We start from the raw sequence: 115,343 nt of genomic DNA, 5'->3' as shown, positions 1-115,343 counted from the left end.
TGTCGCTGGCTTAATGTCATTAGGATTAATGTCTTTTTTATCAACAGCACAAAATCTTGAGCAACAATTTAGCTTATGGGTGGCGAATGAAAAAGATAAAATCGAGTGTTTTGAACCGCAATCATCATTCAAGTATTGCTTAGATGAACGACCAAATAGTGGCTTGGCTGTTTTTGACCAAAAAGGGCAAGAAGTTTACCGGCTTTATTATTTTGACAATTGGCCAGATGAAGCACAGGACGGGGTATATCGAATTCGTAAAGAAAATAAAATTGGTTTTGCAGATGCGATATCAGGGGAAATCGTGATTGATGCAATTTATGACTGTGCATATCCCTTTGAAGCAGGGAAAGCGAAAGTCGGTATCGGATGTGAAACACAAACTGATGGTGAGCACAGTTGGTGGGTTGGTGGTGAATGGACAACGATTACACGCTAATAGTATATAGATATCATAAAGCTTCTGATAAATCAGTTTTAGGTGTTTACGTTACCAGTGAGATTTATTCACAATAAACTTCATTTTAACCATATGTATTTCATTTTTTAACTTATTGAAAACAAATTAAAATTGCTATATAGATCACATTTTTAAGCTCATTTGACCTCCCTAAAAACCATTCAAAGTAAAAAACAAACCGCTTAATTCCATATGGCACCACTTAGCATAACTTTAGTCATTTGCTGAGTGTAATTTCATACCATATACACCATGGCAGAGCTCAATTTTTTGATTCAATACAGTTCAACCACTGCCAATTAAAAACCCATCAACGATAAATGATAAGCAACGAAAACACAGCGATATCGTTTTTTATGATGGCTAATACAAAATCAATGGCATGTTCGTTTTACCTCAGAAGGGTGTTCTATGAACAAAAATGGTATTTTAAAGCACATTCCGTGGATGATCCTTGGGATAATCGGTGCGGTCTGCCTGGGGGTAGTTGCACTCAGGCGTGGTGAGCACATCAGTGCTCTTTGGATTGTCGTCGCTTCTGTGGCGGTGTATCTCATAGCATATCGTTATTACAGCTTATATATCGCTAAAAAAGTGATGAAGCTGGACGAAACACGTGCGACTCCAGCCGTCATCAATAATGACGGGTTAAACTATGTTCCGACAAATAAAAACGTTCTATTTGGTCACCACTTTGCAGCGATTGCAGGGGCGGGGCCATTAGTCGGACCCGTTCTTGCTGCTCAAGTCGGCTATTTACCCGGCACCTTATGGTTGCTTGCAGGGGTTGTGTTAGCCGGTGCAGTGCAAGATTTCATGGTGTTATTTATTTCATCACGTCGTAATGGTGCATCATTAGGGGAAATCGTTAAAGAAGAGCTAGGCCCAATTCCGGGAACGCTGGCGCTCTTTGGGTGCTTCCTAATCATGATCATTATCCTTGCTGTATTAGCATTGATTGTGGTGAAAGCCTTGGCAGAAAGCCCATGGGGTGTCTTTACTGTTGTGTCAACGGTACCAATCGCCTTATTTATGGGGATATATATGCGATATATCCGACCAGGGCGTGTTGGTGAGGTTTCAGTCATTGGTATCGTCTTGTTAGTTGCCTCTATCTGGTTTGGTGGCGTGATTGCTCACGACCCATACTGGGGCCCAGCATTGACATTCAAAGACACGACGATTACTTACGCGTTAGTGGGTTATGCGTTTGTCTCTGCATTATTACCTGTATGGCTAATTTTAGCGCCTCGTGACTATTTAGCGACATTCTTGAAAATTGGGGTTATCGTTGGTTTAGCGATTGGTATCGTTATTCTAAACCCTGAATTAAAAATGCCAGCAGTGACGCAATTTGTTGATGGATCAGGTCCTGTTTGGAAAGGTACTCTATTCCCATTCTTATTTATTACCATCGCTTGTGGTGCGGTATCCGGTTTCCATGCGCTCATTTCTTCAGGGACAACTCCGAAGTTATTAGCAAATGAAAAAGATGCGCGTTACATCGGTTATGGTGCGATGCTAATGGAGTCATTTGTTGCGATTATGGCTTTGGTCGCGGCTTCTATTATCGAACCCGGCCTGTATTTTGCAATGAATACGCCGCCAGCCGCATTAGGTATTACCATGCCTAACCTGCATGAGCTAGGTGGTCCAGATGGTGCGGCTATCATGGCTCAGCTGAAAGATGTGTCTGTTCATGCAGCTGCTACAGTGAGTTCATGGGGTTTTGTGATTTCACCTGAACAAATCATGCAAACAGCGAAAGATATTGGTGAGCCGTCGGTATTAAACCGTGCAGGTGGTGCGCCAACATTAGCGGTGGGTATTGCGTTTGTTTTCCACGAAATCATGCCTGCGGCAAATATGGGCTTCTGGTATCACTTTGGTATTCTGTTTGAGGCTCTGTTTATCTTAACCGCATTGGATGCAGGGACTCGTTCAGGCCGCTTTATGTTGCAAGATTTATTGGGTAACTTTGTTCCATTCTTGAAGAAAACAGATTCACTGGTTGCTGGTATTATAGGTACAGCAGGTTGTGTTGGGCTGTGGGGTTACTTATTGTATCAAGGCGTTGTTGACCCACTGGGCGGTGTTAAGAGCCTATGGCCTCTGTTCGGTATCTCGAACCAAATGTTAGCAGCAGTTGCTTTAGTCTTAAGTACAGTAGTGCTGATTAAGATGAAACGCAGTAAATACATTATGGTGACTGTATTACCTGCAGTATGGCTATTAATCTGTACAACTTGGGCATTGGGACTGAAATTATTCAGTGATAACCCACAACTGGAAGGATTCCTATACTTAGCGAAATCTTATAAAGATAAGATTGCGGCAGGTGGTGCAGAGTTAACTGCACAAGAAATTACTAATATGAATCACATTATTATTAATAACTACACCAACGCTGGGCTGAGTATTCTATTCTTAGTAGTTGTCTACGGTATCATTTTCTATGGTATTCGTGTTGGGATGAAAGCGCACAAAAACCCAGAGCGTACAGACAAAGAAACACCTTATGTTCCTGTACCTAAAGAGGGCGTGAAAGTTTCATCTTCACATTAAGTCACCCTTCAGCGGAATTGAACATCGGAAGGTGTTCGGTAAATGAAAGGTCGCCCTACATTGTGAGTTCATGATGTAGGGCATTTGTATTGGAGAGGCTGATGTTTGGAAATCTCGGCAAAACAGGAAAATACCTCGGGCAAGCAGCACGAATGTTAATTGGTATTCCTGATTATGATACCTATGTGCAGCATATGAGTGATAATCATCCAGATAAACCTGTGATGACATATAAAGAGTTTTTTCGCGAAAGACAAGATGCACGGTATGGTGGTAGCGGTAAAGGCGGATTTCGCTGCTGTTAATCAATGAAGTGTGAGGGCAATAATGAAACCTATTAGCGTAACAATTTTAACCGGTTTTCTCGGGGCTGGTAAGACGACTCTCCTTAGCCATATTCTTCATGCTGAGCACGGTCATAAAATTGCAGTGATTGAAAATGAGTTTGGTGAAGTCCCCATTGATAACGCAATAATTGGTGATCGTGCGACACAAATTACCACATTAAGTAATGGCTGTATTTGTTGTAGTCGTTCGAATGAATTAGAAAATGCCTTATTAGACCTATTAGATGGCCTTGATAATGGAAAATTAGACTTTGAGCGTCTCGTCATTGAATGCACTGGAATGGCAGACCCAGGCCCGATCACTCAAACTTTTTTTTCCCATGAAGTCCTATGCGAACGTTATGTGTTAGATGGCATTATTACATTAGTGGATGCTGTTCACGCTGATAAACAATTGAATGATTTTGCCATTGCTCAAGCGCAAATTGGCTATGCAGACCGTATTTTATTGACCAAAACAGATATTGAGCCGAATAACGAAGCTTTAATTGAACGTTTACAACGTATTAATGCGAGAGCACCGATTTACCCCGTTATTCACGGTGATATCGACCTGAGTTTATTATTGGATATCGAAGGGTTTTTATTGGATTCACAGTTGAATGTCAAACAACCGACATTCCGTTTCGTGCCTAAACAACAAAATGAAGTCGGCTCAATTGTCCTTGAATTTAATTACCCTGTTGAGCTGATGGCAGTTTCTCAAGTAATGGAAGACCTATTACTTGGTTTTGCAGATAACTTACTGCGCTATAAAGGAATTCTTTCCATTATGGATGAACCAAAACGCTTATTATTCCAAGGTGTCCAACGCCTCTATAGTGCGGATTGGGATAGAGACTGGGAAGTTGATGAACAACGCCGCAGTGTATTAGTGTTTATTGGTATTGACCTACCAGAAGATATAATTCGTGAAAAATTCGCAGCCCTAGAAGTTAATTCAAAATAGAACAATTCAAAAAAAGAATTTCAAAAAAAGAAATTCAAAGTCATTAGCGGCGTAGCAAGGCGATAAAATAGCCAATCCCTAGGAGCATACACAAGTATGTGACTAGGGTTGGCGAATGTAGCCAACAACGCTACGGTGTTAAGGGCGTGCTTTAGCGGCCATAATTTCAATAATCTGCACGTCAGTATGCTTCATTGAACCTGCAGCTAAAGAACATAAATTGGCAATAGACTGGTCGACATCATCAGACACAATACCATCCGACCCTCTAACACAGCTATTATCTAATGCCATTAGCACGGCTTTATAAGCGGCACTCGCACTGGTTGACACTTTCATTGCACAACTGTTTGATGCACCATCACAAATCATACCGCTAACATCACCAATCATACTGGAAATTGCCATAGCAACGACTTCATAGCGGGATTCTAATAACCAAGCAATGCCTGCGGCAGCTCCCATCGCCGCTGTTGTCGCAGCGCACAATGCCGATAATGCAGGAAGCTGGTTATGAATATAAATCGCCATTAGGTGCGACAACATTAAGGCACGAGCCAATTGCTCTTCAGACGATTGCAAATAATCAGCTGTGACAACTACTGGCATGGTTGCCGCGATACCTTGGTTACCCGACCCTGAATTACTCATGGCTGGTAATACGGCACCACCCATGCGCGCATCTGAGGCGGCGGAAGTGCGGATCATAATTTCTGACATTAAGTCTTTTGAAAGCAAGCCACGGTCTCGCTGGGTTTGCAATGTTTTACCGATATGTAAGCCATAAACGTTGCGTAAACCTTCTTGAGATAAAGCTTCGTTTAAGTGCGCGGCTTCAAGAATAAAACGAATATCTTCTAAAGGTGCTTCGGTAGCAAATTGATAAACAGACTTCGCGGTGATAGGTGGCAGAGGGACGTCAGCAGCACAGTCAACTGGTGATTCATGGTGAGGTTGAGCTGTTGTGGCATCAAATACGGTATGATTGTTATGAACAATTTTAACAATATTGGTATGCGACCCTGCAATGATGACGGTTGCGGATTCAGTTTGTGTGTATACCGTGGCTTCAGAGTAGATAACATCATCACAAGGGTGCTTGATATCTACAGTAATAGCTCCTTGCGCTAACATGGTTTTACTCAAAGCAATGGCATCCGCAGATGCTGATTTTAAAACTTCTAAACCGGCATCGGCATCGCCACCAATCGCGCCAAGTGCAGCTGCGATGGGTAGACCAACCATACCTGTTCCGGGGACGGTTACGCCCATGCCATTTTTCATGAGGTTAGGGGAGACAAAAGCACAGACGCGGATCACTTTCCCATCAAGAAATGAAGCGGCTTTAGCGGCAGCATATGCCAATGAAATTGGCTCAGTACAACCTAAAGCAGGTTTTACTTCTTGTTTTACTGCTTTGATAAAATATTGCCAAAGTAGTGGTTGTGATTGAGCATGCATAGCAAGTCCCCTTAATAAAATCTTTTTCGATTTTATTATTTTAAACAACAGTCTGGAGAAAAACTTCACTAAGTTAGGGGATTTAAAGAGAGTGAAGAGAAATATTATCTCTAATTTGAATTATAAAAATGAAAAATTTCTAATTTTGAGGCTGGTCACAAAAGTCCTGCCTATAAAATTCGGCAGGACTGAGTGATAACGGAACCGGTTAGCTTTCTACATCAAGACGTTTACTTTGCCATTTACGTGAACGCCAGCGCCATGCATTCGTTAAGCCGCGTAACCATTCATCAGCAAAGAAACCTAGCCAAATACCTAAGAGGCCCATCTCCATTTTTATACCTAAGAAGTAGCCTAATGGGATAGCGACGCCCCACATAAAAATAATGGCGGTACATAGAGGAAAGCGTGCGTCACCAGAGGCACGCAAGGCATTCACCATCACGATATTAATTGTTCTGCCGGGCTCTAAGAATACCGAAAGTAAGAACAATGGTAGCAATAATTCAACAATACCGTGGTCATCCGTAATATTATTTAGGATAGGATCACGGAATAACCAAAAGGCAATAACGACACCAATTGTTACGTAAAAACCCATTTTGAGGCTTTTTACTCCGCGCCTAAAGGCATCTTCAAAGCGTTTTGCTCCAACAAGATGGCCAACCATAATTTCATTACCAATACTGATAGAGATACCGAACAGCATGATAAACAATGACAATTGGAAATAGAGTGTTTGTGCCGCAAGAGATGTTTCTCCCATGAGACCGATAAACGCAGATGCGGTCATAAAATGGAGGATCCAAACGAGGTTTTCCCCAGCGGAGGGTAAGCCAATATGTAAAATTTTACCCAACATTTTTCGCGACCAGTGTATTAGCATCATTGGGACAAATTTAATCCTCAACCCATAAAACAGTAGGCAGAAGAGTAAAATAACGGCAACAATACGCCCAACGACAGTTGACCAAGCAACGCCCTCAAGGCCATATTGTGGTAACCCAAAGAAACCATAGAGAACAATGATGTTACCAAACACTGTAATCACATTAGCGATTAATGTGACCCACATTGCAGGCTGTGCTTTACCATAAACTCGCAAGCATGCGGCTAAAATAATTGAAATCGCTTCAGGAATTAAACAAATCCCTAAAATACGTAAATAAGTATAACCATCAGCCATTAAATGTGATGGCATATTCATGATAGTTAGAATGCTATAGCCAAAAAATAATGCGACTAGCGCGCTAGAAAAACCAAGAATAAAGTTAAACGCAATTGAAATATGAATCGCTTGGCTGGCTTTTTCTCTGCGGCCTGCTCCTAAGTATTGGGCAATAACAACGCTACATCCCACACTTATAAAGTTAAAAATAGTAATAAACAGGTCAAACACCTGGTTTCCCACCCCCATAGCAGCAAGGTAGGCAGTAGAAACGTGGCTAACCATATAGGTATTAATTAATAATGTGGCCAAATGAAGAAAAATATCGATAAAAATTGGCCAGCTGAGCGAAAAGAGTGACCGCTCAGTCACATCAGATTGATGCATTGAGAACCTTTATATATTCATGAATGTTAGGGAAAGCTTGTTGAGTGGCTAATTCTACATGGATTTCAACAATGAAAATAGGGTTAAAATGCGTCTGATTTAATCAGGCTAATGTTTTGTTTACTTTTAATTATTCTGTTAGATTTAATTTCGCTATATCCCCTAAATAATTCGAGTTGCAGGTAGGAGACAAGGGAAGATAGACGGGGAACATAGATAAACTATGTAACTCGGCTAGTGGAGCGTAGTCACTTATACCTCAACGAAAAGCGCTGCAACTTGAAGGATTACAGGTATAAATAATTTAATAAGCAACATCAGAACTGTATAGGAGTAAAAATGACAAAAATTAAAGCAGCAATAGTGGGCTACGGCAATATTGGTCGCTATGCACTAGAAGCTGTTCAGGCCGCTGATGATTTTGAGCTTGTTGGAATAGTTCGTCGCAATACACAAGATATTCCCGCTGAGCTTTCTGGATGTAAAGTGGTTGATGATATTGAAAAACTTGGGGAAGTTGATGTTGCACTCTTGTGTTCACCAACCCGTGCAATTGGCCCATTGGCCGCTAAGATTTTAAGTCTTGGTATTAATACGGTTGATAGTTTTGACGTCCACTCAGATATTGTGGCGCTAAAACACAGCTTAGATGACGTTGCGAAACAGCACAATAGCGTGGCGGTTGTGTCTGCGGGCTGGGATCCAGGTTCAGACTCCATTATGCGGACCTTAATGTTAGCCATGGCGCCTAAAGGTGTGACTTATACAAACTTTGGTCCAGGGATGAGCATGGGCCATAGTGTGGCTGCTAAAGCAATTGATGGCGTAAAAGATGCACTTTCTGTCACAATTCCATTAGGAACTGGGGTTCATCGTCGTATGGTTTATGTTGAATTAGACAGTGGCGCGAAGTTTGATGCGGTGACTCAAGCAATTAAAGCAGATAGCTACTTTTCTTCTGATGAAACACATATTCGTCAAGTTGATAGCATTGATGCATTAAAAGATGTTGGGCACGGCGTGCACATGACCCATAAAGGAGTTTCAGGGGCAACGCATAATCAATTATTTGAATACTCAATGCGTATTAATAACCCTGCACTCACTTCTCAATTTATGGTTTCTGCCGCACGTGCGACCATGAAACAAGCTGCAGGCGCATATACCGTGATTGAAATTCCACCCGTGAATTTCTTGCAAGGTGATTTAGATACGCTGATCGCCAAACTGGTTTAAGTTCAATTTAATCTATCTGTGGCATGGCATGTGTATGCTCATGCCATCTTGTCGATATTTTTTACACTTTATCTTATCCTGAATCCGTCATTCGGACTTTAGCCACTGTTTATTTTTTGTGTTATCAAGTAGCTTATTAGTAAAGTGATATTGATGACATGGAGTGAGGCAATGGTAAAGCCACCAAGGAATGGGAAAGATAAAAACCAAGGTTTTTTCCCAAAGCAATCTTCAGTAAAAAGCGTGAAGGAAAACCCGCATTCTTTCAGTATTATTCGTGCTTTTTCTAAAATAATAAATTACGGCTTCTCATTATTTTATGTCGGTTTCATTTTATCGGTATGGTTTTTCCCTGAATACTATACGGTAGAAATTATTTATAACCTGACACTGATCCTGATTTTTGAATTTATTTTAGTTCACTCTGGCGTTTTTATGGCAGTATTTCGTGATTGGCGCGTATTAACGTTATTTGCCGTTTTCTATGGTCTTTTTGCATTAGCCATTAATATGTCAGTCTTAGGTGATTCCCCATTAATTTTATATTTGTATAGTGCCACTGTTGCAAATCGAATGCTTTTTGGTTTAACCAGTCGAACAGAACAAGAACGAGCTGAAAATATGGGTTATTCAGCGTTAATGGCACTCAATTTTATGTTCTGTATTTTCTCGGTGTTAATTTTATCTTTCCTCGTACCTTATGGCGGATTAACGCCTGAATATTTAAGGTCAATTGATTATTATTCGAGTATTTCTAGTGGTGGCGAATTTCCGGATAAACCCCATGTGGCTTTTGCCTTTGGTGTACTCTACTTTGGTATGCCTGTATTTATGGCTTGCTTAACGCATTTTTTATGTAAAGGACATTCTATTTACCAGGAAAAAAGGAAATAATTTTCGTGGCTAGAAAAATAAAAAAAAGGAAAATATCTCGTAAAAATACCTCTGCTTTAGGGACGAATAGAAAACAATATTTTCTTGAATCAGAAGAACCACAAGGAATAATGGCGACGTTACCAACATTAGTTGAGCACGGGCTCACTGTTTTTTATATTGTGTTTTTATTGTCACTCTGGTTTGCACCTCAATGGTCTGGAGTGGCTGTTATTTACAACATGGTACTGATTTTATTATTTGAATTTATTTTGATTCATATGAGCACGATGATGGCCGTTTTGGCGAAAGGTTTTTTCTTTATTGTGATTGCTGCGATGTTAGGTGGTGTTGCGTATATTTTTCATACCACACAAATTAACTCTTCTGCGATCCTTTATATTTATGCCGCAACATTAATTAATCGAATTATTATTGGACGGAAGCAAGCTAATGACATGAATAGCCACTTTAGTGCATTTGATGAAGGTATTGCTAAATTACGTCATTATGTTGCGTGTTTTATTATTATCATGCTACTTGGCCATTATTTACCACAAGGTGGGTTAACGGAACCGTATTTGGTAGAAAATAACTATTATGTCATGCTCAAGATGACTGGGGCGACAGAAAACCCATTAATGGTTATCCAATTTGGGGTCTTATATTATTCTACATCATTACTTTGGGTGTTATGGCGCTATTTAAACCCCGCTAAAAAATAAAAAAACGCCTACCAAAGTAGGCGCCTGGCGTTGGCAAAATATAAAGTAAAAAACTAACGTGTAATTGATTTAAATTTTTGTGTGGTGGCGGTTAATGCCACTTCTGTTGGCAAACGTTCCATTGAGCTGGCACCGTAGAAACCATGACAGTCAGGGCAGTTGGCTAAAATGTATTCAGCATCTTCTGGAGTGGCTATTGGGCCACCGTGGCACAGAACAATCACATCTTCGCGTACTGCTTTTGCCGCTTTTGCCCATTCATTGATTAATGGCACACAATCTTTGAGCGTCAATGCCGTTTCTGCGCCAATATTCCCACCAGTCGTTAGCCCCATGTGCGGCACAATAATGTCAGCACCAGCTTGAGTCATCGCAATGGCATCTTCAGCACTAAAAACGTAAGGCGTTGTAAGTAAATCTTTTTCGTGGGCTAGGCGGATCATTTCAACTTCTAACCCATAGCCCATTCCGGTTTCTTCTAAGTTAGCGCGGAAATTGCCATCAATTAAGCCGACGGTAGGAAAATTTTGCACCCCTGCAAAACCTGTTGCTTTGATATCATCAAGGAACTTATCGAATTGGCAGAATGGGTCTGTTCCATTCACACCCGCAAGAACTGGCGTCTGTTTTACTACAGGTAAAACTTCTTTTGCCATATCCATAACGATTTCATTCGCATTACCATAAGCTAATAAACCAGCAAGGGAGCCTCTACCCGCCATGCGGTAACGGCCTGAGTTATAGATAACAATTAAATCAATACCGCCCGCTTCTTCGCATTTAGCCGATAGCCCTGTTCCTGCGCCACCACCGATGATTGGTTCTCCCCGAGCAATCATGTCTCTAAATTTTTTTAATAAATCTGTGCGGTTATGTTTCATAATTAACCTCTATTATTTGTTCAAAATTTCCTGGTGAAGCTGAATAACCTGATCACAAAACTCTGAGGAGTTAATATGATAAGGACTCAAAATAAGCTGTCTTTTCTCTGTTATGATTAAATTTGCGGTTAAAGCATCAATGAAGGCTTGGTCCGCGATAGGATCCCAAAATGGAGCACCTTCAACATCTAAAGCTGAGAAACCTGCTGTTGGAATGATAAAGCGCACTTCACCATCACAACGATTTAATTTTTTGGCAATCCAACGACCCATTTGCTGATTTTCTTCTTTGGTCGTTCTCATTAAAGTGACTTGAGCATTGTGATGATAAAATAAGCGATCTTGATAGTGTTCAGGTACAGTGGAAGGGCGACCAAAATTCACCATATCCAAGGCTCCACAAGACATCACGCAAGGGGTTTGAGTACGCTGAATGGCACCAAAGCGGTCTTCATCACACGCTAGTACGCCACCAAATAAGTGATCACACACTTCAGTGGTTGTAATGTCTAAAACAGAATGCAATAACTGGCTATCAATCAGTTTTTCCATGGCTTTACCGCCACTGCCTGTTGCATGGAAGACTAGACAGTCATATTGCGCCTCTAACTGTGTTGTAAGTTGTTGGACGCATGGGGTCGTTACCCCGAACATAGTTAGGGCAATTGCAGGCTTTAAGTCGTGCTGTTGTTCTTCGCTATCAAACCAAACCGCTCCCGCAATTTGGTTGGCTGCATTTTTTAATACTTTGCGGGAAATGATATTTAAGCCAGATACGTCTGTTACGGAGTACATCATCGAAATATCACTCGCACCGATATAACCGGAAATATCCCCTGATGCCATCGTGGAAACCATTAATTTTGGAATACCTACTGGCAACACTTGCATGGCGGGTGTAATGAGTGCGGTTCCGCCTGAACCCCCTAAACCAAGGATGGCGGCAACATCTGTTTGTGCGGCAAGGTAAAGGCTAAAAGCGTGTGCCATGGCTTCAATGGCTTTACCGCGGTCACCACAGAAAACGGCTTCAGCGCCAAGTGGATGAAAACTTGCAACGGCATGCGCGCTGATATCTGCGTTTTTATCTAATTGCGTTGGTTGTGTTGTCAGGTCAACGGTACGTACCGCCAATCCGGCGTTTTTGATTAATTCACTGACATAAAATAGTTCAGCACTTTTCGTGTCAAGCGTTGTTACAATATAAATAAAACCCGGATATTTTTTCATAGAAAAACCCTTTCAGAGTAAAACTAGTGTTGAATTTTTCATCACAATGAGACTATGGTATCATTTTGTTTGGTTGTAAAATGAGATTGCAGTCTCATTTTTTATTTTGTGGTGAAGGGAATTGATGACTAGGCGTTATATCCTATTGATAAAATGTAATAAATATTTGCTAAGAGTCTTGAATTATTTTGAATAGATGTGGAAACTTATAATATTTAAATGTGATTATTCTGTCTTTTGTTATTACTTTTAAAATCATCTTCATGGATAAATTTTTACAAATTATCAATCAAGTATGTTTACCTATTCGCACTTATATGTTTTCATGAGAGTTAACTCGATTTATAGTAAGTGACAGTATTTTAAGGATAAATTAATGTCTAAAACTAATTCATACTCAGAATACAAAGGGACACGAAAACGGACCTATGTATTATTGGTTACGACGGCTTTAGATTTATTTGAAAAAGGGGCAATGCCTTCTGTTTCTGAATTAGCGCTTGAAGCGGGAGTTTCTCGTGCGACAGCTTATCGTTATTTTCCGACGCAGGCTGATTTAATTACTGCAACGGTTAATGAGAGTTTAGGGCCAATTTTAACCTGGCGCCCGCAAAGTGAACAAACCGAAGATCGTATTGACGAGTTATTAACCTATGCCTTTCCGCGTATGTTTGAACATGAAGGTGTTTTACGAGCCGCACTGCAAGCATCATTACAGCAGTGGGCACAGGGTCGAGCTGATCCACAAAGTGTTAATGATAAGCGTCTAGAACGTGGCAATCGTAAAGAAATTCTTGCGATGGTGACATCGCCAATGAAATCAGAATATCCGCAAGAAATTATAGATAGAGTGATTCGAGCATTTTCTGTTATTTATGGCTCTGAAATATTTTTAGTACTAAAAGATATTTGGAAAATGGATGATGCTCAAGTCACTGCGTTAGCTCAATGGATGTCCAAAGCAATAATGAATCAAGCTCGTGCTGATAATATAAAGCGAAGAAAATAGTTGTATTACTACGCCATGTTAATTTTTGTTAAGAGAGATTTTTCTGACCAAGTTAAAATAATAAGATCAAAATCTAATAAATAGATAAATTCTGGTGGATACTACTAGGGTGATAAATAAATAAAAACTAAAGCCATATGACTTAAATAATGTGATATATATTAGGACTATAAAAAGACTTAATGGTTAATACCATATGATGAAATTATTAAAAATGTTAGGTGGGATTTCCATCTGTGCCTTAATTGGTGGCGGGCTGACTTACCTCGGAGTTCCCCTTGCATTGATGTTTGGCCCAATCATTGCCATTATCATTTTTCATCGTTTTGGTATTTCGTTTGCCATCCCTAAACATACTATTACCTTTGTTCAAGTCACGCTCGGGACCTCTGTGGGCTTGATGTTTAATCAAGTGTCTCTTAATGAAGCAGACAATTTATTTCTTTTACTATTGATGCTAGTTGTCTGTTTGGCTGTACAATTTTCATTTAGCTTTTTTTGGTTTTACCGCAAAGTTGGTTGGACAAAACAAGAAGCGATGCTTGGCTCTGTTCCCGGTGCTATGGCAGCTATTTTGGCATTAACTGACCATACTCATACACCACCTCAGAAAATTGTTATTTCCCATACAATTCGCTTAATTATTCTTATTTTATTAGCAGGAATTGTTGTGGGGAGCGACGGGGATCCTCAACCGATAATAGAATTTCCAGAATTGACATTAGTTGCAACGGGATGGCTAGTGCTCATTATTGCAGTTGGGGTAATTTCAGGGGCAATATTACAGCGTTTAAAAGTCCCCGCACCTTTTATGTTAACGTCATTAGCGGCGGCAACTCTTATTCAAGGTTGGGCGGATATCCCATTAAATTTCCCGTTGATGTTGACTGAACTCAGTATGGTATTGATTGGGATGAACATTGGTAACCATTTCATTGTGTTTCCACTTTCATCGTTGATTAAAAATATATACTCTTCGGCCCAAGTTGTGGTGGTTAATATCGTGCTGACTTTTCTTATCACGGTATTTGCCTCTTGGATTACAGGTTATGATATTTCGGTACTATTGTTAGCGTGGGCTCCAGGGAGTATGGAAGCGATGACATTCGCAGCAATCACCATGAATTTAGATGCGGGCTTTGTGATGTCAAACCATATTATCAGGATGGTAATTATTCAAAGTATTCCATCGATAGCGTTGTTTTGGCAAGAAAGAAGGCAAAAAAGAAATAGCCATTTAGAATAAAGAAAGAAAACATGCAGGCGATATTTGGCATGTTTTCTTGATAGGTTTTTTCATCAGCTTATTTGACGTAAGCAAAGAGGCCTAGCGAATCGCGAGCAAGAGACTGGCATTTAAACTCGGTGGTGAGTGGTATCCCTTTTAGGTCACTATAACTTTCTTTGTTAAGAGCGGTCATTTTTTCCGCATTATAGTTACTAAGATCCCATTTATTACTTTTCGCAAAGTAAACAATAGCACGTTCAATTTCTCTATCTGGGATTTGTGAATACCCGCAATCATATTTTAGATAAATAAAAACAGCCGTGAGATCAGCAAGATCTTCAGCTTCGTTGGTAGAAAGAGCTCTGGCAGAATTGGTTATCCCTAACAGAGTCATTAAGCATGACATCAATATAAATTTGCGCATTCGTTATTCTATCTGTTTTCTATGTCAAGTTACGTTAGCATAAGAATAGAATTGTTAGTCAACTATATTTTTCTTAAATCCATGTAATAAACCCACATTTACAGAGTGGTTTTATTGACCTTCCTGTAAGGGGAGGCTTTATCATACCTTCATTAAACCATGTTTTGCTTCGAAAGTGTAATTTGCCATAAATTACACCATTAATGATTATTGATTTGATAAATAAAAGGAAGGTTATCAATGCTACGTCGCGATTTTCTTAAATTAAGTGCTATCACGTATGCTGCAAGTGCGCTGCCTATTTGGAGCCGCATCGCGGTCGCAGCGGGAAATTACCCTACATTAGCGATCCCCCCCTTATTGGAGCCCGATGCACAAGGTAACATTCAGTTGGTTATCCAGCAGGGTGTTTCACAATTTGTTCCTGGAAAGCAAACGACGACATGGGGTTATAACGGCAATTTATTAGGCCCTGCAATTAGTTTGAAAAATGGACAGAATGTTAATATCAATATTGTTAACCAACTGGCAGAAGACACGACAGTTCATTGGCATGGTTTAGAAATTTCAGGTGAACAAGATGGCGGCCCCCAAGCAATAATCCAACCTAACGCAAGCCGAAAAGTGAATTTTACGGTAAACCAAAGTGAAGCGACATGTTGGTTCCATCCTCATACTCATGGAAAAACCGGCTATCAAGTGGCAATGGGATTAGCAGGCCTTGTATTAATTAAAGATGATGACAGCATAAAGCATGGCTTACCAAATGATTGGGGTGTTAATGATATTCCAGTCATTTTGCAAGATAAACGCCTAAAAGATGATGGGCAAATTGATTATCAACTTGATGTGATGAGTGCCGCAGTGGGTTGGTTTGGCAATATCATGCTAACGAATGGTGCTGTTTATCCTAAACATGTTGCCCCGAAAGGTTGGATACGATTAAGGTTATTAAATGGCTGTAATGCTAGAAGCTTAAATATTTCCACCAGTGATGGACGTAAAATGTATGTCGTTGCGAGTGATGGTGGTTTATTGGCTGAGCCGATTGCGCTAACCGAATTACCTATCTTGATGGGAGAGCGTTTTGAGGTATTAATTGACGCCTCCGATGGCCGCGCATTTGATTTGGTAACGCTACCTGTCGGGCAAATGGGAATGACGATTGCACCATTTGACCAGCCTTTGCCCGTACTGCGTATCGAAACAACGTTGACAAAAGGGGAAGGTGACTTACCATCAACACTTGCAGCCATACCCGCGATTCCTTCTCTTGCTGGCTTAAATCGCCGTCGTTTCCATTTAATGATGGATATGCGCTTAGATATGCAAGGCATGATGATGTTACGTGAAAAATATGGCGATCAGGCGATGGGGAATATGGGCGGTCATGGTGCAATGATGGGGAATATGAACCACGGCAACATGAATGCAGGTAATATGAATCATGGAAATATGAATGGCAAAATGGGAAGTGGCGGCCATTGTGGCACAGGTTCTGATGGCTTGGATATTCATAATGCGAATACTATAAATGGGCAAGTTTTCTCAATGACGCATCCTGCATTCAATGCTCCTATGAATCAACAAGAAATTTGGGTCGTTTCAGGGCGTGGCGATATGATGTTGCATCCATTCCACGTCCATGGCACACGTTTTCGTATCCTAAAAGAAAATGGCCAAGCCGTAGAGCCTCATCGTCAAGGTTGGAAAGATATTGTCAAAGTAGAAGGGCAGGTGAGTGAAATTTTAGTTGAATTTAAACACCCGGCAACACAACAGCACCCTTATATGGCTCATTGCCATCTCTTAGAGCATGAAGATACGGGGATGATGTTAGGCTTCACTGTGAGTTAACAGCCACATTTACTTTCAGAGAAAATGCAGTATGAAATTTTAGCACTGCATTTTCCTTTATTAGTATATGCGTGCTGCCTATGTTAAAATTACGCGCTTTCCATTCCCATAGATGCGTAATAGAAGATGAAACATACCCTTGAAGTGATGATCTCTGAAGAAGAGATTGCTCAACGAATCAGTGAATTAGCCGATAAGATTAGCGCTCATTATCAAAAGCTTGATGGTGAATTAGTCCTTGTTGGCTTACTAAAAGGTTCATTTATTTTTATGGCCGACTTATGCCGTAAGATTGATGTTCCCCATGAAGTCGATTTTATGACAGTTTCAAGTTACGGTAATGCGATGACATCAAGCCGTGATGTTAAAATTGTCAAAGACTTGGATGAAGATATTCGCGATAAACACGTCTTAATTGTTGAAGATATTATTGATTCAGGTAATACCTTAAATAAAGTACGTGAGATTTTCGAATTACGCGGCCCTAAATCTGTCGCTATTTGTACATTGCTGGATAAACCTTCACGCCGAGAAGTACAGGTTCCTGTTGAGTGGATTGGTTATTCTATCGAAGACAAATTTGTGGTGGGTTACGGTATTGACTATGCTCAACAATATCGCCATTTGCCTTATATTGGCCATGTAACGTTACTTGAAGATTAATATTTTCAGGTGAACTCGATGAAAAAGGACAGCAAAGCTGTCCTTTTTGTTTTATCACATTCCAACAATGTGTTAAAGGGTATTAATGATCACATTACTACCCGTGATTTTCCCGTAGCTGTTTGACAAGCTAGGCGTTGTCACTGTAGTTATGTTTCTTGAGTTAATTTTTCCATTATAGTTATTAATAGAACGTGCTGCTTTAGCTGTTAAATCAAGGTCTGCATTCATTAAACCACTATTGTTGGAAATTGTATCTGCGGTTGCTTTCAGATTTCCTGCACTTTTAATTTGAGCATAGTTATTAATGATTTCATTACCCATTGTAATATCAATATCAGCCTCCCCAGACGCAGGGAAAATAGCATTGGTTTGAATAATGCCAGAAGTATTATTCAATTGGGTACCTTTCATTTTGATACTACCATTTTCCGCAATAATTCCACCATTTTGCCTCACTAAGCCAAGATAAGGTGTGTTTTTGCTAAAGTTAGTTGCATTTATGTTGCTAATATAATTGGCATTCATGACAATGTTATTATCAGCTTTAATCAATCCATTAGCATTATTTAAATATTCAGAGATAAAGTTAAGGTTAAATCCTTTAATATAACCTGCATTATTAATTAAATTATCAACTCGGAATGTTGATTTGCCATTCCCAGAGGTAATAACCCCAGTATTGGTTAATTTAGGACTTGTGATATTTAATAGTTTTGCACTACTAATCGTTGACCTGTAATCATTCTGAATCTCTTTATTTGCAGTGATATCCATGCGACCAGTTTCAGTTTTAATGACAGAAGCATTATTAATAACTGAATCAGTATCAATATTGACTCGGCGGTTAGCACTGATCGTACTATAATCTCTGTTACTTAAAGAGCCTCCGGTAAAATTAAAATCTCGGCCAGCGGTGACTTTTGCACTTATAAAGGAAGCTAATGCGGCAGTTAAATTAATATCATTTGCAGCGATAAATCTATCATCTCCCCATTTACTATAGTAACCACTTTGGGTAATAAGATTTCGTTCAACATTGATATTAATATCTCCAGTTTCAGATTTTACTAAACCTCCACTAGCGTAGTAATCATTAAAGATATTCATGTTTACATTTTTATTAGCGCTGATAAGTGCCCCATGCTGGCTGACGAATTGACCATTAGATGTCAAATTAATATCACCGGCACTAGAAATAATAGAGGCATTAATACCATTAGAAAATTGATAACCGCCATTAGAAGCTATATAAATATCGCCAACAGATTGGATCACTGTGGCATTATTAACATTGTAGGCATTTATGTTTAAGCCAGAATTGCCTGCATTAATTAAGCCTTTATTGACTAGAGAACCACCAGAACCGACTAAGTTAATGTTTATTTTGTCAGCATTTAATTTACCAGTAGCAGCAATAGTTAGTCCATTGGTTGAACTGTTGGTCGGAGTTAATGCAGATAATTCATTACCGTTTGTATCAAATAGACTATTACCTGTAGCGACAGTTAACTCTTTTGCTTTAACATCACCATTAATGAGTACTGAACGAGCAATAAAATCAATTGCATCAGCCGATGTTATAGTTTTATTTATTGTCACCTGGCCTTTATTAACGTTATAACCAATTAAATTTCCGGCAACAACTAATGGTGTACCAGTAACAAATGCCCCACGTTCTGCATTAATAAAACCACAACTATTACAAATAATACCGGATGCATTAGCCACAATGACTTGAGCGCCACTACCTGCAACTTCCATCATTCCATTAATGGTACTGACGTTATTACCAACGACTTCATTTAGAATAACGCGAGCTTCACTTCCTGCGGTGATATTACTATTACCAGAAATATCGACACCTAACTGTGTTGAAGTCATTGTACTACTATTATTAAAGATGGTTCCTTTATCTCTTACATTGAAGCTTTGATAAGTATTATGGGAAATCCCTTTATCAGTCGGTTTTTTGATGTGAATAATATTTAGGCCATCTGGTCTATAGATAATTCCTGTCCCATCAAGGCTATAAGTATCGTTTATATCATTAGTTGAAATGGAAGGGGCATAAAGTTCAGTGACACCTATTGATGACAATTTACCATAAGTATTATTAATGTTATTTGTCGATTTAATGATTAATTTACTACCAGAGTTGATTTTTCCAGAGTAGTTATTGAGTGATTTAGTGTTGATAGCAATATTACTGTCGCTTGCTAGTTCACCATAAGTATTATTAAAATCACCCGTTAAATTAAACTCCATTCCACCAGGTGATGCAGCTCTTTCTTGAGCAGTACTTTTGAATAATCCATAATTATTAGATACGTTAGTACCAGTAACGGTAATTCCACCATCTAAAGCTTCAATACCACCAATTTTATTTGTTAACCCGAATTTACTCGCAACTCTGCTAAAGTTACTTGAATAATAGTTATTTAACTGAGCAATATTCAATATCATGTCATTATATGAACGGATATACCCTGCGTTATTGCTTAATGATTTAGCATCAATATTCAGTTTTTTAGCATCAATGAAACCTTGGTCATTATTAATCGTATTAGATGTAATGCTTAGGTGATCACCCGAAATAAATCCGCTTCTATTATCAAGGTCGTTAACTTTGATATTTGATTCGTAAGTAGGAACTGGAACGGTATTCGGTACATTAGTTGGGGAAATAATTTTTCCCGCGTTCACAAGTTTTGCCGAAGTAATGTTTAAACCACGACCACTACTGATAACGGAATACGCATCATTGGTTATATAGTTTTTGGCATTTAAATCTGATTTTGCATTAGTTGCAATTATGGATGATGATTTATTAACAATCGTATCAGCATCAACTTTTACTCTTCGCTTAGCCGTAATATTAGAGCTTGTATTTTGAAGAGATGCAGTTAATTCTAAATTAATGTCTCTACCAGCCTCAATATTCGAACTTTCATTTGTCATACTTTTGGCTATGACATTAATATCTTTACCTGCGAAAATTCCATTTCCAGAACTAGCAGTATTATACCGTTGGTAAATTGAGTTTCTTACATCAAGATTAACGTCTGCAGTATCAGATTTAATTAAACCGCTACTGTTTTGAATATCTGTAGACTTAACATTGACATTATTTTTAGCTTGAATAACCCCATTATTATTTGAAACAGTGTTATTGGTGCGTAAATTAATATCGCCAGCAGTTGAAACGAGTTTTCCTTTATCGTTATCGAAAATGACGTAACCTGAGCTAGTTTCATTTGTGACGATATTCAGATTATTTTTGGCACTGACCAATGCTTTGTTATGAAAAGTATTTACATTTAGGTCAATATCACCAGCTGATTCTATTTTATTACTGTCATTAGCAAGGTACCATGCAGACTTTATGGCTAATCCACTATTTCCTGCTGATATAACCCCTTTATTCCTAACACCGACGCCACTTTCAGTAGAAACTAAAGTAATCTTATCTGCATACATGCCACCTAATGCCGAAACATCAATACCGACAGAAGGACGGGTACCCACAGGTGCGACAGTAGAAACGACATTACCATTTGCGTCGACAAAGTTATTCCCAGTGACAACGTTGATTTCTTGTGCTTTTAATTGACCATTGATCATTGCTGAACGAGCAATAAGTTCTGTGGGGGAATCAGAGTTTAAATCTTTATTAATGATAATTTGTCCCTTAGCTACGTTATAACCAAGTAATTCCCCATTACCAACAATTGGTTTGCCCGTTGTGAGCGTTGTGCTTTCGGTATTAATAAAGCCACAGCTATTACAGGTAATCCCAGACGGGTTAGCAACAATCACTTGTGCTTTTTTACCCGCAACTTCGACCATACCATTTAAGGTTGTTGCGTTATTTGAGTTAACCTCATTAATAATAACGGAGGCTTCGCCACCTGATAAGTTAAGGTTTCCATTAATCATCCCACCTAATTGAGTGTTAATATTGTCTTTACTATTATTTAGGATAACGCCCTTATTATCGACATCAAATTTATTGTATATATTGTGAGAAACACCTTTATCACTGGGTTTATTAATATGGACGATAGTTGGACCATTACTGTTGGTCATAACTCCTGCACCATTAGTATTAATTATTTCGGCATGAGCAATAGAAGTGACACCTAAAATTGCAGAAACACATAAAACGATTGGCTTTAGTTTTAACGTAGAGGTATAGGACCCAATTTTGATAGGTTGACTCATAGAAATATCCCTAAATATGATTTGAGATTAATATTTATAAACTGATAATATTCCATTATAGCTAGTGAATTATGAGCCAAAATAAAAATAAGTATATTTAAAAATACTTATTTGAAAGTGATTTTTCTACCTTAATATTAAATATTATTAATGATGTTATTATAGATGAATATGTGACGGAGATGTATAATTCTTTTGCAATCAAAGGGTAATCTTTACTCCGTATTAGAATAATTATGTGATTATACCTAGTGTTATATATTTAATTGCTTACTCATGTTTGTTGTTAATGATAAATTTGCTTTAATTGAATTTTATTTTTATTTTCTTTTTTTTAGTCGATTGAAAGGGAAGTTTTTTATATTTTAATTACGCTGATTTAGGATTGAATAAGAAAGAAGCTCTTAGTTATAAGAGCTTCCAATTTATATTTTAAATTACTTTTTTTGAGTTAAAGTAGAAATGGCTTCACGGTAACACAATTCAAGTTTTTCTCGACTATCGGCAGTAATATGTAAGTCTTGTAACCGACCATTATTAATCCCATATACCCAACCGTGGATCATCACTTTTTGGCCACGTTTCCATGCAGATTGCATGATCGTTGAATGCCCTAAGTTATAAACTTGCTCAACGACATTTAATTCACATAAACGGTTCAGACGCTCACAAGGCTTTAATTCACCCAACATAGAGCTATGTCTGTACCAAATATCTCTTATGTGTAATAGCCAGTTATTAATTAAGCCAAGTTCGGTGTTATCAACCGCTGCTTCAATACCACCACAGCCATAGTGGCCACAAATAATGATGTGCTCAACTTGCAAGACATCAACGGCATATTGAATGACAGATAAACAGTTTAGGTCAGTATGAATAACTAAGTTGGCAACATTACGGTGCACAAAAAGGTCCCCAGGTGCCGCGTTAATGAGTTTTTCTGCAGGTACTCGGCTGTCAGAGCAGCCTATCCATAAGAATCTCGGCTTTTGCGCTTTTGATAATTCTTTGAAGAATTCGGGGTCTTGTTCATTGACTGATGCTGACCATGCTTCATTGTTAGCAAACAGCTCTTCGATTTTTCTCATCATGACTTATAGCCTAGTTGTGTTACTTTGCGATAAAATCTTATACAACATTTATTGATTAATTAATAATTAGTTATACTAATTTTAATGCCCTTATGATGAACCTGTCTTTTAGACAAGACAACCCTAAATTTATAACATATTGAATTATATTGTATAAACTAATTATCTCTTTTCTGCATAACATAGAGCAGAAAAAAGTGGCATCATGGTGATATATTGCCTACAAACTGTCCTAAGAATAAAGGTTTTTTTTACATATGACATATGCACTTGAGTTATCGCAGTTAACCAAAACCTATCCAGGTGGTGTGAAAGCCCTGAAAGGGATTGATCTGAGCGTTGAAGACGGTGACTTTTACGCATTGTTGGGACCAAATGGCGCGGGTAAATCAACCACAATAGGGATTATTAGCTCGCTGGTAAACAAAACGAGCGGGTCTGTAAAAGTATTTGGTTATGATTTAGAAAAGCAAGTTGTGCAAGCAAAGCAGCAACTTGGCCTAGTGCCTCAAGAATTCAATTTCAATCCATTTGAAACGGTATTGCAAATTGTCCTTAACCAAGCCGGTTATTATGGGGTTACGCGCTCTGTTGCGGTACAACGAGCGGAACAGTACCTTACCCAGCTTGATTTATGGGAAAAGCGTGATGAGCGAGCGCGTAATTTGTCCGGTGGTATGAAACGCCGTTTAATGATAGCCCGTGCGTTGATGCACCAACCAAAGCTATTAATTTTGGATGAACCCACAGCGGGTGTTGATATTGAGTTGCGTCGCTCAATGTGGACATTTTTAAAGAATCTTAACGCTCAGGGAACGACCATTATTTTAACAACTCACTATTTGGAAGAGGCTGAAATGTTGTGCCGTAATATTGGCATTATTCAACATGGTGAATTAGTTGAAAATACCAGTATGAAGCAATTACTGAGCCAATTAGAATCAGAAACCTTTATTTTTGATTTAATGCCAAAAAGCCCGATCCCTCAATTATTAGGGTATGAATCTCGTTTGATAGATACTTCAACACTTGAGGTGGATGTTAAAAGAGAGCAAGGTCTAAATAGTGTCTTTAGCCAATTTAGTGAGCAAGGTGTTCAGATTTTAAGTATGCGAAATAAAGCAAACCGATTAGAAGAGTTATTTGTTAACTTAGTTAAAAGAGAAAGTAATGCAACCGAGAAGGAGATTGCAAGATGATCTCATTATATTGGGTCGCATTGAAAACCATTTGGATAAAAGAAGTCACACGGTTTGGTCGTATTTGGATACAAACACTATTACCACCGGTGATCACAATGTCGCTGTATTTTGTGATTTTTGGTAATTTAATTGGTTCTAGAATTGGTGATATGGGTGGTGTGGATTATATGCAATTCATCGTTCCCGGGTTAATCATGATGGCGGTGATCACTAATTCATATTCAAATGTTTGTTCTTCTTTCTTTGGTTCTAAATTTCAGAAAAATATCGAAGAATTACTGGTTGCCCCCGTTCCGACACATATTATTATCGCTGGTTTTGTCGGCGGTGGTGTTGCTAGAGGGATTTTAGTGGGCTTTCTTGTTACATTGGTATCGTTATTCTTTATTCCATTGCAAGTACATTCATGGGCAATGGTAGTCATAACGTTATTGCTAACCGCAATTGTGTTTTCTCTTGCTGGCTTACTAAATGCTATTTTCGCTAAGACATTTGATGATATTAGTATTGTTCCAACCTTTGTCTTAACACCATTAACGTATTTAGGTGGTGTATTTTATTCACTATCGCTGTTACCACCGTTTTGGCAAGCCGTTTCTAAACTGAACCCAATTGTGTACATGATCAGCGGCTTTCGTTATGGTTTTCTGGGAATAGCCGATGTTTCTATCGCGATTACGTTAGGCGTCTTAATGATTTTCTTAGTCGTATTTTATGCATTAACATGGTTCTTGATTGAGCAAGGTAGAGGCTTAAGAAGTTAAATTTTGGGCTGAAATTGTGTAAAAAAAAGGGCTTTTGGTACTTAGCGTAATCAAAAGCCGTTTTTTATTGAGATGTATATAAATGGCAATACTAATCAAATTGTTGGATAAATAAAATCTAAAATTATGCCACTTGAACAGGAACTGCTTTTGCGATGCGACTCATTTTATTGTTTTCATCAAAATAAGCCACTTTTGGCTTATGTAAGCGCGCATCTTCATCTTCCATTTGTACATAAGAACAAATAATCAGTTTATCACCAACCGCAGCGCGGCGGGCAGCAGCGCCATTAACCGAGATGATTTTTGAGCCCCGTTCGCCTGAAATAGCGTAAGTCGAAAAACGTTCGCCATTATCAACGTTGTAAATATCAATGGCCTCGTATTCAAGGATCCCAGCGGCATCCATAAAGTCCTGATCAATCGCACATGAGCCTTCGTAGTGTAAGTCTGCTTGTGTGACTGTGACGCGATGGAGTTTGCCTTGCAACATTCTTCTTAACATTTCTTCTTCCTCATTTGGCTCACAGCGTTGTTGGTGGCGTTCTCTCGCCCTAGTCACATACTTATGTATGCTCCTAGGGTCTCGTTTACTTACCGCCTAGCTGTGAACCAAATGAGTTTGAAAAATCAAAGTCATTCTGAGCACAGCATCTTAATTAACGCTATAAACACAGTAATTGCAATGTGTTATTTTATTTTTATAAGTGGTTTATTTTTATGCAATATTACTTGGTAGGTCAACTTGTAAATTGTCAATAAGACGCGTTTGACCTAACCATGCCGCCATTAAAATAACCGCACGTTTACTGGACTCACAAAGTGGTAATAATGTATTTGCATCGCGAATAAATAGCTCATCAGGGGTAAAGCCGGCTTCCCGTAAGCAATTGTTCATCTCTTCAATAATAACTTCAGATGCATCAGGTTTAGCCACTAATTTTTCACCTGCTTGTTGCATAATTTGATACAGCTTAGGTGCTATTTTTAGCTCTTCTGCTGACAAATTGTTGTTGCGTGAGCTAAGTGCTAGACCATTCTTGGCTCTAACCGTTGGGACGCTAACAATTTGTGTATCAAATGATAAGTCAGTAACTAATTTGCGAATTAATTGTAATTGCTGGTAATCCTTCTCACCAAACAAGGCAATATCTGGCTGCACTAAGTTGAACAACTTAGTAATAACCGTTGCGACACCTTTAAAGTGCCCAGGGCGGCTAGCACCTTCTAACATAGTTGATAATTCAGGAACTTCGACAACAGTCTGTTTTTCCATACCTTCTGGATAGAATTCTTGAGGGGAAGGTGCAAAAACCAAATTGATGTCACGACGTTTTAGTTTTTCGCAATCTTCTTGCAACGTTCGTGTGTAATTGGCTAAATCAGATTGCCTATCAAATTGCATCGGGTTAACGAAGATACTGGCAATCACAACATCAGCTTGTTTTTTTGCTTGGTCAATGAGTGTTAAGTGACCGTCGTGTAAATTCCCCATTGTTGGGACAAGTGCAATACGTTTGCCTTCTTGTTTCCAGCGGCGGATTTCACGGCGTAAGATAAGCGCCGTTTCAACGATAAGCATACGTGTGTTCCTTATAATTTCTGGCATCAGTTAAGAAAAAGAATGGGCTTCACTTGGGTAAATACCATCTTCTACTTCTTGGATATACATACGAATAGCATCATGAAGGTTGCCAGCTTGAGCCAAAAAGTTTTTTGCGAATTTAGGGGCTCGTGCGGTAATACCCAACGCATCATGCATAACAAGAATTTGTCCATCAGTTCCATTTCCTGCACCAATACCAATCACAGGTAATAGTAACTCTTCGGAAACATGACTAGCTAAGGTGGTTGGAACACATTCGAGAACCAACAATTGGATACCTGCATTTTCTAGTGCAATCGCATCTTTGAGTAATTGATTGGCAGTGACTTCATCACGTCCTTGGACTTTATAACCACCAAGAACATTGACGGCTTGTGGCGTTAAACCTAGGTGGCCACACACAGGAACAGAGCGTTCTCCTAGCATTCTTACCGTATCACATAACCAACTGCCACCCTCAATTTTGACCATGTTTGCGCCTGCCTGCATTAAAATAGCCGCATTGGCGCAAGCTTGTTCTGGTGTGGCGTAACTCATAAATGGCATATCTGCAATAATGAAGGCATTTGGCGCGCCTTTGCGAACGCATCGGGTGTGGTAAGCAATTTGCTCGACAGTAACCGGTAAGGTGGAGGATTCACCTTGAATCGTCATTCCCAGTGAGTCTCCAACGAGCATCACTTGGATACCTTGCTCATAAAATAATTGAGCAAAGCTTGAGTCATAGGCCGTCATAGTTGCAAATTTGTGTTTGTCTTTTTTAAACTGACATAAATCAGCCAGAGAAATTGGTTTCATTATAATAACCTCCGGAAATGATCTCCCTGCGACCATACCTCATAAGAGGTTGAACATTTCAGGCTGGAATATCCCAAAACGTTAGGCCATTTCGAGGGACTTGTGTGAGTCTTTCTGAAAGCTTTTCGCCATCAGGAAAAACAAGGGAAGGGGCGATTTCACTAAGCGGATACAACATAAATTCACGCTCTTTTAGCCCATAATGTGGAACGATCAACCGTTCAGTATTGATGATACGGTTACCAAAAAGCATGATATCGAGGTCAAGCGTTCGTGGACCCCAACGTTCCTCTTTGCGTACACGGCCCAGCTCAAGTTCGATTTTTTGTGTATAGTTGAGAAGAACTTCGGGCTCAAGACTTGTTTCAAGTAGTACAGCCAGATTAAGAAAATCTGGCTGATTTTGCGGGCCTAGAGGCTTCGTTCGATAAACAGAAGAGGTCGAAACAACGCGGCTATTGGGAATCGCATCTAAAGCTGCAATAGCTTGCTGTGCCTGTAATAGTGGCTCACCAAGGTTACTTCCTACAGCAATATAGACTTGTTCCATTGTATTCTCTCTATCTATTATGACTTATTCGGCCGACGCGCCCCGGAACCACCTTGTGATGAACGTGGACGATGGCGACGGCGAGTGGGGGCATTGCCTAATTCCGAAATCATTTCACGCTGTTTGATATTATTTGCTTGCTGAAAATCAGTCCACCATAACGCTAGTTCTTGTAACTCGTTGCGGTGCTCGACATTAGCTCTTAATTCTAATAAATCAAACGCTGCACGGAATTTTGGGTGTTCCATTAATTTATTGGCACGACGACCTTGGCGGCGAGGTAAGCGTAACTGCAATAACCAAATATCACGCATTGTGGTTGTAATGCGTTTTGGGATCGCAATCGAACGGCACTGCTCGTCTAGAATGTCATTCATTGCCAGCGCAAAGGCGTCGTAATAGGCCAACCCGCCTTCTTGAGATAACTTCTCAGCATGCTCTGTAACTGGGTACCATAACATAACAGCAAATAAAAAAGCAGGGTTAACACGCTTATCATTTTTTAGTCTGAAGTCAGTATTTTTAAGAACTTGCTCAATGATTTTTTCCATTGGCGAATCACTGTTATCCGTAAAACGGCTTGCGACAACAGGGAAAAGTTGCTCAAACAAACCATACTTTTTGAGCATTTTGTAGGTAGCGTAACCTTGGCCTGCTTGGAGTAATTTGAGGGATTCTTCAAATAACCGAGCAGATGGAATTTCTCTCAATAAATGAGCAAGTTGGTAAATTGGCTCAGCGGTTTTTGGTTCGATGCTCATATTTAATTTGCAGGCAAAACGTACCGCTCTTAGCATTCTGACAGGGTCTTCACGATAGCGTGTTTCAGGGTCACCAATTAGACGTATAACGCCAGCTTTGAGGTCATTCAATCCATTAACGTAGTCACGTAATGTGAAGTCTTCAATATTGTAATATAGGCTATTAACGGTGAAGTCCCGACGAATCGCATCTTCTTCAATGGAGCCAAAGATGTTATCGCGTAATAACATGCCGTTTTGTGCTTGTGCAGATAAGTTTTTGTCATCTGATGCATTTTGGTCATGGTGGCCACGGAAAGTCGCAACTTCTATGATTTCGGGGCCAAACATAATATGTGCTAGACGAAAACGGCGACCCACTAAACGGCAATTACGGAATAATTTGCGGATCTGTTCAGGCGTTGCGTTCGTCGTAATATCGAAGTCTTTAGGTTTTTGACCTAAAAGCAAATCACGCACACCACCACCCACTAAGTAGGCTTCAAAGCCACTTTTGTTTAAGCGATACAGCACTTTTAATGCATTGTCACTAATATCACTGCGCGAAATAGGGTGTTCGGAACGCGGGATAACAGTAATGTTTTCGTCGTTTACGGTTGTCATTGTAGGGCGCTTCTCAGGTGTTGAATCGGCACGTTGAGATTGACGAACCGTTTTTTTAATAGGGGTTGTTTTATGGGGTTGAGCTGTGTTCTGCTCTTTAGATGCGGTTTGCGCATGAGCAGAATGAGTGACTGGCCTTTTACCGGCTGCCTGGCTATCTCGCGAAGGATCACGATGTTGTACTGCATCTTCAGGGGATGCGTCTGTATTGCGAGATAAAATATTACGGCAGAAATTTGCTACTCGGTTAAAAATAGTACACCTCGATGTCATTACCAATATTCATTAAACAAAATAAGCGGCTAATCATAGCTCACAGAAGTTTCTTTGAGAATGGTTAAACGAATAAAAGTCACCTCTAATTATAAACGTTACCTATAAAATTTACGTAAAATAATAGCCCAAAAAGCGTTCTCGCTATAGGCGGATACGATTAGAAGCCTTATTTTAAGCGATTTTTTGTTGTCAGTTAATTATTTAACCTCAAACTGTGGAGCAAAAAAATAACATAATCTATTTGCGTAAAAAATTATGTGAAAGTAAATATTTATCTTATTTAAAGGCGAGTGATAGGCGATTGTGGGCATCAACTGGCAGAAAATAGGGAGTAGGATGAGAGTTACTTGATGGTTAATGTAAATCAAGAGTCAGGAGTGGAACATAATAGCATGAAGCGTTTCCCTTGTAACGGCGCAGTAATATGCGCCGTTCAGGACTCCATATAGACACTAGCCAGCCATTTGCTTTTCGCGAATCTCTGCTAATGTTTTACAGTCGATACATAAATCAGCGGTAGGACGGGCTTCCAAACGACGGATACCAATTTCTACACCACATGATTCACAATAGCCAAAGTCGTCATCTTCAACTTTTTTCAGCGTTTTTTCGATTTTCTTAATCAGTTTACGTTCACGGTCCCGGTTACGTAATTCAAGGCTGAATTCTTCTTCCTGAGCGGCTCTATCAACGGGGTCTGGAAAGTTAGCTGCCTCATCTTGCATATGAGTAACAGTCCGGTCCACTTCATCTCTGAGTTGATTGCGCCATGCTTCGAGAATGAGCTTAAAATGCGCCAACTGGGCCTCGTTCATGTACTCTTCGCCAGCTTTTTCATGATAGGGTTCAACCCCAGCAATGGCGAGAATGCTTAAGGACGATGTCTTACGTTTTTGCCCTTCTTGCATAATGCTTCTCCTACACACGCAAATTTTACAAAAACCCCAAGGGGGAAAAATTAAGGTCGCTATAAATAGCAGAAGACTGCTCTCTTGGCAATCGTTCCTGCAATGAGTTTTGTAATGCTGTGAGGGCGAGCGTGTTTATTCCCTTTTTAGCGCCCAGAACTCAGCGGCCTCGTATAATAACCAATTAAAAATACATTATTTACTAGAGTTAAAGTTTATTCGCTTACTTAACACCATTTGTTGAACAGTAATATCGGCTTGATAACAAAGCACTTCAACACCATTTTGCACGGCTTCATCTAATAATTGCGCATATTGCTTATCAATATGAGCCGCTGCTGATGCTACGTGAATACCCGTGTGCAAAGCAACAAACAATAGTATGGCTCTTTTTCCTTCTTTCGCAATATGCATGAGCTCTCTTAAATGCTTTTGGCCTCTAAGTGTCACTGCATCAGGAAAGAACCCTTGATTATTTTCGAGTAAAGTTACTGATTTTACTTCGATAAAGCAATCTGGTGATCCATTTTGCGTTAAAAAGAAATCGATTCGACTATTTTCTGTGCCATATTTAACTTCAGGTTTTATTACACCGTATTCGGATAATTCTGGAATGTGTTTTTCGGTTAAGGCTTGTGCAACTAACTGGTTCGCACGAAGGGTATTAATGCAAATAAAATGGCCGTGTGCGGTTTGGGTTAATTCCCAACTGTACGGGTATTTACGTTTGGTATTATTGGAAGTTGAATACCAAATGGTATCACCAGGGGTAGCACAACCTGTCATAGCGCCTGTATTTGCACAGTGAATGGTAATTTCTTCACCGCTCGGCAAAGTGACGTCAGCTAAAAAGCGCTTGTAACGCTTAATTAATGTAGCTGGTTGTAAGGTGGGTTCAAATTCCATGGGGTCTCCGCTATCGTTGTCGGTAATATGCTTACTGGCAAAAGAGGCTAATGCTACAATGTCTAACAGTAAAAGTTAAATACATGGAGTGATAACCCCAGTGTTACCGATATTTGAAGTTTGTGAGGACATACTTACCGCGTTAGTAGCTTCACCTCAAGTTTTGCTTCATGCACCGACAGGTGCTGGTAAATCAACAGTTTTACCGTTAGAAATATTAAAGAGTGGGGTTATTACCGGGCGGGTTATCATGTTAGAGCCTCGTCGCTTGGCAGCGCGCTCAGTGGCTGCTCGCCTTGCACAGCAACTTGATGAAGAAGTTGGTCATACAATCGGTTTACGCATGCGCTCTGAAACTAAAGTTAGCCGCCACACTCGTCTTGAAGTGGTTACCGAAGGCGTACTCACTCGCTTACTGCAAAATGATCCCATGCTTGAAGGGGTTGGTTTAGTCATTTTAGATGAGTTCCATGAACGAAATTTACAGGCAGACCTTGGCCTCGCTTTGCTAATTGATTCACAGCAAGCCTTACGTGAAGATTTGCGTATTCTATTGATGTCTGCGACATTGGATAACCAAGGGCTGTCTCAGCTGTTTCCTGATGCTCCGGTTATCACTTCACAAGGGCGTACATACCCCGTAATGCGTGAATATCATCCGATTAACCCAAATAAACTCTTTCATAAAGAAGTCGCATTGGCGGCTTGGCAGTTATTGCAGCAAGAAGATGGGTCTTTATTATTATTTCTTCCAGGTATGGGGGAAATCGAGAAAGTAAGAGCAGAGCTCGCTTTGATGGTTAGTGAGGACATACTTTTATGTCCTTTATACGGTACATTATCCCTACAAGCCCAGCAACAGGCGATTCAACTAGCACCAGAAGGAGTGCGAAAGGTCGTATTAGCCACCAATATTGCAGAAACCAGCTTGACGATTGAAGGGATCCGCCTTGTGATAGACAGTGGTTTTGAGCGTGTGGGGCAATTCAATCCACGAACAGGACTAACAAAACTAGTTAAACAGCGAATTAGCCAAGCGTCGATGGCACAACGTGCAGGCCGCGCAGGCCGTTTGGAAGAAGGTGTTTGCTGGCATTTATTCAGTGAAGAGCAGGCTGAGCGTGCGGCACAATTTAGCGAGGCCGAAATTGCGCAAAGTGACTTGAGCAGCTTATGGTTATCTTTATTACAATGGGGTTGTCACGATGCCGCACAGCTGAACTGGCTGACTTTACCCCCTAAACCGGCAATATCAGCGGCAAAAAATTTACTTGGCAAATTAGGTGCTATTGATGCAGCAAACAAGTTAACGCCTTTTGGGCAGCAGATGGCGGAGTTAGGCAGTTCAGTACGAACAGCGGCAATGTTATGTAAAGCACAGCAAAGCCAAAATCAGTCTGTTATTCAATTAGCCGCACTGTTGGTGGCGATTATCGAGGAACCACCTCGTCAACAAGATGCGGATCTTCGCTATTGCATAGAAAGGCCAACAGAGGGGTGGTGTAAGAGAGCATCAGTGCTTTGTGAACAAAGAGTATCGAGTACCATTGGTAAGCAAGATGCATTCATTAGTGAGTGGTTACCAACGTTGCTGGCCACAGCGTTTCCTGACTACATAGCGAAATCTCGAGATAACCAACAACGCTATCAACTGGCGAATGGTTTAGGGGCGATATTGAATGAATCGGATAGATTATCCGGTTCTCCATGGTTAATCGTCGTGGCTTTATGGCAACCCGAAAATATGGCAGATGCCCGTATTTCCTTGGCTTACCCTGTAGATATTGACAGACTACAAGCAGATTGCCCATCACTGTTTAACAAACAAGAAACGGTCGAATGGGATGAACAAAAAGGGACATTATTAGCTTGGAAACGCTTGCAATGCGGTCAATTAGTGGTGAAATCAGAACGTTTAAGCAACCCTGATAACACTGAAATTCGTTATGCGTTAGTTTATTGGTTGAAGCAAAATGGCTTGCAGCAATTAAACTGGCAGGAAGATGCACTACAACTGTGTATCCGCTGTACGTTAGCTAAGCAGTATTTTCCTGATATTGATTTGCCTGATTTTGATGAAGCGGCACTATTGGATTCGCTGGGTGAATGGTTAGAGCCTTATCTTGATGGCATAACAAATAAGCAAAAATTACAGCGGATTGATTTAGCCTCTTTATTGATTAATCGATTAGATTGGCAGCAGCAACAGTGGTTAGAACGCATGTTTCCGGTAACCTATCGAGCGCCATCTTCACATGATGTAAGTATTCACTACGCATTAGATAAGCCACCAGTCATAGCGATTCGTATGCAAGAAATGTACGGGGAAAAAGCGAACCCGACTGTTGCACAAGGAAAAATAACCGTAACAGTTTCTCTGTTGTCTCCTGCCATGCGGCCGTTACAGATCACGCAAGACCTTGGTGCATTTTGGCAAGGCAGCTATAAAGAGATACAAAAAGAGATGAAAGGGCGCTATCCAAAACATTTATGGCCAGATGACCCTGTAAATACTGCGCCAACGAGACAAACAAAAAAAGCGATGATGGGTGCGAAATAATCTATTTTTATGCTCTAATAGCGGGTTTCCTCATTGGCTCTATCAATGAGCCGACTGAGTAAGGAAATGTAATTAAGAGCTTTCTTTGGTGAAATCTCTGGGGTTCTAGGCCAAAATTAACCACTAAACTGACATTACTAGTGCGTTATTAAGTTATTTTGTAATGTGATATGGAGTGACCATGTCAGGTAAAGATTTTGAACCAATCGGCAGACGTAACAAAAAAACTGCTGGGAAAAAACAGTCTTCATCCCGCCGCCGCCGTAGAGGCCGCGATGACTATGACGATGAAGATTTATTCGAAGATGATGATATTGACGAACAATATCTCGATGATGAAGATGAAGAAGAGCAAATGGCTAAAAAAGGCTCAAGAAATAACAAACCTCGGAAGGTAAAAAGTAAATGGCGTTGGTTTTGGCTGCTAGTCAAACTGATGATCGTGTTTGCTGTTTTACTTGCGGCATATGGTTTTTATTTAAATCAACAAATTAAAGAACGCCTCGATGGTAAGGTTTGGGATTTACCCGCTGCAGTATACGGCAGAATGGTTAACCTTGAACCGGGGATGGACTACAGCCAAGCTGAAATGGTTCGCCTACTTGAAGGTATGCAATACCGTAAGGTAAGTAAGATAACGACATCGGGCGAATTTGTGGTTCGTGGTAATAGCATCGAAATCTTACGTAGACCGTTTAATTTCCCCGACCAAAAAGAAGGGCAAATCCTTGCGCGTATGGTGTTTGAAAATAACGCGTTGAGCAAGATTGAAAACATGGAAAACGGTCGTTCATTTGGCTTTTTCCGTTTAGACCCGAAACTGATCACGATGATGCAGTCGGCGAACAATGAGCAACGGTTAGTTTTACCGATATCTGATTTTCCTGAGTCTCTGGTTAAAATCTTACTAGAAACCGAAGATCGCAACTTTTATGAGCACGATGGCGTCAGTTTATACTCTATTGGCCGTGCAGTTGTTGCTAACTTAAGTGCAGGGCGCTCCGTTCAAGGGGGAAGTACTTTAACCCAACAGTTAGTCAAAAATCTGTTTTTGACCAATGAACGCACATTAAAGCGTAAAGCCAATGAAGCCTATATGGCTGTTTTACTGGACTACAACTACAGCAAAGAGCGCATTTTAGAGCTGTATTTGAACGAAGTCTTTTTAGGCCAAAACGGTAATGACGAAATTCGTGGTTTCCCATTAGCGAGCCTGTATTATTTCGGTCGACCAATCAATGAGTTAAGCTTTGACCAACAGGCTTTATTAGTGGGAATGGTGCAAGGGGCATCAACGTATAACCCTTGGACTAAGCCACAAAATGCGATTAAACGCCGAAATATCGTGCTGAAAATCTTGGAAACGCGTGGCGTGATTGACCAAGAAATGTATCAAGTGCTAAGCGCAAGGCCTCTCGGTGTGAAAAACAAAGAAGGGCTGGTGGCTTCTCAACCTGCCTTTATGCAAATGGTTCGTTTAGAACTCAATGAAAAATTGGGCGATAAAGTCAAAGAACTCTCCGGCGCGAAAATTTTTACCACTTTAGACCCAGTGGCTCAAACTGCGGCTGAAAATGCAGTTGAGAACGGTGTCGCTGATTTACGTAAATCTCGTAAATTAGATGATATTGAAGGTGCAATGGTAGTTGTTGATCGCATTAATGGGGAAGTGCGCGCGATGGTTGGCGGCTCTCAACCACAGTTTTCAGGGTTTAACCGTGCGTTAAATGCACGGCGTAGTATTGGTTCCCTAGCAAAACCACCGGTATACCTCGCTGCACTCAGTGAACCAGACCGTTTTCGTTTAAATACGTGGTTAAAAGATGAGCCATTAACAGTAAAAGTCGGGAATCAAAACTGGAGCCCAAGAAACTACAGCCGTAATTTCAACGGTCGTATGATGTTAGTTGATGCATTGGCAAAATCACAAAATATTCCAACGGTAAACTTAGGGCTAGAGGTCGGTTTAGACCAAGTGTTTAACACTTTTGTACGCTTAGGAGCTCCCGCAGCGGCGATGGAAAAAGTGCCCGCTATGTTCTTAGGGGCAGTTAACCTAACACCGGCAGAAGTCGCACAAGTTTTTCAAACTATTGGTGGTAACGGTAATCGTGCGAAATTATCGGCATTGCGTTCTGTTATTGATGGAGATGGTAATGAAATATACCAAAGTTACCCGTCAGCGGAACGAGCAGTACCTTCCCAAGCAGCATACCTCACATTGTATGGTATGCAGCAAGTGGTTAAACAAGGTACGGGGCGAGTGTTGTTGACCAAATATGCCAAGTATAATTTAGCGGGTAAAACAGGGACAACGAATGACTTGCGTGATAGCTGGTATGCAGGGATTGATGGTAAAGAGGTCGCAATTGTGTGGGTTGGTCGTGACAATAATGGCCCAACACAGTTATCAGGGGCAACAGGGGCACTAAAAGTGTACCAACGTTACTTAGATAACCAAGCGCCATTGGCACTCATCAACCGCGCGCCAGAGGGTATTGTTGAGATGCAAGTCACAGCTGACGGCCAATTAAGTTGCTCAAACTTTGGTGGAGGCAGAATGTTACCGATTTGGACAGATAACCCAGAAGGGTTATGCCAAGCGTCTGAAAACGAAGCGCCAGTTTGGGATCTAAATGGTAATAATGGCGAGCAGCAAGATGATGCACCGGATTGGGTGAAGGATATGTTTGGCAATAATCCCTAAATTCTCGTCATACTTCAACCTGTAGCGTTGTTGGTTGCACTCACTAGACCTAGTCACATACTATTGTATGCTCCTAGGCTCTAGTTCGCTGACCGCCTAGCTACAGGCTGAATTATTTAGAGAATTAATGGGCTAGAGAATTAGAGAATTAATGAGTTAGAAAATTGTGGTGTAAGGCTGCAACTGGTGGCTATCCAATCTTTCGTTACCGATGTAAAAGAATAGAGGTGAAAGTAGGTAACATTTCACCTCCGTAATTTCAATGTGAATTAATTCTTTTTGATTTTCATCAGCGCTGTTTCTGCCGCTTTAACTGTTTTCTCAATATCTTCATCACTGTGGGCGATAGACATAAAACCCGCTTCAAATGCAGAAGGTGCGAGGTAAATGCCTTGCTCTAACATGTAGTGGAAAAATTTCTTAAAGCGCTCAACGTCGCATTTCATCACGTCTTGGTAGCAAGTCACTGTTGGTGCGTCGGTGAAGAAAATACCAAACATACCACCGACGTGATTGATAACCATCGGGATACCTTGTTCTTGGGAAACACGTTTTAAACCACGAGCTAACTTTTCTGTTAATTCATTTAAACGTGAGTGAACTCCCGGTTGAGAGACTTCTTTTAAACAAGCAAGACCCGCAGCCATCGCGACAGGATTACCAGATAAGGTTCCTGCTTGGTAAACAGGCCCAATTGGAGCTAGTTTTTCCATAATTTCAAGGCGGCCACCAAAGGCACCCACAGGCATACCACCACCGATGATTTTACCTAAACAGGTTAAATCAGGCTGAACATCATAGTAATCTTGTGCTCCACCTAGTGCGACGCGAAAGCCAGTCATGACTTCATCAATGATGAGTACGGTATTGAATTCATCACATAATGCACGTAAACCCGGTAAGAACTCAGCCGTTGGTGGTACGCAATTCATATTTCCAGCAACAGGTTCAACAATCACACAGGCAATGTCTTCTGGATAATTTTCAAATGCTTGGCGAACTGAAGCTAGGTCATTATAGGTACAAGTTAATGTGTGTTTTACGAAGTCTTCAGGAACACCCGGAGAATTCGGTTCACCCATGGTGAGGGCACCAGAGCCTGCTTTAACTAATAAACAATCCGCATGTCCATGATAGCAACCTTCAAATTTGATGATTTTATCGCGGCCAGTGTAACCTCGAGCCAGACGAATTGCACTCATGGTTGCCTCAGTACCTGAATTCACCATGCGTACCATATCCATAGATGGCACTAACTCACAAACTAATTCAGCCATTTCAACTTCGGCGGCAGTCGGTGCACCAAAACTTAACCCTTTATGGACCGCTTTAATCACGGCATCTCGGATCTCTGGATGGTTATGGCCTAATACCATCGGTCCCCATGAGCCAACGTAATCCACATAGGCTTTACCATCAACGTCATAAATATAAGCGCCATCCGCTTTTTCAATAAATAATGGGGTTCCACCAACACCATTAAAAGCACGAACAGGGGAGTTTACACCACCAGGGATTTGTTCTTTTGCTTGTGCGTAAAGTTTTTCAGATTGTGACATCGCAGGGCTCCAGAAAGAGGCTAAGAAAAAAATTGCTCTCATTCTAAAGCACCACACCAATTAAACCAAATATTGATACGAAGATATGCACAATGTGTCTAATTGCGTAACAACACTTGAACCATTTAGTCAAGTGGCGGATAATTAGGTTAATTGATCTGAGTAGGTTTTAGCCTACGCATGAATTTACCGGTCACCGGTTTGGAGTAAAAAAATGAGTGATGATGCAGCTCTGCCTTTGCAATTTACTGATGCGGCAGCAATTAAAGTTAAAGATCTAGTCTCTGATGAGGACAACCCAAATCTGCGTCTGCGTGTTTATATCACTGGTGGCGGATGCAGCGGTTTCCAATATGGTTTCACATTTGATGACCAAATCAACGAAGGCGATATGACAATAGAAAAACAAGGTGTTGCTCTTGTCGTAGACCCAATGAGTTTACAATATTTAGTCGGCGGAAGTGTTGATTATACCGAAGGTTTGGAAGGTTCGCGTTTTATTGTGACTAACCCGAATGCTAAGTCTACTTGTGGGTGTGGTTCGTCCTTCAGCGTCTAATTTTCGTCATATTTCGAGCTGTGGCGGTGTTGGCTTCATTCAGCTACTCGGGTCACATACTTATGTATGCTCCCCGAGATACCTTCATTTGCCGCCTTGCCACAACTCGAACTATTTAGAAAATTTCTGTAATTCTTAATTCTTAATTCTTAATTCTTAATTCTTAATTCTTAATTCTTAATTCTTAATTCTTAATTCTTAATTCTTAATTGGATAGTGAGTTTAACTGTTTGCACAGTTGTTCGGTCGCGTTCACAATCCTTGGGCCTGCTCGATGAAACCAATCTTCGTTTAACCGAATAACTGGGACGTTGAGCTGGGAGTGCCAAAATTCTTTCACTGCTTTTTCCTGTTCTGCTGAGCCTGTCATGATAATCACATCTGGTTTGCGAGTAAGTACCTGCTCACGACTGACTTGTGGCCATTGAACTGAGCTATTAGCAAAAATATTTTCACTGCCACAAAACGTGACGACATCATTTTGCAGCGTGTGGTTACCCGCGCTAAATAAAGGCTGAGTGCCGAGTTGGATAAACACTCTCTTTGGTTTGTTATTAGAAATTTTTTTATTTTGATAAGGAGCTAGCTTAGCGCGCATTCTTTCCACATTTTGTTGTGCAAGCTCTGGGTTTGGACTGTATTGTGCCAACTCAGTGACTGAATTGATGACATCATCAATGGTTTGAGGGTCAAAATAAATAATTGGAATGCCGAGATTCGCAAGCTGATCAAGAGGGCGTTGAGGGTTGCCTCCTTGCCATGCGAGGATTAAATCAGGCCTAAGTGCGATAATACGCTCTACATTTAAACCTTGCCAATCAGATACTTGCTCTAGGTTTTTTGCTTGTTCTGGGTAATCGGAGTAAGCACTGACCGCAATTAAGCTATCCCCAAGTCCTGCTGCATAAGCAAGCTCAGTATTGGCAGGTGATAAGCTGATAACGCGTTGCTTTGCCGCTCCTAGAGCAGAAAAAGCCACCAATAAAGCACATAATAGAGTAATAGTAAGGGAGAAATAATGTGTTATTTTTTTCATAACAAAATTCATCGTGGCATTAAAAAGTATAACTAACAATTAGTTATACTTTTTATGAGGATTATTAAGCGAGTTTGGATAAAATTGCAGTGATCATTAATGACGATTGACGGGCAGCAACGGGTAAGAATTCATCGAAGCTTGTGTGGGATTCCTTATCAGCCACATCGGAAATGGCTCGGACGACGACAAACGGGATACCAAATTGGTGACACACTTGTCCAATCGCAGTGGCTTCCATTTCTACTGCCGCAACTTGCGGGAACATAGCCTTGATGCGAGCCAGTGGTTCAGCACCATTAATAAAAGCATCACCGCTACAAACTAAACCACGAACAGCGTTCATGTCCAATAACTGAATGCACTGCTCAGCAACTTCAATCAGTTTAGTATCTGCGACGAAAGCGGGTGGACATTGTGCCATTTGGCCAGGTTCATAACCGAATGCTGTCACATCTGCATCATGGTAACGAACCTCAGTAGAAACGACGATATCGCCGACGTTTAAACGAGGGTCTAAACCACCAGCAGAGCCAGTATTAATCACCACATCTGGTTGGCAATGCTCCAGTAATAGCGTTGTACCGATTGCGGCTGCAACTTTACCAATACCTGATTTTAATAACGCAACGTCAACACCATTAATTTGACCTGTATAAATTTCACAACCTGCACGGTTAATAGTTTGGCAATTTTCTATTTGCGAGCGCAAAATTGCCACTTCCTGTTCCATGGCACCAATTATTCCAACTTTCATTTTGTCTCCTTTTCCCTGCTCAATTTGCACTATTAGTGTCAATATTTTGACTAGGGACGATAATGTTTTATTGTGTTATTGCTGTATTCTTCGAGTGGGTTCGCAATTTTAATTGCAACAACTCAGATTTAGACAACGAAATTACAAAGATGCACGAAGTGTAACATTGAAAGGTGAGTCGTGAAGTTTTTTTCCTGTATTTAGGCTATATAATGAAGCATCAATCGAGATAGGGAAGGTGGCAGAGTGGGTGAGATTAATTTTGTTAAGAAGTTAAACTTTCAGCGCAACTACATGAGCAGTGCGAAAAACCAAAAAATTTCACCTAAAGATGAAGATGCGGTGAATCGCTTATTTGAAAGTGACCGTGGGCGAATTATTAATTCAGCTGCCATCCGCCGCTTACAACAAAAAACACAAGTTTTTCCCTTAGAGCAAAATGCAGCAGTGCGCAGTCGCTTAACTCACTCATTAGAAGTACAGCAGGTTGGCCGTTACATCAGTAAAACGGTTTTAGGCGAACTAAAAAAGAAAAAATTACTTGAACCTTATGGGCTAGATGAGCGGTGTGATGCTTTTGAGAGCTTAGTCGAAATGGCGTGCTTAATGCATGATATCGGCAATCCACCATTTGGGCACTTTGGTGAGGCTGCAATTCAACGGTGGTTTACTAAATTACTATCGCCAAGTTACTTATATACCCCCAATTCCCCTGATCCATGCCAAATACCTGCATTACAGTTAACTGGAAATGAAAAGCAAGATTTATTCCGTCGTCAATTAAAGCAGGATTTATGCTCATTTGAAGGTAATGCCCAAGGGTTACGTATGGCGCATCGCTTACTCAAATTAAATTTAACCTATGCGCAAGTGGGTTCTATTTTAAAGTATACGCGTGGAGCTTATGATTTGGCGCCAATTCCACCTGAGTTTGATTATTTGATGAAAAAACCAGGCTATTATTGGTCAGAAGTGGACTTTGTTAGTGAGCTAACTAAAAAGCTCGATATGGAAAAATATTGCCGTTTCCCGTTGTCCTATATTATGGAAGCGGCTGATGATATTTCATATTGTATTGCTGATTTGGATGATGCTGCGGAAAAAGGAATTTTTACTGTTGAGCAGTTGATTGAGTATTTAAAAGTAGAATGGGGAAATATTGAACAAAATGATTTATTCGATCAAACCATTATGCGAGCTTTCAATAATATCAGTGACAACCACACAAGGCGCATTCAGCAAGATCAATTCTTTATGTATTTGCGCGTAAATATCACAGGAAAATTGTCTCATTACAGCGCACAACAATTCATTAAGAATCTACCTGAAATTTATAACGGCACTTTTAACAGTGCTTTGTTAGAAGATAAGAGCCCAGAGCATAGGCTATTAAAAGTACTGAAAACAGTGGCTTTTAAACATGTATTTAATCACCATGAAGTTGAAGAGTTAGAGTTACAAGGCTATCGAATTATCAGTGGGTTATTAGATTTTTATAGTCCGCTATTGATGATGGATAGAGGTGATTTTGCTGACCTTGTGGACAAAAATTACCACAAGCATTTTTTCATTGAAACGAGGTTATTCCATAAGTTATCTAATAAGCATCGCTTATCTTACACGGAAGCACTTGAGAAAATTTCTGCAACGAATGAAGCAGATAAATCTATCCTTGAGTTTTATTATCGAGCTCGTTTGATTCAAGACTATATTAGCGGTATGACAGACCACTATGCCTATGAAGAATATCGTAAATTTATGGTTAGCAATTGATGCAATAACTGAAGAGCGGAATAAAAATAGAAAAGTAGTCAATCAAATGATAGGAAAACAGGTATAATAGCCTAGCCATTTTCCTTGATTAATTAGCGAAAAAAACAACGCATTAAAATTGAAAACTCGGCAATCATGATTTTTATAACTTAATACTCTGTAGTGACTACTTTATGGCTCAATTTTACTCTCCTAATCGCCGTACCACCCCACGCCGTCAAATCACGGTTGTTGCTGATAGCCTTGATGCCGCAGGGCAAGGTGTTGCCCGTATCGAAGGAAAAACCATTTTTGTAACAGGCTTATTGCCTGGAGAAGAAGCCCAAATTGAATTGACGGAAGAGAAACGGCATTTTGCTAAAGGAAAGGTGATTAAACGCCTGAGTACAAGCCCCCAAAGAGTCAAGCCACGGTGTCGTTATTTTAACCAATGTGGAGGGTGCCAACAGCAACATGTTGACATTGCACTACAAAGAGAAAGCAAAGCTCATGCTTTAGCTTATCTGATGCGACGTGAAACATCGCAAGATATATCCTGTACCGAGGTGATTTATGGTGAGTCATATGGCTATCGTCGCAGAGCTCGGTTGGGGTTACAATATCAGCCTAAAAATAAAAATGTCGTTATGGGGTTTCGTCAATCTCAATCTAACACATTAGTTGATATAAAAAATTGCCCTATATTATCCCCTGATCTGGATATCTTATTAAAACCACTTTCTGAATGCATTAACCAGCTCAGTAATAAAGCAAAACTGGGCCACGTAGAACTTATTCATGCAGGCAATAGCAAAATTGTATTGATTCGTTATTTAACGCCTCTTTCGTTATCAGATACTCAAAAGTTAAGCGATTTTGAAAATCAGCACGGAGTGTCTATCTGGTTAGCAGGTAATGATGAAAACTTACAGGCTCTATCACCAAATTCGCCACAACCTGAATATCAAGTTGCAGGGGAGATACTAAAATTTAACCCATTAAATTTTATTCAAGTGAACGGGCAAGTTAACCAGTTGATGGTAGAACAAGCTTTAGCATGGTTAGATCTAAACAGTGAAGATAGGGTATTAGACCTTTTTTGTGGAATGGGTAACTTTACGTTGCCTATCGCACGGCTAGTGAAATCCGTTGTGGGTGTTGAAGGTGTGGAAAATTTAGTCAAACAGGCACGAAATAACGCACAGCTCAATACTATTTGTAATGCGACATTCTATAATGAAAACTTAGAAGCCCAGATACACACACAACCTTGGGCGGCTCATGGCTTTAATAAAGTATTATTAGACCCGGCTAGAGCCGGAGCCGCTGGTGTTATGGAACATTTAATTAAACTGATGCCAGAAAAAATTGTCTATGTTTCATGTAACCCCACAACATTGGCAAGAGATAGCAAAGTTTTACTTGATGGGGGCTATCAGTTATTACAGTTGCGGATGCTAGACATGTTTCCGCATACTAGCCATTTAGAATCAATGGCGTTATTTATCCGTCGCCCAGAGGTTTAATAGGTAGGGAGAATATATGGTTGCAGTAAGAAGTGCGCATCTTACCCCAGCAGGTGAGTTCGCCCCAGAAAAGTGGGTTAACGGTCTGGGATTGAGCAATAAACAATCAGAAGAAAAGCTCATCCATACCTGGCAATATTGTCACGATAAACTAGCCGGACAAGAAATCGCCCCTCTGTTGCTGTGGCGCGGTATTGAAATGACCGAAATCCTATCGACATTAAGTATGGATATCGGCAGCTTACAAGCAGCTTTACTTTTTCCCTTAGTGGAAGAGGGGAAGTTGGAAGAGCAAGAAGTTATTGATGAATTTGGTCAATCCATTCATGAGCTCGTTAAAGGCGTGCTGGAAATGGATGCGATTCGTCAACTCAAAGCCACGCAATCGAGTGAAACAAGTTCGACACAAGTCGATAATATTCGCCGTATGCTATTGTCGATGGTGGAAGATTTCCGCTGCGTTGTCATTAAATTAGCGGAACGAATTGCACATTTACGTGAAGTCAAAGATGCAACTGAAGATGAGCGCGTTTTAGCGGCTAAAGAGTGCTCAAATATTTATGCCCCCCTAGCAAATCGCTTAGGAATTGGGCAATTGAAATGGGAGTTAGAAGACTTCTGTTTCCGTTATTTGCATCCCGATGAATATAAGAAAATCGCAAAGCTTCTCCATGAACGTCGTATTGACCGTGAAGAGTATATAGATACTTTTGTTACAACCTTACGTAAATACATGTTAAAAGAGAGTATTCAAGCAGATATCTACGGCCGGCCTAAGCATATTTATAGTATTTGGCGTAAAATGCAGAAAAAATCATTGGCATTTGATGAACTGTTTGATGTGCGAGCAGTGCGTATTGTCGTTGAACGTTTGCAAGATTGTTATGCTGCGTTAGGGATTGTACATACCCATTTTCGCCATCTTCCTGATGAATTTGATGACTATGTGGCGAACCCGAAACCTAATGGTTATCAATCTATTCATACAGTAGTGTTAGGGCCAAACGGCAAAACGCTTGAAATTCAAATTCGCACCCGCCAAATGCATGAAGATGCAGAGCTGGGGGTCGCGGCCCATTGGAAATACAAAGAGGGCGCGACTGGCATTGGCAAAGGCAGTAGTTACGAAAACCGCATTGCATGGTTACGTAAGCTGATCGCATGGCAAGAAGAAATGGCAGATTCTGGCGAAATGCTAGATGAAGTTCGTAGCCAAGTGTTTGATGATAGAGTGTATGTCTTTACTCCAAAAGGGGATGTGGTGGATTTACCAGCAGGCTCGACACCACTTGATTTTGCTTATCATATTCACAGTGATGTCGGTCACCGTTGTATTGGTGCAAAAATAGGTGGGCGTATTGTCCCATTTAGCTATCAATTACAAATGGGCGATCAAATTGAAATTATTACTCAAAAGCATCCAAATCCAAGCCGCGACTGGTTAAACCCTAATTTAGGATATGTCACAACCAGCCGTGGGCGAGCTAAAATCCAAAATTGGTTCCGCAAACAAGATAGAGATAAAAACATCCTTGCAGGGCGTCAAATTTTAGATAGCGAACTATCACAGCTTGATATCAGCCTTCGTGAAGCAGAAAAACTACTAATCGCACGCTACAATGTTCATTCATTGGATGAGGTTTTGGCTGGAATTGGCGGCGGTGATATTCGTATCAACCAATTAGTGAATTTCCTGCAAAGCAAATTTAATAAAGCCACTGCCGAAGAAGAAGACCGTGCGGCAATGAAGACATTAGAAAGTAAGTCTTCACTCCCAAGAGCACCATCTCATGGTAGCGGTCGAGTGGTGGTTGAAGGGGTTGGTAACCTAATGCACCATATTGCACGCTGCTGCCAGCCAATTCCAGGGGATGAAATTGTCGGTTTTATCACGAAAGGACGAGGTATTTCCATTCACAGTGCAGACTGCGAACAATTAGCTGAGCTGCAAAGCCATGCACCAGAACGCGTAATAGATGCAGTCTGGGGAGAAAACTACTCGAGTGGTTATTCTCTCGTGGTTAGAGTTATAGCTAATGACCGTAGCGGCTTGCTGCGTGATATCACGACAATATTAGCAAATGAGAAAGTTAATGTGCTTGGTGTCAGTAGCCGTAGTGATGTAAAACAGCAATTGGCAACGATAGATATGACTATTGAGCTGTATAACATTGAGGTGCTGAGTCGGGTGTTAGCTAAGCTGAATCAGTTGCCGGATGTTATAGAAGCAAAACGTCATTCTCAGTGATTTTCTTCATATTTTGAGTTGTAGGGGTGTTGGCTGCGCTTAGCTACTCGGGTCACATACTTGTGTATGCTCCCCGAGATATCTTCGCTTGCCGCCTACCTACAATTCAAACTATTTTGAAAATCGGTATATTTATATTCTAAAAATCCCTCTCTTCATGTTTTTAATTATTCTTTTCTATACAACTTCTGTTTCTTCATGAGTTAGTTAGCAAAAATTTCTTTTTTGGGAAAAATTTGTCGATTGCTCATCAACTCTGATAAGTTTGGGATAAAGGACAACTAGAAACAAAAAAATCAAAGGTTAATACAATGAGTCAGGCAAATCTTCAAATCGAACGTTTATTATCAATTATGAAACAGCTTCGAGATCCGCAAACAGGCTGTCCATGGGACAAAGTGCAAACGTTTAAAACGATTGCGCCATATACATTGGAAGAGACTTATGAAGTGCTTGATGCGATAGATCGTGAAGATTTTGACGACTTAAAAGGTGAGTTGGGAGATCTATTATTCCAAGTGGTTTTCTATGCGCAAATGGCGAATGAAAATTCATTATTTGATTTCAATGATATTTGCCAAGCGGTGAGTGATAAACTTGAACATCGCCACCCTCATATTTTTGATGCCAATAATACATTGAGTAGTGCTGAAGTGATTGATGGTTGGGAAAAGCGCAAATCGAAGGAACGAGCTGAAAAATCGCAATTTTCTGTGCTGGATGATATTCCAAATTCATTACCTGCCTTGATGAAAGCCTATAAAATTCAAAAGCGCTGTGCTTCCGTGGGTTTTGATTGGGATACCCTTGGCCCAGTGGTTGGGAAAGTCCAGGAAGAACTTGAAGAAGTTATGGAAGAAGCCACTCAGGTGGTTATTGATGGTGCGCGTCTTGAAGAGGAAATTGGTGATTTACTGTTTGCGACGGTTAACTTATCTCGCCATTTAGGCCACAAGCCCGAAATTGCGCTGCAAAAAGCGTGCAGTAAATTTGAACGACGTTTTAGGCAAATAGAAAAAAGTTTATCTGAAAGTGGCAAGTCTACAGAAAGTGCTACACTTGAGGAGATGGAGGCGCTTTGGCAGCAAATTAAGAGCCAAGAGTGACTGTAGTTATATTTCCCTTTATGGCCTGTTGGTGACGTTAGCTTACTTATGTTTTAGTTAGTTACCAGGGTATAGCCATACTTGCCACCAAGCTGTAACTCGAATTAGTCAGGATATAGTTATAGTAATTCGAGTATCTCGTTTTTACTTAGGTTTGTGCTTTCTATAATTAGCTCAAGAGGAACACCTGCCTTTAATAATTTAGAGGCAATTGCTAGTTGAGTTGCTTCACGACCTTCTTCCCTACCTTCCTCTCGACCTTCTATACGTCCTTGGTCTTTCAAGCGTTCTGCTATGTTCATAACAACTCCTTGATGACTATGAATTTGATTCGTTAGCTCTTTTACAATGCTAACAAAATCATGTGAATCAATAGTATAAAACCAGTAATAGAATATTTTGTCTATGTCATCTTCATCATTATAGTCTTGATTTATTGCTTGGGCTAGATGGGCGATTATCTGGTTAACGTCATCCCGCAAATTTTTATGTTTCATGGCTAGTTCCATCACGGCAATTTTGCGGTGCTTTAGCAGTTCGTTATCATCAATTACGGTCACATCAATTAAGGGAAGGGAATTAAAATAAAAATTATTCGCAAGTTCTGGATATTGGAAACAGTCTGTCCATAACTGAGAGTAGGGGTAGGTGTGGTTTTTCCATTATAAAATAGCATTGGAATGACAAAAGGTAGTGTTTTGTGGCCTTGCTGTAAATGTTGGCTCATAGCCTGAAAGGCATAGTGCATAAGACGCCAAGGCATCAGTTTATCAGGCACTGATTGATGTTCGACGAGAACATAAATATAGCCATCTCCATGAGCAGTCTCGACAGAGTACAGGACGTCAGATAAGCGAGAGCGCAGTTTAAGGTCAATGAATGATGAGTTAGTTAATTCTAATGTATCAAAATTACACAGTTGTTTAATATTTACAGGCAAATGAACATCAAAAAAATCTCGTGCATTACTAATTTTTGACATGAAGCCTTTGAATACTGAATCATGTGGGGTGTTATGGTAATCATTCGTCATGTTGAAAGTTTTCCCTTTTGTCCAATGACCCAATATTAACTAAATATTAGTGTAAATATAAAAAAGTTAATCCTAAAAACACAAGTGGTATTTAATGTAACATGTTGTAGTAGATGATGTTTTTTCACTTAGGTATTAGTGCTTCAAGGCGATGTCTATGCTGATACGTTTTTAGAAACACTCAGATTAAAGCTTCAAAAACAGTGAGTGAACTAGCATTTTTGGATGTTAAATGCTAGGTTGAAGAGTAAATAGTTATTCAAAATCAAAGTTAGTGCAGAATCGCATTTTTTATACTATACAATGAGCTGAAAGGATTTAGCTTTTGCATTTGAACTGTGTTAATCTATGAAAATAGACAAAGATGACTAATTTTGAAGCGATAAATAATTTTCGCTTTTAACTTGCTGATAATATTAGAGTATTGATGAAATTTAGCCTTATTATGCTTAGAACATTTGTAGCGAAATTAAGGTTCGGGTATACTGTTTTCCCGTCCTGTTATATCCATCATCTTTTAAACCTAAACTTTCAGGTTCAGCATGAAAACTAATTATATTTTTGTGACCGGCGGGGTCGTATCCTCTCTGGGTAAAGGCATTGCCGCAGCCTCTTTGGCGGCTATACTCGAAGCCCGTGGACTCAACGTGACTATTATGAAACTGGATCCCTACATCAACGTAGATCCAGGCACAATGAGCCCAACCCAACACGGGGAAGTTTTCGTTACAGAAGACGGCGCTGAAACTGACTTAGATTTGGGTCATTATGAGCGCTTCATCCGTACTAAAATGACTCGTCGTAATAACTTTACGACTGGGCGTGTTTACTCTGAAGTTCTGCGTAAAGAGCGCCGTGGCGACTACTTAGGCGCTACAATTCAAGTTATCCCTCATATCACTAATGAAATTAAAGACCGTATCATCCGTGGTGGCGAAGGCCATGACGTTGTTTTGGTTGAAGTTGGTGGTACAGTGGGTGATATTGAATCATTGCCATTCCTTGAAGCGATTCGTCAAATGGCTGCAGAAGTCGGCCGTGAGCGCACTTTATATTTGCACTTAACATTAGTGCCTTACCTTGCAGCTGCTGGTGAAGTGAAAACTAAGCCAACTCAACATTCTGTGAAAGAATTGCTGTCAATTGGTATCCAGCCAGACGTGTTAATCTGTCGCTCAGACAGAGTGATCCCTGCAAATGAACGTGCAAAAATCGCATTGTTCTGTAATGTGCCAGAGAAAGCGGTTATTTCTCTCAAAGACGTTGATTCAATTTATAAAATTCCAGCCTTGTTAAAATCACAAGGTTTGGATGAATACATCTGTAACCGCTTCCGCATTGATGCGCCAGAAGCTAATTTATCTGAGTGGGAACAAGTTATTTACGAAGAAGCTAATCCTGCAGGTGAAGTCACCATCGGAATGGTTGGTAAATATGTTGAGTTACCAGATGCGTATAAATCTGTAATTGAAGCATTAAAACACGGTGGCTTGAAAAACCGTTTAACTGTGAACATCAAATTGATTGATTCACAAGATATCGAAACGCGTGGTGTTGAGTTACTTAAAGATTTAGATGCTATTTTAGTACCAGGCGGTTTTGGTGAGCGTGGTGTTGAAGGTAAAATTCTGACTGCTCAATATGCACGTGAAAACAAGATTCCTTACTTAGGGATTTGTTTGGGTATGCAAGTTGCCTTGATTGAATTTGCACGTAATGTGGCCAATATGGCAGATGCAAATTCAACAGAATTTAAAGCGGATTGTAAATTCCCTGTTGTTGCGTTAATTACAGAATGGCGTGACGAAGAAGGAAACCTTGAAGTGCGTTCAGAAGAGAGCGACCTTGGTGGAACAATGCGTGTTGGTAGTCAACCATGCCACCTAGTGAATGGTAGTCTTGTACGTGAGATGTATGGTTCAGAAACCATTATTGAACGTCACCGTCACCGTTATGAAGTGAACAACTTACTGCTTAAACGCATTGAAGATGCGGGCCTGAAAATTGCAGGCCGTTCAGTAGATAACAAGCTGGTGGAAATTATTGAAAACCCAAATCATCCATGGTTTGTGGCTTGTCAGTTCCACCCAGAGTTCACCTCTACACCAAGAGATGGTCATCCGTTGTTTGCAGGTTTTGTTAAAGCCGCTGGTAAGTACCAGAAAGGTGAGTTGAAATAAGATATGGGGAAGTCGGCGCAGGCGCACCAACTTCCCAAAATTTAACTTGTACTGAGGAAAACCTAATGTCCAAAATTGTTAAAGTGATCGGTCGTGAAATCATTGACTCTCGTGGTAACCCAACTGTAGAAGCTGAAGTTCATTTAGAAGGTGGCTTTGTTGGTTTAGCTGCAGCACCATCAGGTGCGTCAACAGGTTCTCGTGAAGCTCTGGAACTGCGTGACGGTGATAAAGCACGTTTCCTGGGTAAAGGTGTTCTGAAAGCAGTTGCTGCTGTTAATGGTCCAATTGCAGAAGCGCTGATCGGTAAAGATGCTAAAGACCAAGCTAATATCGATAAAATCATGATTGATCTCGATGGCACTGAGAACAAATCTAAATTTGGTGCAAACGCAATTCTGGCTGTATCTTTAGCAAATGCTAAAGCAGCTGCGGCAGCGAAAGGTATGCCTCTGTATGAGCACATTTCTGACCTGAATGGTACTCACGGCCAATACTCTATGCCTCTGCCTATGATGAACATCATCAATGGTGGTGAGCACGCAGATAACAACGTTGATATTCAAGAATTCATGATCCAGCCTGTTGGCGCACCAACGCTGAAAGAAGCTGTTCGTATGGGCTCTGAAATTTTCCATCACTTAGCAAAAGTACTGAAATCTAAAGGTATGAATACAGCTGTAGGCGATGAAGGTGGTTATGCACCTAACTTAGAGTCAAACGCAGCGGCATTAGCAGCAATTAAAGAAGCGGTTGAGCAAGCAGGTTATGTGTTAGGTAAAGACGTAACGCTGGCAATGGACTGTGCAGCATCTGAGTTCTATAACGCAGAAACAGGCAATTATGAGCTGAAAGGCGAAGGCAAAACCTTCACTTCACAAGAGTTCACCCACTATTTAGAAGAACTGACTAAACAGTACCCAATCGTGTCTATCGAAGATGGTCTGAATGAGTCTGACTGGGATGGTTTCGCATACCAAACTAAAGTTCTTGGTGACAAAATCCAACTGGTTGGTGACGACCTGTTTGTAACGAACACTAAGATCTTGAAAGAAGGTATCGATAAAGGCATTGCTAACTCTATTCTGATCAAATTCAACCAAATTGGTTCTTTAACTGAAACTTTGGCTGCAATTAAAATGGCGAAAGATGCAGGCTATACTGCTGTTATCTCTCACCGTTCAGGCGAAACTGAAGATGCAACTATCGCAGATTTAGCAGTCGGTACAGCTGCAGGCCAAATCAAAACGGGTTCAATGAGCCGTTCTGACCGTGTTGCTAAATATAACCAACTGATTCGTATTGAAGAAGCATTAGGTAAAAATGCACCATTCAATGGCTTAAAAGAAGTTAAAGGCCAAGCGTAATTTTAGTTCGTTAACAAATTTATACTAAAGGAAGCCGATGGCTTCCTTTTTTTCGACTGAAATCTTTGCTGAGGACGCTATTTTTACTATATATTCCCAGTAATTTATGATTACCTCTAATGTATCGCAATAAATTTGGTTGGATTTTTAGTAAGCTTAATGATTGATTAGCCTTTTATTGCCCCACCTTATATTTAATAATTAATTTAAAATCAATCTATTAGATAGATGATTGATATGCGTATTTTTAGGAATAATATGCTAATTTATAGTGACTATTTTAGTATTTAATTCTTCGTTTTTTACGAATGGATAGGTAGGTTTTTCGGAGTTTATATGGAAAACGATTAAATTATACGGTGTAGATCGCACTTTTACTTCCTCCACATTTTAATTTCATACAATTAACTTTATATTCCAGCTCTTGCAAAAAAACATTAACAATAATACTCGAAAATAATTTGCTTCCGAGCTAATGGAGTTTACATGGACGCTTCCGAATCCCTACAACCAGCGGTCAGCCCGACCCCATCCAATAAACGGGGTTGGATCATTTTAGCGGTTGATATTGTTCTTCTGATCTTACTTTTAAAATATTTACCTTTTGATGACAAGGCAAATGCAGGCCTTGCAATGATGGTTTTTATCGGTGTGCTTTGGCTAACTGAAGCTATCCATGTCACTATTACTGCACTTTGTATCCCTATCCTAGCGGTTGGGCTTGGATTAATGAATACTGGGGAAGCGCTTAAATCATTCGCAAACCCAATTATTTTCCTATTCTTCGGTGGTTTTGCTTTAGCGACGGCTTTGCATATTCAGGGCTTAGACCGTCTAATTGCTAACCGCTTATTAATGGCTGCACGTGGTCGTTTATCAGTCGCAGTATTACTGTTGTTTGGTGTTACCGCGCTGCTATCAATGTGGATTAGTAACACAGCAACTGCTGCAATGATGTTACCCCTTGTATTAGGTATTTTATCTAACCTCGATGTTCGTCATGAACGTAATACGTTTGTGTTTGTTTTATTAGGTGTTGCTTATAGTGCCAGTATTGGTGGTCTAGGAACTATTGTGGGTAGCCCACCAAACGCGATTGCCGCTGCTGCGTTAGGTTTAGATTTCTTATCGTGGATGAAATACGGTATTCCTATCATGGTCGTGTTACTGCCTATGATGTTTGTGTTGATGTACATGATGTTACGTCCGAATTTGAAGCACCGTTTTGAAATTGAATTAGAGCACGTTAAATGGAATGGCAAACGTATTACAGCAATGGGGATTTTCCTGTTTGCGGTAGTTTGCTGGATCACCAGTACGTTTATTAGTGAAGCACTTGGTGGTGTGAAGGATCTCGACACCATTATTGCTATGATTGCTGCAATTTTGATTGGTATAACAGGGGTTGCTAGTTGGTCACAAATCCAAAAAAATACCGAGTGGGGTGTATTGATGCTGTTCGGTGGGGGGTTGACTCTCAGTGCAATTTTAAGTTCTTCAGGCGCAAGTAAAATTATGGCTGACTGGATGCAGATGACATTTGGGACAAGTCATTGGTTTGTGATTATCTTAGCGGTAACAACCTTTATTATTATCCTGACTGAATTCACTAGTAACACGGCAAGTGCTGCCCTGTTAGTGCCTATTTTTGCTACTGTAGCAGAAGCATTAGGTATGCCAGTTATTGTGTTAACGATGATTATTGGTATTGGTGCCTCTTGTGCGTTTATGTTACCTGTTGCGACTCCGCCAAATGCGATTGTATTCGGTTCTGGTTATATCAGGCAAATTGAAATGGTACGAGTTGGTGCAGTTCTGAACGTAGCGTGTATTATTGTTATCTCTCTATTTGCTTGGTTCTTTTGGCTATAAAGCAAACAAGAAAAATCACTAAATTGATTTTAGCTAAAAGTATAAAGTGAGAGAAACGCATTTTTACCTCACTTTCCCAACGACCTTACGGGCTCATTTTTAATGAGCCCGTTTTTCATTACTGTGCGACAAGCACTTGCTGGTTTTTCCCTATCTGTATTTTACCTGTGCCGTGCATTACAAAATCACTGTCGCCACGTAATGAAAAATTCATTGTTTGTATCAAACCTTTGACATCAATTGTATTTTGAGGGCAAAGAAAACTGTCTTTACATTGATATTGATGACTCTCAAATGAGATGATTCGGCCTAATAGCTTGGTATTTTCTCCCAGTTCTAATTGGCTGCCTTGGCTATAAGGGGTGTCTGTTTTAAATTTAGTACCTGAGTGAAGCACAGCTTCTCGTGGGGAAATTGAAGCACTTCCGGATGTACTCAGATAATTTTGAACTGCAGCTGTAATATTTAGTGCATTTTGTAGTTTTATACGATCGGCGAACACATTCAGTTTAGAAAGCTGTAACGGGCTGGCATGCTGTTGGCTGATGTTGATTTGGCTTGCGGGGCTAACTGAGAATTTTAATTGACTGTATTCATCTAGTGCTTTTGCTTCAAGCTGCTTCGTTTCTTTATTTTTAACATATTGTTTTTCTAACTTACCTGCAATTAAAGATAAGCTATTAATATTACTTATGGAGCCATCAGCCCAAGAGATCCCATTGGGATTAGCGATAATAAGATTCGCAGCTTGTCCTTTAATACCGAGGACACCTTTAATTTTACTTTCTTCTATTCCTGTTACTTCAGCCAATATCAGTTTTGCAGCTTTGTTTGCAAGCTGATCATTATCACTAATATCATTGTTAAAAATAAGACCATACTCATTAGAAGATAAACTTTCAAAAGTATTAAATGAAATATTGTTTTTTAGAGGGGCTTCTATATTAATAACTTTTGCTTTAGATACATCAGCTTGAGAAAGAGAGGAGATAGTGAAAATAGATAAAAAAGAACTTGTTAGAATGATAAATTGCATTTTTTTATTCATTACATTTCCTTGTAATAACAACCCTATAGATATGACATAATATAATCTATTTTATTTTTAATTAGCATATTAAAAAATATTATAGGAGTTATAAAAAATAATTATTTTAAATTTTAAGGGTTCATGATTTATTGCTAAATTGTATTTTACGAGGATTTAACTATTTTTATTTGTAATTAAAAGGAATTTATATGCTGAAATTAAAAGATATGGATAAAAGTCAATTTATTGAACAAGCAATTAATGATGCAAAATTAAAATTAGGAACGGTTAGTGGGGTAAGAGTAAAAAACAGAGTAGCAAGTGCAGATATTAAATCATTTAAGTCACACCCTTCAATATTTATGATGGAAAATGCAATTAGTGTTGATAGTTTTATTAGAACTGATGTTCAGACATCTAAAGGTGATGTTCAATTCGTTAAAGTTGGTAGTTATTCCTATGAACTAGAGATTGTGATTAATACGGCGGAAAAAGAGCCATCAATGATGATTGAGTCATATTTATTAGGATATAACGGCAATGATCAGAAAAATAAATCGCCCGCCTTTATTGATATACCCAAGCACCCATCTAAGGCAAAATTTTTATTTACACATACACTTTCAGGCAGTTCTGTGATCGTTACTGAACTAAATGAAACAACCTACCGAGTCTATCATGATGGTAGAATCAATAGTTCGATTCTTTATGATAATGTAGTGATGGCTGTAGATTACAAAGATTACAGTATAAAAAATACTGATGAGACGCTTGGAATGGTCTATATGCAATATGAAAATGGCGCCTGGAAATTAATATTACAGAAACAGGAATATAAAATAATTGGAGGAGTACCAATAATTAGCTTGCGAGAAGATAAAATACCATTATTAGTACAAAATCCATTAATTAAAAACCAGAAAGAAAATATTAGGAAATTTAAACTAGAAAGAGATATAAAACATCAAAAATTAATTGAAGCAGCAGAGTTTCTTGGTATTAATACCGATGCAATGTCTAAAATTAAAGAACAAAGTGGTGATTTATCATCAGATGCTGCTGTGATAAAGTCTTGGATTAAATTTATTAGAAATATAAGGAAGGTGGTTGATGTTAAACTACGTGAAAAACGTATAAAGATTGATAATTTTAAAGAACAATTGAGTGGAATGAAGCCTAATTTACCTAGAAGAAGAGACGAGTATGATAAAATAAAGAAAAGTATAGCTGATATTGAAAAGGGAAGTGACTATTTAAAATTAAAATTTAATAAACTATTGTCTGATTCACTAATCATTGAAAGTAATGACCTCTGGTTGAAAATAAAAAATAGTGAAGGCATAAATTCAATTATAGAAAATAGATATGATAAGTCTATTGGAGCAGGTAAAGATGTGGACAAAATAACTACAATAGAACAGCGTTTTAGAAATTTACTTATGGAGGATTCTAACTGTAACAATAGCTTTTTTTTTCAGGGTTATAACAATTATAATAAAGTAATCATCCCTTATTCTCTAGAAGGATTATCATCATTAGAACTAAAAAGAATATATATAAATAATAATTTGTTAATGGAGCAAAAAGGTGCATTAAGCCATTATATAGAAATTGAATTTGAAAAAGAGATTATTGCAATTATTTTGAAAAAAAGTGATGATATTAAGGATTTTTTTTATCATTCAGGTAGCGAAAATATACGTTTAATTCCTCAAGATTTTTATTTATTATCTGTAAAAGATAATAGTGGTGGTCGTTGTTATCCATTGGTTAGAGCGATGGCTGTCGCATTGGCTAAAAAAGGAAGAATTAACTCAGATCATCTAATAGATAAGTTATTTTATGCGATGTCATCACCTAACGATGCCAGTTCTAAACAATTAAAATTGGGGCTAATTGCTTTACATTCCAATATATTTGCTAGCCAAGCATCTTCTTCAAATGGTGTGTTAAATTTAATAGAAATTCAACAAATATTTTCTGAGTCTGGTGAAACTTTAATGTGTTCGCTGAATACAATAAACCATGCAATGTTACTAGGTAAAACGATAAGTGAAGAAAGAACAGTATATTATTTTTATGATCCTAATTTTGGTATTTTTGAATTTAGTGATGAGGTAAAGCTATTTCATGCACTTAAAGAATATATGTTAAAAAATAAGCTGGATAATATCTATAATGCGATGGGAAATGAAAAAGAACCTAAATTTGAATTAATTACTATAGATATAGAAAAAATGGCTAATGTTCCTATTGGTGCAGGTTTAATTGTTGATGATTTACATAATCCAGAACAATTAAGTACTATCAGTGAGCGACGAGAAAAAGTAAGTTTATTCGCGGAGCATGAAAATAGAGTTACTGGTGATTTACAGCTACAAGCCTCATTGCAACTTATTGATGCTAAGCAGTGGGGAGAAAGAATTGACAAGGCTATAAAGCTGATTGGTGCTAAATATCAGCTTGATAATAAATGGTTAATAAATTTTTCTAACATTAGAAATACCTCGAAAGATAATTATCTAATACAATTTATTCACCAAGAAAAAGAAGTTGAATCTCGCTGGATAGAGACCTCAGATAATACATTTTTAGAATTCTCTAACTATTTTAATCAACAAATAGATGAACTGAAAAACTACCATAGTCTGCCAAAGTATGGGAAAGAGAGGATCGATGAGGAGTACTCCATAGAAGGCTTAAATATGGGAATTGCAGTTCAAGTATTAATTCAATGGGCGGATAATAAAAAAAGAAATACCGTGCTAGGTGTTGAAGATAATTTAGGGGTTGCATTAAAAATACACTGTTATGTCAATTACGCGATGATAGTAGATGGCAATGCAAATGATATGTTTAAAATAGCCAATATTGTTAAGTCATTATGGCGAAATGAGGAAATTGCATATAAGAATAGTATGGATACTTTCACATCGAGTATTGCCCGTAGTGAAAATAACGGGATAGGAATTATGTTTAATGGTGTATTAGTTGGGCTGGATATTTATGAACTAACGCAGTCAGATACAGAAATGCAACAAGCGATTTTTGGAACACAATTGGCGTTTGATTCTGCATCAATGACACTTGGCCTTACATCAATATCGGCAGGAGCAGTTGGTGCAACCGGTATTGCTGCCTTTTGTAGTGCTGGTGGCGTGATAGTAGGGGGCTTAGCGATAGGTTTTAATGCACTTGCTGCCAATTTTGCGGTGATTGCAGAAGATGCTCAAGAGGTGGGGAGATATTTTTATCTGTTAGATAAAGCTTATCAAGGAAATGGGTTTGATTATATCACTGAAAGTAAGCTTTTAGTCGCTAGGCAAGGAGGAGTAGTAGAGCAGGTTGATTTTAAAAATAGTCAAGTGGTCTTTGGTAGTCAGTATATATACCGTTCAGGTGAGCATGAAGCAGGTGGGGGCTATAGAAATTATTTTTTTTGGCCATCATATGCAAATGTGATAAACCATGAACGTGAAAAATCCTTGAATATTCGTGAAGAAATGGGGTACACAGAAAAAAAACATGAGATAGACTTCAATAAGGCAAAAGTTATTATTTTACCTAGTACACCGAAATCTTATATTAATTATGAGCATAATATGTTACCCGGTGCGACTAGCCGGAATGATCGTGGGTTTGATATTTTGAGACGATTAGAAAAAAGTCAGAAATTTGATTTTGATTATTACACCTTTCCATCTGAATATATTATATCGAAAATACAGCAAGAGTATGTTAAAACCAATATAGATATTATATTAGATAAAGCTGAAAGATATGTTGCTATACCAGGATTACCGAAGGAATGGTATGGATTATTGAATTATGAGATGCAAGGAGGTGGGGGGATATATAATATCATACTCAATGATGGTGCGGAAATTACGCTATCGAATCAGGATGGTAATGATAATAACTCGAATTGGATTATTAACTCTAGTTTATTATCCAATGATTCAATTAGTTTCTATTCAGGTAAGATAAAAATTGGTGATGCAGTTGTTAATTTTTCGCCCAGTTACCCTATTAATTCGCTAGTTATCATTAGGAAAAATAATGAAATTTGTTCTTTGGATTTGAAGAACCGGAGGCTTGATATCATTTCAGAAGATGCAAGCCAGTGGATAAAAAATCAAGGCTCAGTTAAGGCTCATCTAAGCCAACTCGCGAGGGAAAATAAATTATATGAAAAATATATTACGATAGAAAATTATCAACATAATGGAGTTGATATCGGACGTGCATTTTATGATGTTGAAAAGGATAATATTTTTTATATCGAATCAGGTTATGCATCAGGAAAAACAGCTGTATTATCGGTAGTCGAAGATGGTCTGGCATATATAATCATACCTAATGAGTCGGTTGTTTTTATTATTGATGTTAATTTAAATAAAACATTGATTATGTACTGTTTTGATGATGGATTAAAGGAGGTTAAAAAAGATGTTAAGGTATGGAAAGTAAATAACGGTATTTATATGAGCTGTACCTCAAAAGAGAACGGTAATGAAACTAAGAGTGTATATCAATATATTAACAATACACTCTATCTAATAAGTTACTCAACAGATGACTTTATCCCGGATTTTTTTTATTTCAATGGAAGTAATAGAGAAAAAGATAAGTATGTAGAGAGTGGGATAATACAAGTTTCTCCCAAAAAAATGATGCTTAATTATGAGTCCTATGGCGGTAAGTTGGAAAGTAATAATGTAAAGTTAGCCGATACTATTATGATTTATGGGAAGATGAAAAATGGAAAGAAAATACGGTTTTGGTTGAGAGAAAAAGATTGTAAATTAATTAGAGCAAATATAAAAGAAAGCATTATATATGAAATGGTTAATGCCGAAAGCCCAGAAATGAATAAGAATAATAGTGGTCATAGAGGTGTATATGAAGATTTAATTTATGTTGGTAGCCAATACAATAATGAAGGTGAGGAGGTGTTTTATTTTTATAATTCGAATAGCCATTTGATATATTGGCAAAAAGGACTACTATCTAACATAATGGATGAAAATGGTCCGATAGCAGAACGAGTCGAGATCGAAGATGTTATTAATATGATTAACTGGGAAGGGCGTTGCATTGCAATAACTGATGAGGGGGGCGTTTATCGTATATCATCTAATGGGAACCCAACGATTATTGCTGTTAATGAACAGTGGTTAAAAAAATACAATAACTGGTTTAATAAATTAACTTCTCGTTTTGGTAATAATTCAATAATTTCAATTTTAGGCTTAACTGATAAGAAAAATGGTCACAGTCTTTATGCTTGGTACGCAGATGAAGGTCTTTTTATTTCCACAGAATTTTATTCGACTAAAGAAATTGTTTTTTTAGGTTATGACAAATCAACTGAATCAATATTTATTTTTGATAAGGGTAATGGGAAGCTATATCTACACAAAAAAATAGATGCTTCAATTGTTAATCAAGCATTTTCACATGATGGTGTTTTAAATTCCCCTGAGTTAATTAATAAACCTAATGATTTATATCCTGATTTTAAAATTAAAAATGCTGAAATAAGCGGGAGAAATTTAATTTTAAAAACAGAAGGCGATAATGTGATTGTTCATGCTATTAATGATTCTGCGATAGGTAACTGCATAGATAAAAAAAGTGCTGTGTTGATTAAATCGGGAAGTAACAATGATGACTTTTTGACGGTAGATGACAATAATAAAGTAAAAAAAATTATTTTTAATGGTAAAGATGGTCATGATACCTATATTGTTAGTGAGTCGATGTGGAAAGAAAATGAAGTAATAATAATTGACAATAATGCTACTGACCTTAAGGTCGATAACCTTATATGGTTACTCACTGATTTTGATGAAGTGGTTATTAATCGAAATAGAGATGATCTTGTTTTTACTGATATGAAATACCAGACCAAATTAATTTTGCGAGAAGTGTTTGGTTCCCGTGCAAAACAATATCAACACCTAAGTATAGCCTTACCAAGTAAAGTGGAAAATATTGAAATTGAAAAACTCATCATGCGGTATCAAGATTATGGGCCTTTTATGCCCTTATCTGCTTATTATGATGATGAGAATGTGACAGCATCTACTTTAGTTGGTTCTATGTCGCTAATTGGGGCTGATAAAGATACCATGCTAGCTAGTGGATTTAAAAAAACGGAATTGTTAAGTAATATAAAAAATATGTTTAGTTCTGAAATGACTATATATTAGCGAGAAAAAAATGCCAGTCGAATGACTGGCAACATTTTAATTAGTTATAGAAAATAAAACAACTGGTTGTTTTATTTTCTATCGGTATTTTTCCTGTTTAGCCTATTATAAAATGGCTATCGCCACCTAATGATAAATTAATTGTTATATTTTGAGAGTAAATAAAATTGTTTTACATTGAAATTGATGACTCTCAAATGAGATGATTCGGCTTAATAGCTTGCTATTTTCTCCTATTTCTAATTGGCTACCTTGGCTATAAGGAGGATCTATTTTAAATTTAGTAACGGCATGAAGCACCGCTTCTCAAGGGGAAATAAAAGTACTTCTGGATGTACTCAGATAATTTTGAACTGCAGTCGAAATATTTATCACATTTTGCACTTTTCTATTCATTACCTTTCCTTGTAATAATAGTTTTAATCTAAGGTTTAAATAATAGTGTATTTTTTGGTTTTAATACAACAAAAAATATTATAAGTATAGTAAATATTGTTTTTTATTTAATGGATCCAACATATTTAAATTTTTATATTGGTTTCGTTTAGGTTCTAAATAATATAATGCATATTTTTATTTGTATTTAAAGGAGTTTATATGCATAATGTAATAGATAATGTCCTATCAATAGAAATTCAATATAATTACTTCTTAAAAGAAAAAATAAATAAATGGTATTCAATAAATAATACTTTTATACAACAAGCAATTTTAGATAAGAATCTAAAATCTGGAGTTATCAGTGGAGTAAGAATCAGAAATAGAGAAGCAGATTCAAAAATTAAATTATTCAAGTCAAATCCCACTGAATTTTTAGTTAATAATTCAATTAGTACTGATAGCATTACTAAATCAGGGAGGCTGTCGCCCAAAATAGATATTCAATTTGTGAAAGTTGATCATAATTCCTATGAGGTAGAACCTGTACTGAATAGTTCAGTGAAAGCCCCTTCCATGCAAATTGAATCTTATTTATTAGGATATAATGGTGCTAACCAATCCAATATATCTCCAGCTTATATTGATATACCAAAACACCCATCAAAGGCGAAATTTTTATTTACAGGAACTCTCTCAGGTTGTTCCATTATTGTAACTGAGCTAGATGAAAAAACATATCGAGTTTATCATGATGGTCGAGTTAATAGCTCTATTCTTTATGACAACGTTGTGATGGCAGTAAATTATAAAGATTATCAGTGCCAATATTCTGATGAAGGGCTTGGAATGGCATATATGCAATATGAAAATGGCTCTTGGCAATTAGTATTACAAAAACAGGAATATAAAATTATTGATGGCGTTCCAATCATCACACGAAGAGATGATAAAGCTTCACTTATGGTTCAGTTTCCTTTAGCTCAAGATTCACAAGATAATATTCAACAATTTATGTTGCTACGTGATGAAAAACACTATGAATTAATGAGGATAGCAAAGGAATGTGGAGTTAGTACCAATATTTTAAATGAAATTAAATATCAAAATAATGATTTTTCATCATATGCTGAAATAGCAAGGCCATGGAATGAATTAATTAAAAAAATAAGAGAGTCAATTCAATCTGAGCTTGATGAACAATTAATTAAACTAGATAAATTAAGGGGTGAAATTGTTGAGTTAAATAGTGAAAATGAAAAATATTCATTGGAATATAACACATTAAAAAATGAATTATCTAACATTGAATTTAGCCATGATTATTTAAAGATGAAATATAATAAATCATTATCTGAAATTCTTAATGTTGAGAGAAATTGGATTTGGCTAAAAATAAAAGAAAAGAAAGGTATAGATTCAGTTGTAGATCATGAATACGATAATTCAGTCAAACTCGGAGGGAAAAATAAATTAGACATATCTATAGAAAAAAGATTTAAATTGGTTGTTAGAAATGACAGTACATTAAATAATAGCTTATTTTTTAGTGGCTATAATAACTATGAGAGTATCAATTTTAATTTTTCTACGGAAAAATTATCGTCATTAGAGTTAAAAAAAATATATTTAAATGGAGAGTTAACAATTGAGCAAAAAGGGGCTTTAAGTCATTATATTGAGATTAAATTTGAAAGCGAATACAGTGCTTATGTTCTTAATAAAAGTAAGGAAATAAAAGATTTTTTCATTAAATTTGGTAGTATAAATGCACGTCTTATTCCTCAGGATTTTTATTTATTATCTGTAAAGGATAATAATGGAGGTCGATGTTATCCATTAGTTAGAGCTATGGCAGTCGCCTTAGCAAGAGAAGATAAAAAAGGGGCAGATAATCTGATTGATAAGCTATTTTATGCAACATCTTCTCCCAAAGAACTCGATTCAGTATTGTTAAAGAAAAGCTTAATTGCATTACATTCAAATGTACCCGCAAACCAAGCATCTTCATCAAATGGAGTATTAAATTTAAAAGAAATTCAATATATGTTCTCTAAATATAACTCAACAGTAATGTATTCCCTCAATACAATGAGTCATGCCATGCTACTAGGTAAGATTGTGAAGAAAGAGGAGGTTAAATATTATTTTTATGATCCAAACTTTGGAATATTTGAATTTAATAACGAAGCCAAGTTATTTTCAAGTTTGAAAAAATATTTGTTAATAAAAAAAATGGCTGAATTTTATAATGCAATGGGAAGTGAAACAGAACCTAAATTTGAATTAGTGACTATTGATATCAAAAGAATGGCAGATGTTCCTATTGGTTATGGTTTAGTGGTTGGTGACTTACATAATAAAAATGAGTTAAGTGTAGTAAGTGAGCAACGAGTAAAGGTAGACTTATTTATTGAAAATGAAAATATTATTAATCATGATTTACAATTAAAAGTATCATTACAAATACTTGATGCAAAGCAGTGGGGAGAAAGAATTGATGCTGCAATCAGAAAAATTACTCAAGAATATCGATTGGATAATAAATGGTTAATTAATTTTTTTAATATTGTAAGGCTAGATGATAACAATTATCGCATACAATTTATTCACCAAGATCAAACTATAGAGCCTCGTTGGGTTGAGACATCAGATCATACATTTATGGAGTTCTCTCATTATTTTAACCAACAACTCGCTGAAGTGAAAAATAACGATATATTTTTTAAGCGGAATTCGTCAGCAGAGAAATATCCCGTAGATGTTGAATCTGCTGATGGCTTAAATTCGGGAATTGCTATCCAAACATTAATTCAATGGGCTAGTAATAAAAATCGTGCCTCTTTGCAAGGAGCTGAGTCTAATTTAAGCATTGCTTTAAAAATTCATAGCTACACTAATTATACGATGATGGCACATGGTATTGCGAATGATATGGCCAAAGTGACCAATGTGGTTAAATCATTATGGCAAGACGGTGCTGATATATTTAAAAATAATACGCATAGTTTTGCTAATACAGTTGCTCATACAGCAAATGAAGGCGTTGGGCTTGTTTTTAATGGGGCCTTAGTTGGGTTAGATATTTATGAACTAACACAATCTGAGACGGCATCGCAAAAGGCGATTTTTGGAACTCAGCTGGGATTCGACTCCACGGCATTAGCTCTGGGTATTACGTCTATATATACTGGTGCTATTGGGGCTACAGGTATAGCGGCGTTTTGTAGCAGTGGAGCTGTTATACTTGGGGGCTTGACTATAGGTTTTACTGCGCTAGCTAAAAATTTTGGGATTATTGCTGAAGATGCTCAAGAAGTTGGTCACTATTTTTATCTTTTGGATAAAGCTTATCAAGGGAATGGATTTGATTTTATCGAAAATGGCTCTCTTTTAGTTGCAAAGCAAGGCGCGGTAATAGAAAAAATTGATTTTCAAAATAACCAAATGGTTTTTGGGAGCCAGTATATATATCGTTCTGGAAAACATGAGGCAGGTGGTGGTTATCGGAATTACTTTTTCTGGGCATCATATGCAAATGTAATAAACCATGATCGCAAAGATGCACTAAATGTTCGTGAAATAATGGAATACACGGAAAGTATTCACAGTGTCGACTATGATAAAGCTGAAATTATTATTTTACCTGGGACACCTAAGTCTTATATTAACTATAATCATAGTATGTTACCAGGAGCAACGACTCGGGGAGATTCTGGTTTTAATGTACTTAGGCGTATGGAAAAAAGCAAAAAATTTGATTTTGATTATTATGTTTTTCCATCTGAATATATTATATCAAAATTAAAACAAGAGTATATCAAAACAAATATTGATGTTTTATTAGATGCTCATAAAAGAAAGATAGCCATTCCTAGAATTCCTAAAGAATGGTATGGGTTATTAAATTATACTATTGAAAGTGTTGGTGAGGATTATGAGATAATCCTCAATGAAGGAGTAGAGTTAACACTGAAAAATAAGTTTGTTAAAAATAAAAAATCCAATCTGGTTATCAATGCGACATTACTAAATAGTGATGTTACTCATATTTTAAATGATCGATTAATTATCGGAGGAATAACTATTCATATTGATTCAAGCTCTGAATATGGGTCAGTAACGATAGTTGGGAAAAATAATGAAATAAGATTGGTTGATTTTACTAATATGAGATCTGACATTATCCAAGAGGATGCTAACCAATGGGGTAATAGTCAGGGATCAATTGATGAGTATTTGGATGAATTAGCTAAAAAAAATGAATTACATGAAAAATACATTATTGTTGAAAATTATAAATTTAATGGAGTAGAAGTAGGGCGAGCCTTTTACGATGTTAAAAATAAAAGGATGATTTATCTTGAGTCTGGTTATGCTAAAGGAAGTCTAACATTATTAGAAGCCGTGATTGACGGCAAAGCTTATCTTAAATTACCTGATAAATTAGTTGTTGCTATTGTAGATATCAATACAAATAAAACTTTAGCGATGTATTCCTTTGGGACGAGTTTTGATGGCCGCACTAAAAAGATTAAAGTGTGGCAGGTCGATAACCAGGTTTATATAAGTTGCACTACAATTAAAGATAAATTTAAAGTTGAGCGCGTTTATCAATGTAATAATAATAGCCTCTATTTGCTGAGTATATCTACGATTGGTTTTATACCATCTGATTTAGATATAAATAATAAAAATAAATTAGTTGAAAGTATTAAGGAAAAGCTATCGCATTTTTATTGTTCTAATATAGATAATAACTATAGTTTTAATAGTCAAGTATTAACTAATAAAGAAATTAAACTAGCTGATATAATTATGTTTTCTGGTGAAATTCCAGGAGAAAAAAATATACGCTTTTGGTTAAGGAACAAGGATGGGGTTATAATTAATGCTAATATAAAGGAGAGTGGTTCATCTGAGGTAGGACATATAGGTCTAAACTTAGATGTAAGTAATTATAAAACTATGTCTAACTATTTGATTTATATTGGCGGTGAATATAATTCTAAAGGAATAGAAGTGTTTTATTTTTATAACACGGAGAGCCATATTCTTTATTGGCAAGAAGATGCCTTGCTAAATGAATCAGATAAAAATAATACAATTGCACACGCTGTTGAGCTTAAAAATATCATTAATGTAGTTAATAGGGATGGCCGTTGTATAGCAACAACCCAAGAAGGTGCTATTTATCACATATTACCTAACGGGAAACCAAACTTGATAGCAGTAAATAAACTATGGCTAAAAACACACAAGAATTGGTTTGCTGAATTAACAAATCGCATTGGTGATAACAGCGTTATTTCCATTTTAGGGCTAACAAATAAAGAAAATAACCAGAAAATATTTACTTGGTATATGAATGGAAATTTATTTGTTTCAATTAGATTTTCTTCAAATCAAAAATTGAAATTTTTAGGTTGTGACGAAAAAAAGGAATCTATATATTTATTTGATATGGATAGTGGGAAATTATACATGCAAGAAAAATTAAGAACTTCAACTATCAAACAAGCATTTACTAGCGAAGGTATTTTGATATCTCCGGAGTTAATCAATTCATCGCATCGTTTATATTCGGAATTTATTTATAAAGATGCAAATCGAAGTGGGGATAATTTAATTTTAAAAACTGTAGATGATGATGTAGTTATTCACTCTATAAATAATTTGACTAACTATGAAAAAACAAACGAGGGAAAGTCAGTTCTGATTAAGTCAGGCGATGATGATGATAATATTTTATCTGTATATGAAAGCAGTGATATTAAGAAAATTATTTTTCATGGTGAAGAAGGTAATGATACTTACGTTATTAGTGCGGACATGTGGAAAGATAGCAGATTTATCGTTATTGATAATCACTCAGTTGACCTTAAAATTGATGAGGCTATATTCTTAATCGATGACTTGGATGAAATATTAGTTAATCGAAATAATAATGATCTGGTGTTTACAGACAAGAGATACAATACAAAGTTAATTTTTAGGCAGGTTTTCGGTTTACATGCAAAGCAACATCAACATTTAAATATAATTGTTCCAAACAAAGTCGAAAATATTGCACTTGATAAGCTATTACAACGATATGAGCAATATGGTTCTTTTATGTCGCTGTCGACTTATTATAATTATGACGCTATTAATAACTCAAATTTGGGTGAATCTATAGTTTCTATGAAGGAAGATAAAAGCGTATATGGCCAAGGAATTATCGGCGATAAAAAAATGAGTCGAGCCGATAGGATATTAGCTATAGAAATGGAGTAGTATTTATTAAAAAAATGCCAGTCATTAGACTGGCATTTTATAAGTAACAGTTAGCTGTTAGCTGTTAGCTGTTGGCGGATGGCTGTGCTCAATGTCCTCTGATTTCTTCGAGAAACGGCGACGGATCACCACGAAGAATACTGGAACGAAGAAGATAGCCAGCGAGGTCGCTGCGAACATTCCCCCAAGAACACCAGTACCTACGGAGTTCTGGGATGCAGAACCTGCACCATTACTAAACACTAGTGGGATAACACCTAACATAAAGGCGAGTGATGTCATCAGAATGGGCCGTAAACGCATTTTAACTGCATTCAGTGTTGCTTCGACTAACCCTTTACCTTCTTTTTCCATCAAGTCTTTGGCAAATTCAACAATCAGTATTGCGTTTTTCGCCGAGAGACCAATGGTGGTTAAGAGTCCCACTTTAAAGTAAACGTCGTTGTCTAAACCGCGAACACTGGTGAACAATAACGCACCAATAATACCTAATGGAACCACTAACATAACTGAGAATGGAACAGACCAGCTTTCATATAGAGCAGCCAGACACAGGAATACCACTATCAAAGAGATCGCATACAGTGCAGGGGCTTGGTTACCTGCTAAACGTTCTTGATAAGACATACCCGTCCACTCGTAACCAATTCCTTCAGGCAGGTTTTCAGTGGTGAGTTTTTCCATTAACAGCATCGCATCACCTGTACTTTTCCCAGGCGCTGCTTGGCCTTGAATATTCATCGCAGGGACACCGTTATAACGTTCTAAACGTGGTGAGCCATACTTCCAAGGATCTTTGGATTCGTCCATAAATGCAGAGAACGGAACCATTTTACCTTGGTTATTACGAACATACAGGTTACTGATGTCAGAAGGTAACATACGGCTTTCTGCGTCACCTTGTACGTAAACTTTCTTCACACGACCGCGGTCGATAAAGTCATTCACGTAGCTTCCACCAAACATAGAACTCAATGTTGCGTTGATATCACTGATAGCGACACCTTGAGCCTGTGCTTTTTGTTGGTCAATATAAATACGGTATTGCGAGGTATCATCCTGACCATTTGGGCGAACACCTTGAAGCATTTCTGGATGCTGAGCTGCCAATCCAAGTAACTGGTTACGGGCTTGCATCAGTTTATCATGCCCCAAGTTACCTTTATCGACTAACTCAAAGTCAAACCCGTCTGCGGTACCTAACTCAACAATCGCTGGTAGGTTAAAGGCGTAAATCAAGGCCTCTTGTTTTTGTGACAGTGCGATATTCGCACGCTGCACAATCGCATCAACGTGGTTTTCATCGCCTTTACGTTCGCTCCAATTTTTCAGAACGACGAAGGCAAGACCCATATTTTGTCCTTGACCTGCGAAGCTAAAGCCTCCAACGGTAAAGACCGACTCAACGTTTTTAGCTTCTTCGGTATGGTAGTAGTTATTCACTTCATCCAGTACCGCTTGGGTTTGTTCTTGCGTTGAACCTGGAGGTAATTGGATCATTGACAAGAATACCCCTTGGTCTTCCGCAGGTAAGAAGGAAGACGGTAAGCGGACAAACATGAACGCCATACCAACCACTAACAGCAGGTAAATCACGAGATAACGGCCAGTACCGTTAAGCATGCGGCTTACACTATCAGTGTAGTGGTGTGCTTGTTTTTCAAATGTGCGGTTAAACCACCCAAAGAACCCTTTCTGGCTACCATGGCTGCCTTTTTCAATTGGCTTCAACATGGTGGCACACAGTGCTGGCGTTAAGATCATCGCAACCAGTACTGATAAGATCATGGAGGATACAATGGTAATTGAGAACTGACGGTAAATTGCCCCTGTAGAACCGCCAAAGAAGGCCATAGGAATAAATACCGCAGACAGCACCATTGCAATACCGACTAACGCACCTTGGATTTGACCCATTGATTTTTTGGTCGCTTCTTTTGGTGATAAGCCTTCTTCTTGCATAACACGCTCCACGTTCTCAACAACAACGATAGCGTCATCGACGAGAAGCCCGATGGCGAGTACCATCGCGAACATGGTCAAGGTGTTTATGGAATAACCAAATGCCGACAAGATAGCAAAGGTACCTAACAATACGACAGGTACTGCAATCGTTGGTATCAGTGTTGCACGGATGTTTTGTAGGAACAAATACATTACAACAACAACCAGCATGATTGCTTCTACTAACGTTTTAACCACTTCGTTAATTGAAATTTTAACGAATGGGGTTGTATCGTATGGATAAACAATCTCTAACCCTTGAGGGAAGAAAGGTTTCATTTCCTCAAGCGCAGCACGAACGTTATTAGACGTATCTAATGCGTTCGCTCCCGTTGCCAGTTTAATACCGATACCTGCTGCGGGCTTACCATTAAAGCGGGCAATCGTACTATAGTTTTCAGCACCTAATTGAACCTCAGCAACATCCTTAATACGTACTTGTGAACCATCTTGGTTTACACGTAATAAAATATTGCTAAATTCTTCAGGGCTATTTAGCCGTGTCTGCGCAATGATAGAAACGTTTAAACGCTGATTTGCTACAGATGGTGAACCACCGAGTTGTCCTGCTGCGACTTGGTTATTTTGAACTTTAATCGCATTAATGACATCCGTAGTGGTCATATTGTACTTAACGAGTTGCTCTGGTTTTAACCAAATACGCATCGCATATTGGGTACCGAACAGTTGAGTTTCACCTACACCGTTAACTCGGCTAAGTGGGTCTTTAATATTTGACCCTACATAGTCGGCAATATCATATTGCCCCATTGAGCCATCGTTAGAAACGAAACCCGCAACCATTAAGAATGAACTAGTTGATTTATCGACACTAATACCTTGTTGCTGAACTTCTTGTGGCAACAATGGCATCGCCAGTTGCAATTTGTTTTGCACCTGTACTTGCGCGATATCACCATCAGTTCCTGCTTCAAATGTCAGCGTAATGCTAGCAGAACCTGATGAATCACTGCTCGATGACATATATACCAAGTTATCGATACCGTTCATGTTCTGTTCGATAACCTGCGTTACTGTATTTTGTACCGTCTCAGCATCCGCTCCCGGATAGTTAGCTGAAATAGAAACAGCTGGTGGCGCGATGGTCGGGTACTGCGAAACAGGTAACTGGATAATTGCCAACAGACCAGCAAGCATGGTGATAATGGCAATTACCCACGCAAAAATTGGTCTTTCTATAAAAAACTTAGGCATTAATCAGCCGCTCCCTTATTTAGACTTTTCTTCAGGTTTTGCCTGATTGTCTATGGATTGCGTTTCTAAGTTTGCTTCCTTAGGATTCACAACAATTCCTGGTTTGATTTTTTGCAAGCCGATGACGATGACGCGATCACCTGCTTGTAGACCTTCAGTGACCAGCCATTTGTTGCCAATCGCTTGTCCAGCTTTAACTTTTCTGACTTCAACTTTATTCTCAGCGCCAACAACCATGACTTGAGAAGTTCCTTGAGCCGTACGAGACAAGCCTTGTTGCGGAACTAGAATCGCATTGTCAATAACACCATCTTCTAATACAGCACGAACAAACATACCTGGAAGTAACTCTTTATTCGGGTTAGGGAACATGGCTCTCATTGTGATAGACCCTGTTGTTTCATCAACAGTGACATCAGAGAATTCCAGAACACCTTTTTGTGCGTATTCTTGACCGTTGTTGTTGATCAAGCTGACAGGCGCTTTTCCTGATTCTCGCTGTACAGCACCTCTCGCTATCTCATTTTTGAGGCGTAAGAAATCGTCACTCGATTGCGTTACGTCAACATAGATAGGATCAAGTTGCTGTACACGCATTAATTCAGTGGTTTGCCCTGTTGATACTAAAGCCCCTTCAGTCACATTCGATTTGCCAGTACGGCCGCTAATCGGTGCAGTCACTTTGGTATAATTCAGGTTGATACGTGCAGTTTCAACCGCCGCTTCAGCCGCTTTGACGGCAGCGAGTGCTTGCGCATAGGTTGAAGTCGCTTGGTCGTATTCCTGACGACTAATGTAATTAGTCCCTAACAATGGTTTATAACGCTTCACCGTTAATGCAGCCAGATTCGCATTAGCTTGTGCTTTTGCTAGCTCCGCTTTTGCGCTGTCATAAGTTGCTTGGAATGGTGCCGGGTCAATTTGGTATAAAGATGTCCCTGCTTCTACGTCGCTACCTTCTTTATAGTTGCGCTTCAATATGATGCCACTAACCTGAGGACGAACCTCGGCAACACGAAATGCGGATGTACGGCCTGGTAACTCGGTTTTGAGCGTCAGAGGTTCGGCTTTAAGCGTAACAATTCCTACTTCAGGCGCCGGGCGTTCTCCGCCACCTTGTTGTTCATCGTTACAACCGGATAGAGCCAAGCCACCTGAAAGAACTAACAGAGCCAGAGGTAACACCCCTCTGTTTTTTCGCATAAGTTAACCTCAATTAATCAATATGAGTTCAAAACAAAAATAAGAAAAATGGTAAACAATATGATTTATCACTGTGCTATAGTACAAACATACACGAATGTATGTAAATCAGCTTTCGATAGAAACGGGTCACAATGGCACGAAAAACTAAACAACAGGCTGAAGAAACCCGTCAGGAAATATTAGATGCTGCCATCAAAACATTCTCTGAACGAGGAGTTTCTGCCACATCATTAGCCGATATTGCAAAAGCAGCGGGGGTTACCCGAGGTGCAATATATTGGCATTTCAAAAACAAAGTTGATCTCTTTTATCAAGCTTGTGAATTTGGTGATAACCAAATAGTACAAGCTGAAGAATATTATCGTTCTAAATATACCAACGATCCACTTTCAATACTAAGAGAATTATTAGTTTATATTTTGACTGATTTTATTGAAAGCCCTAAAAACCGCGCTTTGATGGAAATTTTCTTTTTGAAGTGCGAATTAGTTGGCGAAATGGCAGAGTTAGTTGATTTTAAACGCGCTAATTACGTCGCAAGCCAATGCCGAATTGTGGATAACTTGACTGCCTGTATTGATGCGGGGCAGCTTCCAGCAGACCTTGATGTGGAGTGTGCCGCGATTATGATCCGTTCATTAATGTCTGGTTTGTTAGAAAACTGGCTACTCCAATCAGAAAATTTTAATATTAATCAACATACAATTACATTGGTTGATACACTATTAGAAACACTAAAATGTAATACCGCAATCCGGTTAAAACCCATTCAAACTGAATAAGTGGAGTCCGACATGACCTCTATCTTGATTATTGCCAACGGGGCACCTTACGGCAGTGAAACATTGTTCAACTCATTGCGATTAGCGATAACGTTAAAAGAGCAAGAGCCACAGTTAGATTTAAAAATTTTTCTGATGTCAGATGCAGTGACAGCAGGTTTAGCGGCTCAAAAGCCTAAAGAAGGCTATAACCTTCAACAAATGTTAGAGATTTTAACGGCACAAAATGTTCCCGTTAAATTATGCAAAACTTGTACAGATGCCCGTGGTGTGAGTGAATTAACCCTTGCTGATGGTGTTGAAGTTGGTACATTGGTCGAGCTTGCAAGCTGGACATTAACGGCTGATAAAGTATTAACTTTCTAATATTCTACGTAAAATGTGTTTGGTTAGGTAAAATTAGGTGCTGATAGGCTGTTATCGGCACTTTGTTTAATTAAGCAACGTATTATTCGTATAAAGGAATGCCATTATGATGAAACAACAATGGAAGTGGCAGCAGTTAGTATCAATCATACTGTTCTTTTTCATCGCATCTTTTTCCAGCTCAATTACGGCATTAACGTCAAATAGCTTACCCAGCAAGAATGAAATAAAAAGTGCGCTCAATGCATTGAATAAAAAAAGCTCACTCAATGAGGAAGATAAACTTGTTCTCGCCGACCTGGAAAAAACCTCAGATTTTTATAACGAACTGGATAAACTCGAACAACGAACGGCTGATCTGCAAAAAAAACTCAGTAGCGCGAGTGAAGAATCAAAACAAGCTGCACAAGGTTTGTTGCAAATAAAAAATGAAAATGAGCAACTCACCGAAAATTTCCTACGAAAAATACAAGATAGCTCTCTTTCTCAATTAGAAGCATTACAAACCTCCTACTTAGAAAATCTGCAAAAAGAACAAAATGACCTCGCAACCTATAGTAGCCAATTAATTGGCTTACAAACGCAGCCTGAAAGGGCACAAGCGATGATGTTGGAAAATGCGAGGCGATTGCAGGAAATCCGTAATGAACTAAATAGTTCATTAAATGAATCTGTGAATTTAAGACCGACTCAAATCACAATGCTGCAAGTTGAACAGTATTTATTGCAGCAGCAAAATGAATATCAAAAACGTATCCTACAGACGAATACTCAATTACAAGATGTGCTGCAAAAACAGCGTGATTATACCGCAGCATATATTGAACAATTGGAACATCATATTCAGCAAGTACAAAATGCGATAAGCCATCGCCGCCTAAATGACTCTCAATCAACGGTGCGTGAAGCATTAAGTACTTCTGAAACTGATATTAAAGCTCAACAAAACCCCCTTATTCAGAAAGAAATTGCGATTAATAATGCGCTGAGCGACCGGTTAATCTCAGTGACAGAAAATAGCAATAAATTGGTCCAAAATGGTATTCGTGTAAAAACATGGCTTGAAAGAGCGACACAGTCAGAACGAAATCTAAAAGAACAAATTAATGTATTACGCGGTAGCTTATTGCTTTCACGCATTTTGTTTCAACAACAAATTGACTTACCACCTGATATTCTAACGAAAAATTTACCCACAACGATCGCCGATTTGCGACTTGAACAATTTGATGTTAACCAACAGCGTGATGAGCTTTACCAACCTAATGATTATATTACGAAGTTGGAACAGCAATTTGAAATAAAAGCCGGGGATGAGCCTACAAACAGCACATTATTATCAACGGAAGATAAATCTACATTATTGAAATTATTAGAAGTCCGTCGTGGGTTATTAGATGAACTTAACCAGCAGCTTGGCGGGCAAATTTCCCAAGCAATTAACCTACAATTGGATCAAAACCAATTATTGAGTGTGGTAGGGTCGCTTGAAAATACCTTGGCACAGCAAATATTTTGGGTGAATAGTAATAAACCGATTGATTTGGAATGGGTGAAAGCTTTCCCTGAAGCCGCAGCGACACAAATTAACAGCTTTGATTTTAGTTTATCAAACCGCAGCATTAAACGGGGTGTGAGTAATTCACTGTTAGTGGTTATTCCACTTGTTTTGGTTGCGCTACTGTTTATTTGGTTTAATCGTAAAATTAATAATCGATTGCAAGATATTGACCAACGGCTTTCTAGTTTGCGCAATGATAGCGTGCTAAGTACACCATTTGCGATCCTGCTGACATTAATGCAAACATTGCCTATTTCACTGTTTTTACTCGCATTTGGTTACTGGTTTTTGAAAACAGGGAATGTACAAGGCCCATTTTTCTGGCAGTTCAGCCAACAGTTAGCGATATTTTGGGCGTTATTTGAGCTGACGTTTCGTGTGTTAAGGCCCCAAGGTATCGCACAAAAGCATTTTGGTATTGAAAAAGAGAAAATATCTCAGACACGACGTCGAATGATTAGGTTATCGATTCCTTTGGTGCCACTTATTTTCTTTTCTACTTATGGTGTTAGCAACCCACTAAAAGTGTCTGAGGACGTGATTGGCCAGTTAATTGTGCTGGTTTCCCTTATACTGTTGTGTATCTTTACAATCCCATTCTGTAAACAGGTTTGGCAAGAGAAAGGTAGCCACTTAACGCGCAGTATTGTCATGACATTACTGACTTTTTCGCCATTAATTTTAGTGGGCTTAATGATGGCGGGGTATTACTACACGACATTGCGTTTGGCTAATCGTTGGTTAGATAGCCTCTATCTTTTACTCCTGTGGTATATCACTTACAATGCTTGCTTAAGGGGACTAACACTGGTTGCTCGTAAGTTGGCATATCAACGTGCCATAGAACGTCGTGCGATGTTGAAGCAAGAAGATGTTGAAAACGAACCCATTAAAGAGCCACCCATGACCATCGAGTTGATTAGCCAGCAATCGCTACGCCTTACAACGATGGTATTGTTTATTATCTTTGCTTTAGCGTTTTATGCGATTTGGTCTGACTTCATCACCATTTTCTCTTTCTTAGATAGCGTGAATTTGTGGAGCTATACCACCACATCGGCAGAAGGGGGAAATATCTTACAATTCGTGACGTTAGCGAATTTAATATTGGCTCTTGTGATCATCATTGTGTCTTGGGTGATGACGCGAAATCTCCCTGGGCTATTGGAAGTATTGGTATTATCACGGTTAAAACTCCGTCAGGGTTCTACTTATGCGATTACGACAATATTAACCTATATTATCGTGGGGATTGGCGCGATAGCCTCGTTAGGGATGATCGGCGTGACATGGAATAAATTGCAATGGTTAGCCGCTGCTTTAACTGTCGGGTTAGGGTTTGGCTTACAGGAAATTTTTGCCAACTTTGTCTCAGGGATCATTTTACTATTCGAACGGCCGATCCGTATTGGGGATACAGTGACTATTGGGACTTATTCAGGAACGGTTAGTAAAATTCGTATTCGTGCGACAACCATCGTCGATTTTGATCGTAAAGAAGTGATCATTCCGAATAAAGCTTTTGTGACTGAGCGGTTGATCAACTGGTCGTTATCAGACACCGTCACGCGTATCACGATTGCGATCGGCGTGGCATATGGTTCTGATCTAGATAAAGTGAAGCGGGTCTTATTATCCGCAGCAACCAATAATAACAAGGTGATGACCGAACCCGCTCCCAATGTTTATTTCACCAGTTTTGGCGCCAGTACGTTAGACCATGAATTACGTTTTTATGTACGGCAAATTGGTGACCGTGGCGTGACAAGTGATGAAGTGAACCGCGCGATAGACAAATTATGTCGAGAAAATGACATTGATATTGCATTCAACCAGTTAGAGGTTCATTTGCATAATAATAAAGGTGATGAAGTGCAAGAAGTGAAGCGAACACCTAAAGATAGTGATGGTGAAATGCACTAGGCCCGTTAAGTTTCTTTGGTGCAGGTAGCTTGTGCTGCTTGCACTTGTTTTGACATATAATCATTTTTCACAATTTCAAGTGCTTTGAGAACCACATCGGTGTTTATCTCAGAGGTTTCTAATAAGTAGATTAAATCAACAGCAAGTTGGATTTCTTGTGGAGCATCTTTGAGTGAACTCATACTGATTCCTTCCAATATTTAATCAAAATATTGATTTTCTTGATGTTCAATGGCTTTCTCAATACGTAAAAGTGCTTGGCGGCAACGGTACAAACGGCCTGCAAGTACAGCGAGTTCTTTTTGGCACTGGTGTTGTAGACGGTGGTCAGTTAGCTCACTTAAATGAAGCTCTTTTTCACTTACCATGGCTTGTAAGCGTCGTTCATAGTCTTGGTGTTGTGATAAACGTTCATATAAATCAATCTGTTCCTTTTTCTTAGTAAAGCTGGATTCTTTTTCACGTAAAGCTTGTGTAGAAATCTCCCGAGAAATGGCTTGTATTTGGTGGACAATTTTCTCCGTCAGGAAATTGACCTGCTCGCTGTGGTTTAACGTTACGCTATGGCACAATTGCTGATACAAGGTCTGTAATTCATTTTGGCAATCGCCTAGACGGGTGGATTTGCGGCTAAACAATTGCATGTCGAAGCGTGAATGTGAAAACTCAAGGTCTTTTATGGGGTCCACTCGAGATTTCAATTCATCAATCTGCTTTTTTAACGCATCTAAAAGAGCGGGGATTTTCATTTTTTGTTCTCATTAAGTGTCAAAAATAGCGGAATATTGATATTCAGCAACAAAACTGATGCCAAATTGACGGCTTCTTATTGCATTTTTATGGTACTTTACATAGATTCTACACTTTCGTGTTTACTACATGGCTTTTATTATGACCGCTAAAGAGCAACAACTGCAATTGATTAAAGAAAGTATCGCATCTATCCAAGATTATCCAATCGAAGGTGTGATTTTTCGTGACATTACCACTTTATTAAATAACCCTGCTGCATACCAAGCAACAATTGATATGTTAGTCGAACATTATCAAAATAAAGGCGTCACTAAAATTGTAGGAACTGAAGCGCGTGGTTTTCTATTCGGCGCTCCAGTCGCATTACGTTTAGGCGTAGGTTTTGTCCCTGTGCGTAAAAAAGGGAAATTACCACGTGAAGTATTAAGTATGACTTACGACCTCGAATATGGCACCGATACGCTTGAAATCCATAAAGACAGCATCAACCCTGACGATAACGTCTTAGTTGTTGATGATCTACTCGCGACAGGTGGTACAGTGGAAGCAACGGTGAAAATGATCAAACAGCTTGGTGCTAATGTTGTGGATGCGGCATTTATCATCTGTTTACCTGATCTTGGCGGTGTTGAGCGCCTACAGAAAGAAGGTGTTTCTTCGTATAGCCTTGTTGAGTTCCCAGGCCACTAATCTTTATTTTCCCTCTATTTTTATCACAGCCTCGCTGTATAGGTTGAGGCTGTGGTAGCATGGTACTATGATTATATATATTCACGTACCATGTTAAATGACAGTGGAATCCATGAGCTATCAGGTACTTGCCCGTAAGTGGCGCCCCCAAAAATTTTCAGACGTTGTTGGTCAACAGCACGTTTTGACTGCACTCGCTAATGGGCTAACGCATCAGCGGCTTCATCATGCCTATCTTTTCTCCGGTACACGTGGCGTAGGAAAAACGACGATTGCTCGCCTGTTTGCCAAAGGCCTTAATTGTGAAACTGGGATTACTGCATCGCCTTGTGGGCAATGCGCCAATTGCCTTGAAATAGAGCAAGGGCGATTTGTCGATTTAATTGAAATTGACGCAGCCTCTCGTACTAAAGTCGAAGATACTCGTGAATTATTAGACAATGTCCAATATGCACCGGCACGTGGGCGCTTCAAAGTTTATTTAATTGACGAAGTACACATGTTGTCTCGTCATAGTTTCAATGCGTTATTAAAAACCCTTGAAGAACCACCTGAACATGTGAAGTTTTTGTTGGCGACGACTGACCCGCAAAAACTCCCTGTGACCATTTTGTCCCGCTGCTTGCAGTTCCATCTAAAAGCGTTAGATGTCACGCAAATCAGTGAGCAGCTTGAAGTCATCCTGAATGCAGAAAATATTGAGCATGACCAACGTGCTCGCCAGCTGATAGCAAGAGCGGCAGATGGCAGTTTACGTGATGCATTAAGCTTAACTGACCAAGCCATTGCGATGGGGCAAGGGAAAGTTACGGCTGATATCGTTAGCCAAATGCTAGGAACCCTTGATGACGAACAGCCATTGGCCATTATTGAAGCACTAGTACGTGCTGATAGCATGGCGGTGATGGAACAGGTAGAGCAAGCTGCTAGTCGAGGTGCGGATTGGGAAAACTTGCTGGTGGAAATTCTGTCGCAATTACACCGTATCGCAATGATCCAACTGCTTCCTGCTGAGCAAGAAACAGACCCATCATCGACAGAAGGGCGGTTACGGCAGGTTGCAAGGGTAATTTCCCCCGCAGATCTTCAATTATTTTACCAAACGTTGTTAGTTGGAAGAAAAGAACTACCCTATGCCCCTGAGCGGCGTATGGGGGTTGAAATGGCACTATTACGTGCATTAGCTTTTCATCCTAAAAATGTGATTGCTGAAATTGAAGCACCGCCACAGGTTATTCCGCAAGCCGCTGTTCAATCAGCGCCGGCAGTGGCATCAAATATGTCCCAAAGGGTGCCTCCGACACAAGCACGAGCGGAAAATCTGCCAGACAATAGCCCAACATTACAGTTATTGAAGGCGAGGCAGGCGTTACAATCTCCCCAAAGTGAGGATCCTAGCCCAAAAAAGGCTAAACCGGTGATGCCTGAAAGGGCTAAGCCGGCGGCATCAGCACTAGAAAGGCTGGCCGCCGTGACCAGCAAACATCAACAAAATGTGGAAAATAGAGCGGCTCAGGCAGCAAAACCACAAAAACCAAAGCAGTACCAGTGGAAGCCGCAAAATGAAGAAGCGATGGCTCCAAAAGAAGCGGTAACAACGCCAAGCGGAATCAAAGAGGCGTTGGAATATGAAAAAACGCCTGAATTAGCCGTTAAAATTATTGAAGAAGGGCGAATTCGGGATAGCTGGTCAGGGAGAATCGCAAAATTAAATATTCCCAAACTGGTTGAACAATTAGCTTTGAATTCATATATAGAAGAATTAAGTGAGTCGCAAATTATTTTACATTTGCGCTCAGCTCAGAAGCACCTCGATAAACCATCGGCACACAAAGTGTTGGAAGAGGCTCTGAGCGAGCAATATGGTCGTACTGTTGAACTGAAAATCGTTCATGATGATAATAGCGAGGTGAAAACCCCGTTAGAATGGCGACAGGCGATTTATGAAGAAAAACTGGCACAAGCGCGCCAGTCTATTATTGCGGATAAAACGATTCAAAAACTGCGCTCAATGTTTGATGCGCAATTAGATGAAGAGAGTATTCGCCCCGTTTAACGCTACAGTCTCATTGTTAAGCTGTAGCCTCAGTTGTGAGAGATAACTATGTTTGGTAAAGGTGGATTGGGTAACCTGATGAAACAGGCCCAGCAAATGCAAGATAAAATGCAAAAAGTTCAGGAAGAAATCGCTCAACTAGAAGCTACAGGCGAATCTGGTGCTGGGTTAGTTAAAGTGACGATTAATGGCTCACATAACTGCCGCCGTGTTGAGATTGACCCTAGCTTGCTCGAAGACGACAAAGAAATGTTAGAAGATTTGATTGCCGCAGCATTTAATGATGCTGCACGTCGTATCGAAGAAACTCAGAAAGAAAAAATGGCGAGTGTTTCTAGTGGTATGCAATTACCACCAGGCTTTAAGATGCCATTCTAATGCAAACAAGTCCGCTTCTTGAATCGTTGATGGAAGCTCTGCGCTGTCTCCCAGGGGTAGGCCCCAAGTCAGCGCAGCGAATGGCTTTTCATCTTTTACAGCGTGACCGAAGTGGGGGAATGCGTTTAGCGCAATCGCTCACTCGGGCCATGTCTGAAATAGGTCACTGCCGTGATTGCAGAACATTTACAGAACAAGATATCTGTAATATTTGCGATAACCCACGTCGTCAACAAAATGGTTTGATTTGTATTGTTGAAAGTCCAGCAGATATCTATGCAATAGAACAAACCGGGCAATTTTCCGGGCGTTATTTTGTCCTTATGGGGCATTTATCCCCACTTGATGGAATCGGCCCAATGGATATCGGCCTTGATAGACTCGAAGAGCGTTTGGCGTCCGAGACTATCACTGAAGTGATTTTAGCAACCAATCCAACGGTTGAAGGAGAAGCGACGGCAAACTATATTGGGCAAATGTGTGCTCAATATGGGGTGGCGGCGAGCCGAATTGCGCACGGGGTGCCTGTGGGTGGGGAGTTAGAGTTAGTCGATAGTACTACGTTATCTCATTCGCTCTCCGGCCGCCTTAAACTTTGATATCCTCGTCATACTTTGCACTGTAGCGTTGTTGTCTTCATGCGTTAACCCTAGTCACATACTGGTGTATGCTCCTAGGGATTAACGTATTTGACGCCTAGCTACAGCACAAATTATTTAGAGGATGATATTGATTTCGTTTTTCTAAAATCCCCCTACAGAATTCAGTTACTAATTTGAGCCGTAGGGGGCTGCACTCGGTGACTCGGGTCACATACTAGTATGCTCCTAGGGATTAACGTATTTGATACCTAGCTACAGTACAAATTATTTAGAGGATATGATTGGAGATGAGTAGAATTATTCCTTTCATTAACTACTGTTAAAATGATTGCGGTTGTTATTATTTTCTTTCTAATCATTGGCTTTTGAGTTTGATTAACTAAATTTTTTATCCCTTTCGCTTGAATTTCTGTTTTTCGCCCCCAACTAATCTGCATCGATAAGTCAAACCTATCCAATTAGATTGATGAAATAGAGGCGATTAATGAGTATGAAAGGACAGGAAACGCGTGGTTTCCAATCAGAAGTTAAACAACTCCTCCAATTAATGATCCACTCTCTTTATTCGAATAAAGAGATTTTCTTACGTGAATTGATCTCCAACGCATCAGATGCGGCAGATAAACTGCGTTTTCGAGCATTATCTAAACCAGAATTGTATGAAAACGATGGTGAGCTGCGTGTGCGTATTAGTGCCGATAAAGACCAAGGTACATTGACCATCAGTGATAACGGTATCGGTATGAGCCGTGAAGAGGTGATTGAAAATCTTGGGACTATCGCTAAATCAGGCACAAAAGCATTCTTAGAGTCATTAGGTAGCGACCAAGTCAAAGACAGCCAAATGATTGGTCAATTTGGTGTCGGCTTCTATTCCGCCTTTATTGTGGCCGATAAAGTGACGGTACGTAGCCGTGCGGCGGGTGCTCCTGCCGATGAAGGTGTGTTCTGGGAATCTGCTGGTGAAGGTGAATATACCATCGCTGATATTGAAAAAGCGGAGCGCGGCACCGAAATTACCTTGCATTTACGCGATGATGAAAAAGAATATCTCGATAACTGGCGTCTACGTTCAGTGATTAGCAAATATTCTGACCATATTGCTTTACCCGTTGAAATCGAAGAAAAAAATGAAGAAGACGGTACGGTAACTTGGGAAAAAATTAACCAAGCGAAAGCATTATGGACTCGCAGTAAATCTGAAATTTCAGACGAAGAATACGCGGAATTCTATAAACATATCTCCCATGACTACGCAGACCCGCTGACATGGACACATAACCGCGTAGAAGGTAAGCAAGAATATACTAGCTTGCTGTATGTGCCGTCTAAAGCCCCGTTTGATCTATGGAATCGTGACCAACAGCATGGTTTGAAACTCTATGTTCAACGCGTATTTATTATGGATGACGCGGAACAGTTCATGCCGAATTACCTGCGCTTTATTCGTGGGGTGCTAGATTCCAATGATTTACCGTTGAACGTTTCGCGGGAAATACTGCAAGACAGCGCATTAACCCGTAGTTTGCGCAGTGCCTTAACCAAACGCGTTCTGCAAATGTTGGAAAAACTGGCCAAATCTGATACAGAAAAATACCAAACCTTCTGGCAACAATTTGGTTTAGTGATGAAAGAAGGCCCTGCAGAGGATATGGCAAATAGCGAAACTATTGCTAAACTTCTGCGTTTTGCGACGACTCATGCCGATAGCAGTGTACAGAACGTCTCTCTAGAAGAGTATGTTAGCCGCATGGTTGAAGGCCAAGATAAAATCTATTATATCACTGCAGATAGCTATGCAGCGGCAAAAGGTAGTCCACACCTTGAATTGTTCCGTAAAAAAGGTATTGAAGTCTTGCTGTTATCTGACCGTATAGATGAGTGGATGATGAATTACCTATCAGAATTCGACGGTAAACAGTTCCAATCCGTAAGTAAAGCAGACGAGTCATTAGATAAGCTAGCGGATGAAAACAAAGCAGAACAAGAGGAAGCGGATAAGCAATTAGAGCCATTTGTTGAACGCGTTAAGTCATTCCTTGGTGAGCGTGTTAAAGACGTTAAACTCACGCATCGCTTAACGGATACCCCGGCCATTGTCACGACAGACGTGGATGAAATGAGTACACAAATGGCGAAACTGTTTGCAGCAGCCGGGCAAGCCGCGCCAGAAGTAAAATATAACTTCGAATTGAACCCAACGCATCCATTGGTGAAAAAAGCTGCAGAAGTGTCAGATGAATCCGTGTTTGCTGATTGGGTGGATGTTTTGTTGGATCAAGCACTGTTAGCAGAACGTGGCACATTGGAAGATCCAAACCTATTTATACGTAAAATCAATGAATTACTTTTAAAGTAATTTGATTCGATATTTTCGATATTGAGCATAAACCACGCTTTTGCTTGTGCTTTAGCGTGGTTTTTTTCTTTTGCGAAAAAAGATAAATGCGAAATCGTTTACGTGTGTTCTTGAGTAAAGCAGCATGCTAATGGTATGGTAGCTTGTTTTCTTTTCAAATTATAAAAATCTAAATAGCAAGGGGTTTACGCAATGCGTATCATTCTGCTTGGCGCTCCAGGCGCTGGTAAGGGCACTCAAGCTCAATTTATTATGGAAAAGTTTGGGATCCCTCAAATTTCAACAGGTGACATGTTACGTGCCGCTGTTAAATCAGGGAGCGAACTCGGCTTACAAGCTAAAGAGCTGATGGATAACGGTAAATTAGTTACTGATGAATTAGTTATCGCATTAGTTAAAGAGCGTATCAAACAAGATGACTGCCGCAATGGCTTCTTGTTGGATGGGTTCCCTCGTACAATCCCACAAGCGGACGCGATGAAAGAAGCTGGCATCACTGTTGATAACGTACTGGAATTTGCTGTACCAGACGAAATCATTGTTGAGCGTATCATTGGCCGCCGTGTACATGCGCCATCAGGCCGTGTATATCATATCAACTTTAACCCACCAAAGGTTGAAGGCAAAGACGATGTAACAGGTGAAGAACTAACCATCCGTAAAGATGACCAAGAAGACACCGTGCGTAAGCGTCTGGTTGAATATCATGCATTAACTGCACCTTTAATTGCGTATTACCAAAATGAAGCTAAACAAGGGAATACCAAGTACTTCAAATTAGATGGTACACGTAAAGTGGCAGAAGTTAGTGAAGAACTGGCGAAAATCTTAGGTTGATATTTGTACTTACTATGCTTTGTGTTGCAGTAATCGTAACTGCAATTCGAATTATTTTAAGTATAAAGGTATTATATGAGGGCAGCGATGATCGCTGCCTTTCTTTTTTATACCACTTGGTGACAAAAATCGTTAATTAACTGTGCTAAAGTTGGGAATAATTATCAATTAGGAGTTGTTTCATGTCAGAAAAAAAATACGGCATTTTGTTAGCAAACTTAGGAACCCCTGATGCCCCAACAACCTCAGCAGTGAAACGCTATTTAGCAGAATTTCTTAGTGATAAACGTGTTATTGATGTACCGCGCTTGATTTGGAAGCCAATTTTACATGGGGCGATTTTGCCTCTTCGCTCTTCTAAAGTGGCGAAGTTATATAAGTCTATTTGGTTAGAAGGCGGCTCGCCATTACTGGTTTATTCTTTGCGTCAAAAACAAAAGTTAGCAGAGTTATTGCCTAATATTGCTGTAGAGATAGGCATGAGCTATGGTTCTCCTTCAATTAAAAGTGCGGTGGATGGTTTGCTAGACCAAGGTGTTACTGACTTAGTGGTTCTTCCGCTGTATCCACAATATTCCTGCACGACAACCGCAGCAGTTTATGATGCATTAACCAGAGCGTTTGAAAGTAGACGTACCATTCCAAGCGTGCAATTCATTCGTAGCTATGCGACACACCCTGCTTATATTCAAGCGTTAGTGGCCTCGATAGACGAAAGCTTTGCCCTGCATGGTGAACCCGATAGACTTATATTGTCGTTCCATGGTATTCCACAGCGTTATTGCGATACAGGTGATATTTACCAGCAAGAGTGCGAAAAAACGGCAGAGGCACTCCGTGAGGCGTTGAATTATCCAAGTGATAAAGTCATGCTCACCTATCAGTCACGGTTTGGACGTGAGCCTTGGTTGATGCCTTACATGGATAAAACTATGCATGAATTACCCTCCCAGGGTGTAAAATCCGTTCAGGTCATTTGTCCAGGGTTTTCAGTTGATTGCCTAGAAACATTAGAAGAAATTAGCGAACAAAATAAAGAATTTTTTATGAGTAGTGGCGGTAATAAATATAATTACATACCGGCTTTAAATGATAATCCAAATAGCATTCATATGATTAATTCAATAATTCAAGATGTACTAAAATAACTAATTCAGCAAATTAATGCAGAAAAGTTTGCTTATCGATATATCAATAGGCTCATTATGGACTATAATCACTTATCTGAAATTATAAATGATTGAATAAATGTTATGTCTTTTGGAATTAATATGAGCAATAAGCAGCCCCCACAAGGTAATATAGAGCAGAAGTCGTCTTCTGCTCATCAATTTCATATACAACAAAACGATGAAATTGATTTAATGGCCTTGTTTTCCATTTTGTTAAAACATAAATTTTTGATTCTTATATTTACGATTGTTTGTATTGCAGTAAGTGCTGGTGTTGTTAAACTCTTACCTCAAAAATGGAGCAGTACTGCTATTGTTATTCCCCCTGCATCTGAAGAGCTCAAAGAAGTTAATGCATTTAAAGCGCAATTGGATGTATTAGATGTTCCTGTTGATCTAAGTGCTCAACGTGTTTTTACTGCATTTATTGACCAATATCGTTCGAAAGTTAATCAAGAAAGTTATGTGAGAAGTACTGAGTATTACCATAACCTTGCAGAGAAAATTGACCCAAAAGATGATGTTATCGCTCAGCAAAGGCTAGTGAATTCAATCATTTCAAATGATATTAAAATTCAAGATCTGTCAAAAGAAAAAAACAGTACTTCAAATGATATTGTTTTAAGCTTTACTGCGCCGTTGCCGACAGAAGCCCAAGATTTACTTGAAGGCTATATTCGTTATAGTGCATCGAAAGTAAGGCAACAGCTAAAAGTTGAAATCGATAATATGATTTCAGAGAAACTTATTTATGCCAGTGAGTCACTAAAACGCGAAGTCAGCAAAATTCAAACTGAATACGATGTTAAGGTTGAAAGGCTTAAACGAGCCGTTGATATTGCAAAAGCCGCTGGAATTGAAAAACCGATTGCCAGCGAATCTGTTGCTATCAATGATGACCCTGATTACCCTATTGCGTTGGGGACTGAAGCTTTAGAGAAAAAATTACTGATTGAAACTCAAAATCGTGATTTAGCATTGATGAGCGAAAACCTACAAAACCGTAAGATTTATATTGATGATTTACAAGAGCTAACTAGTAAAGAGTTAGATTTTACGCCGGTTAAATTTATTTTAACGCCAGACTTACCATTGCATAAAGATTCACCTAAATCAGCGTTGATTGTTGCATTAAGCGCCATATTAGGTTTAATTTTGAGTTGTGCATTTGTGTTAAGTCGAGAGCTTTACCGCGATTATAAATATCAAAATCAGTAAAATTACCGCCAAATGACAAACAATGGAGCCAGTGCCTTCTTTGCAGGTGCTGGCTTTATTTTATCGTGCTAGAATAGGGCGATGTTCCATTGTTAATCTTCTAATTATGAAATTCCCCGGTCAGCGCAAATCAAAACACTATTTTCCTGTTAGTCTCAGAGATCCTTTATTACAGCCTTTAAAAGAAACATTGGCAGATGATGAGAATTGTAAGTCCTATATCGTTGGTATCGACCAAACATTAGTCGATATTGAAGCGAAAGTGGATGACGATTTCATTCAGCGCTACCAGTTGAGTAAGGGGCATTCACTAGTTATTGAAGATGATGCCGCCGAAGCTTTGTATAAAGAGCTCACAGATAATGCATTGATTACTCATGAGTTTGCTGGTGGAACGATTGGCAATACCTTGCACAATTATTCGGTATTAGCGGATGACAGGTCTGTTTTATTGGGCACAATGTGTAATAACATCCAAATTGGAAGCTATGCATATCGCTACCTGTGCCATACCTCAAGCCGTATGGATTTAAATTTTCTACAAGGCGTAGATGGGCCTATTGGGCGCTGTTTTACCTTGATCACTGAAAATGGCGAGCGAACTTTTGCTATCAGCCCTGGCCATATGAATCGCTTGCACCCAAATAGTATTCCAGAGGATATCATTGCGGGGGCTTCTGCGTTGGTTTTAACGGCTTATTTAGTCCGTTGTAAACCTGGAGAAACCATGCCTGATGCGACGATGCAGGCTATTGCGTATGCGAAAAAGCACAATGTTCCCGTTGTGTTGACGCTTGGAACAAAATTTGTCATTGCTCAAGACCCTCAGTTCTGGCGTGATTTCTTAGCAGAACATATTTCAGTCGTTGCAATGAATGAGGACGAAGCGCAGGAACTGACGGGGTTGAGTGACCCATTACTTGCCTCCAATATGGCACTAGACTGGGTTGATTTAGTTTTATGTACGGCGGGCCCATCAGGCCTGTATATGGCTGGCTACACCGAAGATGCTTATAAACGTACGACGCAGCACCCACTACTACCAGGTGCAATTGCAGAATTTAACTTATACGAGTTTAGCCGAGCAATGCGCCAACAAGATTGCCAAGTTCCATTACGAATTTTCTCTCATATTGAGCCTTATATGGGGGGCCCTGAAAAAATAATGAACACAAATGGGGCAGGAGACGGGGCTTTATCGGCATTACTTCACGATATTACCGCTAATTCTTACCATCGCTCAAATGTACCGAATTCCAGTAAACATGAACGCCAATACTTAACGTATTCCTCTTTAGCTCAAGTATGTAAATATGCTAATCGTGTAAGTTATCAAGTATTAACTCAGCATTCACCTCGTTTGAGTCGTGGCTTACCTGAAAAAGAAGATAGCTTAGAAGAATCTTATTGGGAACGTTAAATCGAAATGATTCTTATTTGAATTGATGGTATTGATTCTAAGGCACTTCAATATAATTGTTATTGAGGCGCCTTTCTTTTTGATAATGGTTTTGATGAATTGTTGTCACTAAATTTTATTAATTGAGGTAATTTTTTACCTTCAAATTATATATCTATAAACAATGTAATGGTTAATGATGACTAATATAGATAACCATATAATGAGTGTAATGTTAATAATTGACGAGAGTTTGAGTTAATTTCAGACTAATAAATAAAAACTGTATGCTACTTTATGAGTATCCATATTTGGCATACAGCTAATTATTTTTAAATATATAAGTATGGTTAATACTAATTAATGTTGTTTAGCAACAGCGAGCTCACTTTCTTCTTTGACTATTTCAGCTGCTTTTGTATCTTCAGCTTCATAACGCATCGCCTGTGGTACTGAGATTTTAATCGCAATAAATACTGCTAAGAAGCCGCCTACCAACTTGCCCAGTAAAATAGGTAAAACGAGAGTAGGTTGGAAGTTGGCAGTGAAGGCAAGGTGATCACCGATGGTTGCTTGTGCGCAAACACCAAATGCCACACATAATACTTTATCCCTTGCTCGCATCTCTTTGAATAAGTGATAAGTAGCGATAATGTTTGCCATAACCATAATAAAACCTAAAGAACCCGTATCGCTCAGTTTTAAACGGTTACTCAGTGCACGGACTAAAGGCTTGCAGTAGCGTTGGAACAGATAACAAATAGGGAATGTACCCGCTAACATGATACCGATATACCCTGCAATTTCGATGGCACGGAATAGCTCATTTTGGTCAGCAAATAGAGGGTCGAAGCCCCATGCGCCGAACACTTTGGTAAATACACCAGTAAAGTGTTCAACAATGGAAAATGCTAAGACTAATTTGACGAATGCATCCATGATTTTACCGAAAATCAGGAAGCCCGTTACCATTAACATCGGGCGATATTTTAGCCCTGCGGCTAATAAAAAACAGAATACAAACAACGGCATCAGGTATTGCAACATGGTAAAGAAATCTAAGGTTAATTGATGTGTCGCCGGTGAGTTTGTGGAAATAATGTCCCTTACAGGAATATTATTGAATGTAATTAGCAGTAGTGAAGCCAATACGCCAAATGGTATGGAGATCAACCCAGCCATCGCACCAAGTGCAAGGTATTTATGATCTTTACGATTTAGCATTGTTAGCCCCACAGGGATCAGATAAACAATAGTGGCCCCAGAGGTGTAACCGATCAACATTGCAGTGATCCACATATCTCGATTAGTTGTTAGTGCATCGGCTAGTTGGTAACCGCCCATATCAACTGCAATAATTGATAAGGCTGCAATAGAAACGTCTGAGCCGACAGAGGAAAAGACCGGTCCAAGAATGTAAGAGATTAATTGCGAGAGTAACGGAACAGCAGCCATGATCCCGGCTTGAGCGAGAAACACGGGACCAATAGAAAAGATCCCGTTAACAAACTCTTTTCCAAGATCGCTGGCGGGTCTAACAATGGATGCGACAGCACCAATAATGGCGCCACACATAATTAAATAAATAATGTAATTTCCGAATTCAGCCATAGTAGGGTTTCCTTTTATTATTTTAGTGTCTTAATTGGCGAGAACGGGCAATGATGTCGCGATATTGTTCCATCACACCTTGCATATTCGTCCCATCAGGATGTGTCACGGTTGAATTGCGCCTTACCGCCATTTCATGAGTGATCCCGATACCTTTTCGAGCTAACAAGGCGGCGCCTAATGCGGTTACTTCACGGTTTGCTGGTGCTTCAATGTTTTTTTGTAATAAATTAGCTAAAAATTGCTTAAAATATTGATTTGAAGAGAGTCCTCCATCGACTGAGATTGACTGGCCTAGCGGTGAAATTTTTTCCATTGCAAAAATAACTTCAGCGGAGCGTGCGGCTATGCCTTCCAAAACCGATTGCATCATGTCTTTTTTGTCGGTATCTAATGAAAGCCCCGCCCAAAGGCCTGCAGCACTGCGATCCCAGTATGGACACCCTAAACCGGATAACGCAGGGACAAAGGCTAGGCCGCGTTTAATAGCGGATTCTGCCCTGAAATCCCCGAGCTCATCAAACGAGTCAAATAAACCGATTTTGCGAGCCCAATTGATGGCAGATGCTGCGTTGTAGACGCCGCCATCTAAGCCAAATACAGGGGGCTGATTGGGAAACTTCCAACAGAGTGTGGGCAATAAACCGCTGTCATGAGTTTGTGGAATATCGGTGCCAGTCAGTGCTTGCAAGAACGCGCCTGTACCGAAGGTGATTTTGGCATCACCTTTCTCACGACAACCATGGCCGAATGTGCCGGCAAATTGGTCAACAATAATGGCCGTGACTGGGGTAAGGTGTCCATCGAGATTGATAGCGCCAAAGTCACCAATGTTGTCTTTAATTGGCGGCAAGCAATGGATGGGGACTCCAAAAATGTCACATAGCTCTTGGTCCCATTCCAACGTATGAATATTGAGTAATGAAGTTCGAGACGCCGAGTTATAGTCGGTGACAAATACGCCACATAAACGGTCAAGAAAAAAAGCATCCATTGTACCGATGCGTAATTTATTTTTATCCGCTAACGTTTTCGCACCGACAACATTGTCAATAATCCAGCCCATTTTGCTGGCGGAAAAATAAGGGTCGAGAGGTAAGCCTGACTTAGATTGTACCAGCGGTTCTAACCCAGCCTCCTTGAGCATTGAGATGGTTTTTTCTGTCCGCAAGTCTTGCCAAACAATCGCGTTGTATAAAGGGCGCTTGCTGTCCGCGTCCCATGCCACAATGCTTTCACCTTGGTGACAAAGCCCAATAGCATCAACAACTTCACAGCTATGTAAGCATTTAATGATGTTTGCCAGTATTTCCTCTGGGTCGTGTTCAACCCAACCACTATTCAGCGTGATTTGTTTATGAGGAATGCTCATAGGGGAGTGGTAATGGCCGCCTTCTTCAAAGACAACGACCCGGGTTCCCGTTGTTCCCTGGTCGATAGCCGCATAACGTTGATTGAGCATCACAGTATTCCCAGTGTTATAAATGTTGTAAATAGGTCTGTTTTTTTGCTTACTATCGTTTAATCGGAAATAAAATCCACAAAAAACTCACAGTAAGTTTCACTAATGTGACAAAAATCACAATAAAGTAACAATGTGAGTAAATTTTTGGTTGTTGTTGTGCTTTGTGTTGTTTTAATTATTGTGATTGTGGGAATTATGTGGTTTTATGTGTGCAAGTTTTAAGTTAAGGATCTCAGCCATGGATATTAATAATAAAAAAATTTGGGATGTCATTGTCATCGGCGGTGGTGTCATTGGCTGTGCTGTGACACGTAAATTCACACTGATGGGGGCCAACACGTTGTTACTTGAACGTGGTGGTGACATCCTTTCGGGAGCCAGTAAGGCAAATAGTGCGCTATTACATACCGGTTTTGACGCCACACCAGGGAGTCTAGAACTTGAGTGCATGCAAGAAGGGTATCGTGAATTCATTGCAATCAGAGAAAAAATGAATTTACCTCTTCTTGAAACGGGGGCATTAGTGGTTGCATGGAATGATGAGCAACTCAGTAAATTGCCGGCGATAGTAGAACAAGCACACACTAACAATGTATTAGATGTGGCAATTATTGATAAAGAAGAGCTATATCGCAGAGAACCCCATTTAGCACCAGGGGCACTTGCGGCTGTTTCTGTGCCAGGTGAAGCGGTTATTGACCCATGGAGTACGCCACTTTCGTATTTAACCCAAGCAGTGAAACATGGGGCTGAATACCGTTTTCATTGTGAGGTAAGCAATGGAACACTCAATGATGGAGTATGGCATTTAACCACATCAAAAGGTGAGTTTTCTGCCCGTTTAGTCATTAACTGCGCAGGAATTAATGGGGATATTGTCGAATCAATTTGCCACCCATCACCGTTCCAAATAAAACCACGTAAAGGGCAATTTCTTGTTTATGACAAAGCGGCAGCAGCGGATATCAATGCGATTATCCTACCAGTGCCGACCGCTATCACAAAAGGTGTATTGCTATCGAAAACCATCTTCGGCAACCTCTTGCTTGGCCCTACAGCGGAAGAACAAGATGACCGTTGGAAAGCAGAGGTAAAACAAGAAGTGCTTGAGGACTTAATTGCCCAAGGTTCTCGTATGTTACCTTCATTGCACAATTACAGTGTGACCGCAACCTATGCGGGGTTACGCCCTGCAACAGAAGAAAAATATTACCGCATTAATGGTTACCCAGAAAAACAGTGGATATGTGCAGGGGGAATTCGTTCCACAGGTTTAACCTCGGCCTTAGGGGTGGCAAGCTATCTTGGTAAATTGTACCAAGAAAATTTCACACCGCTTTTTGAGTTATCACCACCTGAAGTGCTGATTTGGCCAACTATGCCAATGATTTCTGAATATCATCAACGGGATTACCAATGCAAAAGCAATGGCGGTATTGTTTGCCATTGTGAATTAGTGACTCAGCGGGAGATTGAAGCCGCATTTGATTCGGACATTCCTCCTGAGTGTTTAGGGGCTTTACGCCGCAGAACGCGAGTGATGATGGGACGCTGTAATGGGTTTTATTGTAGTAGTCAGGTGGCTGAAATTATTAATGGTCGCTTCGACCACACATTGGCAGTGGAGGCCGTAAAATGAGTGTAAATTATGATGTTATTATCATTGGCTCGGGCCCTACCGGTGCAGCTGCGGCACAAGCACTACGTCGCCGTGGTGTACAAAATATCGCCATCATTGAACGTGAAGCCCATGCCGGTGGCGTTCCACGTCACTGCCAGCACCCAACTTTTGGTATTTTAGCCTTTAAACGGCCGATGAAAGGCAACCAATTTGCTGAGAAAATTGTCAATCAACTGGGAAACACACCGATTTTCACCCGTAGTACAGTGACTGCGTTACAACCTAATGGGAAATTAACCGTTTCAACACCAGAAGGTCTTGTTGAAATGCAAGCTAAACGGGTTTTGATAGCGACGGGGGTAAGAGAAACACCTCGCCATCCGCGCTTAGTTTCAGGCTTGCGGCCACAAGGAATTTTAACCGCAGGGGCATTACAGCAATTTGTTTATTTAAATGGTAAGAAGCCTTGCCGTAATCCCGTGATTGTAGGCAGTGAATTAGTGAGTTTTTCTGCGCTATGGACACTAAAAAATGCAGGCGTTAAAGCCCAAGCGATGATTGAAAGTGGTGAGCGGATTTTAGCTTTTAAACCCGCGACTTTATTTGCTAAAGCGATGGGAACCCCCGTTTATTTGAATAGTAAAATTACTGAAATTGGCGGTTTAGATCGCGTGGAATATGTGGTTGTTGAAACCGAAGGTAAAAGCCACAAAATTATGTGTGATTCGGTCATTTTTACGGGGCAATTTGTTGGTGAAAATACGCTAATCCGTAAAAGCCATTTGAACTTTGATGCGGCGACAGGAAAACCGGTAACAGACCAGTATGGGCGTTGCTCTGATACTCGCTACTATGCCGCTGGCAATATGTTACACCCGGCCGATATGGGTGATCAATGCTATCAAGAAGGCTTGGTGATCGGAGAACGGATAGCAGATGATTTACTAGCGAATCATCATCAACAACAATTGAAAGTGGCTCAATGTATTCCTGTGCAGTTTGACCCGAAAATTTGTTTTAGTGTTCCAGCGTGTATTGATATGGATAATTTATCAGTGCGACAAATTGATTTTAATATCAAAGTTGAACAGCCAGTGAACGGAACTATTCGTGTTATGGCAGGGAATACCCTGTTATATGAAAAACGCCATCGCTGTTTACCAACACGACGTATTTTACTGAAAAACATTGATTTAACAAAAATACAGCAGGAAGCTACTGAAATTAGTATCACTGTTGTATAGTGCTGGAAAGTTAAATGGTTAAGAAGGATTAAACTATGTGTGAGGGACGTTCCTCAAAAGTACGTCATCAAACTATCATTGAGCTGCTTTCTACTCAAGGGCAGGTTTACGTACAGGAGCTTGCTAAGCATTTTAATGTCGCGCAAGAAACCATCCGTCGTGACCTTAGTAAGCTTGAAACACAGAAGTTACTGAAAAAAGTCCATGGTGGGGCTGTCAATATTCAATCAAAATTTGAGCGTAATTTTACGGAAAGAGCACAAGCCGCGGTTGATGAGAAAAAAGCGATTGCGGCGAAAGCGGCTGAGCTGATTAAACCTGGAGACACATTGTTTATTGATTTTGGCACAACCACCTTTGAATTTAGCCAAAGAATCAAATTGATTGATAACTTAACCGTTATTACAAATTCGCCGTTATTGGCAAATACGTTACAAGAAAACTCAACTATCGAAACGATTTTGATTGGTGGGCAATTTAATGCAGCGCAAAATGCGTGCTTAGGCGCTATTGCACTAAAAAATATTGCTGAATTTTTTGCTGATTACGCAGTGATTGGGGCAGGGGCGATACACGCATTACATGGTGTGATGGATCAGCATGTCGATGAAGCTGCAATCGCACAAAAGATGATGGAAAACAGCGATAAATTAATGGTGTTAGCGGATGGTACGAAAGCGAATAAACATGCGATTAATTTTGTGACGAGTTGGGACAATATTGATTATTTAGTGACAACCAGCAAAGAATTTAAATTACCTGAAGGTAAAAAACATCCTAAAACGAAAATTATTGTTGCGGACGTTGAATAAGTCTTTAATTCTATAAATTAAACTTTAACTCTCCCTGTGGAAAATAATTAATTATTTTTCATGGGGTTACTTTAACTAAAAAATGTTCATTGAAAATTAACAGCACCTAGGAAAGATTATGAGCCTTTATTTTATTGCTTGTCCTTATTCAGACCCCGATAGCAATGTTGTAGAAATGCGCTTTGCTGAATGCACAAAATTTGCAGCAGAACTGGCGCTTAAAGGTATCGCTACCTATAGCCAAATCACGATGACCCACCCAATTAACCAATACCTTGCTTCTCAAGGACAAAAAGTCGCATGGTCTTCTATTGATATGGAATTTCTAAAGCGGTGTGATGGTTTAATTGTGCTGACATTACCTGGCTGGGAAAAAAGCGGTGGTGTTGCAGCTGAAATTCAGTTTTTTAAAGACCAAGGGTTGCCAGTTTGGACTGGGGATGAGTTTATCGCTCACTCGTCATAATTCACGTTGATGCGTTGTTGGCTTCGCTCAGTTCCTCTAGGCACATACTTGTGTATGTTCCTAGGGGACGGCAAATAGTTTTGGTAATCATAATCACCCACAAATATATAAATAAAAATTCGCTTTAAGCGGTGATAGAGTGAATATCATCTATTAAATTATTCATTTAAAATTTTATGTTTAATTAACTCTATAACGTAACCTTTATTTCTACTCACCAATTCTTTAATTCCCCTAAAAAAAGTGGTCAATTGTTAATTGATAACTATAAAAATCCAATGTAAATTATCGTAAGTAAATATACAAACTATCCTGGGGTTACTTAAATGGATTTTTTAAGAAAAACACTACTCGTATGTTCCTTACTTCCTTTATATGGTTGTGTTTCAAGTGCTAATATTTATGATGATACAAAGGATGATACGGCGAATAATGCAGTGCTGATTACTGGTGGAGGAAACTGGTCTTTTGTTGAGGGAATTAATACATTAACGTATCAAAAAAACAAAGAAAAATTTAATAGAATTTACGAAAAATCATCAATCCCAGAAACGACCATGTTTAATAATGTTGTTGATATTCCTTTATATTCTCGTGCTTGGGACTTTGAACCCACTGATGGTGTTAGATCACCTGTAAAGCTAGAAATGCAAAGAGATGTTCTAATTATTCCTCCAGGTTCCTATAAAATAAAAACCGACTGTATAACACTAATTCCCCCTAGTGCTGGTTATTATTCAAGTCATAGTCATACTCAATATTTTAAAGCTAATACATATTATGTACTAACTTGTAATTATGTAGCTCCAGGTCCAATAATTGAATCCTCCATTGAGGAACTGAAATAATAGGGCATAACCACCTTAATCTTCAACGCTGACTCGTGTGAAAATTAATCAGTATTAAACAAATGGTTTTTTAAATATCTATTTTTATTTATCTCTGCGCTTATTAAAACAAGGACATACCAATAATGCATAAGAACTTATCATTACCAACATTATCTCTTATTATTTCATTTTCCCTTATTTTCACGGGTTGTTCTGATAACAAAAATGAAATTAACAGACAAAATAGTCAGCTTATAACAGGGTTAATATTTTGGGGGCCTATTAAGTCTGTTAAGTCAACGTTTAATACAACAAGTGACAGTGATGAGCAAAAGAGGAGTGCTGAAGGAAATATGTCCATCCAGTATACTTCTGATGGTGAGTTAACTAGCTACCACTATGATTCTGTTGTATATATGGGACAAAATGAATCTACATTTTTTTCTAAAATGGTGATGAAATCGTCATTTGACAAAAGTACTCTATTATCCAAAAAGATGAGCAGTACATTTTATGATAAAAATGATATTGAAAATTTAATTATTACAACTGATTTTTATTACAGTGCCAATGAAGAGAGTAAACAAATTAATAATATCCGGACAATATCAAATAAACACAGTCCAAAAACAAATATTCAGCATGTGTTCTGGGAAAATAACCGAGTTGATAGAGTTAGTGGTCAAGATTTTCAAGGGCTTAAAACATCGATAAAGTACAACTATAATAAACAAGGAAATTTAGCAGCGACAATTGATAGCGAAGAAAATAAAAATAAAACAAGTTTTAGCACGATAAAAAAAATAGAATACCATTATGATAATGATGGTTTTTTTAGCAAGGCCGTCGCTCAATTCTATGGAAAAAAACTCAATTCAGAATATACCTACTTAGACATTACTTCATGTTTAGAAAATGATATTCATGGTAATTGCTTGATAGCTGAAATGTCAAAATTCTCTCCAGAAGGTTTGCTTGAATTTAAGACAACCCATAAATATGAATATCAGTATTATTAAATCATTATTATTCATATTTATGAGCTTACCGCTTTAATTATTTCTGGCTGCTTCAATATTTAGAAGAGCTTTTAATTGCTTACCGGTTTGCTGGTGGAAGTGGTACTAACGCAGGTTCTGCTCGTGTTTTGGGGCATGTGTATATTGCTCGTAATATGTAAGCGACTGAAACTGGCTAATAGCGTAAATAAAAAAAGGAAGCAATAGCTTCCTTTTTTATTTATGGAAATAGAGGTTAATGCGCGGGTTTTAGATAATCATCTAAACTTTTGCCTTCACCTTTTTTATCATTGTCACCATCAATCATATCATCGATAGAACAACCGAACTCTTCCACATCATTGCACATTAATGTCGCCATTGATTTTGCGATTTCATGTTCGCCAATAATGATATGGTCTGCACCTCGTTCTTTAATAAAGCTGACTTCATCATCATAATGGGCACGAACAATCACCGTGACATCTGGGTTCATTTCTTTCGCGGTTGCGACAATTTCACCGGCTTCATAACCATTAGGGATAGTTAAGAGCAATGTTTTGGCGCATTCAATACGGGCAAGGCTAATAATTTCCCTATTGGCACCATTACCTAAAATTGCGCTAAAGCCATTTTCAGCAAGTTCTTCAAACCGAGAGCGGGTATCTTCAACAACGACAACCGGAATTTCCCTTCTACGCAGTTTGTCTGCAAGCATGCCACCTACTCGACCGTAACCAACGATGATGGCGTGGCCGCAGATATCGACAGGAACTTGGGTTTCTTCTTCCAGAGTTTCCTCCAGCAGTTGTTCTTCGATAGTTTCAGTTTTCTCAAGGTACTTATCTAATAAGCTAAATAACACAGGATTCAGCATAATAGAGACAATTGCACCCGCTAACACCAGGTTTTGCGCGTCTTTATCCATGACGCCTAGGGTTAACCCCATTCCGGCTAAGATAAAGGCAAACTCACCAATTTGCGCAAGACTAACAGAAATGGTTAACGCGGTTCGCCGTGAATGGCCAAACATCCTAACAAGTACCAAGGCAGCTGCGGATTTACCAATAATAATAATGGCGAGAACAGCTAAAATTCCCAGAGGCTGCTCAATTAATACGACTGGGTCGAACAGCATCCCAACTGATACAAAGAACAGTACGGCAAAGGCATCACGTAATGGCAGTGTATCTTGTGCGGCACGATGGCTGAGCTCAGACTCGTTTAATACCATCCCTGCGAAGAATGCACCAAGGGCAAATGAAGCATCAAAAATAGCCACAGCAGCATAGGCAATGCCTAATGCGAGTGCGAGAACAGCAAGAGTGAATAGCTCACGAGAACCTGTTGATGCGGTACGCGATAAAATCCATGGGATCACTTTACGACCCACGACAATCATAATGAATATGAATAGAACAACTTTACCAATTGTCCATGCAAGGCCTAATGCGAGCTCACTGAAGCTGGCATCATCCGTATTCATAATAGCTGCCGCCGCAGGCAGTAGAACGAGTGTTAAGACCATCGCTAAGTCTTCAACAATCAGCCAGCCTATCGCAATTTGCCCACGCTGACTTTCAATCAATTGACGCTCTTCTAATGCACGAAGTAATACGACGGTACTGGCTGTTGATAAACACAGGCCAAATACAACACCTGTAAATATTCCCCAGCCAAATAACATCGACAGGCCAAGACCCAGTAAGGTTGCTACTGCGATTTGAGCAATAGCTCCGGGAATTGCGATAGCTTTAACAGCAAGTAAATCTTTTAATGAGAAATGTAGGCCTACCCCAAACATCAGTAAGATAACACCGATTTCAGCAAGTTCAGGTGCCAGTGCTGCATCAGCAACAAACCCAGGGGTAAATGGGCCTGCTAGGACACCGGCTGCAAGATAGCCAACTAAAGGGGAAATTTTTAATCGCTGTGCGATCATTCCTAACAAATATGCAAGGGCGAGACCACCAACAATGGTTGTGATTAAGGGCGTTGAATGCTCCATTTAGTCTCCTCTGGTTAGTATAAAAATAGAAAGGTGGGTACATGCCGTTGACTTTTAAAATGAGGCCTTCATTTTAAAATGCAAATTGCATGTTTTTATATTCTAACTTTTTTTGAGATAAATTTCCTTAAAAAAATGAAATGTTTTTAAAAAAAATGCAGGGTAAAGGAGCTAAATCGTTACAAGCTTTGTGTTTGTGAGATTTTTATCTGAAATTTATCAAGATTATGGAAGGAAAGACCCATACTTATTTTTAGGTAAGTATGGGTAAAATAAGAAAATAAATCTATTTGTTGCCAATATTTGGTAGCAATACTGTAAAAATCCCAAGTAATGGTAAGAAAGCACAATAATGATAAACCTGTTCAATACTGGTCTGGTCTGCGATATGGCCTAAAACTGCCGCACCAACACCTCCCATACCGAATGCTAATCCGAAGAACAACCCTGATACCATGCCGGTTTTACCGGGGATCAGCTCTTGTGCGTAGACTAAAATAGCCGAAAATGCGGAGGCTAAAATCATACCAATGATGACGGTAAGTACCCCAGTCCAATAGAGGGATGCATAGGGTAAAATTAAGGTAAATGGTGCAACTCCAAGGATTGAGAACCAAATAACGTATTTACGTCCTATTTTGTCACCTATTGGCCCGCCAATCATAGTACCAGCGGCTACAGCAAATAAGAAAACAAACAAATGAATTTGCGCATTTTGCACAGAAACACCAAACTTATCTATCAAATAAAAGGTGTAATAGCTGCTGATGCTCGCCAAATAAAAGTATTTTGAAAAAATCAGAATTAACAGTACTGCCAAAGAGCCAATAATTGTCTTTCGTGGTAAGACTTTAACATTCCCTGCATTAATTGGTTTCTTACTTGCAGCGCGGTGTTGTTGTTTGTACCAGTTGCTGACTTGCAACAAAATAACAATCGCAAGCAGGGCTGCAAGCGAGAACCAACCAATGTTGCCTTTTCCGTATGGTTCAATAATCAGCGCTGCAAGTAGTGGCCCAAGGGAGGCGCCTAAGTTACCACCGACTTGGAAAAAAGATTGCGCCAGACCATGACGACCGCCTGAAGCCATACGTGCCACACGAGAGGATTCAGGATGGAAGACAGACGAACCGGTTCCAACCAATGCGGCTGCAAGTAATATGGTCGGGAAGGTTTCTGCCATCGCTAACAAGATTAGCCCCGTTAGCGTGAAGCTCATTCCTATTGGCAAGGAATAAGGTTGTGGATGTTTGTCTGTATAGTAGCCAATAATTGGTTGTAACAATGATGCGGTAATCTGATAAGTAAGGGTTATCATCCCGATTTGGGCAAAACTCAGTGAAAAATCAGATTGTAATAAAGGATAAATCGCTAAGATTAGTGACTGGATCATGTCATTAAGTAAATGAGAGACACTGATCGCCGTTAGGATACTAAAGACCGTTTTCCCTGTTTTATTTAATGGCTTTGACGGGCTTGGGTTGTTGGGTGTTGTGGTTTGTTCACTCATGTCATTATCAACTTTCTGTGTTACATAATTGTTATCAATATAACTGAAATACAATTTATTTAAATGAATAAATAAATCACGTGAATAACTAGTGTTCGTAAATTATTTGATGGTGATCTCATTTTTATGAAACGAATTTCTTATTCTGCAATAGGTATCAAATCCTGCTCATATTTTTATGCTATAAGACAGCAGGTAGTGACAAACTATAATCTAATATGACTGTATAAAAATTCCTATACCAGCAGGGAGAAATGTATGAAGTTTGCATTTAAGGCATGCGCATTAACGGTATCGTTAGCGTTAATACCCGCAACTATGGCAAATGCGTGGGAAAAAGACAAAACATACAATATTACCATTTTGCATACCAATGACCATCACGGCCACTTCTGGCATAACGACCATGGCGAATATGGTTTAGCGGCGCAAAAAACGGTAGTTGATGAAATTCGTGACGAAGTCGCTAAACAAGGCGGCAGTGTTTTACTGCTCTCTGGTGGTGATATTAATACCGGTGTACCAGAGTCTGATTTACAAGATGCAGAACCCGATTTTAAAGGAATGAACTTAGTCGGTTACGATGCAATGGCATTAGGGAACCATGAGTTTGATAACCCACTTGAGACTTTGCGTCAGCAAGAAAAATGGGCAACTTTTCCGTTCTTATCTGCCAATATTTATCAAAGCAGCACAGGTAAACGCCTTTTCAAACCTTACCAAATCTTTGATAAACAAGGTGTGAAAATTGCGGTTATGGGGCTGACAACCGACGATACAGTGCGTATCGGTAACCCTGCCAATTTCCCTGATGTCGAATTCCGTGTGCCTGCGGACGAAGCCAAAAAAGTGGTTGAAGAGCTTCGTGCAACAGAAAAACCAGACATTATCATCGCAGCAACTCATATGGGGCACTATGATGATGGTAATCATGGTTCGAATGCTCCGGGCGATGTAGAAATGGCGCGCAGCTTACCGGCTGGCTATTTAGATATGATAGTGGGTGGTCACTCACAAGACCCTGTTTGTATGTCTCAAGAAAAGAAAAACTACAAACAAGAAGACTATGTACCAGGTACACCGTGTGCGCCAGATAACCAAAATGGAACTTGGATTGTGCAAGCCCATGAATGGGGTAAATATGTTGGTCGTGCAGATTTTGAATTTAAAAACGGCAAGTTTACGCTGAAACACTACCAGTTAATCCCAATTAACTTGAAGAAAAAAGTGACAAAAGAAGATGGGACTAGCGAGCGTGTTTATTATACGCAAGAAATTGCTCATAACCCTGACATGATGAAATTATTGACACCTTATCAAGAAAAAGGTGACAAGCAATTGAGTGTTAAAGTGGGCTCAGTTGAAGGTAAACTTGAAGGTGATCGCAGTAAAGTGCGTTTTGTGCAAACAAATATGGGGCATCTTCTGTTAGCCGCACAAAAAGAACGTGCTGGGGCTGATTTTGCAATTATGAGCGGCGGTGGTGTTCGTGACTCTATCGAAAGTGGCGATATCACTTATAAAGATGTGCTCAAGGTTCAACCGTTTGCTAATGAGTTAGTTTATGTTGATTTCAAAGGGGATGAAGTTCTCCCATACCTGACCGCAGTGGCGAATATGAAACCGGATGCAGGTGCGTATGGCCAGTTCTACAACGTGAACTTAACGCTGAATAAAGATGGCACGATTAGTGATGTCAAAATTGATGGTAAGCCTGTTGACCCGGCTAAAACGTATCGTATGGCAACGTTGAATTTCAATGCGATTGGTGGTGACGGTTACCCGAAAATTGACAACCACCCTAACTACGTTAATACCGGTTTTGTCGATGCTGAAGTGCTCAAAGGGTATATTGAAAAACATTCCCCGCTGAAAGCGGCAGATTATGAGCCAAAAGGTGAGATTATTTATAACAATAAATAATTAAATCATTATTACTTTGAAAGCCTCACCGCTTGCGGTGGGGCTTTTTATCGTCATTATTTAGAGCAAAAAAGCATGAGCGACTAAATGAGGGCCTTCATAAATATCAAATGAATGATAATTTAATAAATATTCATGAGGCGCATGTTCAACAAGAAAACGCACAGTTCCTCGGCTTATTTGTCGATTATGGCTATTGCGTAAATGAAACGCTAGCTGGAATATCACACTCCAAGATTCATCGGGTTTGAGGCTGAAACGAGCAACAGCATAATAAGGCCCGATTGCTGGCGGCTGTTGCCTACCACCTTCTTGAGCCGATAACCATTCAATCGTCGCTGCGACTGTCACGGGTTTAATATCATTTACGTATTTCAGCGAAGGTTGCATTCAGTACTTTGGCGAGATCGTTAGGAGCAAGTTCAATATCTAAACCACGTTTTCCACCTGAAATGAACATACTGGCATATTGCTGAGCTTGGTCATCAATGACTGTTGGTAAGCGCTTTTTTTGGCCTAATGGGCTAATACCCCCAAGCAAATATCCCGTTGTTTTTTGAGCGATTTGTGGGTCCGCCATTTCAACTTTTTTGACTTTAAACACTTTGGCAACCTGTTTTAAATCTAATTGCCCTGAAACAGGTGTTACGGCTACGGCTAACGTTTTTTGATCGCCATTGAGTGCGACTAATAAGGTTTTAAACACTTGCTTGGCATCTAACCCAAGTTTTCGTACTGCTTCATCACCAAAGTTACTTTCATTTGGGTCGTGATCGTAGGGGTGTAATGTGAAGGAAATTTTTTGTTTTTCGAGTAATTTTACGGCTGGGGTCATTTTGAGCCTTCTATTTATAACTTAGTTTCGCAAATATTCTACCAGACTATTTTCACCAAACAGGTGTAACGCACCAACGGCGACCACATAGTTACCATCAGGGAGTGATCTAAGCTGCTCGTTCCAGTTCGCATTTCGTTGCTTCATCAATACCTGATAAATGTCTTCGCTAAAGGTATTGGGTAAAGCGGTACGATTATTGGGTTGGTAGTCTAACCACCAGCCTATCATCGTTTGTAGCGAGCGCGCGTTTGCACGCCAGTGGTTCAGCGAGTCTTGTAATAACGCTAACCCATTATTAGGCAAAGAAAGCAGCAATTCAACTTGGGAGGCGGTGCCTTCTAGTTCAATAATTGGTTTGAGTTGTGATTGCGCATTACGGATAAGTTGGTAGTCAATGCCGTAGTGACCTCTTAGCCCGAGTTCTTGGGCTTGGGTTGCTTGCAAAATCAGGGCAATTTGCCATGAGGGTAAGGTATCAAAGCGTTCGGGGGATTGGCGGAGCTCTAAACAATATTGTTGAAAAAGATGATATTCATCACGAGTTAGCCGTTGCTCGACAGGGAGAAACTCAGTGATATCATCATTAGGAAATGGAGAGTGAGTTTCAGTGATATCCGCCTCAACAATCAAGGCATCTGCGAGATTAAGTTTGTCTAATAATGTGGCAGACAAAGGAAACATCGTTTCTGTTCCCATGTGAATGCTACCCACAATGTGCAATTTCAGCTTTTTTGATAGCCGGATATCAACAGCAGGGTAAGGGTAAACCGGAGCTGTTTCTGTATGAAGCCAATTCTTTAAATTTTCAAACAAGTTACCCACGATTTCGTCCCTGCGTTATTTCTCATTTTATTAGGGTAAACAATCTTACTGTAATTTGCGAATGCTCATCGTTGATTACGCATTTTTTAGCCGATTGGTGTCTTCGTGGAGGCGAAGTAAAATAGAAAAATGCCCCTATTAAGGGGCACATGGGGTTAATTATTTTTACTAATACCTTTAAATACACTGAGTAACGTGAATAAGCTAAAGGAACTAAACACCATTTCGATGCCAATTAGGGTTGTCAGTAAAGTAATTGATGTAATTGGGCCATTACCGATGAGTAAATAAGCAATGAAGAAATCTAACAGCCCGATGATGATTTGTAACCAGCCGCCGGCTGAGCTAATCTGTTGGAAGCCGACATATAACCGAATAACCCCACCGATGATAAATAAAGCCGCCACTAAAATAGCCAACGCGACCAGGCTCTGCAACGGGTCTTTAATGAAAGAGTAGCCGACAATAATATAAATAAGACCAATGATAAAACCAAATAGCCGAGACCAACCGGTATAGATCACGGTACTTAGAATGCTTACAATCGCGCCAACACCACCAATAATCAGGAGCACACCCAGTACGGTACTGACAGCGATACCTGATATCATTGGGTTGATGATACAAAAAATTCCGCCCGCTAATAATAAAATGGATAATATCACCAAAAATGTACGTTGTTTTTTAAACTCTTCACCCGCAAGTTTGGCAAGTTTTTCACGATCAATATTAAGCATTTTGCTCTCCAAATATGAAATAACTAACTATTTACTAGTATAGACTTAGCTTGATATTAATGACATATAAGATAATACAATTTTTACTTAGTATTAGTAGGAAAATGAAGTGTTGTAGAGAGAAGGTTTAGAGATGAACAATATCAATCATTAAAAAGTGGGAAGAACATCAGTTCCTCCCACTTTAAGCTATTATTTTTCAGGTTTAAAGCGTAGTAAACGGTTTGCGTTACTGACTACTGTAATCGATGATAATGCCATTGCTGCACCTGCAACGACAGGGTTTAGTAATGTTCCCGTTATTGGGTACAAAATACCAGCGGCAATCGGGATACCTAACGTATTATAAATAAAGGCACCAAATAGGTTTTGCTTCATATTACGCAGTGTTCCTTTTGAAATAGACACCGCATCGGCAACACCATGTAAGCTTTGGCGCATTAGGGTAATGGATGCAGTTTCAATCGCGATATCACTGCCGCCACCCATCGCAATACCAACGTCAGCTCGGGCTAGAGCAGGGGCATCATTGATGCCATCACCCACCATTGCAACTTTGTGCCCTTTGGCTTGCAAGGCTTCAATTGCGGCGGATTTACCGTCTGGCATAACGCCTGCAATCACTTCATCAATACCCGCTTCTTTGGCTATCGCGTTAGCTGTTACTGGGTTATCCCCGGTTAACATGACTAAACGGAAACCTTGTTTGTGCAACCGCGCCAGCGCACTTATGCTGTCTTCACGTAATGGGTCACGGATAGATAACAGCGCGGCAACTTTACCATCAACAGCCAGTAAGACGGGAGTGACACCTTGAGTGGCTTGTTGGTGTAAGATTTCTTCAATATCACGGGTATCAATATTATTTTGTGATAACAGTTTTTGGTTACCTAATAAAATAGTTTTCCCATCAATTATTGCGCTAATACCTAACCCTGCTAAGGTTCTAAACTGCTCATTAGCAGGCAGTGTTAAGCCTTTTGCGCGATTTAAAACAGCGCGAGCCAGTGGATGATTAGAACCATTTTCTAATGAAGCGGCAAACTGTAAGGCGGTGTCTTGTTCGAACCCATTAAATACATGAATATCAGTAACTTGTGGCATGCCTTCAGTCAATGTACCTGTTTTATCAAAGACAATGGTATCTAACTCACTTGCTTGCTGTAATGCATCTGCATCGCGCACTAATACGCCAAACTCAGCCGCTCGGCCCACGCCAGAAATAATCGACATTGGCGTTGCAAGGCCTAGCGCACAAGGACACGCAATGATTAATACCGTTGTGGTAATAACGAGTGCGTAAGTAATTTGTGGTGCAGGCCCAGCAAAGTACCAAATAGCACCTGAAATTAAGGCAATAGCCACAACGACCGGTACAAATACGGCAGAAATACGGTCAGCAAGTTGGCCAATTTGTGGCTTACTACTTTGTGCTTGGCGAACAAGGTGAATAATGCGCGCTAAAGTCGTTTGGCTGCCAACAGCAGCGGCACGAAATAGCACTGTACCATCTTGTACCACAGTTCCCGCATGAACTTGATCCCCTTTACTTTTTTGCTGCGGGATCGGCTCACCTGTTAGCATGGCTTCGTCTAACCAAACCTCGCCTTCGATAATTTCACCATCAACAGGGACACGGTCACCCGTTGCTAAGCGTAAAATCATTCCTTTTTTGACTTGCTCCAGCGGCATATCCACTTCGCCTTGTTCTGTGACAACACGGGCCGTTGGCGGCGTCAGGTCTAGCAAGCGTTCAAGGGCTTTGGATGAGCGTTGGCGAGCTCGTTGTTCTAAGGCATGACCTAGGTTAATAAGACCGATGATCATGGCACTGGCTTCATAATAAAGGTGTCTGGCTTGGTCTGGGAACCATTCAGGCCAAATATTGACTACAATAGAATAGAGCCAAGCCGCCCCTGTTCCTAGCGCGACTAAGGTGTCCATGGTCGCACTGCCATTTTTTAGGCTTTGCCATGCATTTCGATAAAAGTGCCCACCTGCAAATACCATGACCGCAAGGGTTAATACACCAATGGTGAGCCAAATGGTATGGTTTTGCTCAGTCAGCACCATGTTATCGCCCATCATCCCCCACACCATCACAGGGATACCAAGGGCAAGTGCTAATGCTGATTGCCAGCGGAAGCGGCGCATATTGGCTTGCGCGACCTCCTGTTGGCGCTCTCGGCGTTTAGCTTCATCTTGAATGATTTCCGCGCCATAACCTGCTTTAACAACCGCGGCGATTAAATCATTCGGCTCAGCAGTTCCGGTGACTAAAGCACTGCGCTCAGCTAAGTTGACACGTGCATTTTCAACGCCTGGTACGCTATTTAAGGCTTTTTGGGCTTTGTTGACACAACTGGCACAGGTCATGCCATCAAGCAGTAACTGTACACTGTCATCTATTGGGCTAATTTCAGGTTGTTCACCTAAATCAGACTCTTGTGCCGGGATCTCACAGATTGCCGCTGAATCAGCTTCCGGCTGTTCAGTTGTAGTACTCAGCGGCTCAGTTTTTGGGTGAGATTCACCCACAGTTGCTTGGTAGCCAGCCGCTTGAACCGCAGCAATTAGGGATTCTGCGGATGCCGTACCTTGGACAACAGCGGTTTGGGTATCGACAGTTGCACTTTGAACACCATCAACTGCTTCTAGCGCTTGCTGTGTTTTAACGGCACATTTCATGCAACTTAGACCCGAAAGGGATAAAGAGATCGCTTTTGTTTGGGCGAGTTCTGCGTTGTAACCCGCTTGTTGAACAGCGGCGATTAACGTTTGTGCATCAGCAGAACCGTACACTTTGGCGCTGGTGGTATCGACAACGGCAGCGGCAACGCCATCAACCTCTTCGAGTGCTTTTTGTGTTTTACCCGCACATTTCATACAATTGAGGCCTGAAAGCTGTAACTCGACATCAGGAGCTGTAGCCACTTCAGCTTCATAGCCTGCATCAACGATGGTTTTAATTAAATCAGCCACATTGGTATCACTTTCCATCACGGCATAATCGATACTCACTTTTAAGTTAGTGACATCACCACGTCCTTCGAGCGCTTTAGTGACTGAACCGACACAGTGCATGCAGCTTAGTCCCTGTAATTTTAAAATAATCATGTTACTCATTTTGCAGCCTCCAAACCCGTTTGATGTATTGGGTCTATAACTTTATCTACAATTAGGTCTATAATTCGACAATATGTAAAGGTTACACCTTCCAGCAAGGTTAAGGTCAAGAGGAATTATGAATATTAGTGAAATTGCCAAAAAAACGGGCCTAACTGCAAAAGCAATCCGTTTTTATGAGGATAAAGGTTTAATTACGCCACCTGAAAGAGGGGAGAACAGCTACCGCTATTATCGGGAACGTCATTTAAACGAACTCGTGTTGCTCAAACAGGCAAAAGATGTGGGTTTTACCTTGGATGAATGTGGCGAATTATTAGGTTTATTTCGCAACCCAACCCGACATAGTGCTGATGTAAAAACGACAACGATAGCCAAGATAAATGAAATAGAGCAGACAATCGTTAAATTGTCTGCCATTCGAGATACATTACAAGAGCTCGTGGACGTATGCCCTGGGGATGATGGCGCAGATTGCCCGATTATTGACCACTTGGCACGTGGGTGTTGTCATCATGAGAAGGTTTAACCTGCAAGGTGATACCGTCTACTGCGATGACCACCACTTCTGTGTTGGCGCTTAATGGCGTGTCGCTATACACGCGCCAACTACCATCTGCAAGGCGTACTCGGCTAAAGCCTTCTTCGGTATCTGACAACAAACGGCCTTTCACACCAATCAGTTGATGACTGATTTGATTGACGTTATCTGCCTTATTTTTTTGCTTGTTCCTCAACCAGTTGCGCCATAACACAGCAGAGACAACGGTAAAAATGGCAAACAAGATCCCTTGCCACTCCCAACTGATGAATGGCAGAGCCCAAACGATAACCCCAACAAGCACCGCAGCAATACCCGACCATAAAAGATAGCCTGCGGTACCAAGAAGTTCACCAATCAGCAATAGCCCACCAAGACACAGCCAAAACCATGCGGGTTGAGCACTGATAAGCTCTATCATTCTTTTACCTGTTTTTTTATGGCACCGGTTTTCTTGCTTTCACCGATTAGCTCAGTAATTCCACCAATTGCGCCCATTAAGTTACTGGCTTCTAATGGCATCATGATGACTTTGCTGTTTTCGGCAGAACCAATACTGGTCAGTGCATCGGTGTATTTTTGCGCCACAAAGTAGTTAATCGCCTGCATATCACCAGCGGCAATCGCTTCAGATACCATTTGTGTTGCTTTTGCTTCCGCTTCTGCTGCTCTTTCGCGTGCTTCGGCTTGTAAAAATGCGGATTGGCGTTCACCTTCAGCTTTGAGAATTTGTGACTGTTTTTCACCTTCAGCTTTTAAAATTGCTGCTTGGCGGATACCTTCAGCCTCAAGAATATCAGCCCGTTTGGTACGTTCAGCTTTCATCTGCGCATTCATCGCACTAATTAATTCTTTTGGTGGCTTCACATCACGAATTTCGATACGGGTAATTTTGACACCCCAAGGGTTAGTTGCCTCATCCACCACGTGTAATAAACGGCTATTAATGGAATCACGTTGCGACAACATTTCGTCTAGTTCCATGGAACCTAATACGGTACGAATATTCGTCATGGTTAAATTTAGTACGGAAAGTTCAAGGTTGCTGACTTCATAGGCCGCACGTACTGGGTCAACGACTTGAATAAAGCAGACCGCATCAATAGTGACGTTGGCATTATCGCGAGAAATAACTTCTTGGGATGGGATATCAAGGACTTGTTCCATCATATTGATACGACGGCCAATTTTGTCCATAAATGGCACAATAATATGCAAGCCTGGTTGTAGCGTACGGGTATAGCGGCCGAAACGCTCAACTGTCCATTGAAAGCCTTGCGGTACTGTTTTAACACAGGTAAAAACAATAACGACAGCGACAAAAATGATAATCGGTATTGCACCAAAGGCGAACAAGTCCATATTTAACCCTTAATTAGTAAAGTAATGAATATACTTGGCGACGGTATTTACTGGCAATGGCATCACCAGTTCCCATGGCAGACATAATATCCATCATGGTTTTTCTCACTGCGCCGTCACCTGCACCCAAATCGGTACGTAAAAAGCCGAATAACATTTCCAGCGCTTCTTCGTTGCGGTTCACTTCATGCAGTTTTAGGGCTAATTGAACAGCTAACGTTGTATTTTGCGGATCTTGATTGAATTCATCTTGCAATTGCTGAATTTCAGGGGTGTCCGCAGCTTGTTTTAATAATTCAATTTGTGCAATTAAACCTTGGTAGCGGCTGTCTTTATCCTGTAATGGGACAGCTTCTAAAGTAGCTTGTGCGTCATCAACAAGATTTAAACCGATTTGGGTTTCTGCCAACAATAATGTGATTTCGCTATTTTTGGGGTTCAGCTGATGCGCTTCTTTTAACAATGGCAGTGCTTCTTGCGCTTTACCTTCTGCAATTAATTCAGCAGCTTGTGTTGCTTTCATTTCTTCTGGGCTTGGCAGCACGCGAGATAAAATTTCCAGCACGACCTCTTCGGGTTGTGGCCCTTCAAAGCCATCAACAGGACGACCATTTTGCAATACATATACGGTAGGGATCGCTTTTAAGCCAAACTGACTGGCGATCATTTGTTCTTCATCACAATTAACTTTAGCTAAAATAAATGACCCTGCGTAGTCGTTGGCAATTTTTTCCAACATAGTACCGAAATCTTGGCAATGAGGGCTACGCGGTGACCAAAAGTAAAACATGACAGGTAAGTTCATTGATTGTTCAATGACTTGGTGTAGGTTGGTTTCGTTAATATCAATTATCTGAGCGTTAGCAAACATAAGAAGTCTCTTTTGAATTTGTTATCAATAGAATTTTTGAGCGATAGTAATAAAATGGGGCTGATTTTGCTTTTTTCAAGCTTTTTTTCCCTGATTTGCCAGTATTTTATCCATTATTTTGTCAGGTAAAATACGCTTTAAGATACGCACAGCGACAGTTAATAACGTGACAGAGTAGCGTACTTTTGGGCGCGGGTTTTCTAACGCATGGATCAATTTTTCTACCACATGTTCCGGTGTTAAGGTAAAACGTGAGGCAATACCTGGGTTTTTAACAGGCTTATCTTTTTGAGTTTGTTCAACATTTTGAGTAAATGCTGTATGAATAGGGCCGGGCTCAATTAAGCTCACTTTTACCCCCGTCCCTGCCAACTCTAGGCGTAAGGCATCAGACCATGCTTCCAGTGCGTATTTACTGGCTGCATAAGCGCCACGGCCGGGGGTTGAAATCACCCCCATTACCGAACTGGTTTGGATAATTCGGCCTTCATGGTGCGCGCTCATGGCGGGTAATAGCAAAAAAGTTAATTGGTGAACACCAAAAAAATTAGTGGAAAATTGCGCTTCGAGTTGCTCGCGGTTGACGCTATTTAACGGCCCATACACCCCAAAACCGGCGTTGTTGAATAACCCGTAAAGGCGATGATTACAGAGTGTTAGCACCGTTTGAGCCGCTGTTTCTATGCTATTTTTATCATCGAGGTCAAGTGAGACGGTGTCATAACCCAGTTCTTTCAGGCGTAAAATATCACTTTCTTTACGGCAGGCAACAATAACATGATAGCCACGCTGGCGAAGTGTTTGTGCAGCACAAAAGCCAATACCGCTTGATGCACCTGTGACCAGGACTGATTTTTTGTTTCGTGCTGATGTTTGCATAACTTTACCTTGGTTTCATGCAACTGAATCTATTTCGGGTATAAAAGAGCGTTTTAATTCTCTTGTTTAACGTCTGTTTTATTTATTAGACGGTAAAATATGTTCAGAAAGCTGTTTTTCCATAAAATCAGCAATGGATGGCTGGGCTTCAACCGTCGGGTGAATACCGTCTTGTTGTATCCATTCAGGCTTAGTTATCACAGTTTCCATATAAAATGGCAGTAATGGAATTTGATTACTTTGCGCCAATTTCGGATAGACTTTTTCGAAACTTGTCGTATAACGTTTTCCATAGTTAGGTGGAATACGAATTTGCATTAAGAGCGGTTTCGCACCGGATTGCACGATTTGCTTAATAATCTGTTGTAAATTAGCTTCAAGTTGTTCTACTGGGAGACCTTGTAAGCCGTCATTTGCACCTAACTCGATCAATACCCAGTTAGGTTTGTTTTGTTCGAGTAACATGGAAAGTCGTTCTAACCCCTGTGCAGAGGTATTCCCACTAATACTACCGTTAATAATAGCAACGGGTGGGGAAAGTTTCTGCCAACGTTCGGCAAGCAAAGAGGCCCAAGCCTGCTCAGCCGGTAGACGGTAGCCTGCACTTAGGCTATCACCTAAGATTAATAGCTTAGTTGACGCAAGTGCGTGCCCACTTGCAGTCAGTAACAGGAGAAATACCAATATATGTCGGCGAATAATATTCTTGAAGTTCATCATCTCATTAAACGTGTTGGCCAAGGTGAACATGAACTGACTATATTGCAAGGTGTTGAGCTAATTGTCGAGTCCGGGCAAACAATTGCTTTAATTGGGGAGTCTGGTTCGGGGAAATCAACCTTGTTAGGGATTATCGCGGGGTTGGATGACGGCTCCAGTGGAACGGTTAATTTATTAGGTCAAGACCTCACTAAAATGGATGAAGAGCAACGGGCACATTTACGGGCACAAAGTGTCGGTTTTGTGTTTCAATCCTTTATGTTGATTCCAACCTTAAATGCTATTGAAAATGTGCAGCTTCCTTCTTTGCTACGTGGCGAATCTGAGTCTGAAAGTTATCAACATGCGGCGGGTTTACTGACTGATTTAGGCTTAAAAGATCGCTTAAAACATATGCCAGCACAGTTGTCAGGAGGGGAACAACAACGCGTTGCACTTGCTCGAGCTTTTAATGGCCGCCCTCAAATTTTATTTGCTGATGAACCAACGGGTAACCTCGATCGCCACACCGGGGATAAAATTGCAGATTTATTATTTGCGATGAACAAAGAGCATGGAACAACCTTGATTTTGGTTACTCACGATAACGAGCTAGCTGCGCGTTGCCAACGCCGCTTGCATTTGGTTGATGGGCAGTTGAGGGAAGAAGCATGATTTGGCGTTGGTTTTGGCGTGAATGGAAAACACCCTCGTTATTGATTGTTTGGCTTGCACTTACCCTTGCAGTAGCTTGTGTACTGGCCTTAGGGCGAATTAGCGATCGTATTGAAAATAGTATGAGCTACCAAAGCCGTGAGTTGTTAGCGGGGGACTTAGTTTTACGTTCTTCTCATCCAAGCGAACCTACATGGTTACAAGAAGCCCAAAAAGAGGGCTTAGCGCTCAGTCAGCAAATATCATTTTCTACCATGGCTTATGCGACAGAAGATGAAGACGCTCGGCCACAATTGGTGTTAGTGAAAGCTGCAGATAAGGCATATCCATTATATGGCGAGCTTATCACTGAACCCGCTGGGTTAACCCCGACAAAAGGGGAAATATTAGTTGCTCCGCGGCTATTAGAATTATTGAACCTCAATGTAGGGGATAACATTGATATCGGAGATGCAACGCTAAAAGTCTCGGGTAAATTAATTCAAGAGCCCGACAGCGGATTTAACCCGTTCCAGATTGCTCCAAGAGTATTAATAGCGATTGAAGATGCGCCATTAACAGGGGCTATTCAAGTAGGCAGCCGATTAACGTATCGCGACATGTTTGCCGGTGATCGTCAGCTGATTGATGCATTTCAACAAAAATATGAGCAAGATCTGCGAAATGATCAACGTTGGTATACATTAAGCGAAGATAACGGCGCAGTAGGGAAAACGTTTCAACGTGCTCAACAATTTTTATTGTTATCAGTGTTATTAACACTGCTGCTAGCCATTGCTGCGGTCGTGGTTTCAATGACGCATTATTGCCGCAGCCGTCATCAACTAATCGCAGTATTAAAAACTCTAGGAGCAGGGCGTAGCGCATTACGTCAGTGGATTATTGGGCAGTGGTTAGTGATTTTAATCGCTGCGGCTTTACTCGGCTCATTATTAGGTTTGGCTTTTGAAGGCATTTTAATGCAAATCTTAGGGGCTATGTTGCCGAAGGAATTGCCACCTGCGAGTTTAATGCCTTGGGTTTGGGCGATCGGTACATTATTCATTATTGCTATTATTGTTGGCAGTCGCCCTTATTACCAACTGATGGCAACCCAGCCTTCAAGGGTATTGCGTGAAGATGCTAAATCACCCGTTTGGCCCCTGTATTATTATCTGCCAATTGTTATTTTAATTGTGGTTGGTGGGTTATTTATTTTTGCTGGCGTCAATCCTCTGTTGTGGTCAATTTTGGCGGGTATTGTCGTGGTGGCCATTCTACTTGCGCTGATTGGTTGGGTAGGCTTATGGGGGCTACGCCATATTAAGTTCCGCCAATTAAGTTTGCGTTTATCCGTTAGTCGCCTATTGCGCCAGCCGTTACAGACCATCACACAAATGAGTGCATTTTCGCTGTCATTTATGTTGTTGGCGCTGCTAATTTTAGTGCGTGGTGATTTACTTGACCGCTGGCAGCAGCAATTACCCGCAGATAGCCCGAACTATTTCTTGATTAATATGAACCAGTCACAGCTTGAGCCTGTTACCAAGCTCTTGGCTGAGTTTGACGTCAAACCAACAGAGTTCAACCCTGTGGTGTTAGCGCGCTTAACCGATATTAATGACCAGTCAGCGGTTGAATGGGCAGATCAACGTGATCCAAATAATAATACGGTGCGACGTGAATTGAGTTTAACTTGGCAATCTGATTTAGCGCCAGCTAATGTGGTTGACGAAGGGACATGGCCACCGAAAGCGGGAGAAGTTTCGATTGAACAAACGGTCGTTAAAGAGCTCGGATTGAAATTAGGCGATAAACTAACATTTAACGCAGGGGCTCAGGTCTTTAGTGCAACAGTCAGTAGTATTCGTACGGTTGATTGGGAGAGCCTGCGACCGAACTTCTATTTTATTTTCTCTGAAGAAAGTCTTTCTCAAATGCCGGCCACTTGGTTGAGCAGCTTCCACTATGAAGGCGATGGGCAGTTATTGACGCAACTTAGCCGCCATTACCCGACAATTAATGTGCTCGACACTGGTGCAATTATTACCCAAATCCAGCAAATTCTTCAGCAGGTTAGCCAAGCCCTTGAAGTGATGGTGGTACTGGTTATTTTCTGTGGGTTATTGCTATTATTGGCTCAAATTCAAGTGGGTATGAGCCAACGAGAGCGAGAGCTCGTAGTATATAGAACGCTAGGCGCCAGTAAAAAGTTAATGCGTAGAACGCTATGGAGCGAATTTGCATTACTTGGCTTAATGGCCGGGCTTGCCGCAGCTTTTGGAGCAGAAATTGCATTATGGCTGTTACAAAGTAAAGTGTTTGATTTCCCATGGCAACCTGAATGGCGTATGTGGGTATTATTGCCTTTGTGCGCGGCAATTTTATTGTCTATTTGCGGTGGGTGGTTAGGACTGCGTTTATTAGGGACGGGTAATCAGCATCGTCGTTTACCTAATAGTTAAATACTCGTCATACTTCGAGTTGCAGCG

84 protein-coding genes and 1 pseudogene (1 of these 85 running past the window's edge) are annotated in these 115,343 nt (G+C 39.8%); 47 read left to right on the top strand and 38 right to left on the bottom strand.

Annotated elements, in window-relative coordinates; translation table 11 throughout:
* From PSF28_RS18250 to yjiA, 4 genes are all read left to right on the top strand, one after another.
* On the top strand, positions 1-439 hold the 3' portion of the coding sequence (locus PSF28_RS18250; protein ID WP_272685437.1) for a WG repeat-containing protein. Its footprint begins 14 nt before the window's first position; the window shows 439 of its 453 coding nt (coding positions 15-453); its start codon lies beyond the left edge, outside the window; the stop codon is at positions 437-439.
* Positions 440-871: 432 nt separating this feature from the next.
* Positions 872-3,025 carry a carbon starvation CstA family protein gene (locus PSF28_RS18245; protein ID WP_004913760.1) on the top strand — a complete coding sequence of 718 codons (2,154 nt, stop codon included), beginning with the start codon at positions 872-874 and terminating at the stop codon, positions 3,023-3,025.
* A 101-nt stretch (positions 3,026-3,126) separates the two neighbouring features.
* Positions 3,127-3,330 carry a YbdD/YjiX family protein gene (locus PSF28_RS18240; protein ID WP_004260586.1) on the top strand — a complete coding sequence of 68 codons (204 nt, stop codon included), beginning with the start codon at positions 3,127-3,129 and terminating at the stop codon, positions 3,328-3,330.
* Between the two features lie 22 nt (positions 3,331-3,352).
* Positions 3,353-4,321, top strand: coding sequence for a GTPase (gene yjiA / locus PSF28_RS18235; RefSeq protein WP_210836162.1), 969 nt, complete (start codon positions 3,353-3,355; stop codon positions 4,319-4,321).
* Between the two features lie 138 nt (positions 4,322-4,459).
* Here the strand turns inward: yjiA and PSF28_RS18230 are convergent, their stop codons facing one another.
* Positions 4,460-5,782 (bottom strand): L-cysteine desulfidase family protein, encoded by a 1,323-nt coding sequence (locus PSF28_RS18230; protein ID WP_210836159.1) that lies wholly within the window; start codon positions 5,780-5,782, stop codon positions 4,460-4,462.
* Positions 5,783-5,990: 208 nt separating this feature from the next.
* Positions 5,991-7,337, bottom strand: a complete 1,347-nt coding sequence (locus PSF28_RS18225; RefSeq protein WP_210836157.1) for an MATE family efflux transporter — start codon at positions 7,335-7,337, stop codon at positions 5,991-5,993.
* Positions 7,338-7,676: 339 nt separating this feature from the next.
* On the opposite strand from PSF28_RS18225, the gene PSF28_RS18220 reads away from it, so the two are divergent.
* The 3 genes from PSF28_RS18220 to PSF28_RS18210 all read left to right on the top strand — a co-directional run bounded on the left by PSF28_RS18220 (position 7,677) and on the right by PSF28_RS18210 (position 10,171).
* Complete coding sequence (locus tag PSF28_RS18220; RefSeq protein WP_210836155.1) at positions 7,677-8,573, top strand: diaminopimelate dehydrogenase; 897 nt, start codon at positions 7,677-7,679, stop codon at positions 8,571-8,573.
* A 171-nt stretch (positions 8,574-8,744) separates the two neighbouring features.
* A complete protein-coding gene (locus tag PSF28_RS18215; protein ID WP_247605265.1) occupies positions 8,745-9,467 on the top strand; it encodes a hypothetical protein in 723 nt (240 codons plus the stop codon).
* A gap of 5 nt (positions 9,468-9,472) precedes the next feature.
* Positions 9,473-10,171 carry a hypothetical protein gene (locus PSF28_RS18210; RefSeq protein WP_210836154.1) on the top strand — a complete coding sequence of 233 codons (699 nt, stop codon included), beginning with the start codon at positions 9,473-9,475 and terminating at the stop codon, positions 10,169-10,171.
* Positions 10,172-10,224: 53 nt separating this feature from the next.
* Here PSF28_RS18210 and PSF28_RS18205 read toward each other — a convergent pair whose 3' ends face one another.
* Positions 10,225-11,052, bottom strand: a complete 828-nt coding sequence (locus PSF28_RS18205) for a phosphoenolpyruvate hydrolase family protein (protein ID WP_004913739.1) — start codon at positions 11,050-11,052, stop codon at positions 10,225-10,227.
* A gap of 12 nt (positions 11,053-11,064) precedes the next feature.
* The gene (locus tag PSF28_RS18200) at positions 11,065-12,282 is read right to left on the bottom strand and encodes a Tm-1-like ATP-binding domain-containing protein (RefSeq protein WP_210836152.1); all 1,218 of its coding nucleotides are present in this window, start codon (positions 12,280-12,282) and stop codon (positions 11,065-11,067) included.
* 376 nt (positions 12,283-12,658) lie between these two features.
* Between PSF28_RS18200 and PSF28_RS18195 the strand changes: the two genes are divergently transcribed.
* Positions 12,659-13,291, top strand: a complete 633-nt coding sequence (locus PSF28_RS18195) for a TetR/AcrR family transcriptional regulator (RefSeq protein WP_210836150.1) — start codon at positions 12,659-12,661, stop codon at positions 13,289-13,291.
* A gap of 196 nt (positions 13,292-13,487) precedes the next feature.
* Positions 13,488-14,537, top strand: a complete 1,050-nt coding sequence (locus tag PSF28_RS18190; RefSeq protein WP_210836148.1) for an AbrB family transcriptional regulator — start codon at positions 13,488-13,490, stop codon at positions 14,535-14,537.
* A 58-nt stretch (positions 14,538-14,595) separates the two neighbouring features.
* Here PSF28_RS18190 and PSF28_RS18185 read toward each other — a convergent pair whose 3' ends face one another.
* Positions 14,596-14,943 carry a YacC family pilotin-like protein gene (locus PSF28_RS18185; RefSeq protein ID WP_102139426.1) on the bottom strand — a complete coding sequence of 116 codons (348 nt, stop codon included), beginning with the start codon at positions 14,941-14,943 and terminating at the stop codon, positions 14,596-14,598.
* 240 nt (positions 14,944-15,183) lie between these two features.
* On the opposite strand from PSF28_RS18185, the gene cueO reads away from it, so the two are divergent.
* Complete coding sequence (gene cueO, locus PSF28_RS18180) at positions 15,184-16,800, top strand: multicopper oxidase CueO (protein WP_272685436.1); 1,617 nt, start codon at positions 15,184-15,186, stop codon at positions 16,798-16,800.
* A 126-nt stretch (positions 16,801-16,926) separates the two neighbouring features.
* Positions 16,927-17,463: a hypoxanthine phosphoribosyltransferase gene (hpt, locus tag PSF28_RS18175; RefSeq protein WP_125891608.1), complete on the top strand. Its 537-nt coding sequence runs from the start codon at positions 16,927-16,929 to the stop codon at positions 17,461-17,463.
* A gap of 72 nt (positions 17,464-17,535) precedes the next feature.
* Here the strand turns inward: hpt and PSF28_RS18170 are convergent, their stop codons facing one another.
* Complete coding sequence (locus PSF28_RS18170; RefSeq protein WP_272685435.1) at positions 17,536-21,687, bottom strand: two-partner secretion domain-containing protein; 4,152 nt, start codon at positions 21,685-21,687, stop codon at positions 17,536-17,538.
* A gap of 437 nt (positions 21,688-22,124) precedes the next feature.
* Positions 22,125-22,778, bottom strand: a complete 654-nt coding sequence (can, locus tag PSF28_RS18165) for a carbonate dehydratase (RefSeq protein ID WP_042851647.1) — start codon at positions 22,776-22,778, stop codon at positions 22,125-22,127.
* A 257-nt stretch (positions 22,779-23,035) separates the two neighbouring features.
* Here can and PSF28_RS18160 point away from each other — a divergent pair, with 257 nt between their 5' ends.
* The gene (locus PSF28_RS18160) at positions 23,036-23,977 is read left to right on the top strand and encodes an ABC transporter ATP-binding protein (RefSeq protein ID WP_004913716.1); all 942 of its coding nucleotides are present in this window, start codon (positions 23,036-23,038) and stop codon (positions 23,975-23,977) included.
* Positions 23,974-24,744, top strand: a complete 771-nt coding sequence (locus PSF28_RS18155) for an ABC transporter permease (RefSeq protein ID WP_004913713.1) — start codon at positions 23,974-23,976, stop codon at positions 24,742-24,744. The genes PSF28_RS18160 and PSF28_RS18155 overlap by 4 nt, the downstream gene beginning before the upstream one ends.
* 124 nt (positions 24,745-24,868) lie before the next feature.
* Here PSF28_RS18155 and panD read toward each other — a convergent pair whose 3' ends face one another.
* From panD to sfsA, 7 genes are all read right to left on the bottom strand, one after another.
* Positions 24,869-25,249, bottom strand: coding sequence for an aspartate 1-decarboxylase (gene panD, locus PSF28_RS18150; protein ID WP_109912045.1), 381 nt, complete (start codon positions 25,247-25,249; stop codon positions 24,869-24,871).
* 213 nt (positions 25,250-25,462) lie between these two features.
* Positions 25,463-26,326, bottom strand: coding sequence for a pantoate--beta-alanine ligase (gene panC / locus PSF28_RS18145; RefSeq protein ID WP_272685434.1), 864 nt, complete (start codon positions 26,324-26,326; stop codon positions 25,463-25,465).
* 30 nt (positions 26,327-26,356) lie between these two features.
* Positions 26,357-27,148, bottom strand: coding sequence for a 3-methyl-2-oxobutanoate hydroxymethyltransferase (gene panB / locus PSF28_RS18140; RefSeq protein ID WP_210836142.1), 792 nt, complete (start codon positions 27,146-27,148; stop codon positions 26,357-26,359).
* A gap of 58 nt (positions 27,149-27,206) precedes the next feature.
* Positions 27,207-27,698, bottom strand: a complete 492-nt coding sequence (gene folK / locus PSF28_RS18135; RefSeq protein ID WP_210836140.1) for a 2-amino-4-hydroxy-6-hydroxymethyldihydropteridine diphosphokinase — start codon at positions 27,696-27,698, stop codon at positions 27,207-27,209.
* Between the two features lie 17 nt (positions 27,699-27,715).
* On the bottom strand, positions 27,716-29,062 hold the full coding sequence (gene pcnB / locus PSF28_RS18130) for a polynucleotide adenylyltransferase PcnB (RefSeq protein ID WP_210836166.1): 1,347 nt from the start codon (positions 29,060-29,062) through the stop codon (positions 27,716-27,718).
* 728 nt (positions 29,063-29,790) lie between these two features.
* Positions 29,791-30,246, bottom strand: coding sequence for an RNA polymerase-binding protein DksA (gene dksA / locus PSF28_RS18125; RefSeq protein WP_004260494.1), 456 nt, complete (start codon positions 30,244-30,246; stop codon positions 29,791-29,793).
* A gap of 195 nt (positions 30,247-30,441) precedes the next feature.
* Positions 30,442-31,152 carry a DNA/RNA nuclease SfsA gene (sfsA, locus tag PSF28_RS18120; RefSeq protein ID WP_272685433.1) on the bottom strand — a complete coding sequence of 237 codons (711 nt, stop codon included), beginning with the start codon at positions 31,150-31,152 and terminating at the stop codon, positions 30,442-30,444.
* A 100-nt stretch (positions 31,153-31,252) separates the two neighbouring features.
* Here sfsA and hrpB point away from each other — a divergent pair, with 100 nt between their 5' ends.
* Together hrpB and mrcB are read left to right on the top strand one after the other, a co-directional pair.
* Positions 31,253-33,712, top strand: coding sequence for an ATP-dependent helicase HrpB (gene hrpB / locus PSF28_RS18115; protein ID WP_272685432.1), 2,460 nt, complete (start codon positions 31,253-31,255; stop codon positions 33,710-33,712).
* Between the two features lie 181 nt (positions 33,713-33,893).
* Entirely contained in the window at positions 33,894-36,419 is a 2,526-nt protein-coding gene (mrcB, locus tag PSF28_RS18110; RefSeq protein ID WP_210836134.1) for a bifunctional glycosyl transferase/transpeptidase, read from the top strand.
* 269 nt (positions 36,420-36,688) lie between these two features.
* Here mrcB and hemL read toward each other — a convergent pair whose 3' ends face one another.
* The gene (gene hemL, locus PSF28_RS18105; RefSeq protein WP_272685439.1) at positions 36,689-37,978 is read right to left on the bottom strand and encodes a glutamate-1-semialdehyde 2,1-aminomutase; all 1,290 of its coding nucleotides are present in this window, start codon (positions 37,976-37,978) and stop codon (positions 36,689-36,691) included.
* 214 nt (positions 37,979-38,192) lie between these two features.
* Here hemL and erpA point away from each other — a divergent pair, with 214 nt between their 5' ends.
* The gene (erpA, locus tag PSF28_RS18100) at positions 38,193-38,537 is read left to right on the top strand and encodes an iron-sulfur cluster insertion protein ErpA (RefSeq protein ID WP_004260480.1); all 345 of its coding nucleotides are present in this window, start codon (positions 38,193-38,195) and stop codon (positions 38,535-38,537) included.
* 205 nt (positions 38,538-38,742) lie between these two features.
* On the opposite strand, the gene btuF is transcribed toward erpA, so the two are convergent.
* The gene (btuF, locus tag PSF28_RS18095; RefSeq protein WP_210836132.1) at positions 38,743-39,573 is read right to left on the bottom strand and encodes a vitamin B12 ABC transporter substrate-binding protein BtuF; all 831 of its coding nucleotides are present in this window, start codon (positions 39,571-39,573) and stop codon (positions 38,743-38,745) included.
* 64 nt (positions 39,574-39,637) lie between these two features.
* Entirely contained in the window at positions 39,638-40,330 is a 693-nt protein-coding gene (mtnN, locus tag PSF28_RS18090; RefSeq protein WP_272665697.1) for a 5'-methylthioadenosine/S-adenosylhomocysteine nucleosidase, read from the bottom strand.
* A 246-nt stretch (positions 40,331-40,576) separates the two neighbouring features.
* Here mtnN and dgt point away from each other — a divergent pair, with 246 nt between their 5' ends.
* From dgt to mazG, 4 genes are all read left to right on the top strand, one after another.
* Entirely contained in the window at positions 40,577-42,103 is a 1,527-nt protein-coding gene (gene dgt, locus PSF28_RS18085; RefSeq protein WP_210836128.1) for a dGTPase, read from the top strand.
* A gap of 173 nt (positions 42,104-42,276) precedes the next feature.
* A complete protein-coding gene (gene rlmD / locus PSF28_RS18080) occupies positions 42,277-43,608 on the top strand; it encodes a 23S rRNA (uracil(1939)-C(5))-methyltransferase RlmD (RefSeq protein WP_210836126.1) in 1,332 nt (443 codons plus the stop codon).
* 16 nt (positions 43,609-43,624) lie between these two features.
* Positions 43,625-45,856, top strand: a complete 2,232-nt coding sequence (gene relA / locus PSF28_RS18075; protein ID WP_272665700.1) for a GTP diphosphokinase — start codon at positions 43,625-43,627, stop codon at positions 45,854-45,856.
* Positions 45,857-46,167: 311 nt separating this feature from the next.
* Complete coding sequence (mazG, locus tag PSF28_RS18070) at positions 46,168-46,962, top strand: nucleoside triphosphate pyrophosphohydrolase (RefSeq protein ID WP_210836122.1); 795 nt, start codon at positions 46,168-46,170, stop codon at positions 46,960-46,962.
* Between the two features lie 119 nt (positions 46,963-47,081).
* On the opposite strand, the pseudogene PSF28_RS23610 reads toward mazG, so the two are convergent.
* Positions 47,082-47,555, bottom strand: a pseudogene (locus PSF28_RS23610) (Rpn family recombination-promoting nuclease/putative transposase); the annotation flags it as partial.
* A complete protein-coding gene (locus PSF28_RS23605; protein ID WP_336298960.1) occupies positions 47,528-47,944 on the bottom strand; it encodes an Rpn family recombination-promoting nuclease/putative transposase in 417 nt (138 codons plus the stop codon). The gene PSF28_RS23605 and the pseudogene PSF28_RS23610, both read right to left, overlap by 28 nt.
* 593 nt (positions 47,945-48,537) lie before the next feature.
* Between PSF28_RS23605 and pyrG the strand changes: the two genes are divergently transcribed.
* From pyrG to PSF28_RS18050, 3 genes are all read left to right on the top strand, one after another.
* Positions 48,538-50,175, top strand: a complete 1,638-nt coding sequence (gene pyrG, locus PSF28_RS18060; protein WP_210836118.1) for a glutamine hydrolyzing CTP synthase — start codon at positions 48,538-48,540, stop codon at positions 50,173-50,175.
* Between the two features lie 65 nt (positions 50,176-50,240).
* Positions 50,241-51,542 carry a phosphopyruvate hydratase gene (gene eno, locus PSF28_RS18055; RefSeq protein ID WP_004260453.1) on the top strand — a complete coding sequence of 434 codons (1,302 nt, stop codon included), beginning with the start codon at positions 50,241-50,243 and terminating at the stop codon, positions 51,540-51,542.
* Between the two features lie 486 nt (positions 51,543-52,028).
* Entirely contained in the window at positions 52,029-53,414 is a 1,386-nt protein-coding gene (locus PSF28_RS18050) for a DASS family sodium-coupled anion symporter (RefSeq protein WP_004913667.1), read from the top strand.
* Positions 53,415-53,532: 118 nt separating this feature from the next.
* Here the strand turns inward: PSF28_RS18050 and PSF28_RS18045 are convergent, their stop codons facing one another.
* On the bottom strand, positions 53,533-54,462 hold the full coding sequence (locus tag PSF28_RS18045) for a two-partner secretion domain-containing protein (protein WP_272685431.1): 930 nt from the start codon (positions 54,460-54,462) through the stop codon (positions 53,533-53,535).
* 191 nt (positions 54,463-54,653) lie between these two features.
* Here PSF28_RS18045 and PSF28_RS18040 point away from each other — a divergent pair, with 191 nt between their 5' ends.
* Both PSF28_RS18040 and PSF28_RS18035 read left to right on the top strand, forming a co-directional pair.
* Positions 54,654-60,659, top strand: coding sequence for a TcdA/TcdB pore-forming domain-containing protein (locus PSF28_RS18040; protein WP_272685430.1), 6,006 nt, complete (start codon positions 54,654-54,656; stop codon positions 60,657-60,659).
* A 597-nt stretch (positions 60,660-61,256) separates the two neighbouring features.
* The gene (locus PSF28_RS18035; protein ID WP_272685429.1) at positions 61,257-67,313 is read left to right on the top strand and encodes a TcdA/TcdB pore-forming domain-containing protein; all 6,057 of its coding nucleotides are present in this window, start codon (positions 61,257-61,259) and stop codon (positions 67,311-67,313) included.
* Between the two features lie 57 nt (positions 67,314-67,370).
* On the opposite strand, the gene PSF28_RS18030 is transcribed toward PSF28_RS18035, so the two are convergent.
* Positions 67,371-70,532, bottom strand: a complete 3,162-nt coding sequence (locus PSF28_RS18030; RefSeq protein ID WP_210838692.1) for an efflux RND transporter permease subunit — start codon at positions 70,530-70,532, stop codon at positions 67,371-67,373.
* Between the two features lie 15 nt (positions 70,533-70,547).
* Positions 70,548-71,735 (bottom strand): efflux RND transporter periplasmic adaptor subunit, encoded by a 1,188-nt coding sequence (locus PSF28_RS18025; RefSeq protein ID WP_272685428.1) that lies wholly within the window; start codon positions 71,733-71,735, stop codon positions 70,548-70,550.
* Between the two features lie 134 nt (positions 71,736-71,869).
* Here PSF28_RS18025 and acrR point away from each other — a divergent pair, with 134 nt between their 5' ends.
* The 3 genes from acrR (at position 71,870) to mscK (ending at position 76,370) form a co-directional block, all read left to right on the top strand.
* Positions 71,870-72,520: a multidrug efflux transporter transcriptional repressor AcrR gene (gene acrR, locus PSF28_RS18020; protein WP_004260429.1), complete on the top strand. Its 651-nt coding sequence runs from the start codon at positions 71,870-71,872 to the stop codon at positions 72,518-72,520.
* A gap of 12 nt (positions 72,521-72,532) precedes the next feature.
* Positions 72,533-72,886, top strand: a complete 354-nt coding sequence (locus PSF28_RS18015) for a DsrE/DsrF/TusD sulfur relay family protein (protein ID WP_004913652.1) — start codon at positions 72,533-72,535, stop codon at positions 72,884-72,886.
* A gap of 106 nt (positions 72,887-72,992) precedes the next feature.
* Positions 72,993-76,370, top strand: coding sequence for a mechanosensitive channel MscK (mscK, locus tag PSF28_RS18010; protein WP_272685427.1), 3,378 nt, complete (start codon positions 72,993-72,995; stop codon positions 76,368-76,370).
* A gap of 5 nt (positions 76,371-76,375) precedes the next feature.
* Here the strand turns inward: mscK and rsmS are convergent, their stop codons facing one another.
* Both rsmS and priC read right to left on the bottom strand, forming a co-directional pair.
* The gene (gene rsmS / locus PSF28_RS18005; protein ID WP_210838686.1) at positions 76,376-76,552 is read right to left on the bottom strand and encodes a pleiotropic regulatory protein RsmS; all 177 of its coding nucleotides are present in this window, start codon (positions 76,550-76,552) and stop codon (positions 76,376-76,378) included.
* A gap of 18 nt (positions 76,553-76,570) precedes the next feature.
* Complete coding sequence (gene priC, locus PSF28_RS18000) at positions 76,571-77,119, bottom strand: primosomal replication protein PriC (RefSeq protein ID WP_210838684.1); 549 nt, start codon at positions 77,117-77,119, stop codon at positions 76,571-76,573.
* A gap of 142 nt (positions 77,120-77,261) precedes the next feature.
* Between priC and apt the strand changes: the two genes are divergently transcribed.
* The 9 genes from apt to PSF28_RS17955 all read left to right on the top strand — a co-directional run bounded on the left by apt (position 77,262) and on the right by PSF28_RS17955 (position 87,855).
* Positions 77,262-77,813 carry an adenine phosphoribosyltransferase gene (gene apt / locus PSF28_RS17995; protein ID WP_210838682.1) on the top strand — a complete coding sequence of 184 codons (552 nt, stop codon included), beginning with the start codon at positions 77,262-77,264 and terminating at the stop codon, positions 77,811-77,813.
* Between the two features lie 112 nt (positions 77,814-77,925).
* Complete coding sequence (dnaX, locus tag PSF28_RS17990; protein WP_272685426.1) at positions 77,926-79,869, top strand: DNA polymerase III subunit gamma/tau; 1,944 nt, start codon at positions 77,926-77,928, stop codon at positions 79,867-79,869.
* 48 nt (positions 79,870-79,917) lie between these two features.
* Positions 79,918-80,247 carry a YbaB/EbfC family nucleoid-associated protein gene (locus PSF28_RS17985; RefSeq protein WP_004260403.1) on the top strand — a complete coding sequence of 110 codons (330 nt, stop codon included), beginning with the start codon at positions 79,918-79,920 and terminating at the stop codon, positions 80,245-80,247.
* Positions 80,247-80,846: a recombination mediator RecR gene (gene recR, locus PSF28_RS17980; protein ID WP_004913633.1), complete on the top strand. Its 600-nt coding sequence runs from the start codon at positions 80,247-80,249 to the stop codon at positions 80,844-80,846. Before PSF28_RS17985 ends, recR begins: the two co-directional genes overlap by 1 nt.
* Positions 80,847-81,339: 493 nt before the next feature.
* Entirely contained in the window at positions 81,340-83,208 is a 1,869-nt protein-coding gene (htpG, locus tag PSF28_RS17975; RefSeq protein ID WP_210838694.1) for a molecular chaperone HtpG, read from the top strand.
* A gap of 192 nt (positions 83,209-83,400) precedes the next feature.
* Complete coding sequence (gene adk / locus PSF28_RS17970; RefSeq protein ID WP_210838678.1) at positions 83,401-84,045, top strand: adenylate kinase; 645 nt, start codon at positions 83,401-83,403, stop codon at positions 84,043-84,045.
* Positions 84,046-84,227: 182 nt separating this feature from the next.
* The gene (gene hemH / locus PSF28_RS17965; RefSeq protein ID WP_210838676.1) at positions 84,228-85,193 is read left to right on the top strand and encodes a ferrochelatase; all 966 of its coding nucleotides are present in this window, start codon (positions 84,228-84,230) and stop codon (positions 85,191-85,193) included.
* A 123-nt stretch (positions 85,194-85,316) separates the two neighbouring features.
* Entirely contained in the window at positions 85,317-86,435 is a 1,119-nt protein-coding gene (gene wzz(fepE), locus PSF28_RS17960; RefSeq protein WP_272665711.1) for an LPS O-antigen length regulator Wzz(fepE), read from the top strand.
* A gap of 106 nt (positions 86,436-86,541) precedes the next feature.
* The gene (locus PSF28_RS17955; protein ID WP_004913614.1) at positions 86,542-87,855 is read left to right on the top strand and encodes an inosine/guanosine kinase; all 1,314 of its coding nucleotides are present in this window, start codon (positions 86,542-86,544) and stop codon (positions 87,853-87,855) included.
* A 339-nt stretch (positions 87,856-88,194) separates the two neighbouring features.
* Here PSF28_RS17955 and eutH read toward each other — a convergent pair whose 3' ends face one another.
* Together eutH and PSF28_RS17945 are read right to left on the bottom strand one after the other, a co-directional pair.
* A complete protein-coding gene (gene eutH / locus PSF28_RS17950; RefSeq protein ID WP_210837663.1) occupies positions 88,195-89,445 on the bottom strand; it encodes an ethanolamine utilization protein EutH in 1,251 nt (416 codons plus the stop codon).
* Positions 89,446-89,467: 22 nt separating this feature from the next.
* Complete coding sequence (locus PSF28_RS17945; RefSeq protein WP_272685438.1) at positions 89,468-90,907, bottom strand: FGGY family carbohydrate kinase; 1,440 nt, start codon at positions 90,905-90,907, stop codon at positions 89,468-89,470.
* 241 nt (positions 90,908-91,148) lie between these two features.
* On the opposite strand from PSF28_RS17945, the gene PSF28_RS17940 reads away from it, so the two are divergent.
* The 6 genes from PSF28_RS17940 to PSF28_RS17915 all read left to right on the top strand — a co-directional run bounded on the left by PSF28_RS17940 (position 91,149) and on the right by PSF28_RS17915 (position 96,902).
* Complete coding sequence (locus tag PSF28_RS17940) at positions 91,149-92,549, top strand: NAD(P)/FAD-dependent oxidoreductase (protein ID WP_272685425.1); 1,401 nt, start codon at positions 91,149-91,151, stop codon at positions 92,547-92,549.
* A complete protein-coding gene (locus PSF28_RS17935) occupies positions 92,546-93,775 on the top strand; it encodes an FAD-dependent oxidoreductase (RefSeq protein WP_272665714.1) in 1,230 nt (409 codons plus the stop codon). Before PSF28_RS17940 ends, PSF28_RS17935 begins: the two co-directional genes overlap by 4 nt.
* A gap of 35 nt (positions 93,776-93,810) precedes the next feature.
* Positions 93,811-94,587, top strand: a complete 777-nt coding sequence (locus tag PSF28_RS17930; protein ID WP_210837655.1) for a DeoR/GlpR family DNA-binding transcription regulator — start codon at positions 93,811-93,813, stop codon at positions 94,585-94,587.
* A 118-nt stretch (positions 94,588-94,705) separates the two neighbouring features.
* On the top strand, positions 94,706-95,053 hold the full coding sequence (locus tag PSF28_RS17925; protein WP_210837654.1) for a DUF1937 family protein: 348 nt from the start codon (positions 94,706-94,708) through the stop codon (positions 95,051-95,053).
* A 326-nt stretch (positions 95,054-95,379) separates the two neighbouring features.
* Complete coding sequence (locus PSF28_RS17920) at positions 95,380-95,901, top strand: hypothetical protein (RefSeq protein ID WP_272685424.1); 522 nt, start codon at positions 95,380-95,382, stop codon at positions 95,899-95,901.
* Positions 95,902-96,026: 125 nt separating this feature from the next.
* Positions 96,027-96,902 carry a hypothetical protein gene (locus tag PSF28_RS17915; protein ID WP_272685423.1) on the top strand — a complete coding sequence of 292 codons (876 nt, stop codon included), beginning with the start codon at positions 96,027-96,029 and terminating at the stop codon, positions 96,900-96,902.
* 235 nt (positions 96,903-97,137) lie between these two features.
* Here the strand turns inward: PSF28_RS17915 and ybaL are convergent, their stop codons facing one another.
* Positions 97,138-98,889 carry a YbaL family putative K(+) efflux transporter gene (ybaL, locus tag PSF28_RS17910; RefSeq protein WP_004913598.1) on the bottom strand — a complete coding sequence of 584 codons (1,752 nt, stop codon included), beginning with the start codon at positions 98,887-98,889 and terminating at the stop codon, positions 97,138-97,140.
* Positions 98,890-99,175: 286 nt separating this feature from the next.
* The gene (locus tag PSF28_RS17905) at positions 99,176-100,399 is read right to left on the bottom strand and encodes an MFS transporter (RefSeq protein ID WP_210837648.1); all 1,224 of its coding nucleotides are present in this window, start codon (positions 100,397-100,399) and stop codon (positions 99,176-99,178) included.
* Positions 100,400-100,657: 258 nt separating this feature from the next.
* Between PSF28_RS17905 and ushA the strand changes: the two genes are divergently transcribed.
* The gene (gene ushA, locus PSF28_RS17900) at positions 100,658-102,322 is read left to right on the top strand and encodes a bifunctional UDP-sugar hydrolase/5'-nucleotidase UshA (RefSeq protein WP_210837646.1); all 1,665 of its coding nucleotides are present in this window, start codon (positions 100,658-100,660) and stop codon (positions 102,320-102,322) included.
* A 60-nt stretch (positions 102,323-102,382) separates the two neighbouring features.
* On the opposite strand, the gene PSF28_RS17895 is transcribed toward ushA, so the two are convergent.
* The 5 genes from PSF28_RS17895 to copA all read right to left on the bottom strand — a co-directional run bounded on the left by PSF28_RS17895 (position 102,383) and on the right by copA (position 107,845).
* Positions 102,383-102,712, bottom strand: a complete 330-nt coding sequence (locus tag PSF28_RS17895; RefSeq protein ID WP_210837644.1) for a hypothetical protein — start codon at positions 102,710-102,712, stop codon at positions 102,383-102,385.
* On the bottom strand, positions 102,684-103,157 hold the full coding sequence (gene ybaK / locus PSF28_RS17890) for a Cys-tRNA(Pro)/Cys-tRNA(Cys) deacylase YbaK (RefSeq protein ID WP_210837642.1): 474 nt from the start codon (positions 103,155-103,157) through the stop codon (positions 102,684-102,686). The genes PSF28_RS17895 and ybaK overlap by 29 nt, the downstream gene beginning before the upstream one ends.
* Positions 103,158-103,178: 21 nt before the next feature.
* Positions 103,179-103,982, bottom strand: a complete 804-nt coding sequence (locus tag PSF28_RS17885; RefSeq protein WP_210837640.1) for a TraB/GumN family protein — start codon at positions 103,980-103,982, stop codon at positions 103,179-103,181.
* Positions 103,983-104,137: 155 nt separating this feature from the next.
* On the bottom strand, positions 104,138-104,719 hold the full coding sequence (locus tag PSF28_RS17880) for an HdeD family acid-resistance protein (RefSeq protein WP_004913580.1): 582 nt from the start codon (positions 104,717-104,719) through the stop codon (positions 104,138-104,140).
* A gap of 192 nt (positions 104,720-104,911) precedes the next feature.
* Positions 104,912-107,845, bottom strand: coding sequence for a copper-exporting P-type ATPase CopA (gene copA / locus PSF28_RS17875; RefSeq protein WP_272685422.1), 2,934 nt, complete (start codon positions 107,843-107,845; stop codon positions 104,912-104,914).
* Between the two features lie 118 nt (positions 107,846-107,963).
* Here copA and cueR point away from each other — a divergent pair, with 118 nt between their 5' ends.
* On the top strand, positions 107,964-108,374 hold the full coding sequence (gene cueR, locus PSF28_RS17870) for a Cu(I)-responsive transcriptional regulator (RefSeq protein ID WP_210837636.1): 411 nt from the start codon (positions 107,964-107,966) through the stop codon (positions 108,372-108,374).
* Here cueR and PSF28_RS17865 read toward each other — a convergent pair.
* From PSF28_RS17865 to tesA, 5 genes are all read right to left on the bottom strand, one after another.
* Entirely contained in the window at positions 108,328-108,807 is a 480-nt protein-coding gene (locus tag PSF28_RS17865) for an NfeD family protein (RefSeq protein WP_210837634.1), read from the bottom strand. The two genes, cueR and PSF28_RS17865, sit on opposite strands and share 47 nt — an antisense overlap.
* Positions 108,804-109,748, bottom strand: coding sequence for an SPFH domain-containing protein (locus PSF28_RS17860; protein WP_109912071.1), 945 nt, complete (start codon positions 109,746-109,748; stop codon positions 108,804-108,806). The genes PSF28_RS17865 and PSF28_RS17860 overlap by 4 nt, the downstream gene beginning before the upstream one ends.
* 13 nt (positions 109,749-109,761) lie before the next feature.
* Entirely contained in the window at positions 109,762-110,619 is an 858-nt protein-coding gene (locus tag PSF28_RS17855) for a co-chaperone YbbN (RefSeq protein ID WP_210837632.1), read from the bottom strand.
* Positions 110,620-110,694: 75 nt separating this feature from the next.
* Positions 110,695-111,498 (bottom strand): SDR family oxidoreductase, encoded by an 804-nt coding sequence (locus PSF28_RS17850; RefSeq protein WP_210837630.1) that lies wholly within the window; start codon positions 111,496-111,498, stop codon positions 110,695-110,697.
* Between the two features lie 78 nt (positions 111,499-111,576).
* Positions 111,577-112,218, bottom strand: coding sequence for a multifunctional acyl-CoA thioesterase I/protease I/lysophospholipase L1 (gene tesA, locus PSF28_RS17845; RefSeq protein WP_210837628.1), 642 nt, complete (start codon positions 112,216-112,218; stop codon positions 111,577-111,579).
* Here tesA and ybbA point away from each other — a divergent pair.
* Together ybbA and ybbP are read left to right on the top strand one after the other, a co-directional pair.
* Positions 112,186-112,872, top strand: coding sequence for a putative ABC transporter ATP-binding protein YbbA (ybbA, locus tag PSF28_RS17840; RefSeq protein ID WP_272685421.1), 687 nt, complete (start codon positions 112,186-112,188; stop codon positions 112,870-112,872). The two genes, tesA and ybbA, sit on opposite strands and share 33 nt — an antisense overlap.
* Positions 112,869-115,316, top strand: a complete 2,448-nt coding sequence (gene ybbP / locus PSF28_RS17835; protein WP_210837624.1) for a putative ABC transporter permease subunit YbbP — start codon at positions 112,869-112,871, stop codon at positions 115,314-115,316. The genes ybbA and ybbP overlap by 4 nt, the downstream gene beginning before the upstream one ends.
* Positions 115,317-115,343: the final 27 nt, after the last annotated feature.

This window comes from Providencia sp. PROV130, assembly GCF_028482225.1.
GTDB lineage: Bacteria > Pseudomonadota > Gammaproteobacteria > Enterobacterales > Enterobacteriaceae > Providencia > Providencia rettgeri.
The sequence above is the reverse complement of the archived record's forward strand: the minus strand, read 5'-3'. Positions and strand labels throughout refer to the sequence as shown.

What these genes read in the sequence shown, in the direction of transcription:
- PSF28_RS17865 (WP_210837634.1), bottom strand. Translation starts at nt 108,807, where the DNA reads ATGATAGAGCTTATCAGTGCTCAACCCGCATGGTTTTGGCTGTGTCTT.
- PSF28_RS18195 (WP_210836150.1), top strand. Translation starts at nt 12,659, where the DNA reads ATGTCTAAAACTAATTCATACTCAGAATACAAAGGGACACGAAAACGG.
- PSF28_RS17935 (WP_272665714.1), top strand. Translation starts at nt 92,546, where the DNA reads ATGAGTGTAAATTATGATGTTATTATCATTGGCTCGGGCCCTACCGGT.
- rlmD (WP_210836126.1), top strand. Translation starts at nt 42,277, where the DNA reads ATGGCTCAATTTTACTCTCCTAATCGCCGTACCACCCCACGCCGTCAA.
- PSF28_RS17945 (WP_272685438.1), bottom strand. Translation starts at nt 90,907, where the DNA reads ATGCTCAATCAACGTTATGCGGCTATCGACCAGGGAACAACGGGAACC.
- PSF28_RS17985 (WP_004260403.1), top strand. Translation starts at nt 79,918, where the DNA reads ATGTTTGGTAAAGGTGGATTGGGTAACCTGATGAAACAGGCCCAGCAA.
- PSF28_RS18190 (WP_210836148.1), top strand. Translation starts at nt 13,488, where the DNA reads ATGATGAAATTATTAAAAATGTTAGGTGGGATTTCCATCTGTGCCTTA.
- pcnB (WP_210836166.1), bottom strand. Translation starts at nt 29,062, where the DNA reads ATGACAACCGTAAACGACGAAAACATTACTGTTATCCCGCGTTCCGAA.
- sfsA (WP_272685433.1), bottom strand. Translation starts at nt 31,152, where the DNA reads ATGGAATTTGAACCCACCTTACAACCAGCTACATTAATTAAGCGTTAC.
- ybaL (WP_004913598.1), bottom strand. Translation starts at nt 98,889, where the DNA reads ATGGAGCATTCAACGCCCTTAATCACAACCATTGTTGGTGGTCTCGCC.
- rsmS (WP_210838686.1), bottom strand. Translation starts at nt 76,552, where the DNA reads ATGAGTTCACTCAAAGATGCTCCACAAGAAATCCAACTTGCTGTTGAT.
- PSF28_RS18200 (WP_210836152.1), bottom strand. Translation starts at nt 12,282, where the DNA reads ATGAAAAAATATCCGGGTTTTATTTATATTGTAACAACGCTTGACACG.
- PSF28_RS18170 (WP_272685435.1), bottom strand. Translation starts at nt 21,687, where the DNA reads ATGAGTCAACCTATCAAAATTGGGTCCTATACCTCTACGTTAAAACTA.
- PSF28_RS18035 (WP_272685429.1), top strand. Translation starts at nt 61,257, where the DNA reads ATGCATAATGTAATAGATAATGTCCTATCAATAGAAATTCAATATAAT.
- ybaK (WP_210837642.1), bottom strand. Translation starts at nt 103,157, where the DNA reads ATGACCCCAGCCGTAAAATTACTCGAAAAACAAAAAATTTCCTTCACA.
- PSF28_RS23605 (WP_336298960.1), bottom strand. Translation starts at nt 47,944, where the DNA reads ATGTCAAAAATTAGTAATGCACGAGATTTTTTTGATGTTCATTTGCCT.
- ybbA (WP_272685421.1), top strand. Translation starts at nt 112,186, where the DNA reads ATGTCGGCGAATAATATTCTTGAAGTTCATCATCTCATTAAACGTGTT.
- PSF28_RS18245 (WP_004913760.1), top strand. Translation starts at nt 872, where the DNA reads ATGAACAAAAATGGTATTTTAAAGCACATTCCGTGGATGATCCTTGGG.
- tesA (WP_210837628.1), bottom strand. Translation starts at nt 112,218, where the DNA reads ATGATGAACTTCAAGAATATTATTCGCCGACATATATTGGTATTTCTC.
- mtnN (WP_272665697.1), bottom strand. Translation starts at nt 40,330, where the DNA reads ATGAAAGTTGGAATAATTGGTGCCATGGAACAGGAAGTGGCAATTTTG.
- PSF28_RS18050 (WP_004913667.1), top strand. Translation starts at nt 52,029, where the DNA reads ATGGACGCTTCCGAATCCCTACAACCAGCGGTCAGCCCGACCCCATCC.
- ybbP (WP_210837624.1), top strand. Translation starts at nt 112,869, where the DNA reads ATGATTTGGCGTTGGTTTTGGCGTGAATGGAAAACACCCTCGTTATTG.
- PSF28_RS18040 (WP_272685430.1), top strand. Translation starts at nt 54,654, where the DNA reads ATGCTGAAATTAAAAGATATGGATAAAAGTCAATTTATTGAACAAGCA.
- PSF28_RS18185 (WP_102139426.1), bottom strand. Translation starts at nt 14,943, where the DNA reads ATGCGCAAATTTATATTGATGTCATGCTTAATGACTCTGTTAGGGATA.
- copA (WP_272685422.1), bottom strand. Translation starts at nt 107,845, where the DNA reads ATGAGTAACATGATTATTTTAAAATTACAGGGACTAAGCTGCATGCAC.
- erpA (WP_004260480.1), top strand. Translation starts at nt 38,193, where the DNA reads ATGAGTGATGATGCAGCTCTGCCTTTGCAATTTACTGATGCGGCAGCA.
- panB (WP_210836142.1), bottom strand. Translation starts at nt 27,148, where the DNA reads ATGAAACCAATTTCTCTGGCTGATTTATGTCAGTTTAAAAAAGACAAA.
- PSF28_RS17880 (WP_004913580.1), bottom strand. Translation starts at nt 104,719, where the DNA reads ATGCTTAATATTGATCGTGAAAAACTTGCCAAACTTGCGGGTGAAGAG.
- acrR (WP_004260429.1), top strand. Translation starts at nt 71,870, where the DNA reads ATGGCACGAAAAACTAAACAACAGGCTGAAGAAACCCGTCAGGAAATA.
- hpt (WP_125891608.1), top strand. Translation starts at nt 16,927, where the DNA reads ATGAAACATACCCTTGAAGTGATGATCTCTGAAGAAGAGATTGCTCAA.
- PSF28_RS17850 (WP_210837630.1), bottom strand. Translation starts at nt 111,498, where the DNA reads ATGCAAACATCAGCACGAAACAAAAAATCAGTCCTGGTCACAGGTGCA.
- mrcB (WP_210836134.1), top strand. Translation starts at nt 33,894, where the DNA reads ATGTCAGGTAAAGATTTTGAACCAATCGGCAGACGTAACAAAAAAACT.
- btuF (WP_210836132.1), bottom strand. Translation starts at nt 39,573, where the DNA reads ATGAAAAAAATAACACATTATTTCTCCCTTACTATTACTCTATTATGT.
- hemL (WP_272685439.1), bottom strand. Translation starts at nt 37,978, where the DNA reads ATGTCACAATCTGAAAAACTTTACGCACAAGCAAAAGAACAAATCCCT.
- can (WP_042851647.1), bottom strand. Translation starts at nt 22,778, where the DNA reads ATGATGAGAAAAATCGAAGAGCTGTTTGCTAACAATGAAGCATGGTCA.
- PSF28_RS18230 (WP_210836159.1), bottom strand. Translation starts at nt 5,782, where the DNA reads ATGCATGCTCAATCACAACCACTACTTTGGCAATATTTTATCAAAGCA.
- apt (WP_210838682.1), top strand. Translation starts at nt 77,262, where the DNA reads ATGACCGCTAAAGAGCAACAACTGCAATTGATTAAAGAAAGTATCGCA.
- dksA (WP_004260494.1), bottom strand. Translation starts at nt 30,246, where the DNA reads ATGCAAGAAGGGCAAAAACGTAAGACATCGTCCTTAAGCATTCTCGCC.
- PSF28_RS17915 (WP_272685423.1), top strand. Translation starts at nt 96,027, where the DNA reads ATGCATAAGAACTTATCATTACCAACATTATCTCTTATTATTTCATTT.
- PSF28_RS18160 (WP_004913716.1), top strand. Translation starts at nt 23,036, where the DNA reads ATGACATATGCACTTGAGTTATCGCAGTTAACCAAAACCTATCCAGGT.
- PSF28_RS17920 (WP_272685424.1), top strand. Translation starts at nt 95,380, where the DNA reads ATGGATTTTTTAAGAAAAACACTACTCGTATGTTCCTTACTTCCTTTA.
- panC (WP_272685434.1), bottom strand. Translation starts at nt 26,326, where the DNA reads ATGCTTATCGTTGAAACGGCGCTTATCTTACGCCGTGAAATCCGCCGC.
- relA (WP_272665700.1), top strand. Translation starts at nt 43,625, where the DNA reads ATGGTTGCAGTAAGAAGTGCGCATCTTACCCCAGCAGGTGAGTTCGCC.
- cueO (WP_272685436.1), top strand. Translation starts at nt 15,184, where the DNA reads ATGCTACGTCGCGATTTTCTTAAATTAAGTGCTATCACGTATGCTGCA.
- PSF28_RS18155 (WP_004913713.1), top strand. Translation starts at nt 23,974, where the DNA reads ATGATCTCATTATATTGGGTCGCATTGAAAACCATTTGGATAAAAGAA.
- PSF28_RS17940 (WP_272685425.1), top strand. Translation starts at nt 91,149, where the DNA reads ATGGATATTAATAATAAAAAAATTTGGGATGTCATTGTCATCGGCGGT.
- pyrG (WP_210836118.1), top strand. Translation starts at nt 48,538, where the DNA reads ATGAAAACTAATTATATTTTTGTGACCGGCGGGGTCGTATCCTCTCTG.
- priC (WP_210838684.1), bottom strand. Translation starts at nt 77,119, where the DNA reads ATGAAAATCCCCGCTCTTTTAGATGCGTTAAAAAAGCAGATTGATGAA.
- PSF28_RS17895 (WP_210837644.1), bottom strand. Translation starts at nt 102,712, where the DNA reads ATGCAACCTTCGCTGAAATACGTAAATGATATTAAACCCGTGACAGTC.
- recR (WP_004913633.1), top strand. Translation starts at nt 80,247, where the DNA reads ATGCAAACAAGTCCGCTTCTTGAATCGTTGATGGAAGCTCTGCGCTGT.
- PSF28_RS18030 (WP_210838692.1), bottom strand. Translation starts at nt 70,532, where the DNA reads ATGCCTAAGTTTTTTATAGAAAGACCAATTTTTGCGTGGGTAATTGCC.
- PSF28_RS18220 (WP_210836155.1), top strand. Translation starts at nt 7,677, where the DNA reads ATGACAAAAATTAAAGCAGCAATAGTGGGCTACGGCAATATTGGTCGC.
- htpG (WP_210838694.1), top strand. Translation starts at nt 81,340, where the DNA reads ATGAAAGGACAGGAAACGCGTGGTTTCCAATCAGAAGTTAAACAACTC.
- folK (WP_210836140.1), bottom strand. Translation starts at nt 27,698, where the DNA reads ATGGAACAAGTCTATATTGCTGTAGGAAGTAACCTTGGTGAGCCACTA.
- yjiA (WP_210836162.1), top strand. Translation starts at nt 3,353, where the DNA reads ATGAAACCTATTAGCGTAACAATTTTAACCGGTTTTCTCGGGGCTGGT.
- PSF28_RS17955 (WP_004913614.1), top strand. Translation starts at nt 86,542, where the DNA reads ATGAAATTCCCCGGTCAGCGCAAATCAAAACACTATTTTCCTGTTAGT.
- PSF28_RS18240 (WP_004260586.1), top strand. Translation starts at nt 3,127, where the DNA reads ATGTTTGGAAATCTCGGCAAAACAGGAAAATACCTCGGGCAAGCAGCA.
- hemH (WP_210838676.1), top strand. Translation starts at nt 84,228, where the DNA reads ATGTCAGAAAAAAAATACGGCATTTTGTTAGCAAACTTAGGAACCCCT.
- PSF28_RS18225 (WP_210836157.1), bottom strand. Translation starts at nt 7,337, where the DNA reads ATGCATCAATCTGATGTGACTGAGCGGTCACTCTTTTCGCTCAGCTGG.
- PSF28_RS18205 (WP_004913739.1), bottom strand. Translation starts at nt 11,052, where the DNA reads ATGAAACATAACCGCACAGATTTATTAAAAAAATTTAGAGACATGATT.
- PSF28_RS18025 (WP_272685428.1), bottom strand. Translation starts at nt 71,735, where the DNA reads ATGCGAAAAAACAGAGGGGTGTTACCTCTGGCTCTGTTAGTTCTTTCA.
- panD (WP_109912045.1), bottom strand. Translation starts at nt 25,249, where the DNA reads ATGTTAAGAAGAATGTTGCAAGGCAAACTCCATCGCGTCACAGTCACA.
- PSF28_RS17905 (WP_210837648.1), bottom strand. Translation starts at nt 100,399, where the DNA reads ATGAGTGAACAAACCACAACACCCAACAACCCAAGCCCGTCAAAGCCA.
- PSF28_RS18215 (WP_247605265.1), top strand. Translation starts at nt 8,745, where the DNA reads ATGGTAAAGCCACCAAGGAATGGGAAAGATAAAAACCAAGGTTTTTTC.
- mscK (WP_272685427.1), top strand. Translation starts at nt 72,993, where the DNA reads ATGATGAAACAACAATGGAAGTGGCAGCAGTTAGTATCAATCATACTG.
- adk (WP_210838678.1), top strand. Translation starts at nt 83,401, where the DNA reads ATGCGTATCATTCTGCTTGGCGCTCCAGGCGCTGGTAAGGGCACTCAA.
- dnaX (WP_272685426.1), top strand. Translation starts at nt 77,926, where the DNA reads ATGAGCTATCAGGTACTTGCCCGTAAGTGGCGCCCCCAAAAATTTTCA.
- PSF28_RS18015 (WP_004913652.1), top strand. Translation starts at nt 72,533, where the DNA reads ATGACCTCTATCTTGATTATTGCCAACGGGGCACCTTACGGCAGTGAA.
- eno (WP_004260453.1), top strand. Translation starts at nt 50,241, where the DNA reads ATGTCCAAAATTGTTAAAGTGATCGGTCGTGAAATCATTGACTCTCGT.
- PSF28_RS17855 (WP_210837632.1), bottom strand. Translation starts at nt 110,619, where the DNA reads ATGTTTGCTAACGCTCAGATAATTGATATTAACGAAACCAACCTACAC.
- PSF28_RS17925 (WP_210837654.1), top strand. Translation starts at nt 94,706, where the DNA reads ATGAGCCTTTATTTTATTGCTTGTCCTTATTCAGACCCCGATAGCAAT.
- PSF28_RS17860 (WP_109912071.1), bottom strand. Translation starts at nt 109,748, where the DNA reads ATGGACTTGTTCGCCTTTGGTGCAATACCGATTATCATTTTTGTCGCT.
- ushA (WP_210837646.1), top strand. Translation starts at nt 100,658, where the DNA reads ATGAAGTTTGCATTTAAGGCATGCGCATTAACGGTATCGTTAGCGTTA.
- mazG (WP_210836122.1), top strand. Translation starts at nt 46,168, where the DNA reads ATGAGTCAGGCAAATCTTCAAATCGAACGTTTATTATCAATTATGAAA.
- PSF28_RS18045 (WP_272685431.1), bottom strand. Translation starts at nt 54,462, where the DNA reads ATGAATAAAAAAATGCAATTTATCATTCTAACAAGTTCTTTTTTATCT.
- PSF28_RS17930 (WP_210837655.1), top strand. Translation starts at nt 93,811, where the DNA reads ATGTGTGAGGGACGTTCCTCAAAAGTACGTCATCAAACTATCATTGAG.
- eutH (WP_210837663.1), bottom strand. Translation starts at nt 89,445, where the DNA reads ATGGCTGAATTCGGAAATTACATTATTTATTTAATTATGTGTGGCGCC.
- cueR (WP_210837636.1), top strand. Translation starts at nt 107,964, where the DNA reads ATGAATATTAGTGAAATTGCCAAAAAAACGGGCCTAACTGCAAAAGCA.